The organism is uncultured Streptococcus sp., from assembly GCF_901875575.1.
Classification (GTDB): Bacteria; Bacillota; Bacilli; order Lactobacillales; family Streptococcaceae; genus Streptococcus.
On the sequence record NZ_CABFMF010000022.1, the window covers coordinates 1 to 114,777 of the forward strand.

Annotated in this window: 116 protein-coding genes, 2 tRNA genes, 3 pseudogenes, 1 CRISPR repeat array and 2 other annotated features (1 of these 124 only partly in view); of the genes and pseudogenes, 89 read left to right on the forward strand and 32 right to left on the reverse strand. The window is 38.5% G+C overall.

Annotation, left to right across the window (positions count from 1 at the left end; genetic code table 11):
- Positions 1–518 precede the first annotated feature (518 nt).
- From QZ114_RS06065 to QZ114_RS06095, 7 genes are all read right to left on the reverse strand, one after another.
- On the reverse strand, positions 519–872 hold the full coding sequence (locus QZ114_RS06065; protein ID WP_295500936.1) for a type II toxin-antitoxin system RelE/ParE family toxin: 354 nt from the start codon (positions 870–872) through the stop codon (positions 519–521).
- A complete protein-coding gene (locus QZ114_RS06070; protein WP_295500939.1) occupies positions 862–1,146 on the reverse strand; it encodes a type II toxin-antitoxin system RelB/DinJ family antitoxin in 285 nt (94 codons plus the stop codon). The genes QZ114_RS06065 and QZ114_RS06070 overlap by 11 nt, the downstream gene beginning before the upstream one ends.
- Positions 1,147–1,601: 455 nt before the next feature.
- Positions 1,602–3,050: a MobV family relaxase gene (mobV, locus tag QZ114_RS06075; protein ID WP_295500941.1), complete on the reverse strand. Its 1,449-nt coding sequence runs from the start codon at positions 3,048–3,050 to the stop codon at positions 1,602–1,604.
- 282 nt (positions 3,051–3,332) lie between these two features.
- Positions 3,333–4,178, reverse strand: a complete 846-nt coding sequence (locus tag QZ114_RS06080) for a replication initiation protein (RefSeq protein ID WP_295500944.1) — start codon at positions 4,176–4,178, stop codon at positions 3,333–3,335.
- Positions 4,179–4,470: 292 nt separating this feature from the next.
- Positions 4,471–5,112, reverse strand: coding sequence for a hypothetical protein (locus tag QZ114_RS06085; protein WP_295500946.1), 642 nt, complete (start codon positions 5,110–5,112; stop codon positions 4,471–4,473).
- Positions 5,113–5,117: 5 nt separating this feature from the next.
- Positions 5,118–5,441 (reverse strand): replication initiator protein A, encoded by a 324-nt coding sequence (locus QZ114_RS06090; protein WP_295500949.1) that lies wholly within the window; start codon positions 5,439–5,441, stop codon positions 5,118–5,120.
- Between the two features lie 5 nt (positions 5,442–5,446).
- Positions 5,447–5,725 (reverse strand): hypothetical protein, encoded by a 279-nt coding sequence (locus QZ114_RS06095; RefSeq protein WP_050261429.1) that lies wholly within the window; start codon positions 5,723–5,725, stop codon positions 5,447–5,449.
- A gap of 142 nt (positions 5,726–5,867) precedes the next feature.
- Here QZ114_RS06095 and QZ114_RS06100 point away from each other — a divergent pair, with 142 nt between their 5' ends.
- Both QZ114_RS06100 and QZ114_RS06105 read left to right on the forward strand, forming a co-directional pair.
- Positions 5,868–6,410 (forward strand): helix-turn-helix transcriptional regulator, encoded by a 543-nt coding sequence (locus QZ114_RS06100; protein ID WP_050261428.1) that lies wholly within the window; start codon positions 5,868–5,870, stop codon positions 6,408–6,410.
- Positions 6,411–6,497: 87 nt separating this feature from the next.
- On the forward strand, positions 6,498–7,655 hold the full coding sequence (locus QZ114_RS06105) for a site-specific integrase (protein ID WP_295500956.1): 1,158 nt from the start codon (positions 6,498–6,500) through the stop codon (positions 7,653–7,655).
- 104 nt (positions 7,656–7,759) lie between these two features.
- Here QZ114_RS06105 and QZ114_RS06110 read toward each other — a convergent pair whose 3' ends face one another.
- Entirely contained in the window at positions 7,760–8,002 is a 243-nt protein-coding gene (locus QZ114_RS06110) for a type B 50S ribosomal protein L31 (protein ID WP_000710764.1), read from the reverse strand.
- A 92-nt stretch (positions 8,003–8,094) separates the two neighbouring features.
- A complete protein-coding gene (locus tag QZ114_RS06115; RefSeq protein WP_295500959.1) occupies positions 8,095–9,033 on the reverse strand; it encodes a bifunctional oligoribonuclease/PAP phosphatase NrnA in 939 nt (312 codons plus the stop codon).
- A gap of 103 nt (positions 9,034–9,136) precedes the next feature.
- On the opposite strand from QZ114_RS06115, the gene QZ114_RS06120 reads away from it, so the two are divergent.
- The 6 genes from QZ114_RS06120 to QZ114_RS06145 all read left to right on the forward strand — a co-directional run bounded on the left by QZ114_RS06120 (position 9,137) and on the right by QZ114_RS06145 (position 11,234).
- Positions 9,137–9,580 carry a flavodoxin gene (locus QZ114_RS06120; protein WP_061864137.1) on the forward strand — a complete coding sequence of 148 codons (444 nt, stop codon included), beginning with the start codon at positions 9,137–9,139 and terminating at the stop codon, positions 9,578–9,580.
- A gap of 113 nt (positions 9,581–9,693) precedes the next feature.
- On the forward strand, positions 9,694–9,960 hold the full coding sequence (locus QZ114_RS06125) for a chorismate mutase (RefSeq protein ID WP_000362433.1): 267 nt from the start codon (positions 9,694–9,696) through the stop codon (positions 9,958–9,960).
- Entirely contained in the window at positions 9,957–10,331 is a 375-nt protein-coding gene (gene crcB / locus QZ114_RS06130; protein WP_000712091.1) for a fluoride efflux transporter CrcB, read from the forward strand. The genes QZ114_RS06125 and crcB (QZ114_RS06130) overlap by 4 nt, the downstream gene beginning before the upstream one ends.
- A complete protein-coding gene (gene crcB, locus QZ114_RS06135; protein WP_295500970.1) occupies positions 10,325–10,654 on the forward strand; it encodes a fluoride efflux transporter CrcB in 330 nt (109 codons plus the stop codon). Before crcB (QZ114_RS06130) ends, crcB (QZ114_RS06135) begins: the two co-directional genes overlap by 7 nt.
- 118 nt (positions 10,655–10,772) lie before the next feature.
- Complete coding sequence (gene rplS / locus QZ114_RS06140) at positions 10,773–11,120, forward strand: 50S ribosomal protein L19 (RefSeq protein WP_001068669.1); 348 nt, start codon at positions 10,773–10,775, stop codon at positions 11,118–11,120.
- A gap of 42 nt (positions 11,121–11,162) precedes the next feature.
- A tRNA-Arg gene (locus tag QZ114_RS06145) sits at positions 11,163–11,234 on the forward strand.
- Positions 11,235–11,609: 375 nt separating this feature from the next.
- Here QZ114_RS06145 and QZ114_RS06150 read toward each other — a convergent pair.
- Entirely contained in the window at positions 11,610–11,798 is a 189-nt protein-coding gene (locus QZ114_RS06150; RefSeq protein WP_295500994.1) for a hypothetical protein, read from the reverse strand.
- A 762-nt stretch (positions 11,799–12,560) separates the two neighbouring features.
- Entirely contained in the window at positions 12,561–12,740 is a 180-nt protein-coding gene (locus QZ114_RS06155) for a hypothetical protein (protein WP_295500997.1), read from the reverse strand.
- A gap of 551 nt (positions 12,741–13,291) precedes the next feature.
- On the opposite strand from QZ114_RS06155, the gene cas9 reads away from it, so the two are divergent.
- The 4 genes from cas9 (at position 13,292) to csn2-St (ending at position 19,111) form a co-directional block, all read left to right on the forward strand.
- A complete protein-coding gene (cas9, locus tag QZ114_RS06160) occupies positions 13,292–16,657 on the forward strand; it encodes a type II CRISPR RNA-guided endonuclease Cas9 (protein ID WP_295501001.1) in 3,366 nt (1,121 codons plus the stop codon).
- Positions 16,658–16,834: 177 nt separating this feature from the next.
- Complete coding sequence (gene cas1 / locus QZ114_RS06165) at positions 16,835–17,743, forward strand: type II CRISPR-associated endonuclease Cas1 (protein ID WP_295501004.1); 909 nt, start codon at positions 16,835–16,837, stop codon at positions 17,741–17,743.
- Positions 17,744–17,747: 4 nt separating this feature from the next.
- Positions 17,748–18,071 (forward strand): CRISPR-associated endonuclease Cas2, encoded by a 324-nt coding sequence (gene cas2, locus QZ114_RS06170; protein ID WP_001268300.1) that lies wholly within the window; start codon positions 17,748–17,750, stop codon positions 18,069–18,071.
- Positions 18,068–19,111, forward strand: coding sequence for a CRISPR-associated protein Csn2-St (gene csn2-St / locus QZ114_RS06175; RefSeq protein WP_295501007.1), 1,044 nt, complete (start codon positions 18,068–18,070; stop codon positions 19,109–19,111). The genes cas2 and csn2-St overlap by 4 nt, the downstream gene beginning before the upstream one ends.
- A gap of 69 nt (positions 19,112–19,180) precedes the next feature.
- Positions 19,181–21,130: direct repeats of the CRISPR family, unit length 36 nt; unit sequence GTTTTTGTACTCTCAAGATTTAAGTAACTGTACAAC.
- A gap of 75 nt (positions 21,131–21,205) precedes the next feature.
- Here csn2-St and yidA read toward each other — a convergent pair.
- Positions 21,206–22,012: a sugar-phosphatase gene (yidA, locus tag QZ114_RS06180; RefSeq protein ID WP_295501011.1), complete on the reverse strand. Its 807-nt coding sequence runs from the start codon at positions 22,010–22,012 to the stop codon at positions 21,206–21,208.
- A gap of 12 nt (positions 22,013–22,024) precedes the next feature.
- Positions 22,025–23,329, reverse strand: a complete 1,305-nt coding sequence (locus tag QZ114_RS06185; protein WP_295501014.1) for an HD domain-containing protein — start codon at positions 23,327–23,329, stop codon at positions 22,025–22,027.
- A 71-nt stretch (positions 23,330–23,400) separates the two neighbouring features.
- On the opposite strand from QZ114_RS06185, the gene QZ114_RS06190 reads away from it, so the two are divergent.
- Positions 23,401–23,778 (forward strand): DUF1934 domain-containing protein, encoded by a 378-nt coding sequence (locus tag QZ114_RS06190; RefSeq protein WP_007556979.1) that lies wholly within the window; start codon positions 23,401–23,403, stop codon positions 23,776–23,778.
- Positions 23,779–23,804: 26 nt separating this feature from the next.
- On the opposite strand, the gene QZ114_RS06195 is transcribed toward QZ114_RS06190, so the two are convergent.
- Both QZ114_RS06195 and QZ114_RS06200 read right to left on the reverse strand, forming a co-directional pair.
- A complete protein-coding gene (locus QZ114_RS06195; protein ID WP_295501017.1) occupies positions 23,805–24,887 on the reverse strand; it encodes a DEAD/DEAH box helicase in 1,083 nt (360 codons plus the stop codon).
- Positions 24,884–25,861, reverse strand: a complete 978-nt coding sequence (locus QZ114_RS06200) for a Gfo/Idh/MocA family protein (RefSeq protein WP_295501020.1) — start codon at positions 25,859–25,861, stop codon at positions 24,884–24,886. The genes QZ114_RS06195 and QZ114_RS06200 overlap by 4 nt, the downstream gene beginning before the upstream one ends.
- 147 nt (positions 25,862–26,008) lie before the next feature.
- On the opposite strand from QZ114_RS06200, the gene QZ114_RS06205 reads away from it, so the two are divergent.
- From QZ114_RS06205 to QZ114_RS06225, 5 genes are all read left to right on the forward strand, one after another.
- On the forward strand, positions 26,009–26,695 hold the full coding sequence (locus tag QZ114_RS06205; RefSeq protein WP_295501023.1) for a YoaK family protein: 687 nt from the start codon (positions 26,009–26,011) through the stop codon (positions 26,693–26,695).
- Positions 26,696–26,760: 65 nt separating this feature from the next.
- Positions 26,761–26,940, forward strand: a sequence feature (ribosomal protein L21 leader region).
- A gap of 35 nt (positions 26,941–26,975) precedes the next feature.
- Positions 26,976–27,290 (forward strand): 50S ribosomal protein L21, encoded by a 315-nt coding sequence (rplU, locus tag QZ114_RS06210; protein ID WP_000109137.1) that lies wholly within the window; start codon positions 26,976–26,978, stop codon positions 27,288–27,290.
- A gap of 15 nt (positions 27,291–27,305) precedes the next feature.
- On the forward strand, positions 27,306–27,650 hold the full coding sequence (locus QZ114_RS06215) for a ribosomal-processing cysteine protease Prp (RefSeq protein ID WP_000613707.1): 345 nt from the start codon (positions 27,306–27,308) through the stop codon (positions 27,648–27,650).
- A gap of 16 nt (positions 27,651–27,666) precedes the next feature.
- The gene (gene rpmA, locus QZ114_RS06220; protein ID WP_000916509.1) at positions 27,667–27,960 is read left to right on the forward strand and encodes a 50S ribosomal protein L27; all 294 of its coding nucleotides are present in this window, start codon (positions 27,667–27,669) and stop codon (positions 27,958–27,960) included.
- A gap of 270 nt (positions 27,961–28,230) precedes the next feature.
- The gene (locus QZ114_RS06225) at positions 28,231–28,635 is read left to right on the forward strand and encodes a DUF5301 domain-containing protein (protein ID WP_295501030.1); all 405 of its coding nucleotides are present in this window, start codon (positions 28,231–28,233) and stop codon (positions 28,633–28,635) included.
- Between the two features lie 311 nt (positions 28,636–28,946).
- Here the strand turns inward: QZ114_RS06225 and QZ114_RS06230 are convergent.
- A pseudogene (locus tag QZ114_RS06230) lies at positions 28,947–29,021 on the reverse strand (AraC family transcriptional regulator); the annotation flags it as partial.
- On the opposite strand from QZ114_RS06230, the gene QZ114_RS06235 reads away from it, so the two are divergent.
- The 25 genes from QZ114_RS06235 to QZ114_RS06355 all read left to right on the forward strand — a co-directional run bounded on the left by QZ114_RS06235 (position 29,014) and on the right by QZ114_RS06355 (position 50,063).
- The gene (locus QZ114_RS06235; protein WP_295501033.1) at positions 29,014–29,922 is read left to right on the forward strand and encodes a LysR family transcriptional regulator; all 909 of its coding nucleotides are present in this window, start codon (positions 29,014–29,016) and stop codon (positions 29,920–29,922) included. The pseudogene QZ114_RS06230 and the gene QZ114_RS06235 sit on opposite strands and share 8 nt — an antisense overlap.
- Complete coding sequence (gene lspA, locus QZ114_RS06240; protein ID WP_295501036.1) at positions 29,919–30,380, forward strand: signal peptidase II; 462 nt, start codon at positions 29,919–29,921, stop codon at positions 30,378–30,380. Before QZ114_RS06235 ends, lspA begins: the two co-directional genes overlap by 4 nt.
- Positions 30,370–31,269, forward strand: coding sequence for an RluA family pseudouridine synthase (locus QZ114_RS06245; protein ID WP_295501038.1), 900 nt, complete (start codon positions 30,370–30,372; stop codon positions 31,267–31,269). The genes lspA and QZ114_RS06245 overlap by 11 nt, the downstream gene beginning before the upstream one ends.
- Before the next feature lie 100 nt (positions 31,270–31,369).
- Complete coding sequence (gene proB, locus QZ114_RS06250) at positions 31,370–32,479, forward strand: glutamate 5-kinase (RefSeq protein WP_295501041.1); 1,110 nt, start codon at positions 31,370–31,372, stop codon at positions 32,477–32,479.
- A gap of 9 nt (positions 32,480–32,488) precedes the next feature.
- Positions 32,489–33,751 (forward strand): glutamate-5-semialdehyde dehydrogenase, encoded by a 1,263-nt coding sequence (locus tag QZ114_RS06255; RefSeq protein ID WP_295501044.1) that lies wholly within the window; start codon positions 32,489–32,491, stop codon positions 33,749–33,751.
- 3 nt (positions 33,752–33,754) lie between these two features.
- Positions 33,755–34,552 carry a pyrroline-5-carboxylate reductase gene (gene proC / locus QZ114_RS06260; RefSeq protein ID WP_295501047.1) on the forward strand — a complete coding sequence of 266 codons (798 nt, stop codon included), beginning with the start codon at positions 33,755–33,757 and terminating at the stop codon, positions 34,550–34,552.
- A gap of 114 nt (positions 34,553–34,666) precedes the next feature.
- Entirely contained in the window at positions 34,667–35,305 is a 639-nt protein-coding gene (gene tmk, locus QZ114_RS06265) for a dTMP kinase (RefSeq protein WP_295501050.1), read from the forward strand.
- The gene (locus QZ114_RS06270; RefSeq protein WP_295501053.1) at positions 35,302–36,198 is read left to right on the forward strand and encodes a DNA polymerase III subunit delta'; all 897 of its coding nucleotides are present in this window, start codon (positions 35,302–35,304) and stop codon (positions 36,196–36,198) included. Before tmk ends, QZ114_RS06270 begins: the two co-directional genes overlap by 4 nt.
- A 34-nt stretch (positions 36,199–36,232) precedes the next feature.
- Positions 36,233–36,550, forward strand: coding sequence for a DNA replication initiation control protein YabA (yabA, locus tag QZ114_RS06275; RefSeq protein ID WP_000358229.1), 318 nt, complete (start codon positions 36,233–36,235; stop codon positions 36,548–36,550).
- 2 nt (positions 36,551–36,552) lie between these two features.
- The gene (gene rsmI / locus QZ114_RS06280; protein ID WP_295501057.1) at positions 36,553–37,422 is read left to right on the forward strand and encodes a 16S rRNA (cytidine(1402)-2'-O)-methyltransferase; all 870 of its coding nucleotides are present in this window, start codon (positions 36,553–36,555) and stop codon (positions 37,420–37,422) included.
- Between the two features lie 142 nt (positions 37,423–37,564).
- Positions 37,565–38,899, forward strand: a complete 1,335-nt coding sequence (gene trmFO, locus QZ114_RS06285; protein ID WP_295501060.1) for a methylenetetrahydrofolate--tRNA-(uracil(54)-C(5))-methyltransferase (FADH(2)-oxidizing) TrmFO — start codon at positions 37,565–37,567, stop codon at positions 38,897–38,899.
- Between the two features lie 83 nt (positions 38,900–38,982).
- Positions 38,983–39,708: a UMP kinase gene (pyrH, locus tag QZ114_RS06290; RefSeq protein ID WP_000002995.1), complete on the forward strand. Its 726-nt coding sequence runs from the start codon at positions 38,983–38,985 to the stop codon at positions 39,706–39,708.
- A 20-nt stretch (positions 39,709–39,728) separates the two neighbouring features.
- Complete coding sequence (frr, locus tag QZ114_RS06295; RefSeq protein ID WP_001262225.1) at positions 39,729–40,286, forward strand: ribosome recycling factor; 558 nt, start codon at positions 39,729–39,731, stop codon at positions 40,284–40,286.
- A gap of 59 nt (positions 40,287–40,345) precedes the next feature.
- Positions 40,346–41,200: an RNA-binding virulence regulatory protein CvfB gene (gene cvfB / locus QZ114_RS06300; protein ID WP_295501064.1), complete on the forward strand. Its 855-nt coding sequence runs from the start codon at positions 40,346–40,348 to the stop codon at positions 41,198–41,200.
- An 8-nt stretch (positions 41,201–41,208) separates the two neighbouring features.
- On the forward strand, positions 41,209–41,424 hold the full coding sequence (locus QZ114_RS06305; RefSeq protein WP_001232084.1) for a YozE family protein: 216 nt from the start codon (positions 41,209–41,211) through the stop codon (positions 41,422–41,424).
- Between the two features lie 184 nt (positions 41,425–41,608).
- Positions 41,609–42,613: a PhoH family protein gene (locus QZ114_RS06310; protein ID WP_295501069.1), complete on the forward strand. Its 1,005-nt coding sequence runs from the start codon at positions 41,609–41,611 to the stop codon at positions 42,611–42,613.
- Positions 42,614–42,731: 118 nt separating this feature from the next.
- Positions 42,732–43,301 carry a GNAT family N-acetyltransferase gene (locus QZ114_RS06315; RefSeq protein ID WP_295501072.1) on the forward strand — a complete coding sequence of 190 codons (570 nt, stop codon included), beginning with the start codon at positions 42,732–42,734 and terminating at the stop codon, positions 43,299–43,301.
- 66 nt (positions 43,302–43,367) lie between these two features.
- Positions 43,368–44,009 (forward strand): helix-hairpin-helix domain-containing protein, encoded by a 642-nt coding sequence (locus tag QZ114_RS06320; protein WP_295501074.1) that lies wholly within the window; start codon positions 43,368–43,370, stop codon positions 44,007–44,009.
- Positions 43,993–46,233: a DNA internalization-related competence protein ComEC/Rec2 gene (locus QZ114_RS06325; protein WP_295501077.1), complete on the forward strand. Its 2,241-nt coding sequence runs from the start codon at positions 43,993–43,995 to the stop codon at positions 46,231–46,233. The genes QZ114_RS06320 and QZ114_RS06325 overlap by 17 nt, the downstream gene beginning before the upstream one ends.
- A gap of 72 nt (positions 46,234–46,305) precedes the next feature.
- Positions 46,306–46,437 (forward strand) — a sequence feature (ribosomal protein L20 leader region).
- A gap of 15 nt (positions 46,438–46,452) precedes the next feature.
- Positions 46,453–46,983: a translation initiation factor IF-3 gene (gene infC, locus QZ114_RS06330; protein ID WP_000848180.1), complete on the forward strand. Its 531-nt coding sequence runs from the start codon at positions 46,453–46,455 to the stop codon at positions 46,981–46,983.
- A gap of 32 nt (positions 46,984–47,015) precedes the next feature.
- Positions 47,016–47,216, forward strand: a complete 201-nt coding sequence (rpmI, locus tag QZ114_RS06335; protein WP_001125943.1) for a 50S ribosomal protein L35 — start codon at positions 47,016–47,018, stop codon at positions 47,214–47,216.
- 51 nt (positions 47,217–47,267) lie between these two features.
- Entirely contained in the window at positions 47,268–47,627 is a 360-nt protein-coding gene (rplT, locus tag QZ114_RS06340) for a 50S ribosomal protein L20 (protein ID WP_037578568.1), read from the forward strand.
- Positions 47,628–47,684: 57 nt separating this feature from the next.
- Positions 47,685–48,065 (forward strand): VOC family protein, encoded by a 381-nt coding sequence (locus tag QZ114_RS06345; protein ID WP_000157153.1) that lies wholly within the window; start codon positions 47,685–47,687, stop codon positions 48,063–48,065.
- A gap of 248 nt (positions 48,066–48,313) precedes the next feature.
- Positions 48,314–49,114, forward strand: coding sequence for a dihydroorotate dehydrogenase electron transfer subunit (locus QZ114_RS06350; protein ID WP_295501084.1), 801 nt, complete (start codon positions 48,314–48,316; stop codon positions 49,112–49,114).
- Positions 49,077–50,063 (forward strand): dihydroorotate dehydrogenase, encoded by a 987-nt coding sequence (locus QZ114_RS06355; RefSeq protein WP_295501087.1) that lies wholly within the window; start codon positions 49,077–49,079, stop codon positions 50,061–50,063. The genes QZ114_RS06350 and QZ114_RS06355 overlap by 38 nt, the downstream gene beginning before the upstream one ends.
- 75 nt (positions 50,064–50,138) lie before the next feature.
- On the opposite strand, the gene pavA is transcribed toward QZ114_RS06355, so the two are convergent.
- A complete protein-coding gene (gene pavA / locus QZ114_RS06360; RefSeq protein ID WP_295501090.1) occupies positions 50,139–51,794 on the reverse strand; it encodes an Rqc2 family fibronectin-binding protein PavA in 1,656 nt (551 codons plus the stop codon).
- Positions 51,795–51,898: 104 nt separating this feature from the next.
- Between pavA and ybeY the strand changes: the two genes are divergently transcribed.
- From ybeY to QZ114_RS06430, 14 genes are all read left to right on the forward strand, one after another.
- Entirely contained in the window at positions 51,899–52,396 is a 498-nt protein-coding gene (ybeY, locus tag QZ114_RS06365; protein ID WP_295501093.1) for an rRNA maturation RNase YbeY, read from the forward strand.
- Positions 52,377–52,772 (forward strand): diacylglycerol kinase family protein, encoded by a 396-nt coding sequence (locus QZ114_RS06370; RefSeq protein WP_295501097.1) that lies wholly within the window; start codon positions 52,377–52,379, stop codon positions 52,770–52,772. Before ybeY ends, QZ114_RS06370 begins: the two co-directional genes overlap by 20 nt.
- Before the next feature lie 16 nt (positions 52,773–52,788).
- Complete coding sequence (era, locus tag QZ114_RS06375; protein WP_295501100.1) at positions 52,789–53,688, forward strand: GTPase Era; 900 nt, start codon at positions 52,789–52,791, stop codon at positions 53,686–53,688.
- 48 nt (positions 53,689–53,736) lie between these two features.
- Entirely contained in the window at positions 53,737–54,561 is an 825-nt protein-coding gene (gene mutM / locus QZ114_RS06380) for a DNA-formamidopyrimidine glycosylase (RefSeq protein ID WP_295501104.1), read from the forward strand.
- On the forward strand, positions 54,561–55,157 hold the full coding sequence (gene coaE / locus QZ114_RS06385; RefSeq protein ID WP_295501107.1) for a dephospho-CoA kinase: 597 nt from the start codon (positions 54,561–54,563) through the stop codon (positions 55,155–55,157). Before mutM ends, coaE begins: the two co-directional genes overlap by 1 nt.
- A gap of 69 nt (positions 55,158–55,226) precedes the next feature.
- Entirely contained in the window at positions 55,227–55,376 is a 150-nt protein-coding gene (gene rpmG, locus QZ114_RS06390; RefSeq protein ID WP_007519517.1) for a 50S ribosomal protein L33, read from the forward strand.
- A gap of 39 nt (positions 55,377–55,415) precedes the next feature.
- Positions 55,416–55,649: a preprotein translocase subunit SecG gene (gene secG / locus QZ114_RS06395; protein ID WP_000282514.1), complete on the forward strand. Its 234-nt coding sequence runs from the start codon at positions 55,416–55,418 to the stop codon at positions 55,647–55,649.
- An 87-nt stretch (positions 55,650–55,736) separates the two neighbouring features.
- Entirely contained in the window at positions 55,737–58,091 is a 2,355-nt protein-coding gene (gene rnr, locus QZ114_RS06400) for a ribonuclease R (protein WP_295501112.1), read from the forward strand.
- Positions 58,054–58,521 (forward strand): SsrA-binding protein SmpB, encoded by a 468-nt coding sequence (gene smpB / locus QZ114_RS06405; RefSeq protein WP_125452173.1) that lies wholly within the window; start codon positions 58,054–58,056, stop codon positions 58,519–58,521. The genes rnr and smpB overlap by 38 nt, the downstream gene beginning before the upstream one ends.
- A 15-nt stretch (positions 58,522–58,536) precedes the next feature.
- Complete coding sequence (gene tehB, locus QZ114_RS06410) at positions 58,537–59,397, forward strand: SAM-dependent methyltransferase TehB (protein WP_295501114.1); 861 nt, start codon at positions 58,537–58,539, stop codon at positions 59,395–59,397.
- Positions 59,398–59,676: 279 nt separating this feature from the next.
- Positions 59,677–60,318, forward strand: coding sequence for an amino acid ABC transporter permease (locus tag QZ114_RS06415; protein WP_295501115.1), 642 nt, complete (start codon positions 59,677–59,679; stop codon positions 60,316–60,318).
- Positions 60,319–60,327: 9 nt separating this feature from the next.
- Complete coding sequence (locus QZ114_RS06420; protein ID WP_295501117.1) at positions 60,328–60,957, forward strand: amino acid ABC transporter ATP-binding protein; 630 nt, start codon at positions 60,328–60,330, stop codon at positions 60,955–60,957.
- A gap of 12 nt (positions 60,958–60,969) precedes the next feature.
- The gene (locus QZ114_RS06425) at positions 60,970–61,806 is read left to right on the forward strand and encodes an amino acid ABC transporter substrate-binding protein (RefSeq protein ID WP_295501302.1); all 837 of its coding nucleotides are present in this window, start codon (positions 60,970–60,972) and stop codon (positions 61,804–61,806) included.
- Positions 61,807–62,092: 286 nt separating this feature from the next.
- Positions 62,093–69,814, forward strand: a complete 7,722-nt coding sequence (locus tag QZ114_RS06430; RefSeq protein WP_295501119.1) for a Rib/alpha-like domain-containing protein — start codon at positions 62,093–62,095, stop codon at positions 69,812–69,814.
- Between the two features lie 112 nt (positions 69,815–69,926).
- Here QZ114_RS06430 and lysS read toward each other — a convergent pair whose 3' ends face one another.
- The 5 genes from lysS to QZ114_RS06455 all read right to left on the reverse strand — a co-directional run bounded on the left by lysS (position 69,927) and on the right by QZ114_RS06455 (position 74,387).
- A complete protein-coding gene (gene lysS, locus QZ114_RS06435; protein WP_295501123.1) occupies positions 69,927–71,417 on the reverse strand; it encodes a lysine--tRNA ligase in 1,491 nt (496 codons plus the stop codon).
- Positions 71,418–71,554: 137 nt separating this feature from the next.
- The gene (locus QZ114_RS06440) at positions 71,555–72,172 is read right to left on the reverse strand and encodes a histidine phosphatase family protein (protein ID WP_295501126.1); all 618 of its coding nucleotides are present in this window, start codon (positions 72,170–72,172) and stop codon (positions 71,555–71,557) included.
- Positions 72,169–72,654 (reverse strand): aminoacyl-tRNA deacylase, encoded by a 486-nt coding sequence (locus tag QZ114_RS06445; protein WP_295501129.1) that lies wholly within the window; start codon positions 72,652–72,654, stop codon positions 72,169–72,171. Before QZ114_RS06445 ends, QZ114_RS06440 begins: the two co-directional genes overlap by 4 nt.
- Positions 72,654–73,496 (reverse strand): DUF368 domain-containing protein, encoded by an 843-nt coding sequence (locus QZ114_RS06450; RefSeq protein ID WP_295501132.1) that lies wholly within the window; start codon positions 73,494–73,496, stop codon positions 72,654–72,656. The genes QZ114_RS06445 and QZ114_RS06450 overlap by 1 nt, the downstream gene beginning before the upstream one ends.
- Positions 73,497–73,586: 90 nt before the next feature.
- Positions 73,587–74,387, reverse strand: a complete 801-nt coding sequence (locus tag QZ114_RS06455; protein WP_295501135.1) for a glycoside hydrolase family 25 protein — start codon at positions 74,385–74,387, stop codon at positions 73,587–73,589.
- Positions 74,388–74,540: 153 nt separating this feature from the next.
- On the opposite strand from QZ114_RS06455, the gene glmU reads away from it, so the two are divergent.
- From glmU to QZ114_RS06490, 7 genes are all read left to right on the forward strand, one after another.
- Positions 74,541–75,920: a bifunctional UDP-N-acetylglucosamine diphosphorylase/glucosamine-1-phosphate N-acetyltransferase GlmU gene (gene glmU / locus QZ114_RS06460; RefSeq protein ID WP_295501139.1), complete on the forward strand. Its 1,380-nt coding sequence runs from the start codon at positions 74,541–74,543 to the stop codon at positions 75,918–75,920.
- A gap of 9 nt (positions 75,921–75,929) precedes the next feature.
- Positions 75,930–76,475, forward strand: a complete 546-nt coding sequence (locus QZ114_RS06465; protein ID WP_295501143.1) for an NUDIX hydrolase — start codon at positions 75,930–75,932, stop codon at positions 76,473–76,475.
- Between the two features lie 11 nt (positions 76,476–76,486).
- Positions 76,487–76,801, forward strand: coding sequence for a cell wall synthase accessory phosphoprotein MacP (gene macP, locus QZ114_RS06470; RefSeq protein ID WP_295501146.1), 315 nt, complete (start codon positions 76,487–76,489; stop codon positions 76,799–76,801).
- 13 nt (positions 76,802–76,814) lie between these two features.
- Positions 76,815–77,507, forward strand: coding sequence for a 5'-methylthioadenosine/adenosylhomocysteine nucleosidase (locus QZ114_RS06475; RefSeq protein ID WP_295501149.1), 693 nt, complete (start codon positions 76,815–76,817; stop codon positions 77,505–77,507).
- A 76-nt stretch (positions 77,508–77,583) separates the two neighbouring features.
- Positions 77,584–78,075 (forward strand): chromosome segregation protein RocS, encoded by a 492-nt coding sequence (gene rocS, locus QZ114_RS06480; protein ID WP_295501152.1) that lies wholly within the window; start codon positions 77,584–77,586, stop codon positions 78,073–78,075.
- 78 nt (positions 78,076–78,153) lie between these two features.
- Positions 78,154–78,744, forward strand: a complete 591-nt coding sequence (locus QZ114_RS06485; protein ID WP_295501155.1) for a 3'-5' exonuclease — start codon at positions 78,154–78,156, stop codon at positions 78,742–78,744.
- A gap of 8 nt (positions 78,745–78,752) precedes the next feature.
- Entirely contained in the window at positions 78,753–80,516 is a 1,764-nt protein-coding gene (locus tag QZ114_RS06490) for a glycerophosphodiester phosphodiesterase (RefSeq protein WP_295501159.1), read from the forward strand.
- A gap of 73 nt (positions 80,517–80,589) precedes the next feature.
- Here QZ114_RS06490 and QZ114_RS06495 read toward each other — a convergent pair whose 3' ends face one another.
- The 7 genes and pseudogenes from QZ114_RS06495 to QZ114_RS06525 all read right to left on the reverse strand — a co-directional run bounded on the left by QZ114_RS06495 (position 80,590) and on the right by QZ114_RS06525 (position 85,377).
- Positions 80,590–80,889 (reverse strand): YbaB/EbfC family nucleoid-associated protein, encoded by a 300-nt coding sequence (locus tag QZ114_RS06495; RefSeq protein ID WP_295501163.1) that lies wholly within the window; start codon positions 80,887–80,889, stop codon positions 80,590–80,592.
- 208 nt (positions 80,890–81,097) lie between these two features.
- Positions 81,098–82,147, reverse strand: a complete 1,050-nt coding sequence (locus QZ114_RS06500; RefSeq protein WP_295501166.1) for a DUF6287 domain-containing protein — start codon at positions 82,145–82,147, stop codon at positions 81,098–81,100.
- 4 nt (positions 82,148–82,151) lie between these two features.
- Entirely contained in the window at positions 82,152–82,616 is a 465-nt protein-coding gene (locus QZ114_RS06505; protein ID WP_295501169.1) for a hypothetical protein, read from the reverse strand.
- Between the two features lie 33 nt (positions 82,617–82,649).
- Positions 82,650–83,105: pseudogene (locus QZ114_RS09845) on the reverse strand (N-acetylmuramoyl-L-alanine amidase family protein); the annotation flags it as partial.
- Positions 83,106–84,220: 1,115 nt separating this feature from the next.
- Entirely contained in the window at positions 84,221–84,322 is a 102-nt protein-coding gene (locus tag QZ114_RS06515; RefSeq protein WP_295501174.1) for a hypothetical protein, read from the reverse strand.
- Positions 84,306–84,539: a hypothetical protein gene (locus QZ114_RS06520; protein ID WP_295501176.1), complete on the reverse strand. Its 234-nt coding sequence runs from the start codon at positions 84,537–84,539 to the stop codon at positions 84,306–84,308. The genes QZ114_RS06515 and QZ114_RS06520 overlap by 17 nt, the downstream gene beginning before the upstream one ends.
- A gap of 250 nt (positions 84,540–84,789) precedes the next feature.
- Entirely contained in the window at positions 84,790–85,377 is a 588-nt protein-coding gene (locus QZ114_RS06525; protein WP_295501179.1) for a recombinase family protein, read from the reverse strand.
- Between the two features lie 220 nt (positions 85,378–85,597).
- Between QZ114_RS06525 and tatC the strand changes: the two are divergent.
- From tatC to QZ114_RS06645, 24 genes and pseudogenes are all read left to right on the forward strand, one after another.
- Positions 85,598–86,311, forward strand: a pseudogene (tatC, locus tag QZ114_RS06530) (twin-arginine translocase subunit TatC); the annotation flags it as partial.
- A 3-nt stretch (positions 86,312–86,314) separates the two neighbouring features.
- Complete coding sequence (locus tag QZ114_RS06535; RefSeq protein ID WP_295501304.1) at positions 86,315–86,509, forward strand: twin-arginine translocase TatA/TatE family subunit; 195 nt, start codon at positions 86,315–86,317, stop codon at positions 86,507–86,509.
- 299 nt (positions 86,510–86,808) lie between these two features.
- Positions 86,809–87,516, forward strand: coding sequence for a 2-C-methyl-D-erythritol 4-phosphate cytidylyltransferase (locus QZ114_RS06540; RefSeq protein ID WP_295501182.1), 708 nt, complete (start codon positions 86,809–86,811; stop codon positions 87,514–87,516).
- A 4-nt stretch (positions 87,517–87,520) separates the two neighbouring features.
- Positions 87,521–88,543, forward strand: coding sequence for a ribitol-5-phosphate dehydrogenase (locus QZ114_RS06545; protein WP_295501185.1), 1,023 nt, complete (start codon positions 87,521–87,523; stop codon positions 88,541–88,543).
- Positions 88,544–88,557: 14 nt separating this feature from the next.
- Positions 88,558–89,235, forward strand: a complete 678-nt coding sequence (locus QZ114_RS06550) for an NTP transferase domain-containing protein (protein WP_295501188.1) — start codon at positions 88,558–88,560, stop codon at positions 89,233–89,235.
- A gap of 87 nt (positions 89,236–89,322) precedes the next feature.
- Positions 89,323–90,171: a DNA-processing protein DprA gene (dprA, locus tag QZ114_RS06555; protein WP_295501191.1), complete on the forward strand. Its 849-nt coding sequence runs from the start codon at positions 89,323–89,325 to the stop codon at positions 90,169–90,171.
- Positions 90,172–90,288: 117 nt separating this feature from the next.
- Positions 90,289–92,376 carry a type I DNA topoisomerase gene (gene topA, locus QZ114_RS06560; RefSeq protein WP_295501194.1) on the forward strand — a complete coding sequence of 696 codons (2,088 nt, stop codon included), beginning with the start codon at positions 90,289–90,291 and terminating at the stop codon, positions 92,374–92,376.
- 97 nt (positions 92,377–92,473) lie between these two features.
- Positions 92,474–92,596, forward strand: a complete 123-nt coding sequence (locus QZ114_RS06565) for a hypothetical protein (protein ID WP_295501197.1) — start codon at positions 92,474–92,476, stop codon at positions 92,594–92,596.
- Positions 92,597–92,640: 44 nt separating this feature from the next.
- Positions 92,641–93,000: a YbaN family protein gene (locus QZ114_RS06570; RefSeq protein WP_295501200.1), complete on the forward strand. Its 360-nt coding sequence runs from the start codon at positions 92,641–92,643 to the stop codon at positions 92,998–93,000.
- An 89-nt stretch (positions 93,001–93,089) separates the two neighbouring features.
- Positions 93,090–93,722: a copper homeostasis protein CutC gene (locus tag QZ114_RS06575; protein WP_295501203.1), complete on the forward strand. Its 633-nt coding sequence runs from the start codon at positions 93,090–93,092 to the stop codon at positions 93,720–93,722.
- Positions 93,723–93,764: 42 nt separating this feature from the next.
- The gene (locus QZ114_RS06580; RefSeq protein ID WP_295501207.1) at positions 93,765–94,421 is read left to right on the forward strand and encodes an MmcQ/YjbR family DNA-binding protein; all 657 of its coding nucleotides are present in this window, start codon (positions 93,765–93,767) and stop codon (positions 94,419–94,421) included.
- A gap of 314 nt (positions 94,422–94,735) precedes the next feature.
- Positions 94,736–96,298 carry a 2-isopropylmalate synthase gene (locus QZ114_RS06585; RefSeq protein ID WP_295501210.1) on the forward strand — a complete coding sequence of 521 codons (1,563 nt, stop codon included), beginning with the start codon at positions 94,736–94,738 and terminating at the stop codon, positions 96,296–96,298.
- Positions 96,299–96,309: 11 nt separating this feature from the next.
- Entirely contained in the window at positions 96,310–97,347 is a 1,038-nt protein-coding gene (gene leuB / locus QZ114_RS06590) for a 3-isopropylmalate dehydrogenase (RefSeq protein ID WP_295501213.1), read from the forward strand.
- Positions 97,344–97,613: a DUF1294 domain-containing protein gene (locus tag QZ114_RS06595; RefSeq protein WP_295501216.1), complete on the forward strand. Its 270-nt coding sequence runs from the start codon at positions 97,344–97,346 to the stop codon at positions 97,611–97,613. Before leuB ends, QZ114_RS06595 begins: the two co-directional genes overlap by 4 nt.
- 3 nt (positions 97,614–97,616) lie before the next feature.
- Positions 97,617–98,999: a 3-isopropylmalate dehydratase large subunit gene (gene leuC, locus QZ114_RS06600; RefSeq protein ID WP_295501219.1), complete on the forward strand. Its 1,383-nt coding sequence runs from the start codon at positions 97,617–97,619 to the stop codon at positions 98,997–98,999.
- Positions 99,000–99,008: 9 nt separating this feature from the next.
- Entirely contained in the window at positions 99,009–99,602 is a 594-nt protein-coding gene (gene leuD / locus QZ114_RS06605; RefSeq protein ID WP_000410625.1) for a 3-isopropylmalate dehydratase small subunit, read from the forward strand.
- A gap of 27 nt (positions 99,603–99,629) precedes the next feature.
- A complete protein-coding gene (locus QZ114_RS06610; protein WP_295501225.1) occupies positions 99,630–100,409 on the forward strand; it encodes an L-threonylcarbamoyladenylate synthase in 780 nt (259 codons plus the stop codon).
- A gap of 210 nt (positions 100,410–100,619) precedes the next feature.
- On the forward strand, positions 100,620–102,605 hold the full coding sequence (locus tag QZ114_RS06615; RefSeq protein ID WP_295501228.1) for an McrB family protein: 1,986 nt from the start codon (positions 100,620–100,622) through the stop codon (positions 102,603–102,605).
- Entirely contained in the window at positions 102,586–103,905 is a 1,320-nt protein-coding gene (locus tag QZ114_RS06620; RefSeq protein ID WP_295501307.1) for an McrC family protein, read from the forward strand. Before QZ114_RS06615 ends, QZ114_RS06620 begins: the two co-directional genes overlap by 20 nt.
- A gap of 173 nt (positions 103,906–104,078) precedes the next feature.
- Entirely contained in the window at positions 104,079–105,065 is a 987-nt protein-coding gene (locus tag QZ114_RS06625) for a GMP reductase (protein ID WP_295501231.1), read from the forward strand.
- 65 nt (positions 105,066–105,130) lie between these two features.
- A tRNA-Arg gene (locus tag QZ114_RS06630) sits at positions 105,131–105,202 on the forward strand.
- 221 nt (positions 105,203–105,423) lie between these two features.
- Positions 105,424–106,122 (forward strand): ribonuclease III, encoded by a 699-nt coding sequence (rnc, locus tag QZ114_RS06635; RefSeq protein WP_295501234.1) that lies wholly within the window; start codon positions 105,424–105,426, stop codon positions 106,120–106,122.
- Positions 106,113–109,652, forward strand: coding sequence for a chromosome segregation protein SMC (gene smc / locus QZ114_RS06640; protein WP_295501238.1), 3,540 nt, complete (start codon positions 106,113–106,115; stop codon positions 109,650–109,652). Before rnc ends, smc begins: the two co-directional genes overlap by 10 nt.
- A 153-nt stretch (positions 109,653–109,805) precedes the next feature.
- Positions 109,806–110,732 (forward strand): bifunctional riboflavin kinase/FAD synthetase, encoded by a 927-nt coding sequence (locus QZ114_RS06645; protein ID WP_295501241.1) that lies wholly within the window; start codon positions 109,806–109,808, stop codon positions 110,730–110,732.
- Positions 110,733–110,804: 72 nt separating this feature from the next.
- On the opposite strand, the gene QZ114_RS06650 is transcribed toward QZ114_RS06645, so the two are convergent.
- From QZ114_RS06650 to QZ114_RS06660, 3 genes are read right to left on the reverse strand one after another with little or no spacing between them, the layout of a single operon-like run.
- Entirely contained in the window at positions 110,805–111,620 is an 816-nt protein-coding gene (locus QZ114_RS06650) for a TIGR03943 family putative permease subunit (RefSeq protein WP_295501244.1), read from the reverse strand.
- Positions 111,617–112,522 carry a permease gene (locus tag QZ114_RS06655; protein WP_295501247.1) on the reverse strand — a complete coding sequence of 302 codons (906 nt, stop codon included), beginning with the start codon at positions 112,520–112,522 and terminating at the stop codon, positions 111,617–111,619. Before QZ114_RS06655 ends, QZ114_RS06650 begins: the two co-directional genes overlap by 4 nt.
- On the reverse strand, positions 112,523–112,654 hold the full coding sequence (locus QZ114_RS06660) for an SPJ_0845 family protein (RefSeq protein WP_295501250.1): 132 nt from the start codon (positions 112,652–112,654) through the stop codon (positions 112,523–112,525).
- A 142-nt stretch (positions 112,655–112,796) separates the two neighbouring features.
- On the opposite strand from QZ114_RS06660, the gene QZ114_RS06665 reads away from it, so the two are divergent.
- Positions 112,797–114,777, forward strand: the 5' portion of a protein-coding gene (locus QZ114_RS06665; RefSeq protein ID WP_295501253.1) for a Tex family protein. The gene runs 149 nt beyond the window's last position; 1,981 of the gene's 2,130 nt are visible here — the first part of the coding sequence; it begins with the start codon at positions 112,797–112,799; the stop codon falls past the right edge of the window.

A 114,777-nucleotide genomic window follows, 5' to 3' on the forward strand; every position in this document is an offset into this window, starting at 1 on the left:
AAAAGGACTTAGCCCTGTACAATACAGAACTAAATCCTTTGCTTAAATTAATTGTCTAACTTTTTGGGGTCAGTACAGTATCTTTACCTTTTTTTGTTATCCTTTTAAAATTTTGTAAGTTCATAAAAAGTTACTAGTCAAAAAGAGTATTCTCATGAATAAGATTAGCCAACAATTTTACAAAGTTTGTAATAATCATTGGACGAGGAAAATGAGGATATAAATTGGATAAGATAGACTAGGAATTTGACTTGTGCTACGTATCATTTATTAGAAGTTATTATTGGATTACAATGCTGAAAACAAAAAAGAACAGTCGAAACTGTTCCTTTTAAAATTATTTGAGACCGTATTTTACAAAGGTATACTCTGTAATGTTTAAATCCTTATTAAATCAACGTTTCTAAAGGGAAAGTAGCTGTAAAATATTATATATATAGCGTATTGTTAAACCAAGACGGTACCAAAAAGGTACCAAAAATTAAGGTTTCGGAGCTTATAAAATAAAGAAAGATGTCTCAATCAGTTGAGCTTTTTTTATTGCCTTTTTGTAGCAAAGTGACATAGTCGCTCTTTGTGTGGAATAGGTGAGATAAGAAAACAGTGTTTCGGTTTTGGTCGATGAAGTAAAGCAAAACATATTGGTCAATAATTTTTCCTCGTGTGGGATACTTACTGTTAATCTTTACTCCGATTTTCTCATCAGCGTCAAAACCTGCTTCAGGAAAGATTTCTAAACTTTTTAAGCTGTCTAAAATTTTAGCTACAGTATTTTTGGCAGATTGAGGGGATAGAAGTACCGTAGCTATATAGTCGTGTATATTGTCGATAGCTTGCTCGACCTCTTTTGAAGCAATCACTTTATAAGCCATAGCGTACCCTCATATTGTCTAGGGAAGTTCCTTCCCCTGCCTCGTATTCTCTCAAGGCACGTTCAGACTGGACTTGTAATTCTTCAATCAACTGCTCTCTATGTAGATCTTTGGCCGTCTTAATAGGGAAATCTTGCTCCAGGACTATTTGCTCCACAAATAAAGAAATAGCATCTGTCATTGTCATTCCCTTTTCCTTGATAATAGCTCTAGCTTGTTCCATTGTTACTTCATTTATTTTAAAATTGTATTGTTTAGCAAGTGATGTAGCCATGACATATCTCCAATCTATATCTTGTATAGCTAGTATATATCTTTTATACTTTTTAGGCAAGAAAAAACTCTTGAATATAATCCAAGAGTGAAACAAATAGGACCAGTGGTGGAGCGGGTTCTTTACAGCATAAATCTGAAGGCAGTACCTAACCTGTACTTAAAACAAGTACCTTTGAGCAAACTGTTACCAGTCACCCGACAAACATCCTATCCTTAGTTATAGTTTAGGATAAATAAGAGAGAATGTCAATAATAATTTTTATTAACTTAGAAGTTTGTAATATTTGACTTTTCCTTAATTGATTTATTCCAATTTCCTTTTGACAACAAGTAACCTATGACTTCTTATTCCTGTTGTAATCGGTCGGCAGCTTTTCAGCCTGCCGACACGACCCAACTAGTCTAATTCGTCATAGCTTGCTGTCAAAAGTTTTCTCGGCATAAAGAGGTTGTTCAGCGTTCTAGAGTTTGTTCGTAGATTTTTTTGATGACTTTGACAGCACTAACAAGTTTAATAGGTTTGAAAGTATTAAGTTGTTTTGTAAGGTTTTTGAATTCCTTTTGTTTCATGTAGTTTTGAGCCTGGTTTCGCCATACTCCAAGCTTTCTGCTAGCTATATTTAGACGGTCACGAAGTTGTGAAATTTTATTTTTCAAGCTATTGTTTTCAATTTCTAAAATTCGTTTTTGATTTTTAGTTTCTCGAAGTTCGTCTAATATCTCATTTTTATTACTTGCTACATTTCTCAGTATATTCAATTCCTTGTTTTGTTGCTGGATAGTGTGTGACAGTCTGCGGTTCTCGTAGAAGTGTTGGATCACAGATTTTATTAAATTATTGAGTGTTTCAGGGGAGAGTTTAATTTTTCCATCGAGAGTTTGTTTGCCTATTGTTCCATTTTCAATTTGACTGATATTCAGTCCTTCGAAATTTTGATATTTTTGAAGGTACTCTCGAAGTTGCTTGGTCAGTTCGTTGATAGTACCTTGTTTTGTCTTTATATCTTGGTTCATACTATCAATTGTTTCAGTTTTACTACCTATGATGCTGTCTACGATATCTAGATCTTCTTTTTTAGTATCAATTTCTTTTTCAAGATGTGATAGTGTATCTTGTTTTTCATTTAGAGCATGATCTAGGTTAGATAGCATTTTATTTTTTTCTTCGTCTATAATTTTTAGTTCTTCGTCAACCATTTTTAAATCGTTAACTTTATTTGTCAAAGCTTTATTCATTTGATTTAGTTCGCTGTTAAATTCTATTATTTTATCGAATTTTTCGTCAATTTGTTTTTCGATTTTTTGAAGAACCTCTTGCTTGTCCTTGTATTCCTGTGTTGATAAATGTTTTTTTGTACTATCAAGTTCTCCTCGTTGGAGATGAAAACCATATTGAGATAAATACTTGGGGAGTTCATCTTGGATTTTTTTCAACTCTTCACGATTAAAAATTGATTTGGACGATAACTTTCCTTGCTTCATTGGTACAATTCCCATGTGCATGTGTGGTGTGTTTTCGTCTAGGTGAACACTAGCATAGGCAATATTTTCTAAACCATAGTTTTCAGCGAAATAATTTTTAGAAGTTTCAAAAAATCTTCTTGTCTCCTCGGGAGTAAGTTTAGCAAAAAAATCTTTATCAGATGTTATAATCCATTCATCGCAGAGAACGGCATCTTTTCGAATAGCTCGTTTAGAAATTTTGTTCTCGTCTATGTAGTTTTTAATTTGCTTTTCGTACGACAGAGAGCGGTCTCTATCTGTCAATTCATAGTTTAAATGTGAGCGTTCAATATCAATATCCTTGTTACTGTGTTGCTTAAAAATACGTTCATTGTGTCTGTAAGCTCCACCTAAATTACCTGATTTGTACTTTGTCATTCTGGCTACAACGTAACTCATAATTCGTCCTTTCTCGGCTCAAAGGGTCGCCGAGCGTGTGGCTAAAAATTGCCACACATAAGCAAGCCCTTATGCGGTGTTCTTTACTGAGAACGGCACTACTTCCAAGTAAAGTATAACGCACTATACTTTACCTCCGGGAAAGTGTGCGGTCTCCGACGGTTTTGCTCTCTCGAAAGAGAGCAATCGGACTGTCGAAACAGTCCGATGAAAAGAGAAGTTCGAGCCACAAACTTCTCTTTTTGTTTCGCTCCGAAGAGCGAAAGGCATTCCGAAGAATGCCTAACGACCCCCATAAAAAGCAAGTTGTTTTTCTAGTTTGGGTCGTTCTTTATGTAACAGATTTTTCATCAATTGCAAATAATCAGTATCGGAAGTTTGATGAGTTTCCAAAATTTTCTTGTATTTACTTCTAGTGTTTTTGCTGACTTTATTCCAGATTCCTTTATCACGTGTTAAAGCTAATAGATAAAGTTGTGTTTCAATTCCTAGAGTTTCAAAATAAAACGGTTTGAATATAATAGTGTCAATAACCTCAAAAATATTTTCAACGGAGCGACTTCGTAACTGGAATTCTAATCTCCACCAATGTTCATATTGTTGTGCGTTTTGTCGTTCATCTTCACTTCCGTTCGTCAGTTGTTCAACTTTTTTATCGTATAGTCGAATTTGTTTTTCTGACCTTGAAGCTCCTAGATATTTCGTTTCAAGCTTACCATTTTTGTCTCTCCATTCTTTTGTTGCAGTAGGCCGTCCCTTCTTTTCTAAAATGAATTCACTACAATCAAGATTAAAAAAATCAAAAGCTAAGTCAGCTCGAGTGATTGAAATATCTTCGAGATATGGTATAATCTTATTAAGAATTTCAGTATCAACTGTTCGGAGTTTGTTAGGATTAAACTCCATTCGGAAAGGGCGAGCATTTCGAGCTTGTCCTTTTAGTTTATCATACTCTAAATGGAGGATAACTTGCCCCCCAGACTTGGTATAGGCTTGAAACATATCTGTCATAGCTTTTTGAGTGATGATTGCAATATGGTTGCTAACTAATTTTTTAAAATTATTGAAACTACTGTGGCGTATTTCAGCAGTTATAGTAATATTATCTAAACTAACTTTTAAATCCAAATAAACCTCCTTTCTTTTAGAGGTCGCCTATCGGCGCCTCTTTTTTGTCTGCGTAAAGACCTCCGTAAAATGACATTCTTGGGGGAGCAACCCCAAGCCGACTTCGTCGGACCATTTTCATTTTGCTACGGTCAAACTTGCCAAAAAATGGGTGTAGTAAAATCCCACGAAATGGGAACATAGCGTGCTGTTAGAAGCGCACGCGTTATAAATTTTGAGGAAGCTCAAAAACTTAGTCTCAAAATCTCATTTTCAAAATATTTTCATAGCTGTTTTCATAACTGTTTTAGGACTAGAAATTTTGTAAATCTGGAACAGATTTTTGAAAAAGAACAACTCTTTCAATCAAAAATATTTTTTGGATTTTCTCAATGATATCTTCAGGAGGAATTTGCTTGTTCTTCTTGTATTTAAAGAATCGGTCTTTAGCCTTTTTGATTTCTCCTAAATTGTCAGACACATCAGCAAACAGTAACTCATTCAGTTCAAACCAACGTAGTTCAGACTGTTTACGGACAACCTCGAAGTTTCTCCAAAAACGTCTACCCTCATCTAGTTTTTCTGCCTTAGCGAAAATATGAGCTCTTTCTAGTTTGCGTTGCTTACGTGGGATAAAACTCCCTAAATCTTCAATTCCAACATCTGCAAAAATTTCCCCATCTTTAACAACAATAGGAAACCTTAGAGTTTTCAGTTTATTATTTGAAACAAGCTCTAGAAACTCACTCAATGTCGTTTTATAGTCCAGTTTATATCTTAAGAAAGCTGGCTTTAGCAATATAAAAAAATCAGGTGTTTTAGATGCGAAAGACAATAAGGTGTCTTTATCAATATCTTTATAATCGCATGATAAGAATGCGACTTGCCTATTATTAAGCCAGTTTTCTATAATGTTTTTTTGCTCGGTGTCATCACTAAAATAGATTGTCAACATTCTTTCTATAACTCCCTCACATAAATTCTATCAGGTAGATGAAGTAGAGGATTGTGTTTGTAAACTGTAATCAAGTCAGCAATCTGTAAACGATATTTCAAGTTAGTTATTCTTGATGTACTAAATCCAAACATTCCAGCGAGTTCTTCCCTTGTGTAAGCAAGATAAATTTCTCCATCATCATCTACCCATCCCATTTCAATAGCTTCTTCTCTTTTGCTGAGAAGAAGTATATAAAAAATTATTGCATAAGGGGATAGATCTCTGTATTCTTCCTCGAACAATAATGCTTTAGGAAGATAGTAGTAATAATCGTCATCGTAATTCATATATCTCACCTCTCATATTGTTGTAACCATTTTCTGACTTGGTGTTTATCGTAGAGTGTGACCCCATCAACAACAATATGAGGCATTCCTGCCTTTTGCCATTTAACAATAGTTGTATTTGATACATCAAGCCAACGGCAGAGACCAGCCATGCGTATCATTGGTTTGTAAAGTTCTTGTTCCGTAAAAGCTTTTTCAATAGCTTCTTGAACCATACCATCGTAGCGTGCAAGTAATTGCTTTTCTGTAATCTTAGGAAGATTGATAGTGAATTGTTCTTGCATAGTTTTACCTCTTTCTTTATTTTGTAAGCTCCGACATACTCGTTTTTGAGTACATCTGTATTATATACTCTAAAACGAGTAAAGTCAAGTTGTTTTTTCTCTTATTTGAGTAAATGTGTTAGAATAGTAGTGGAGGTAGAAAATGGATAACAATGATTTGCTTTTTAGGAAACCACCTAACAGACTGGAAAAACTTATGGAAAATCATGGGGTTACTTTGAAAGAGGTTAGTGAAAATACGGGTATACCTATAACTACACTTTCTGGATATAAAAAAAATCAGCGTGCTCCTAAAAAAAATAATGCAGAGATACTTGCTGAGTATTTCGGTGTCTCGGTTGCTTATTTGATGGGGCTTGATGATGTTCCTAGTAGAGATAGTGGCATTCTTCATAGCCCTAAAGAGGATTTAGAAGAGACAATAAAATTGATGTTTGATTTAGGGAGAGAGGAAGGATTTTCAGAAGAGTTCTTGATAGAATTGACAGACAGGGTATTTAAATCACATCCTAGCCAAAAGTGGATTGAGTATACGAAAGCCATCGAGCCAATAAAATTAGAGATAGCCGAGTGGCAAGAAAAAGAGACCGAATTACAAGAGCAATTAGAGACGGTGCAGTCTCACATAAACAGATTGAAGAATCAAATTAGGAAGATAGAAAGACAATATTATCCAGATTTTTAATCGATTTCCCCAAAATAAGAGTAAATAGCTCTCTAATTTCTTTATTTTGTAAGCTCCGAAACCTTAAAAAATAAAGGAGAAATTAGAATGTCTATTATTAAATATAAGGCTAAAAAGTCTAAATCAGGGTATCTTTATAAGGTCAGAATCTACAGGGTGATTGATGGCAAACGTAAAGACTTCTTTAAAGGCGGTTTTAAGAGCCGTAGAGAAGCTAGACAGTATGAAGCTATGATTTACCACAAAAAAGCGTCAGGAGACCTCTCAGGGTTTCTGAGAGCTTCTGAGAGATGTTTTGATGAAGTTTTTGAGGAATGGTTCAAAACTTATCAAAACACAGTAGAGAGGACGACAAGCGTCCGTACAGATGATTTGTTTAGAATTCATATCTTGCCAGTTCTTGGAAAGGTGAAAATTTCCAAAATTACTCCTTGGCAATGTCAGGACTTTATTACCGAAAAAGGTCAGACTTTTAGGAATATCAAACAGGTCAAATCTTACACTAGTCAAGTGTTTGATTTTGCTTTGAAAATGAAATTGATTACAGACAACCCAATGAAACAAGTGATACTCCCAAAAAGAGAGCTAAAGAAGTCAGATAACTTCTTTAGCGTTGAGGAGTTGCATGAGTTTTTAGACATTATTAAAGCAGAAGAGCCTTATAAAAACTATGCCTTATTTCGTTTGTTAGCTTATAGTGGCTTAAGGAAAGGGGAGCTGTATTCTTTGAGGTGGTCTGATATTGATTTTGATAATCAATTACTTTCTATCAGCAAAAATCTAGGTAGAATCAAAGGGAAAGCAGTTGAGAAAAGCACCAAAAACAAGTTTTCAATACGGCAAATTCCTTTAGATACTGAGACAGTCTCGATTTTGAAAGAGTGGAAACAAAAGAGCAGAAAAGAAAAGGGGCAACTGTCAGTTACCCCATTGATTGATAGTGATTACATGTTTACGTTTGTTGGCCGAGATGGAAAGATAGAGCCTTTATATCAGGACTATATCAATAGTGTTCTAAAGCGCATTATTAGGAAACATGACTTGAAGAAGATAACTCCTCATGGCTTCAGACATACTCATGCAACCTTGATGATTGAAGTAGGGGTTGACCCTGTCAATGCGGCTAAAAGGTTAGGGCATGCAAGTAGTCAGATGACTCTGGATACTTATAGCCATTCTACAGTAGCAGGAGAGAAGAAAGCTATCACAAAATTTGTAGATTATCTGGATAGTGCAAAAGGTTAGTTTTCCAAGACGGTACCAAAAACGGTACCAAAAACAAAAAAAGCCAATTCCAACTTCTTGGAAAAGGCTTTGTATCAACGTTTTTAAGCAATAAATGCGGTTGATTATTTGAGACCGTATTTTTTGTTGAAACGATCCACACGTCCATCTGCTTGAGTGAACTTTTGACGTCCAGTGTAGAATGGGTGTGAGTCTGATGAAATTTCCACACGGATCAATGGGTAAGTTTCGCCTTCGAACTCAACTGTTTCGTTAGAGCGTTTTGTTGAACCGCTAAGGAATTGGTAACCAGTAGTTGTGTCCATGAAGACAACTGGGCGATATTCTGGATGGATATCTTTTTTCATTTTGCAATATTTCCTTTCTGCCATGGTCTCTTTGCGAGCCATAGATTGTTACCATACTAGTCTATCAAATTCTAATGAGTTTGACAAGTCTTTTACTTGTTTTTAAGCAAGTTTTTTAACTTTTGGTAGATGATTTCGTTTTCTTCCAAACTATAGGAGTTCGCACCACTTGCTAGAGGATGGCCACCACCATCATGTTCTTTAGCAATTTCATTAATTGGATGAATTTTACTCCGTAGACGGACACGGTAGTGACCATCCGCTTGTTCGACAAAAATTCCCCAGAGACTCACACTGTCAATACGTCCAGGTGCTCCGACAATGGCTGCTGTTTCAGCATCTGTAACATTGTAATTTTGTAAGACTTCTTGGCTAAGAATAATACGGGCTGCACCATTTTCATCTACTTCCAAATGGTCGTAGATATAGCCTTGCAATTTAGCAATCTTGTAGCTCATGGTATCCATTTTACGCGTTAGGGCAGCAAAGTCAAAGTCATGATTTCTAAGATAGGCAGCAAGTTGGAGCGTACGGGCACTAGTTGAAGGATGGAGGAAACGCCCAGTGTCACCAACAATTCCGGCAAAGAGCAATTCTGCAGCTTGATTGGACAAGGCCAGTTGGGTTGTTTGGGCAAATAGGGTAATCATCTCGCTAGCACTGCTTGAGTTAGTATCCACCCAAGATAGGTCACCGTATACATCATCATTTGGATGGTGGTCAATCTTAATGAGAAAATCACCTTGACGATAGCGCTTATCATCAATACGGGCAGTATTGGCTGTATCACAGACGATTACAAGAGCTCCTTGGTAGAGCTTGTCTTCAACGAGATCCATTTCCGCCATCCAAGTAAGAGTTGGTTCATCAAAACCAACGGCTTTGATGGTTTTTTCTGGGAAATGATGTTTGAGAAGAGCTTTCAAACCTACCTGACTTCCCAAGGCATCAGGGTCTGGTTTCATATGACGGTGAATGATAATCGTGTTGTATTCTTTGATTTTTTCTAAAATTTGCTGGCAAATGTCCATAAATAACCTCAATTCTTTCTCATTTCATTGTAGCACAAGAATTTTTATTTTTAAAATGAAAAAGATATGATATAATGGAGAAAGATAAATGGAGGAGGACGATATGGCATTAGCAAAAATTGTATTTGCCAGTATGACCGGTAATACCGAAGAAATTGCAGATATTGTAGCAGATAAATTACGTGAGTTAGGATTGGATGTTGATGTTGACGAATGTACAACGGTTGACGCTTCGGACTTTTTAGAAGCTGACATTGCTATCGTTGCAACTTATACTTATGGTGATGGCGAGTTGCCAGATGAGATGATGGACTTCTACGAAGATTTGGCGGATCTAAACTTAAGTGATAAAATCTATGGGGTTGTCGGTTCAGGTGATACCTTCTACGATGAATTCTGTAAAGCTGTTGATGACTTTGATACTGTATTTGCTTCAACAGGGGCAGAAAAAGGTTCAGAGAGTGTCAAAGTGGACCTCTCTGCTGAAGAAGAAGATATCGAGCGTTTGGAGCAATTCGCTGAAGAATTAGCTGCAAAAGTAGGATAGAATTTAGCTGTGCTGATTGTGTAAGTCAGTGCAGTTTTTATTCCTTGTTTTGGGTTTTACTAGCCTATTGACCAACTTTTTGATACAATGATTCAAATACTGGAGGAGACTATATGGATTTAGATATTATTCGCCAAGAAATTGATCAAATAGACGATCAGATTGTCAAACTGTTAGAAGAAAGAATGCACTTAGTTGAAGGGGTTGTCGCTTATAAGAAGGCTTCAGGGAAACCGATTTTAGATACCAAGAGAGAAGCAGTTATTTTTGAAAAGGTCAGAAATCGTGTAGAAGACAAGCGCTATCAGGAGACTATTGTCGCAACATTTTCGGACATACTCAAACGTTCGCGTGATTATCAGGATCAAAATATCAAATGAAAAAAGAACAATTTTATCCGCTAGGGATTTTTCTAGCTGCTATGTTGGGCGGACTTGTCCGCTACCTGGTTTCCACTTGGTTACCAGCCAGCCCTGATTTCCCCTTGGGCACCCTTCTTGTCAACTATCTAGGTATTTTCTGCTTGGTGTATCTTGTTAAGGGTTATTTAGTCTATAAGGGAACCAATAAAGGCGTTATTTTAGCACTGGGGACGGGCTTTTGTGGAGGCTTAACAACCTTTTCCAGTCTCATGCTTGATGCTGTGAAACTGCTTGATACAGGGCGTTATGTTAGCCTAGTTTTGTATCTCATTTTAAGCATGGGTGGAGGCCTGCTCCTGGCTTACTATTTGGGGAGGAAAAAATGGTAATCGTTTATCTTGCAATTGCTTGTGGGCTTGGAGCCCTGGTCCGGTATTTCTTTTCCCGCTATAACCAAGTTTCAAACTTGCCACTAGGAACGCTGATCGCAAATCTGTTGGGGTGTTTTTTGATTGGAGTTTTCTATAATCATGTGGAAGCCAAGGAAGTCTATGCTATTCTAGCAACAGGATTTTGCGGAGGTTTGACAACTTTTTCCACCTTGAATGATGAACTCCAAAGACTGATTGGTGACAAGAAGGTATTTTATAGCTATCTAGCTTTAACCTACTTTGGTGGTCTCCTTGCAATTTTTTTAGGAATTCTGCTATAAATTTCTTTACTTTTATCTAGAAATTTGGTAAACTGTATCTTGTGTGTAATGGACGCACAAAAATACAGTTTATCCGCTGAGGAAGGTTCCTCAAGATTGACAAAGATAGGAGAATAAAATGAATCCATTAATCCAAAGCTTGACTGAAGGTCAACTTCGTACAGATATCCCATCATTCCGTCCTGGTGACACTGTTCGCGTACACGCAAAAGTTGTCGAAGGTAACCGTGAACGTATCCAGATTTTTGAAGGTGTTGTTATCGCACGTAAAGGTGCTGGCATCTCAGAAAATTACACAGTTCGTAAAATCTCTAACGGTGTAGGTGTTGAGCGTATCTTCCCAATCCACACTCCACGTGTTGAAAAAATCGAAGTTGTTCGTTACGGTAAAGTACGTCGTGCGAAATTGTACTACTTGCGTGCTCTTCAAGGTAAGGCAGCTCGTATCAAAGAAATCCGTCGTTAATTCGACTAAAAAACTCTGCTCATTCAGCAGAGTTTTTATCTAGCTCCCTTAGTTCAATGGATATAACAACTCCCTCCTAAGGAGTAGTTGCAGGTTCGATTCCTGCAGGGGGCAGTAATTAGATATCAAAAACCGCTCAGCCGAGCGGTTTTCTTTTTACAGTACCCACGTACGGATGGCATGGGCAACGCCGGATTCATCGTTTGTTTTGGTAATGTATTTTGCGATTTTTTCTTGATTTAAAAAAATGTTCATTGAGTGATTGGAAATCAAAACTTAATTCTATTACTAAAAAAAGCATTTGTATCAAGAATAGGAAGTGAAAGAATGTTATATAGTAGATTGAAATAGAATATGAACAAATCGATTAGAGAATTCAATTCAAATTTCTAGCAAGGATTTAGAAGTTGTGTTGTCCTATTCTAGATTTAAAACACTATATTTTTATTAAAAATGGCATTTTGTTAAAAATAAAAACAGTGACCGAAATCACTGCTTATTTAGTTCCTGTGCGTATGCGGTCATGCTGATAGCGTGTTTTAGACGCATGTTCATAATATCTGATACACCGTTTTTATACTTGTCCACGGCCTGAATAGACATGCCACAGTTTTTGCTGATAGCATAGGCTGTGGCGTTGTCTAAAAGCCAGCGGATAGCTTCAATATCTACTGACATATATTACCTCGTAAAATACCAAATCGCAAATAGAAGTAGAACAAATCCAATAATAAATTCAACTTTTTCACGCTTGGTGGTTTTTCTAATTTTAAGATTTACTTTCATTGTTTTTCCTGTTATAATTTAAGTACACCCCCGAAGGGGTGGATAGTGATTTCTCACTATCCAAATTCTATGTGCCATTCAAAGCTGATTATAAATAAGTTTATTTTGACTACTAGCTTATTTGTTTTTGCTTTGAGTGGCTTCTTTTTGAACTTAAACATTTTGTTTTTCTTTCTACTAGTTTCCTCCTTAACCTTATGTACTTATTATACAACTAAAGTTGAATAAAATCAAGAGTTTTGATGAAGTTTTTTTGAAAAAATTTCGCCCTAAACTTGCCCCAAAAAACTTCCTTTTTTATATTTTTCAATCGTTTTTCTTTTTATAAAAACCATAAATAACAACAAATCAGAAAGAATGATATATACTATTATGTTTGCAGGGGGCAGTAATTAGATATCAAAAACCGCTCAGTCGAGCGGTTTTCTTTTTACAGTACCCATGTACGGATGGCGTGGGCAACACCAGATTCGTCGTTTGTTTTGGTAATGTATTTGGCGATTTTTTTATTTAAAAAAACGTGCTTTGAGAGATTAGAATTCAAAACTTAATTCTATTGTTCAAATAAAGATTTGTATCCAAAATAGAAAGTGAAAAAATGTTAGATTTTTACTAAAAACGGTATTTTGTTAAAAATAAAAACAGTGACCGGAATCACTGCTTATCAGTTGTAACAAATTCATAAAGTTTTTCCGCTGTGAGAAGTGCCATTTTGTCCATGCTTGTTTTTCCTTTTCTGAGATCAGAAACAGTAGTCCACGGAACTCCAGCACCTTGTGAAATTGCCGATGTAGACATCGAACTGTCTAACAATTCTTGAATAACTTTTCTCATCTTATTTGTCCTTTTTATTTTTTATATAAATATATACATTAATTGCAATTATAAAAATAGCTATTGTACTAACCATTGTTTTTCCTCATTTCGTTAAATAAATAGTGCTGTGATGGGATTGAAACTTAATCACTTAGTATTTCCCTATTCTTTTACTAGAATTTGGATTTACGCTTTTTATTTTTCCTACGACCGTTATTGCATTCTCTTTACTTGTGAAATTCGTTACTGTTTCAGGAATATTCTTTAGCACCGTTCCAAGTAAGCGAAGCCAATTTTTTGTTCAAGTTCCTTATCTTTATTATATAGTATCATGGTATACAAAGGAAGTCAAAAGTCTCGATAAAGGCTTTTAAAATAATTTTGGACTGAGTCTATCCCTGAAAATAATTTTTATATATTTATTTTTTGTACGGAATGATTGAAGTTAGGAGATTTAATTATCACAAAGATAGAGAAAAATGTTCCATATAATTGTAGATAATGATTTGATTTTTTAGGAAGTAAGGAGTAAAATTTAATTAATATGATGATTAGTTAGGAGTGTAATGATGAATGGTTTAGTTTTAGGTTTAGATATTGGTATTGCTTCCGTAGGTGTAGGTATTCTAAATAAAGATACTGGCGAGATTATTCATGCGAATTCTAGTCTTTTCCCAGCAGCAACTGCTGATAATAATGTTGAAAGAAGAAACAGTAGACAGGCTAGACGATTAAATCGCAGAAAAAAACACCGTGGTGTTCGACTTCATGATTTATTTGAAGATTATGATTTACTAACTGATTTTTCTAAGGTATCTATTAATCTAAATCCTTATCGGCTTCGTGTACAAGGATTGGATAATCCGTTAACAACTGAAGAGTTGTTTATTGCATTAAAGAATATAGTTAAGAGACGTGGTATCAGCTATTTAGATGATGCTTCTGAGGATGGTGGTGCAGTATCGTCTGATTATGGTAAGTCAGTTGAGGAAAATAGAAAATTACTTGCTGAAAAAACACCTGGTCAAATCCAACTAGAGCGTTTCGAAAAATATGGTCAGGTAAGAGGAGATTTCACTGTTGTGGAAAATGGTGAGAAACGCCGATTGATCAATGTTTTTTCAACATCTGCTTATAGAAAAGAAGCTGAACGAATTCTTAGAAAACAGCAAGAATTTAATAATCAGATTACGGATGAGTTTATAGCCGATTATTTAACAATCCTTACTGGTAAAAGAAAATATTATCATGGACCAGGTAATGAAAAATCACGAACGGATTATGGACGTTTTCGAACTAATGGTACTACCTTAGATAATATTTTTGGTATTTTAATCGGTAAATGTACATTTTATCCTGAGGAATACAGAGCTTCTAAAGCTTCCTATACTGCTCAAGAGTTTAACTTACTAAATGATTTAAATAATTTAACTGTTCCAACAGAAACCAAGAAACTGAGTGAGGAACAAAAGAAAACAATCATTGAATATGCGAAATCGGCGAAAACATTAGGAGCCTCAACCTTATTGAAGTACATTGCTAAAATGCTTGATGCTTCAGTAGATCAGATACGTGGTTACCGAGTTGATGTAAACAATAAACCTGAAATGCATACATTTGAAGTTTATCGGAAGATGCAATCGCTAGAAACAATTCCAGTTGGAGAATTGTCTAGAGAAATTCTAGATGAGCTTGCTCATATTTTAACTCTAAATACTGAACGAGAAGGTATAGAAGAAGCGATTAACACAAAGTTAAAGGGTTCTTTTAGTCAAGACCAAGTACTTGAATTGGTTCAATTTAGAAAAAATAATAGCAGTCTATTTAGTAAGGGATGGCATAATTTTTCTCTTAAACTCATGATGGAATTGATACCAGAACTCTATGAAACTTCAGAAGAGCAGATGACAATTCTAACACGATTGGGTAAACAAAAATCTAAAGAAACATCAAAAAGAACCAAGTATATTGATGAAAAAGAAGTAACAGAAGAAATCTATAATCCTGTGGTAGCAAAATCTGTCAGACAGGCCATAAAGATAATCAACGAAGCAACTAAAAAATATGGTATCTTTGATAATATTGTTATCGAAATGGCGCGAGAAAATAACGAAGAAGATGCTAAGAAAGATTATATAAAACGTCAAAAGGAAAACCATGATGAGAAAAATGCGGCTATGGAAAAAGCGGCGTTTCAATACAATGGTAAAAAAGAGTTACCAGATAGTATTTTTCATGGGCATAAGGAATTGGCTACTAAGATTCGTTTATGGCACCAGCAGGGAGAGAAGTGTCTCTATACTGGGAAGAATATTCCAATTTCAGATTTAATTCACAATCAGTACAAGTACGAAATTGACCATATTTTACCTCTTTCTTTATCGTTTGATGATGGTCTATCTAATAAAGTATTGGTTCTAGCTACAGCAAACCAGGAGAAGGGGCAGCGAACACCATTTCAGGCATTAGACAGTATGGATGATGCTTGGTCATATTGTGAGTTTAAATCATATGTAAAAGATTCTAAATTATTAGGTAATAAAAAGAAAGATTACCTTTTAACGGAAGAAGACATTAGTAAAATTGAAGTGAAGCAGAAATTCATCGAACGAAATTTAGTTGATACTCGATATTCCTCTCGCGTTGTTTTAAATGCTCTACAAGATTTTTATAAAGCTCATAAATTCGATACAACTATTTCGGTGGTACGTGGACAATTTACTTCTCAGCTAAGAAGAAAGTGGGGACTTGAAAAGTCTCGTGAAACCTACCATCATCATGCTGTGGATGCCTTAATTATTGCTGCTTCAAGTCAATTAAGGTTATGGAAAAAACAAGCTAATCCCCTAATTTCTTATAAAGAGGATCAATTTGTTGATTCAGAGACAGGCGAAATTATTTCGTTAACTGATGATCAATACAAAGAATTAGTATTTAAAGCACCTTACGCTCATTTTGTCGATACATTACGTAGCAAGAAGTTTGAAGATAGCATCCTATTTTCATATCAAGTGGATTCAAAATATAATAGAAAAATTTCAGATGCAACAATTTACGCAACAAGAAAAGCGAAATTAGATAAAGATAAATCTGAAGAAACTTATGTTTTAGGTAAGATTAAAGATATTTATAGCCAAGCAGGGTATGATGCTTTTATTAAAATTTACAATAAAGATAAGGGTAAATTCTTAATGTATCACAAAGATCCACAGACATTTGATAATGTAATAGAAGAAATTTTAAGTACCTATCCTTCTAAAGAGTTTAACGAGAAGAATAAAGAAGTTCCTTGCAATCCTTTTGAGAAATATAGACAAGAAAATGGACCAATCCGAAAATATAGCAGAAAAGGTAATGGTCCAGAAATTAAAAGTCTTAAATACTATGATAAAAATATTCCAGAATCATTTATTAATATAACTCCTTCTAATAGTAATAATAAAGTTATTCTTCGTCAATTATATCCTTGGAGAACAGATGTTTATTTTAATCCACAAATTGATAAATATGAGTTATTAGGATTAAAATATGCAGATTTACAATTTGAGAAAGAAACTGGGAAATATTCTATAACTATTGATAAATATAATGAAATTAAAGAAAAAGAAGGAGTGGATGAGCATTCAGAATTCAAATTTACCTTATATAAAAATGACTTACTTTTGATTAAGGATACCAAAAATAATGAAGAACAGATTTTTAGGTTTTTATCGAGAACAATGCCTAATAAAAAAAATTATGTCGAATTAAAGCCTTATGATAAAGGAAATTTTGAAGGTAAAGAAAGAATCAAAGTGTTTGATACTACATCTAATGGTCGCTGTTTTAAAGGATTGGGAAAGAAGGGACTCTCTATTTATAAAGTCAAAACAGATATTTTAGGTAATAAATATTTCATTAAAAAAGAGGGTGACAAACCAAAACTCAAATTTTAAAATATTTTTAAAAAAGAGTTGCAAACGCTTGTACAATGTATTATAATAGTAACTGCAAGGGACGCCTTGCACAGTTACTTAAATCTTGCAGAAGCTACAAAGATAAGGCTTCATGCCGAATTCAACACCCTGTCATTTATGGCTGGGTGTTTTCGTTTCGTGAAGGAGGAAAATACGATGACTTGGAGAATTGTGCATGTCTGTCAGAGCGAAAAAATGCAATTGAAGTTGGATAACCTTTTAATAAAGAAAATGGGTCAAGACTATGTTATCCCACTGAGTGATATTTCGATAATTGTAGCAGAAGGAGGGGAGACTGTTGTAACTTTAAGGTTATTAAGTGCTTTAAGTAAGCATAATATTGCCTTAATTGTCTGTGATAATGAACACTTGCCTACTGGAATTTATCATTCTCAAAATGGTCATTTTAGAGCCTATAAAAAATTACAGGAGCAATTATTGTGGACTCAGGAACAGAAAGACAAGTTGTGGCAGATAGTTACTTATTTCAAAATAAATAACCAGCAAGATGTTCTTGCAATGTTTGAGAAAAATATTGATTGCATTCAATTATTAGCAGACTATAAAGATCATATTGAATATGGAGATAAAACCAATCGTGAAGGTCATGCTGCTAAAGTTTATTTCAATGAATTATTTGGAAAGAAATTCGTACGTCTTACACAACAGGAAACGGATGTCATCAATGCTGGTCTAAATTATGGTTATGCTATCATGAGAGCACAGATGGCACGTATTATTTTTGGGTATGGGTTAAATCCCTTAATAGGAATTTTTCATAAGAATGAATATAATCAATTTAACTTGGTTGATGACCTAATGGAACCTTTTAGGCAAATTGTAGATGCTTGGGTCTATCAACATTTACGAGATGAGGAATATTTGAAATATGAGTTTCGACTTGCTTTAACAGATACACTGAACGCAAAGATTCGTTACGGTAAAGAAACGTGTTCAGTAACAGTAGCAATGGATAAGTATGTCAAAGGTTTTCTAAAATGTATCTCTGACAAGGATACTAGTAAATTTTACTGTCCAGTGGTTTCGAGTGTAGAATGGAGTTGAAGAAATGAGGTATGAAGCATTGAGATTATTGTGTTTTTTTGATTTACCGATGGAAACCAATCAAGAAAAGAGAGTCTATCGTAATTTTCGGAAGGATTTAATTGCCAATGGTTTTGAAATGTTGCAGTTTTCTGTCTATTATAGAACCTGTCCTAATCGAAGTTTTGCTAGTAAATTCTATAAAAAATTAAGTCAGAGTAATTTACCAAGTGGGAATGTTCGTTTGCTTGCAGTAACAGAGAAACAATTTTCTGAAATGGTTTTGATTATAGGTGGGAAGACAAAGCAAGAAGAAGTAGTCAGTGATAATAAGTTGGTAGTTATATGAAAATGAACATTAGTCATCCATATAAGGATAATATTTCATTAAGTTTTGGCCAATTTACTCAAATTGTAGGTCAAGATCAACAATTAAAATACTATATTTGGCAAATACTATTATGGTATTTTGGAGGAAAAAAATATAGTGAGGAAGATTTAGTTCTTTTTGAACAGAATGAACCTAAAATACTGATAGATGATACGGTTATTTCCCGTTCAGATTTTAATGTTATTCAAATATCCAATATCAATGATTTAATTGAACAAATGGAATATAAAAAAGGAACAGTAGCTTATGATTATATAAAGAAAAAGATTACTTCTATGGAGATAATGGAGCAAATCGAAAATATCAATGATAATCTAGATAGGATTTCACTTCTATTGAATCAGAAGTTGAATCTTCAAATAGATGATATTATCTATCATACTGAAGCAAAATATTTTAATGCAGATCAATTAATTCAAAAAAATTTTTTACCATACTTTGGAAAAAATGATAAAAATATATCCTTTGAGTTTGTAGATAATAAGATAAAGTTTTTATTATTTCTTTCAATGTTAGAAACTATGGTGATGAACAGTAATGAAAAGGTCTTGCTGGTGCTACGCAATATGGACGACTATCTATCTTACAATGAGTTTATTATGTGTTGCGAAAAAATGGAATTGTTAACCAATAAGTGTAACCTTCTCTATGTTATTTCTTTTCCTTCAAATGAGGGCTATCTTCATGTGACCAAAGAAGTAATGGAGGAGATAAATATCGTTTCTGAGTACATTGATAATCTTTATTCGTTAGAATTTATGTACGAACGATTTAGCAATCAATATCCAATAAATCAAATACCTAATGAGAAAGAATTTTTAATCTCTCTTAGAAAGATTGGGCCGTATTTATTTAGTTCAGAAATTCTTCATATGAGTTTATCTATAGAGGACCAAGTAGCATTGAAAATTCTGAATAATTTGTATCAGTATGAAATGAAAATAAAATTTCGTATTGAATCAATCAATCCAATGTTATTGAAATATTTGGAAGAATAGTATTGACGAGTTGGATCTAAGATTTTATAATGGTTTTGAGGGAACAAAATCCAAATTGACGAATTTGAGGTTTTTGTACTCTCAAGATTTAAGTAACTGTACAACTTTCTCTATAAACAACTCGTCAATGTCATTGTTTTTGTACTCTCAAGATTTAAGTAACTGTACAACAGTAGCCAACGAGGTTATTCAAGGGCTTTGGTTTTTGTACTCTCAAGATTTAAGTAACTGTACAACTCGCAGTCTTTGGTGAGTACAAACGTGGGTGTTTTTGTACTCTCAAGATTTAAGTAACTGTACAACCTTCACTAGAAGTATATTCGCCAGTCTCAGGTTTTTGTACTCTCAAGATTTAAGTAACTGTACAACCTCATCGATTGAGTAGCCCTCTTCTAACTGGTTTTTGTACTCTCAAGATTTAAGTAACTGTACAACGCAAGCCATCGGTTTGACTCCTGATAGCGAGTTTTTGTACTCTCAAGATTTAAGTAACTGTACAACGCTTCAGACATGTTGGCAACCATAGAGATAGTTTTTGTACTCTCAAGATTTAAGTAACTGTACAACATTCACGGATTGCATCTTTCTTCTTTTTGTGTTTTTGTACTCTCAAGATTTAAGTAACTGTACAACCAAACTCTTTAACCTTTTCATCATGAATAGGTTTTTGTACTCTCAAGATTTAAGTAACTGTACAACTATTTTCTTCTAAATAGCAACAAAGATTGTGTTTTTGTACTCTCAAGATTTAAGTAACTGTACAACCGATTTTACAGTACAATTTAACTTCTTCTGTTTTTGTACTCTCAAGATTTAAGTAACTGTACAACCTAGCTTGTGGGAGAAAGATAAAGGTTATGGTTTTTGTACTCTCAAGATTTAAGTAACTGTACAACCCTCCTGAAGCAACCTCTTCATGAAGTTTTGTTTTTGTACTCTCAAGATTTAAGTAACTGTACAACCTAGCTTGTGGGAAAAAGGTAAGGGCTATGGTTTTTGTACTCTCAAGATTTAAGTAACTGTACAACCTTCGGGAGGGTAGATAATACTTTCAATGTGTTTTTGTACTCTCAAGATTTAAGTAACTGTACAACGGGTTGTTTTGGAGTAGTTCATTTCTACTCGTTTTTGTACTCTCAAGATTTAAGTAACTGTACAACGTCGAGTTGTTAAAAGCAACTTACAAGGAAGTTTTTGTACTCTCAAGATTTAAGTAACTGTACAACCTTCATAGTGACCTCTAAACTTGGAAGCGTGTTTTTGTACTCTCAAGATTTAAGTAACTGTACAACAAAATCATCAAGTAGTTGCTTAAAGGCACGGTTTTTGTACTCTCAAGATTTAAGTAACTGTACAACAAAGACCTTGGATAACCTCATTAGCTACTGGTTTTTGTACTCTCAAGATTTAAGTAACTGTACAACCTAATACTGTTAAAGTAGAAGTAGGTAAGAGTTTTTGTACTCTCAAGATTTAAGTAACTGTACAACTGAATTTCCAAACTCAGCTTCAGACATGTGTTTTTGTACTCTCAAGATTTAAGTAACTGTACAACCGCCGTAGAATAGATTACTGTTAACCGTTAGTTTTTGTACTCTCAAGATTTAAGTAACTGTACAACAATCAAATTTAACGTAAGGTTCGTAGACCTGTTTTTGTACTCTCAAGATTTAAGTAACTGTACAACAATACCAGTTATTCTTATATTTGACCCAGCGTTTTTGTACTCTCAAGATTTAAGTAACTGTACAACTAATTCAGCACTTTCGCCGTCCAATCGTAAGTTTTTGTACTCTCAAGATTTAAGTAACTGTACAACTTTTTTTATAATCAAAAAAAGCCACACGATGTTTTTGTACTCTCAAGATTTAAGTAACTGTACAACTATGGATTTGTTATATGAGGAGGTCACAGAGTTTTTGTACTCTCAAGATTTAAGTAACTGTACCCCCCCCCCCGAAGAAATCGAAGAGGGAGATATCGATTTTTGTACTCTCAAGATTTAAGTGACTGTGCAACAGCCATTCAATTTATTGATTTACTTTTATTGTGATATATTCATACTAAAAACCGCTCAGCCGAGCGGTTTTCTTTTTACAGTACCCATGTACGGATGGCATGGGCAACGCCAGATTCGTCGTTAGACTTAGTGATGTATTTGGCGATTTTTTTGATTTCTGGATTTCCATTTTCCATGACAACGGGGTTGCCAACGACTTCCAGCATGGCACGGTCATTTTCTTCGTCCCCGATCGCCATGGTTTCATTTTTGGTCAATCCGAGTTTTTCAGCTAAGTGAGTAATGGCTGAACCCTTGTCTACATTTTTTTTAAGGAGTTCGAGATAGAAAGGAGCTGACTTATTAATAGAGTAGCGCTCGTAAAATTCGGCTGGTATCTTTTCAATGGCAGCATCGAGAATCTCTGGTTCATCGATGAACATACATTTGACGATTTCCTTGCCAGCCATTTCTTCAGGTGTACGATAGAAAATTGGCATGCTGACGAGGGTTGATTCGTGTACTGTGTATTTTCCGATATTGCGATTGGCTGTGTAGATGCCGTCCTTGGTAATAGCGTGCATGTGGACACCGAGCTTACGACTGAGAAATTCCATATCCAGATAATCCTCATAGGTCAGGGATTCACTGATAATCTCATGTCCTGTCGCAGTTTCTTGGACAAGAGCACCGTTGAAGGTTACCACATAGTCTCCTTCATCTCTCAACTGCAAGTCGTCTAGAAGTTTGGCAACACCTGCGATAGGGCGGCCAGTTGCAATGACGACTTTGACACCAGCTTTTTTGGCATCTTGGATGGCAGAAAAGACTTCAGGAGTAATCTCCTTTTGGCTATTGACTAGGGTTCCGTCGATATCAACGGCGATTAGTTTAATACTCATAAATTTCCTCTTCTAGTTTTTATTTGGGGTAAAATGATCGTTCTCAATCAAGTGTAGAAATTGCTGGGTAATGCTAGCAAAGATACTGTTTTGATCCAACATTTCTTTTGGGAAATAGAAACGATTGTCTCCGTGGCGACTGCCTGCAAGAGATTGGACGATAGGTGATAGACTGGAAAGTTCTGCTTGTTGACCATTTTTCTGTAAAATCTCAATCTGTGTCCGTGGATTTTCAGATTCAGGTCGATAAATATCATAAGGAAGGTCAAAATTCTTATGAATAGCAGTATAGTAGTCTGGATCAAAGCCGATTTCTTCGACCAGTTTTCTCATGGAAGCAAGTTGATCTTGATCCTCTTGCGAAAAGGTGATGGATTTGAAGACCTTGCGGTTGACAAATCGCTGGGATAGATCAGCTAGTATCTTGTCAGGACTAGACATCCATAGTTGGAAATAGGTGTTCATAACCCCATCATCCAGAGCCAGATAATCAGACAAGGTCACATTTTTTTCAAAGAAAGGTAGGAGATGAGGTGAAGTGCGTGCAAAGAAGTCCCTATCTTCTGGATAAAGTTCCTTAGCCCGTTTGAGAAGATTTTGAAGGAGGACCTCCATGGCGCGTGTTGCGGGATGAAAATAAACCTGCATATACATTTGGTAGCGACTGAGAACATAGTCTTCGATAGCGTGCATGCCATTTTGCTGAAAGGCAATGCCGTTTTCAATTGGACGAATGACACGGAGGATCCGAGTCAGGTCAAATTCTCCATAGGATGCCCCTGTAAAATAGGAGTCGCGTAAGAGATAGTCCATGCGGTCTGCATCAATCTGACTAGAAATGAGTTGCACGACCTGCTTATTAGGATAGCTATGATCGATAACACTGGCTACCTTTTCTGGGAAATCTGGCGCTACTTGTAGCAGGACTTGGTGAATCTCTGTCTCAGGACTTTGGATGATTTCCTGGGTAATTGCCTCATGATCTGTATCAAAGAGATTTTCAAAGGTATGAGAGTAGGCACCATGCCCAAGGTCATGTAGGAGAGCGGCCGTCATAGTTAAAAGAGATTCACTAGGATCCCACTCGTCTGGATATTTTTCTTCAAAAATTTCTGTGATGCGACGGGCAATCTCATAGACACCTAAGCAGTGGGAAAAACGACTGTGTTCCCCACCGTGGAAGGTATAACTGGACGTGCCCAGTTGCTTGATACGGCGCAAGCGCTGAAATTCTTTGGTATTAATCAAGTCATAGATGATATGATTATCAACATGGATGTAGTTGTGAACTGGGTCACGGAATACTTTTTCGTTCATATGACCATTATAGCAAAAAGCTAGAATTTTTGGTAAAATAGTAGGACAAGAGAGAAGAAAGAGGACCTGATGTGAAGATTCGGATGCGAAATACCATTCAGTTTGATGAACAGCTTGAAGTGATTGACCAGCTTTATGATGTAGAGTTAAGAGAAAAGGGAGATTATAGCTATCTACTTTTTTACAATGAAGAAAAGGAAAAAGTGGTACTCAAGTTTCATGAGGAAGAACTAGTCATGACTCGTTTTTCTAAACCCAATACCATCATGCGTTTTTTAAAGGGACAGGATAGTTTAGCCTATATACCGACACCGATGGGTGTTCAGGAGTTTATCATTGAAACCAGTCGCTATGAGCTTGAAGGGCAAAAGATTTACCTAGACTATCAACTGCAAAACAAAGAGGGGCTACCCTTTGCCAGCTATCGTTTAGAAATTACTTGGGGTTAATAAGATAAGGTTGGCGAGAGCCAACCTTATTTGATATAGAGTTCTTGATTTTTTAAGACGATTTCACGGACACTTGTAAACTTCTTGAGTTTTTTAAGTTCTTCTGGATGAGTAATGAGAGTGATAACATAGCCGTCTTTACCCATACGGCCAGTACGGCCAGCACGGTGAGTGTAGGTTTCCATATCTCTTGGGACGTCAAAGTTTACGACGCATTCTAGACTATCGATATCAATCCCACGTGCCAGAAGGTCAGTAGCAAGAAGTAGGGTTAGTTGCTTGTCCTTGAATTTCTCTAAAATGACTTTCCTAAATTTGACGTTGACATCACTCGCGAGAGAAACAGCCAAGACATCGCGATACTGCAGTTTTTCCTCTGCGCTACCAAGGTCGGACAAGCTGTTAAAGAAAACTAAACCACGGAAATCTTCAACATAAGCTAATTTACGGAGCAACTCAACACGGTTACGTTGTTCCACTTGCATGTAGAAGTGCTGGATATTGTCCAACTTTTGGTCAGAGAGGTCGATGGTGCGCGTGTTAGGTGCAATCTTTTCTTGGTCAAACTTAGTTGTTGCACTCATGTAGACCAGTTGGTGGTCACGAGGTGCGTAGTGGGTAATTTTCTCGACAAAGTGAATTTGAGAATCATCTAGTAACTGGTCAAATTCATCCAGGATGATGGATTCCACATTCATCATCTTGATTTTTTTCAGTTTAATGAGTTCAAAGATACGGCCTGGTGTTCCGATGAGAATTTCTGGCCCTTTTTTGAGGCGCTCAATCTGACGTTTCTGGCTAGAGCCAGATAAGAATAGTTGAGGATTTAATCCGATGGCTTCACCCCAAGTCTTAGTTACCTCAAAAATCTGACCTGCAAGTTCGGTATTTGGAGCCAGAATAAGTAATTGTTGGGCTTTTTTCTTTGTCAGTCTGAGGAGACTAGGTAGGAGATAGGCTAAAGTTTTCCCAGTTCCAGTTGGGCTCACTCCAAGAAGAGTTTCTCCTGCAAGGATAGGATCAAAAAGTTGGGTTTGAATGGGAGTGAATTCTTGGAAACCGAGCTGGTCACTCAGTTCTTGCCATTCAGTCGGTAGTTTGGTTTTCATTTTTCTGCCTCAAATCTAATGCCAGCAGTCTGGCGCATAGTATATAGTAGCTCATGAACTGAACTTGCATCTTCCAGCCAAGTTTGGTAGAGATTCAGATCTGGTTGCTGGATCATGTGTGCAAATGCAGCGACTTCCTCAGTCATCGTATGAGGAGTCTGTTGGATAGGGAGTTGGATTTGATTGCCTTGGTGGTCGGTAAAAATAGCCGAGCTGACATGTTCGATGGTGTTGAGGGTCAAGGTACCATCTGTCGTATAAATCTCGCAAGGAAGATTGGAAGTGATGTTTTTCCCAGCCTTGATGTGAACTTGAAAGTCTGGGTAGAAGAGGATTCCGTCACCATTTAGGTCAATGCTGTTTTCAAGTTGTTGCCCTTGATAGGAGGTATCTAGAGCCTTACCAAATAGACGAACAGCTGCATAAATGGGGTAAATACCCAAATCCATGAGAGCACCACCAGCAAAACGGTCTGAAAAGACATTTGGTCTCAGTCCAGCCAACAAATCCGGCATTTTGGAAGAATACTTAGCATAGTTAAAATCTGCCCCTAAAATCTGCTTGTCTGCTAAAAAGTTTTTGATAGTAGTAAAAGCTTTTTCATGGTAATTACGAGCTGCTTCGAAGATGAAAGAGTGATGAGCCTTGGCTGTTTGTACTAAATCTTGCCATTCATCTGGTCTTGTAACAGCTGGCTTTTCAAGGATGACATGTTTACCCATTTCAAGGGCGAGCTTGGCTTGAGCATAATGTAAAGAATTTGGACTGGCGATATAGACCACATCGAAGGAGCTATTGAAAAAATCTTCTAGTTTGTCAAACAAGAGGATATTGTGGTAGTGACTGGCAAACTTTTCTGCAGTTTCTATCTTTCTAGAATAAACTGCGACAAGTTGGTATTTTCCACTAGTATGGGCAGCTTCTATAAAATGATGACTAATAGCCCCTGTTCCAATAATTCCTAGTTTAAGCATACTTTCTCCTTTTTTTGGCAAATCCTTTCTCAATTATATCATAGAATAGATAGACTATCCAATTACTGGGAAAATATTTAAAATAGACTACGATTTTCTTTAAGAAAATGCTAAAATAGAGAGATGAGTAAATGAATTGGAGTGAAAATGAGATTATTACCAATAAGAAAAATATCTCGTCAGTCTAAAAGACTCGCGCTTTTTTTGACTTTTTGTGCAGGTTATGTAGATGCCTACACTTTTATTGTGCGAGGGAATACCCTTGTAGCTGGCCAAACTGGGAATGTCGTCTTTTTATCTGTCGAGTTAATTCATAATAATGTATCAGATGTGAGAGATAAGGTGATGACACTAGTAGCTTTTATGATGGGGGTATTTTTCCTAACTTTTTATAAGGAAAAATTAGGAATTGTCAAAAAACCAATTTTATCCCTTTTCCCTTTGGGAATTCTTTCGCTCATCATTGGCTTTGTACCTCTAACAGTAGACAATATTTTTATCGTACCACCTTTGGCCTTTTGTATGGGCTTGGTAACAACTGCCTTTGGTGAGGTGTCAGGTATTGCCTACAATAATGCCTTTATGACTGGGAATATTAAACGAACCATGCTAGCTTTTGGAGATTATTTCCGTACAAAGCACACTCCCTTTTTACGTGAGGGACTTATCTTTGTTAGTTTGCTTTCGAGTTTTGTTTTTGGAGTTGTTTTTTCAGCCTATTTGACTATCTCTTATAATGAAAAGACTATCCTAGGAGTACCTATAATGATGATCCTGTTTTACTCTAGTATGCTTTTTGCTTCTTGGAGGAAAAAGGTGAAAGAAAAAGTGTAAATTAAGGTTGTTTTTACTTGTATGAATCTAGAAGATATGCTATACTTGAAGAGTTGACTATGCACGTTCCTGTGCAACCGCACGAACATCGTTGCTCGTCGTATAACAAATTTAAACTTCGTCATTGTCGCCTTGCCTAACATAAGTTATGCCTTCGGCTCAATTCCTAGTTTATTCTTTGTTATACTTAGAGCTCTTCTTTTAAGTGGTTCGTCCCACGATGCTAGGCGAGTCTTCACAAAAAATACGGGGAAATCCCAAAAATCATAGGAGGTGCATAATGAGCACATACGCAATTATCAAAACTGGCGGAAAACAAGTTAAAGTTGAAGTTGGTCAAGCAATTTACGTTGAAAAATTGAACGTTGAAGCTGGTCAAGAAGTTACTTTTAACGAAGTTGTTCTTGTTGGTGGTGAAAACACTGTTGTCGGAACTCCACTTGTTGCTGGAGCTACTGTAGTTGGAACTGTTGAAAAACAAGGAAAACAAAAGAAAGTTGTTACTTACAAGTACAAACCTAAAAAAGGTAGTCACCGTAAACAAGGTCACCGTCAACCATATACTAAAGTTGTCATCAACGCAATCAACGCTTAATTTTAAGGAGAACACATGATACAAGCAGTCTTTGAGAGAGCCGAAGATGGCGAGCTGAGGAGTGCGGAAATTACTGGACACGCCGGTAGTGGCGAATACGGCTTTGATGTCGTGTGTGCATCGGTTTCTACGCTTGCCATTAACTTTATCAATTCCATTGAAAAATTTGCAGGCTATGAACCAATCTTAGAATTAAATGAAGATGAAGGTGGTTATCTGATGGTAGAAATTCCAAAGGATATTCCTTCACACCAGAGAGAAATGACTCAGCTATTCTTTGAATCGTTTTTCTTGGGTATGGCAAACTTATCGGAGAACTCTTCTGAGTTCGTCCAAACCAGAGTTATCACAGAAAACTAACACGGAGGAAAACATTATGTTAAAAATGACTCTTAACAACTTGCAACTCTTCGCCCACAAAAAAGGTGGAGGTTCTACATCAAACGGACGTGATTCACAAGCAAAACGTCTTGGAGCTAAAGCAGCTGACGGACAAACTGTAACAGGTGGATCAATCCTTTACCGTCAACGTGGTACACACATCTATCCAGGTGTAAACGTTGGACGTGGTGGAGACGATACTTTGTTCGCTAAAGTTGAAGGCGTAGTACGCTTTGAACGTAAAGGTCGCGATAAAAAACAAGTTTCTGTTTACCCAATCGCAAAATAATGCCTAGAAACGGCTTAATATAAGGCTTTCCGAGTTTTCGGAGAGCCTATTTTTTTGTTTTGGTACCCATTTTGGTACCCATATTTTAAAAACCTATGTAAGAAGCGAATTTATCAGCTACTTTATCTGTTGTTGAAAAATTATAATCTAGTAGAATTTTTACAGTAATGAATTTTATAAGGGAATAAGATATTGCAAAAATTGCTGAGGTTTGATAGTATGATTATATCTTAGTAAGCTAGCAGAAATATGGAAAGGATGTGGACTAGTATGAAAAAAATTATCACTATAATAGTCTGTTCAATCTCCTTTCTTTTTCTATCAGCTTGTGTCAGTAAGAAAAAACTTATTCTTCCTGAACCTGAAACGATTTCTGTAATTTCTCTGCAGAAAAAAATCTCAGAAGATGTTAAAACAATAACCAAGAGAGAAGAAATTTCAAAATTGATTGAGGAGATACAGAGACAGTCAAAATCCACAACTTTAGAAAGTTTAAATGATCAACCGACAAATGATAAAGATTACATCATTATCAAATTCACTCATCAGAATGAAGAAAATGATAGTGTAGCCTATCTATATACTATGAAAGAAAAACAGTATATTGAACAACCTTATGTTGGAATCTGGGAGGTAAGTCCAAATATAGCTAATAGGATTGAAGAGTTTTTCTAGTTGATTTATAGAATAAAAGAAATCTTTAGAGAGTTTTCTTGTATCAAATTATGGAAAATCGAATTTGTATCATGTTTTAAACGGTAAATCAAAAAGATTTGCTGTTTTTATTTGTTTGAAATGAAATGAGGACGGGAAAAAGATATCATTCTAATTCTTGTATTGGAATGTTATACTCAATGAAAATCAAAGAGCAAACTAGGAAACTAGTCGCAGGCTGTACTTGAGTACGACAAGACGACGTTGACGCGGTTTGAATTTGATTTTCGAAGAGTATTAGAGTCTCATTTGAGACTTGAAAATTTCCTGATTTTTTTCCTTTTTGGAAAACTTCTAAAATATGGTATAATGAAAAGATAAAGAAGTTGGGAGTAGAAGATGAACATTCAACAATTACGCTACGTTGTGGCTATTGCCAATAGCGGTACTTTTCGTGAAGCTGCTGAGAAGATGTATGTTAGTCAGCCGAGTCTGTCCATTTCTGTTCGTGATTTGGAAAAAGAGTTGGGTTTTAAGATTTTCCGTCGGACCAGCTCAGGGACTTTCTTGACCCGTCGTGGTATGGAATTTTATGAAAAGGCGCAAGAATTGGTTAAAGGATTTGATATTTTTCAAAATCAGTATGCCAATCCTGAAGAAGAAAAAGATGAATTTTCCATTGCAAGTCAGCACTATGACTTCTTGCCACCAACTATTACGGCCTTTTCAGAGCGCTATCCTGACTATAAGAACTTCCGCATTTTTGAATCAACTACTGTTCAAATCTTAGACGAAGTAGCCCAAGGGCATAGTGAGATTGGGATTATCTACCTCAACAATCAAAATAAAAAGGGGATCATGCAACGGGTTGAAAAGCTAGGTCTGGAGATCATTGAATTGATTCCCTTCCATACCCATATTTATCTCCGTGAGGGGCATCCTTTAGCCCAGAAAGAGGAATTGGTCATGGAGGATTTAGCTGATTTACCAACGGTTCGTTTTACTCAAGAGAAAGACGAGTACCTTTATTATTCGGAGAACTTTGTTGATACCAGTGCCAGCTCGCAGATGTTTAATGTGACAGACCGTGCTACCTTGAACGGTATTTTGGAGCGGACGGATGCTTATGCAACAGGTTCCGGGTTTTTAGATAGTGATAGTGTCAATGGCATCACAGTTATTCGTCTCAAGGATGAACTAGATAATCGCATGGTCTATGTTAAACGTGAGGAAGTGGAGCTTAGTCAAGCTGGGAATCTTTTCGTAGAAGTCATGCAAGAATATTTTGATCAAAAGAGGAAATCATGAAAAAAAGAGGAATAGTGGCAGTCATTGTACTGCTTTTGATTGCGCTGGATCAGTTAGTCAAATCCTATATCGTCCAGCAGATTCCACTAGGTGAAGTGCGCTCTTGGATTCCCAATTTCGTTAGCTTGACCTACCTGCAAAATAGAGGGGCTGCCTTTTCGATACTACAAGATCAGCAGTGGTTCTTTGCTATCATTACATTGGTAGTCATGGTGGGTGCCATTTGGTATCTACATAAACACATGGAGGACTCACTTTGGATGGTTTTGGGTTTGATCTTGATTATTGCAGGTGGTCTTGGAAACTTTATTGACAGGATCAGTCAGGGTTTTGTTGTGGATATGTTTCACTTAGACTTTATTAATTTTGCAATTTTCAATGTAGCGGATAGCTATCTGACGGTTGGAGTGATTATTTTATTGATTGCAATGCTAAAAGAGGAAATAAATGGAAATTAAAATTGAAACTGGTGGCCTGCGTCTAGATAAGGCTTTGTCGGATTTGACAGAATTATCACGCAGTCTAGCGAATGAACAGATCAAATCAGGTCAGGTCTTGGTCAATGGTCAAGTCAAGAAAGCTAAATACACAGTCCAAGAAGGTGACATCGTCACTTATCATGTACCAGAGCCAGAGGTCTTAGAGTATGTGGCTGAGAATATTCCGCTAGAAATCATCTACCAAGATGAGGATGTGGCTGTCGTTAACAAGCCTCAGGGGATGGTTGTGCATCCAAGTGCTGGTCATACCAGTGGAACTCTGGTAAATGCCCTTATGTACCATATTAAGGACTTGTCGGGTATCAATGGGGTTCTACGCCCAGGAATTGTTCACCGTATTGATAAGGATACGTCAGGTCTTCTTATGATTGCTAAAAATGATGAGGCACACTTGGCCCTTGCTCAAGAACTCAAGGATAAAAAGTCTCTCCGCAAATATTGGGCAATTGTTCATGGAAATCTGCCCAATGATCGTGGTGTCATTGAAGCGCCGATTGGTCGAAGTGAAAAAGACCGTAAGAAACAGGCTGTGACTGCGAAAGGCAAGCCTGCAGTGACTCGTTTCCACGTCTTGGAACGCTTTGGTGATTATAGCTTAGTAGAGTTGCAACTGGAGACAGGGCGCACTCATCAGATTCGTGTTCACATGGCTTATATCGGCCATCCAGTCGCTGGGGATGAAGTCTATGGTCCACGTAAGACTCTGAAAGGACATGGACAATTTCTCCATGCCAAGACTCTAGGATTTACCCATCCACGAACAGGTGAGACCTTAGAATTTACAGCAGATATCCCAGAGATTTTTAAGGAAACATTAGAGAAATTGCGTAAAGCGTCATCCTATTAAAAGAGTTGAGATAGCAGATCTCAATTTTTTTATTTCATCTCTTTTCTATTTCTAGTCATTCATGTTATAATGGATAAATATGAAGAATCGGAGTGAGTCTATGAAATACAAACGAATTGTTTTTAAGGTGGGGACATCTTCACTGACAAATGAAGATGGTAGTCTATCACGTAGCAAAGTGAAAGTCATTACCCAGCAATTGGCTATGTTGCATGAGGCGGGCCATGAATTAATCTTAGTCTCATCTGGAGCGGTTGCTGCAGGTTTTGGGGCTTTAGGATTTAAGAAACGACCAACTAAGATTGCAGATAAACAAGCTTCTGCAGCGGTAGGACAGGGGCTTTTGTTGGAAGAATATACGACTAACCTTCTTCTTCGCCAAATTGTATCAGCTCAGATTCTGCTAACACAAGATGATTTCGTTGATAAACGTCGCTATAAAAATGCCAATCAAGCTTTATCAGTTCTTCTTAGTCGTGGGGCTATTCCTATTATAAATGAAAATGATAGTGTCGTTATTGACGAACTTAAGGTTGGGGATAACGATACGCTAAGTGCCCAAGTAGCGGCCATGGTTCAAGCAGACCTCTTAGTTCTCTTGACAGATGTAGATGGTCTTTATACTGGGAATCCAAATTCTGATCCTACTGCTGAACGTTTGGAGAAGATCGAGACCATCAATCGAGATATTATTGATATGGCTGGGGGTGCTGGATCCTCAAATGGTACAGGAGGCATGCTCACAAAAATTAAGGCAGCTACCATAGCAACAGAGTCAGGGGTTCCTGTTTATATTTGCTCATCTTTAAAATCAGATGCCATGATTGAGGCAGCAAATGAAACTAAGGATGGTTCCTATTTTGTTGCTCAAGAGAAGGGACTTCGTACTCAGAAACAATGGTTGGCCTTTTATGCCCAAAGTCAGGGGTCCATTTGGGTGGATGCGGGTGCTGCAGAAGCTCTTTCTAAACACGGAAAAAGTCTCCTTTTATCTGGCATTGTTGAAACAGAAGGATCCTTCTCTTATGGTGATATCGTAACAGTTTTTGATAAAGAAAGTGGAAAATCTCTTGGTAAGGGGCGCGTCCAGTTCGGTTCTTCTGCTTTGGAAGATATGTTGCGTTCACAAAAAGCCAAGGGTGTCTTGATTCATCGTGATGATTGGATTTCAATCACTCCGGAAATTCAATTACTCTTTACAGAATTTTAGAGGTAAACTATGGTAAGTACACAAGAACAATTTGAGCAGGTAAAGGCTGTTAAGAAGTCGATTAATACTGCTAGTGAAACAGTGAAAAATCAGGCCTTATTAGCTATGGCTGATCATTTGGTAAAGGCTACAGAAGATATTTTAGCAGCCAATGCTCTTGATATGGAAGCGGCTAAGGGGAAAATTTCAGATGTTATGTTGGATCGTCTTTATTTAGATGCAGGACGTATCGAGGCCATGGCAAGTGGAATTCGTGAAGTGGTCGCTTTACCAGATCCAATTGGTGAAATTTTAGAAACCAATCCTCTTGAAAATGGCTTGGTTATTACCAAGAAACGTGTCGCTATGGGAGTTATCGGAATTATCTATGAGAGTCGTCCAAATGTGACTTCTGATGCAGCAGCTTTAGCACTCAAGAGTGGAAATGCAGTTGTTCTTCGTAGTGGGAAGGATGCTTATCAAACTGCTCATGCTATTGTTAAGGCCTTAAAGAAAGGCTTGGAATCAACTACTATCCATCCAGATGTGATTCAACTGGTGGAAGATACCAGCCGAGAAAGTAGCTTTGCCATGATGAAGGCTAAGGGATATTTAGATCTCCTTATTCCTCGTGGAGGAGCAGGTTTGATTAATGCGGTAGTTGAGAATGCTATTGTACCAGTAATTGAAACAGGAACTGGAATTGTTCATGTCTATGTGGATAAGGATGCAGATGAAGATAAGGCCTTGTCTATCATCAACAATGCCAAAACTAGTCGTCCTTCTGTCTGCAATGCTATGGAGGTTTTGCTTGTACATGAAGATATAGCTGCTAGTTTCCTTCCTCGTTTAGAGCAAGTTCTGGTTGTGGAGCGTAAAGAAGCTGGGTTGGAACCAATTCAATTCCGCTTGGATAGCAAAGCAAGTCAGTTTGTATCTGGCCAAGCAGCAGAAGACCAAGACTTTGATACAGAGTTTTTAGATTATATTCTAGCTATTAAGATCGTGGGTAGTCTTGAAGAAGCTGTAGATCATATTGAGGCTCATAGTACTCACCACTCAGATGCAATTGTTACTGAAAATGCGGATGCAGCAGCTTACTTTACAGATCAAGTGGACTCAGCAGCAGTCTACGTTAATGCCTCAACTCGTTTTACAGATGGTGGTCAATTTGGACTTGGATGCGAAATGGGGATTTCAACTCAGAAACTTCATGCGCGTGGCCCAATGGGCTTAAAAGAATTAACCAGTTACAAGTATGTAGTCGCTGGTGATGGACAGATAAGGGAGTAAAAAATGAAGATTGGATTTATCGGTTTGGGAAATATGGGTGCTAGCTTAGCCAAGGCTGTTTGGCAAGCTAATAGGACAGATAAGTTTCTTCTTTCTAATCTAAGTCAAGATAGAGTAGATGATTTTATTGCTAGCTACGGAGGTCAAGCTTCTAGTAATGAGGAAATCTTTGCGGAAGCAGATGTGATTTTTTTAGGAGTCAAACCAGCTCAAGTATCTACTTTACTTGCGGAATCTCAAGCTATTCTTGAAAAACGGGAGAGTCTTCTTTTGATTTCAATGGCTGCTGGTGTCACCTTGGAAAAACTAGCTAGTCTTGTTCCAATTCAGCACCGTTTCATTCGCATGATGCCCAACACTCCAGTTTCTATCGGTCAAGGAGTCATTAGTTATACCTTGTCAGCCAACTGCCAAGCAGATGATAAGGAAGTCTTTTGTCAACTTTTACAACATGCCGGTTTATTGTTTGAAATCAGTGAAGGCTTAATTGATGCTGCAACGGGTCTGGCAGGTTGTGGACCAGCCTTTGTCTATCTCTTCATTGAAGCTTTGGCAGACGCAGGTGTTCAGACAGGATTGCCACGAGAAACTGCTCTACAAATGGCAGCTCAAACAGTTCTTGGTGCAGGTCAATTGGTTCTAGAAAGCAAACAACATCCAGGTGTTTTGAAAGACCAAGTTTGTAGCCCTGGCGGCTCTACTATTGCTGGTGTAGCTAGTTTAGAAGCACATGCCTTTAGAGGAACCGTTATGGAGGCAGTCAAAAAAGCCTACAAACGAACTAAAAAACTTGGTAAATAAGAGGTAGAGAAATCTACCTCTTTTATACTTCCTTAAAATCAGTGTCCAAAAAGATTTTCACAATATCTATTTTTTTGATAAAATAGAAGATAGTAAAAAAGAAATGAGTTAGTCATGTCAAAAGGATTTTTAGTCTCGCTTGAGGGGCCAGAAGGCGCAGGAAAGACCAGTGTTTTACAAGCTTTGCTGGCGATATTAGAAGAAAAAGGTGTAGAGCTACTGACGACCCGTGAACCAGGTGGAGTCTTGATTGGTGAGAAGATTCGTGAAGTGATTTTGGATCCAGATCATAGACAGATGGATGCGAAGACAGAACTTCTTCTCTATATTGCCAGTCGCAGACAGCACTTGGTAGAAAAGGTATTACCAGCTCTCGAAGCCGGGAAGATGGTCATCATGGATCGCTTTATTGATAGTTCGGTTGCCTATCAGGGATTTGGTCGAGGCTTAGATATCGAGGCCATTGATTGGCTCAATCAATTTGCGACAGATGGACTAAAACCCGATTTAACCCTTTATTTTGATATTGAGGTGGAAGAAGGATTGGCGCGTATTGCAGCAAATAGCAATCGAGAGGTCAATCGTTTAGATCTAGAAGGCTTAGACTTGCATAAAAAGGTCCGTCAAGGATATCTTTCTCTTTTGGAGAAAGAAGGAGACCGTATTGCCAAGATTGATGCCAGTCTTCCTTTGGACCAAGTGGTGGAAGATACCAAGTCTGTCTTGTTTGAGAGAATGGGATTAAGCAAATGAAGCAAGAGCGATTAAATGATTTGCAACCAGAGCAGTTTGACCGTTTTGTCCGTATCTTGGAGCAAAATCAGCTCAATCATGCTTATCTGTTTTCAGGTTTTTTTGGTAGCTTGGATATGACAAAATTTTTGGCTAAAAGTCTTTTTTGTACTGATAAAGCAGGAGTTTTACCATGTGAAAAATGCCGAAATTGTAAGCTGATTGAAGAGGAAGAATTCCCTGATGTTACCATGATTAAGCCAATCAATCAGATTATCAAGACAGAACGCATTAGGGAATTGGTGGGTCAGTTTTCCCAAGCAGGAATTGAAAGTAAACAACAGGTCTTTATTATCGAGCAAGCTGAGAAAATGCATCCTAATGCAGCTAACTCTCTGCTCAAGGTCATTGAAGAACCTCAGAGTGAGGCCTACATTTTCTTCTTGACCAGTGATGAGGAAAAGATTTTACCAACTATAAGGAGTCGAACTCAGATTTTTTACTTTCAGAAACAAGTAACTAGGTTAGCTCTTCAGTTGGAGCAAGTAGGTCTCATCAAGAAAAAAGCGACTCTGTTAGCTCAGTTGAGTCTATCTCAGGCTGAGGCTGAAAAATTAGTCAATCAGGCTAATTTTTGGACCTTGGTTGATGAAAGCGAACGACTATTGTCCTTGCTATTAGTCAAGAAAAAAGAGAGTTATCTCCAAGTAGCCAAATTAGCTAGTTTGGCGGATGATAAGGAAAAACAAGATTATGTTTTACGAATCCTCGAAGTTCTCTGTGGGCAGGATCTCCTACAAGCTAGGATTCGTGAGATTTTACAAGCCTTGCTAGAAGCCAGAAAGATGTGGCAAGCCAATGTTAGTTTTCAAAATGCCATGGAATATCTGGTGTTAAAAGAAATTGAAACTTAAAGAATGAATATTATAGAAAGGAAAGGGCTGGTTTATGGATAAAAAAGAATTATTTGATGCACTGGATGATTTTTCCCAGCAACTATTGGTGACCTTGGCTGACGTTGAAGCCATCAAGAAAAATCTCAAGAGCCTGGTCGAGGAAAATACAGCTCTACGCTTGGAAAATTCGAAATTGCGAGAACGCTTGGGTGAGGTGGAGGCAGATACTCCAGTTAAGGCCAAGCATGTTCGTGAGAGTGTTCGTCGGATTTATAAAGATGGTTTTCACGTATGTAATGATTTTTATGGGCAACGTCGGGAGCAGGACGAGGAATGTATGTTCTGTGATGAGTTGTTATATAGGGAGTAGGCATGCAGATTCAAAAAAGTTTTAAGGGGCAGTCCCTCTATGGTAAGCTCTACCTTGTAGCAACGCCGATTGGCAATCTGGATGATATGACCTTTCGAGCTATCCAGACCTTGAAAGAAGTAGACTGGATCGCGGCTGAGGATACGCGCAATACAGGACTTTTGCTCAAGCATTTTGATATTTCCACCAAGCAAATCAGTTTTCATGAGCATAATGCCAAGGAAAAAATTCCTGATTTGATTGATTTTTTGAAAGCAGGGCAAAGTATTGCTCAGGTATCCGATGCAGGTCTGCCAAGTATTTCAGACCCTGGTCATGATTTGGTCAAGGCGGCTATTGAGGAAGAAATCGCAGTTGTCACTGTTCCAGGTGCCTCTGCAGGAATTTCTGCCTTGATCGCCAGTGGTTTAGCGCCACAGCCACATATCTTTTATGGCTTTTTACCTAGAAAATCAGGCCAACAGAAGCAATTTTTCGACTTGAAAAAAGACTATCCTGAGACTCAGATTTTCTATGAATCGCCCCATCGTGTGGCAGATACGCTAGAAAATATGTTAGAAGTCTACGGTGACCGCATGGTCGTCTTGGTCAGAGAATTGACCAAAATCTATGAAGAATACCAACGAGGTACCATTTCTGAGTTATTAGAAAGCATCGCTGAAACGCCGCTTAAGGGCGAGTGCCTTCTCATCGTTGAAGGTGCCAGCCAAGATGTGGAGGAAAAGGACGAGGAAGATTTGTTCTTAGAAATCAAAACCCGCATCCAACAAGGAATGAAGAAAAATCAAGCTATTAAGGAAGTTGCTAAGTTTTACCAGTGGAATAAAAGCAAGCTCTATGCTGCCTACCACGACTGGGAAGAAAATCAATAAAACGACTAAACAGGGAAGTTTGCCTTCTTCCCTTTTTTTGTTATACTAGTAGAAGAAAAAATAGAAAGATTTGTGGGTGTTAAACAAGCCAGTGCCTTGTTTTGATATGAACTTAGGTTCCACCCAAAGAGGTATTAGTGTCGTGTCTCAATCTTATATCAATGTTATTGGTGCTGGTTTGGCAGGTTCTGAAGCAGCCTACCAAATTGCAGAGCGTGGTATCCCAGTTAAACTCTATGAAATGCGTGGTGTCAAGTCAACACCTCAGCACAAAACAGATAATTTTGCTGAGTTGGTTTGTTCCAATTCTCTACGTGGAGATGCTTTGACAAATGCAGTGGGGCTTCTCAAGGAAGAAATGCGCCGCTTGGGTTCTGTTATCTTGGAATCTGCTGAGGCTACACGTGTTCCCGCAGGCGGAGCCCTTGCAGTGGACCGTGAAGGTTTCTCTCAAATGGTGACTGAAAAAGTGGGCAACCACCCCTTGATTGAAGTGGTTCGTGATGAAATTACAGAATTGCCGACAGATGTTATTACAGTTGTGGCGACTGGTCCTTTGACCAGTGATGCTTTGGCTGAAAAGATTCATGCCCTTAATGACGGCGATGGTTTCTATTTCTACGATGCGGCAGCGCCTATTATCGATGTCAATACTATCGATATGAGCAAGGTTTATCTCAAATCTCGTTATGACAAGGGGGAGGCGGCCTACCTCAATGCCCCTATGACCAAACAAGAATTTATGGATTTCCATGAAGCCTTGGTCAATGCGGAAGAAGCACCGCTCAATTCTTTTGAAAAAGAAAAGTACTTTGAAGGATGTATGCCTATCGAAGTCATGGCCAAACGAGGCATTAAAACTATGCTTTATGGTCCGATGAAACCAGTCGGTCTTGAGTATCCAGATGACTACACAGGGCCTCGTGATGGCGAATTTAAAACACCTTATGCGGTGGTTCAGCTTCGTCAGGACAATGCGGCTGGTAGTCTCTACAATATCGTTGGTTTCCAGACCCACCTCAAATGGGGAGAACAAAAGCGAGTCTTTCAAATGATTCCAGGTCTTGAAAATGCTGAGTTTGTACGTTATGGTGTCATGCACCGCAATTCTTACATGGATTCACCAAATCTTCTTGAACAGACTTATCGTTCTAAGAAACAACCAAATCTCTTCTTTGCTGGTCAGATGACGGGTGTGGAAGGCTATGTTGAATCAGCAGCATCAGGTTTAGTTGCAGGTATTAACGCTGCTCGACTCTTCAAAGGAGAAAGCCAAGCTATCTTCCCAGAAACAACAGCGATTGGAAGCTTAGCTCATTACATCACCCATGCGGACAGCAAGCATTTCCAACCAATGAATGTCAATTTTGGAATTATCAAGGAGTTGGAAGGCGAGCGTATCCGTGATAAGAAGGCTCGTTATGAAAAAATTGCAGAGCGTGCCCTTAGCGACTTAGAGGAATTTTTAAGGGTCTAATTTTTTTCCAAGAATTGCTCATGGTACTATAAAAATCTTAGAAATTATGATAAAATAGGTAGGATAAAAAAAGGAGAGTGAAAATGGCGAATCCCAAGTATAAACGTATTTTAATCAAGTTATCAGGTGAAGCCCTTGCCGGTGAACGGGGCGTAGGGATTGATATCCAAACAGTTCAAACAATCGCGAAAGAGATTCAGGAAGTTCATAGCTTAGGTATCGAAATTGCCCTTGTTATTGGTGGAGGAAATCTCTGGCGTGGAGAACCTGCAGCAGAAGCAGGTATGGACCGCGTTCAGGCAGATTACACAGGAATGCTTGGGACTGTTATGAATGCTCTTGTGATGGCAGATTCATTGCAACAAGTTGGTGTCGATACGCGTGTGCAAACAGCCATTGCCATGCAACAAGTGGCAGAGCCTTACGTACGTGGACGTGCCCTTCGTCACCTTGAAAAAGGCCGTATCGTTATCTTTGGTGCCGGAATTGGTTCACCTTACTTCTCAACAGATACAACAGCGGCCCTTCGTGCAGCGGAAATCGAAGCAGATGCTATCCTCATGGCTAAAAATGGCGTCGATGGTGTGTACAATGCCGATCCTAAGAAGGACAAGACAGCCGTTAAGTTTGAAGAATTGACCCACCGTGATGTGATTAACAAAGGACTTCGTATCATGGATTCAACAGCTTCAACCCTCTCAATGGATAACGACATTGACTTAGTTGTCTTCAACATGAACCAACCAGGTAACATCAAACGTGTTGTATTTGGTGAAAATATCGGAACAACTGTTTCAAATAATATTTAAGAAAAGGAATAAGAAAGATTATGGCTAACGCAATTATTGAAAAAGCTAAAGAGAGAATGACTCAGTCTCATCAATCACTTGCTCGTGAATTTGGTGGTATCCGTGCAGGACGTGCCAATGCAAGTTTGCTTGATCGTGTACATGTAGAATACTATGGAGTAGAAACTCCTCTTAACCAAATCGCTTCCATTACGATTCCAGAAGCGCGTGTTTTGTTGGTAACACCATTTGATAAGTCTTCATTGAAAGACATCGAACGTGCCTTGAACGCTTCTGATCTTGGTATCACACCAGCTAACGATGGTTCTGTGATTCGTTTGGTTATCCCAGCTCTTACAGAAGAAACTCGTCGTGACCTTGCTAAAGAAGTGAAGAAGGTCGGCGAAAATGCTAAAGTGGCTGTCCGCAATATCCGTCGTGATGCTATGGACGAAGCTAAGAAACAAGAAAAAGCAAAAGAAATCACTGAAGACGAATTGAAGACTCTTGAAAAAGATATTCAAAAAGTAACAGACGATGCTGTGAAACACATCGACGACATGACTGCCAACAAAGAGAAAGAACTTTTGGAAGTCTAAAAATAAACAGAAAAACTCAGTTGGCATTGCTGGCTGAGTTTTATTCGAAAGAAGGAAATATGAATACAAATCTTGCAAGTTTTATCGTTGGACTCATCATCGATGAAAATGACCGTTTTTACTTTGTGCAAAAGGATGGCCAGACCTATGCACTTGCTAAGGAAGAAGGTCAGCATACAGTAGGGGACACGGTTAAAGGCTTTGCCTACGCGGATATGAAGCAAAAACTCCGCTTGACAACTCTAGAAGTGACTGCCACTCAGGACCAATTTGGTTGGGGCCGTGTCACAGAGGTTCGTAAGGACTTGGGTGTCTTTGTGGATACGGGTCTTCCTGACAAGGAAATCGTTGTGTCACTCGATATCCTCCCTGAGCTCAAGGAACTCTGGCCTAAGAAGGGCGACCAACTCTACATCCGTCTTGAAGTGGACAAGAAAGACCGTATCTGGGGCCTCTTGGCTTATCAAGAAGACTTCCAACGTCTGGCTCGTCCTGCCTACAACAACATGCAGAACCAAAACTGGCCAGCCATTGTATATCGTCTCAAGCTGTCAGGAACTTTTGTTTACCTGCCAGAAAATAACATGCTTGGCTTTATCCATCCTAGCGAGCGCTACGCAGAGCCACGTTTGGGTCAAGTCTTAGATGCGCGTGTCATTGGTTTCCGTGAAGTGGACCGTACCTTGAACCTCTCCCTCAAACCGCGTTCTTTTGAGATGTTGGAAAATGATGCCCAGATGATTTTGACCTACTTGGAAGGCAATGGCGGTTTCATGACCTTAAATGATAAGTCATCTCCAGACGACATCAAAGCAACCTTTGGCATTTCTAAAGGTCAGTTCAAGAAAGCACTTGGTGGCTTGATGAAGGCTGGCAAAATCAAGCAAGACCAGTTTGGGACAGAGTTGATTTAGGGAGACATATGAGAAAATCATTTTATACTTGGCTCATGACTGAGCGCAATCCTAAAAGTAATAGTCCCAAGGCTATCTTGGCAGACCTCGCTTTTGAAGAATCAGCCTTCCCAAAACACACAGATGATTTTGATGAGGTGAGTCGCTTTTTAGAGGAACATGCCAGTTTCTCTTTTAACCTAGGAGACTTTGACGCTATCTGGCAAGAATACTTAGAACACTAGCATGAGTCATTGGGTTTGGGCTAGTAATTTCTCCATCCCTCTGCTATAATATAGTCATTCCGTTTATCTTTTATTACGTCGTTAACTTGCCTTGCCTAACCTTAGTTATGCCTACGACTCGTTGTCTAGTACTAAAAGCAAACGAAAAACTACTAAAAATAAAAGGATTAGAGAGGTTCTTTATTTGAAGGAACATTCAATAGACATTCAACTGAGTCATCCAGATGACCTGTTTCATCTTTTTGGTTCCAATGAGCGCCATCTTCGTTTGATGGAAGAAGAGCTTGATGTGGTGATTCATGCTCGTACGGAGATTGTGCAGGTTTTGGGAGAAGAGACTGCCTGTGAGGAAACCCGTCAGGTTATCCAAGCTCTCATGGTCTTGGTCAATCGTGGTATGACCGTTGGCACGCCAGATGTGGTGACTGCGATTAGCATGGTCAAAAACGATGAAATTGACAAGTTTGTCGCCCTTTACGAAGAAGAAATCATCAAAGATAATACAGGGAAGCCTATCCGTGTCAAAACACTGGGTCAAAAACTTTATGTGGACAGTGTCAAACAGCATGATGTGACATTTGGAATTGGGCCAGCAGGTACAGGTAAGACCTTCCTTGCAGTGACCTTGGCAGTGACAGCTCTTAAACGTGGTCAGGTTAAGCGAATTATCCTGACTCGTCCAGCAGTGGAAGCAGGTGAAAGTCTAGGTTTTCTTCCGGGTGATCTTAAAGAGAAGGTAGATCCTTACCTTCGACCTGTTTATGATGCCTTGTATCAGATTCTGGGAAAAGACCAAACGACTCGTCTCATGGAGCGTGAAATTATCGAGATTGCGCCCCTTGCTTATATGCGTGGACGAACCTTGGATGATGCCTTTGTCATTCTCGATGAGGCGCAAAATACGACCATCATGCAGATGAAGATGTTCTTGACTCGTTTAGGTTTTCATTCTAAGATGATTGTCAATGGAGATATTAGTCAGATTGACCTGCCACGCAATGTCAAGTCCGGTTTGATTGATGCTCAAGAGAAACTAAAGAACATTCACCAGATTGACTTTGTTCATTTTTCTGCTAAGGATGTGGTTCGCCATCCAGTTGTCGCTCAGATTATCCGAGCTTATGAACCATCTCCAGTTAAAAAAGCAGAGAGTGAAGAATTAGATCCTCAACCTCTATCTGAAGGATAGTTCTTTTGTACTTAAAGTTATCTCAATACCAAGTATAAATTTGCGTTTTAAATGTTTCATTCAATATCCTTATCTTAGTTAGAATCTTAGTTAGAAACTTTTCAAGTGGAGGAAACGTATGGAATCAATTTTTGTAAAACTTGCCCAGTATCCGTCTATAGAAACGGAGCGTTTATTGCTTAGACCTGTAACCTTGGATGATGCGGAAGCAATGTTTGACTATGCCTCGGATAAGGATAATACACGTTACACTTTTCCAACCAATCAAAATTTAGAAGAAACCAAAAATAACATTGCTCAGTTCTACTTGACCAATCCCTTGGGACGCTGGGGAATAGAACTGAAATGCAATGGCAAATTTATTGGAACCATTGACTTGCACAAGATTGATTCTGTTCTTAAGAAGGCAGCTATTGGCTACATTATCAATAAAAAGTATTGGAATCAAGGATTGGCGACAGAAGCCAATCGTGCCGTAATTGAGCTAGCTTTTGAGAAGATAGGAATGAATAAGTTAGTTGCTTTACACGATAAGGCTAATCCTGCATCTGGAAAGGTCATGGAGAAATCAGGCATGCGTTTTTCACATGCAGAACCTTATGCTTGTATGGACCAGCATGAAGAAGGCCGAATCGTGACAAGAGTTCATTATGTCTTGACCAAGGAAGACTATTTTGCAAATAAATAAGCAGTTGAAAAGAAATTTTCGACTGTTTTTTCTTTCTCTTACGAATAATCTAAGAGAGGAGAAAATATGGAAGCAATTTTCGAGAAAATCAAAGAGTATAAAATCATTGTCATCTGTACTGGTCTGGGCTTGCTTGTTGGCGGATTTTTCCTGCTAAAACCAGCTCCACAAACACCTGTCAAGGAAAGGAATTTGCAGGCAGAAGTCGCAGCTGTTTCCAAGGATTCGTCGACCGAAAAGGAAGTGAAGAAGGAGGAACCGGTTGAACAAGATCTAATCACAGTAGATGTAAAAGGCGCTGTTAAAGCACCTGGAATTTATGATTTGCCGGTAGGTAGTCGGGTCAATGATGCTGTTCAGAAGGCAGGTGGCTTGACAGAGCAAGCAGATAGCAAGTCGCTCAATCTAGCTCAGAAAGTTAGTGATGAGGCTCTGGTTTACGTTCCCACTAAGGGAGAAGAAGCAGCTAGTCAACAGACTGGTTCTGGGATGGCTTCTTCAACAAGCAAGGAAAAGAAGGTCAATCTCAACAAGGCCAGTCTGGAAGAACTCAAGCAGGTCAAGGGACTGGGAGGAAAACGAGCTCAGGACATTATCGATCATCGTGAAACAAATGGGAAATTCAAGTCGGTTGATGAACTCAAGAAAGTCTCTGGCATTGGTGCCAAGACCATAGAAAAGCTAAAAGATTATGTTACAGTGGATTAAGAATTTCCCCATTCCCCTAATTTACCTGAGTTTTCTGTTGCTTTGGCTTTATTACGCCATTTTTTCAGCATCCTATCTTGCTTTGTTGGGCTTTGTTTTTCTGCTAGTTTGTCTCTTTATTCAATTTCCTTGGAAATCAGCAGGCAGAGTTCTAGTGATTTGTGGAATCTTTGGTTGCTGGTTTCTGTTTCAAAATTGGCAACAGAGTCAAGCGAATCAAAATCTGGTGGATTCTGTTGAAAAGGTACGGATTTTGCCTGACACTATTAAGGTCAATGGTGATAGTTTGTCCTTTCGTGGTAAGTCTCGTGGACGCGTTTTTCAAGTCTATTATAAACTCCAGTCCGAGGAGGAGAAAGAACAATTTCAAACTTTAACAGACCTTCATGACTTGGAACTAGAAGGAAAACTTTTGGATCCAGAAGGGAAGAGAAACTTTGGTGGATTTAACTATCAAGCCTATCTGAAAACTCAGGGAATTTACCAGACTCTAAATATCAAAAAAATCCAATCATTTCAAAAGGTTGGCAGTTGGGATGTAGGTGAAAACCTGTCGAGTTTACGCCGAAAGGCTGTAGTTTGGATTAAGACGCATTTTCCAGACCCTATGCGCAATTACATGACGGGACTTCTATTAGGACATCTGGACACCGACTTTGAGGAGATGAATGAGCTTTATTCCAGTCTTGGAATTATCCACCTCTTTGCCTTGTCGGGTATGCAGGTAGGCTTTTTCATGGATGGATTTAAGAAACTTCTCTTGCGATTGGGCTTGACCCAAGAAAAGTTGAAATGGCTGACTTATCCCTTTTCTCTTATCTATGCAGGGCTGACAGGATTTTCAGCATCAGTCATTCGAAGTCTATTGCAGAAGCTACTGGCTCAACATGGTGTTAAGGGCTTGGATAATTTTGCCTTGACGGCGCTTGTCCTCTTTATCATCATGCCAAACTTTTTCCTGACTGCAGGAGGAGTTTTGTCATGTGCTTATGCTTTTATCTTGACCATGACCAGCAAAGAAGGGGAGGGACTTAAGGCTGTTGCCAGAGAAAGTCTGGTCATTTCCTTGGGGATATTGCCCATTCTATCCTTCTATTTTGCGGAATTTCAGCCTTGGTCCATCCTTTTGACCTTTGTCTTTTCCTTTCTATTTGACTTGGTATTTTTACCGCTCTTGTCTATCTTATTTGCCCTTTCCTTTCTCTATCCAGTCATTCAGCTGAATTTTATCTTTGAATGGTTGGAGGGAATGATTCGCTTTGTATCACAGGTGGCAAGTAGACCGCTTGTCTTTGGACAACCCAATGCATGGCTTTTAATCCTATTGTTAATTTCATTGGCTTTAGTTTATGATTTGAGAAAAAACATTAAAAGGCTAGCAGTATTGAGCTTATTGATTACAGGACTCTTTTTCCTGACCAAGCATCCACTGGAAAATGAAATCACCATGCTGGATGTGGGGCAAGGGGAAAGTATTTTCCTAAGGGATGTAACTGGGAAGACCATTCTCATAGATGTAGGTGGCAAGGCAGAATCTGATAAGAAAATTAAGGCTTGGCAAGAAAAGACGACGACCAGTAATGCACAGAGAAGCTTGATACCCTATCTTAAAAGTCGAGGAGTGGCCAAGATTGACCAGCTGATTTTGACCAATACGGACAAGGAACATGTTGGAGATTTGTTGGAGGTGACCAAGGCTTTCCATGTAGGGGAGATTTTAGTATCAAAAGGCAGTTTGAAACAGAAGGAATTTGTGGCAGAACTACAGGCAACTCAAACCAAGGTTCGTAGTGTGTCAGTGGGAGAGAACTTGCCAATTTTTGGAAGTCAGTTAGAAGTCCTATCTCCAAGGAAAATGGGAGATGGAGGTTATGATGATTCCCTGGTTCTGTATGGAAAACTTTTGGATAAAAACTTTCTTTTCACAGGAAACTTGGAGGAGAAAGGAGAGAAGGACGTGCTGAAGCATTATCCTGACCTAGAGGTGGATGTTTTGAAAGCTGGCCAACATGGCTCTAAAAAGTCATCTAGTTCAGCCTTTCTAGAAAAACTCAAACCAGAGCTTACTCTTATCTCAGTTGGAAAGAACAATCGAACGAAACTCCCCCATCAGGAGACTTTGACACGACTGGAAGGTATCAATAGTAAAGTTTACCGAACTGACCAGCAAGGAGCTATACGCTTTAAAGGGTGGAAAAGTTGGAAGGTTGAAACGGTTGGTTAATAAACACAAACTTTTCAAAAAAATAACTTTTTATCTTGACAAGGGCTAGAAAACTTGGTATCATATAAAAGTTGAGAAAAGCAGAAGTGAGAGCTTCTCGCCTTGTGACATTAAGTTGCCTGGCCCTACGGATGAAAAGTTTCTAAGAAACGCTATCATAACGTGCGGGCTTGTATATTTACGAGTCCGCTATTGTTTTTCTCTAATAAAACAAAAGAGGTGAAAACCATAGCAAAGCAAGACTTATTCATCAATGATGAGATTCGTGTACGTGAAGTTCGCTTGATTGGTCTTGAAGGAGAACAGTTAGGCATTAAGCCACTCAGTGAAGCGCAAGCTTTGGCTGATAACGCTAATGTTGACCTAGTATTGATTCAACCGCAAGCCAAACCACCTGTTGCAAAAATTATGGACTACGGTAAGTTCAAATTTGAGTACCAGAAGAAACAAAAAGAACAACGTAAAAAACAAAGTGTTGTTACTGTGAAAGAAGTTCGTCTAAGTCCAACTATTGACAAGGGTGACTTTGATACAAAACTTCGCAATGCACGCAAATTCCTTGAAAAAGGAAATAAAGTTAAGGTATCTATTCGCTTTAAGGGTCGTATGATTACCCATAAAGAGATTGGTGCAAAAGTTTTAGCCGAGTTTGCTGAAGCAACTCAAGATATTGCCATCATCGAACAACGTGCTAAAATGGATGGACGTCAAATGTTCATGCAATTGGCGCCAGCGACTGACAAAAAATAATTGTCAGAAAGTTAAATAAAGGAGAAAAAATCATGCCAAAACAAAAAACACACCGCGCATCAGCTAAACGTTTCAAACGTACAGGTTCTGGTGGACTTAAACGTTTCCGTGCTTACACTTCTCACCGTTTCCACGGAAAAACTAAGAAACAACGTCGTCATCTTCGTAAAGCATCTATGGTGCATTCAGGAGATTACAAACGTATCAAAGCAATGCTTACTCGCTTGAAATAATAGCTTAACAGTAAGTAAAGAATTCTAGGAAATATTTGGAGGAAATAAAACATGGCACGTGTTAAAGGTGGCGTTGTATCACGCAAACGTCGTAAACGTATTCTTAAATTAGCAAAAGGTTACTATGGAGCTAAACACATCTTGTTCCGTACTGCGAAAGAACAAGTAATGAACTCTTACTACTATGCATACCGTGACCGTCGTCAGAAAAAACGTGACTTCCGCAAATTGTGGATCACTCGTATCAACGCGGCAGCTCGTATGAACGGACTTTCATACTCACAATTGATGCATGGTTTGAAATTGGCTGAGATCGAAGTTAACCGTAAAATGCTTGCTGACTTGGCTGTTAACGATGCATCAGCTTTCACAGCTCTTGCAGATGCAGCTAAAGCAAAACTTGGTAAATAATAACAGATAAGACTGGAACAGGATTGTCCCAGTCTTTTTAAAAATAAAGGAGAAAATATGGCTTCAAAAATGCTACATACTTGCTTGCGAGTAGAAAATCTTGAAAAATCAATTGCATTTTATCAAGATGCTTTTGGTTTTAAAGAATTGCGTCGCAGAGATTTTCCAGATCATGCCTTCACGATTGTCTATCTAGGTCTTGAGGGTGACGACTATGAGTTGGAGTTGACTTATAACTATGATCACGGCCCTTATGTGGTTGGAGATGGCTTTGCCCATATCGCCCTAAGTACACCTGATCTTGAGGCACTTCATCAAGAGCATAGTGCAAAAGGATATGAAGTGACTGAGCCAAATGGTCTACCAGGAACTGCACCAAACTATTACTTTGTCAAAGACCCTGATGGCTACAAGGTTGAAGTCATTCGTGAAAAATAATCTCGTGAAGTCAAGTAGAATGTTCGTTTTCTACTTGACTTTTTTTAGCTGAAAGAGTATACTAGTAAAAATTTAACCTTTAAGGGGAGTCCAGAGAGACTCACAAGGTGTCAGATAAAAGAATAGTACAATTTTCTAGAGGGGACTTTTTGAGTGTGCTCTCTTCTGTTGTACGATTTTAACTGAGGCCTTGCACTAGCAAGGTCTTTTCTTTATCTGGTCCCCTTAAAATTTAAGGAGGAAAAGTCATGAATCCCACATGTAAGAAACGTTTGGGTGCGATTCGATTGGAAACCATGAAGGTGGTTGCACAGGAGGAAATCGCGCCAGCAATCTTTGAATTAGTCCTAGAAGGGGAAATGGTTGAATCTATGCGAGCAGGTCAATTTCTTCATCTGCGTGTGCCTGATGACGCCCATCTCTTGCGTCGCCCTATTTCAATTTCGTCTATCGATAAGGTTAAGAAGCAGTGTCATCTCATTTATCGGATTGAAGGGGCTGGGACAGCTATTTTCTCAACCTTAAGTCAGGGAGATATTCTTGATGTGATGGGTCCTCAGGGAAATGGTTTTGACTTGTCTGACCTAGATGAGCAGAGCCAGGTTCTCCTTGTTGGAGGGGGGATTGGTGTTCCTCCCTTGCTTGAAGTGGCCAAAGAATTGTATGCCCGTGGTGTGAAAGTAGTGACAGTCCTAGGATTTGCTAATAAGTCTGCTGTTATTCTGGAAACGGAATTAGCCCAATATGGTCAAGTATTTGTAACGACAGATGATGGCTCTTATGGTATCAAGGGAAATGTTTCTGTTGTTATCAAGGATTTAGAAAGTCAGTTTGATGCTGTATACTCATGTGGGGCTCCAGGAATGATGAAGTATATCAATCAAACCTTTTATGACCACCCAAGAGCCTATCTATCTCTTGAATCTCGTATGGCTTGTGGGATGGGGGCTTGCTATGCCTGTGTCCTAAAAGTACCAGAAAGTGAGACGGTCAGCCAACGCGTCTGTGAGGATGGCCCTGTTTTCCGCACAGGAACAGTTTTATTATAAGGAGAAAATCATGACTACAAATCGTTTACAAGTTTCTCTACCAGGTTTGGATTTGAAAAATCCGATCATTCCAGCATCAGGCTGTTTTGGCTTTGGACAAGAGTATGCCAAGTACTATGATTTAGACCTTTTAGGTTCTATTATGATCAAGGCGACAACTCTTGAACCCCGTTTTGGCAATCCAACTCCAAGGGTGGCAGAGACACCTGCTGGTATGCTTAATGCAATCGGTCTGCAAAATCCGGGTTTGGAAGTTGTTTTAGCTGAAAAGCTACCGTGGTTGGAAAGAGAATATCCAAATCTTCCCATCATTGCCAATGTAGCTGGTTTTTCAAAACAAGAATATGCGGCTGTTTCTCATGGTATTTCTAAGGCAGCCAATGTAAAGGCTATTGAGCTCAATATTTCTTGCCCCAATGTTGACCACTGTAATCACGGACTTTTGATTGGTCAAGATCCAGATTTAGCTTATGATGTGGTGAAAGCAGCTGTGGAAGCCTCTGATGTACCAGTTTATGTCAAACTAACTCCTAGTGTGACCGATATCGTTACTGTCGCAAAGGCAGCAGAGGATGCAGGAGCAAGTGGCTTGACTATGATTAATACTCTGGTTGGTATGCGTTTTGACCTCAAAACCAGAAAACCAATCTTGGCCAATGGAACAGGTGGAATGTCTGGTCCAGCAGTTTTTCCAGTAGCCCTCAAACTCATCCGACAAGTAGCCCAAACAACAGACCTGCCTATCATTGGAATGGGAGGAGTGGATTCGGCAGAAGCTGCACTAGAAATGTATCTGGCTGGAGCATCTGCTATCGGAGTTGGAACAGCCAACTTTACCAATCCTTATGCTTGTCCTGATATCATCGAAAATCTTCCTAAAGTAATGGATAAATATGGAATAAGCAGCTTGGAAAATCTCCGCAAGGAAGTAAAAGAGTCTCTGAGGTAAGTTGCAAACAATCTGTTCTTGCTTATTTTCAGATTTGTTAAGGAAGTAAGTTAAAAATCCTGATTTCAAGTAAAATCAGGATTTTTTCATGGATGCGATTTTTTCTGGATCTGGTGTGACACGGAGGGTCTTTTGTCCTGTGTAAGTGACAAAGCCTGGTTTTCCACCAGTTGGTTTGTTGAGTTTCTTGACTTCAATCATATCTACCTGAACAAGATTTGACAGGCGACCTTGAGAGAAGTAGGCGGCCAGCTCTGCTGCATCTGTCTTGACTTCATCGGATGGGTCAAGATTGCCTGAGATGACAACATGGCTTCCAGGAATGTCCTTGGCATGGAACCAAAGTTCCTCCTTGCGGGCTATTTTAAAGGTTAGCTCTTCATTTTGCAGGTTATTGCGGCCGACATAGATGATGGTTTTGCCATCGCTTGCTAGATATTGTTCTGGCTTTTTGCGCTTCTGAATTTTTTCTCGCTGTCTTCTGCGGATAAAACCTGTTTGGATTAATTCTTCACGGATTTCAGCGATTTCTTCTAGTCCAGCTTGGTTGAGAACAGTCTCTACACTTTCCAGATAGAGAATGGTTGCCTTGGTTTCTTGAATCAGATCTGTCAAATATTTGACGGATTCTTTTAGTTTTTGGTAGCGTTTGAAATAACGCTGGGCATTCTGGTTGGGACTTAGAGCCTTATCTAGTGCAATTGTGATCGGTTGGTTGGTGTAGTAGTTGTCTAGGATAACCTGGTCTTGGTCGTTAGGTACTTGGTGGAGGAAGGTTGTCAGCAATTCCCCTTTTTGGCGGAATTCTTCAGCATTGTCTGTCGCCAGTAATTCTTTTTCTTGTTTTTTCAGTTTATGTCGATTTTTTTGAAGTTCATTTTCAACACGGCGAATGAGTTCACTGGCTTGCTGTTTGACACGGTCGCGCTCAGCCTTGTCCTTATAGTAGGTATCCAACAAATCAGAAAGATTGTCAAAAGGCTCTCCCACCTGATTTGCAAAAGGGACTGGACTAAAGGAAGTCTCAGTCAAGCATGACTTGGTTTCTTGATTGAAAAAGTTACGGAAAGTGGACAATTTATCACTAACCAGAATGTTTTCTAATTCATTTGCCGTATCACGTCCCAGACCTTGAAAGAGGCTTTGAAGGTTTTTAGTTGTTGTTTCCTGTGTTTGCAGGATTTCAAAGAGCTTTTCATCCTTGATCGTGAAAGGATTGAGTGATTCCGTACTTGGCGGAGCGATATAGGTCGATCCAGGAAGCAAGGTGCGGTAGCTATTTTGTGAAAAACCGACGTGTTTGATGACTTCGAGGATTTTGTGACTGCTTTTATCGACCAGTAGAATATTGCTGTGTTTACCCATGATTTCGATAATCAGGGTAGCTTGGATATGGTCCCCAATCTCGTTTTTATTGGAAACAGAGATTTCCACGATACGGTCATTTTCCACTTGCTCAATCGACTCAATCAGGGCACCCTGCAAATACTTTCTCAACACCATGATAAAGGTAGAAGGTTGAGCAGGATTTTCAAAAGTTGTTTGGGTCAGCTGAATGCGTCCAAAAACGGGATGGGCAGAAAGGAGCAGGCGATGGCTTTGGCGATTGCTGCGGATTTGCAAGACCAACTCTTGCTCAAAAGGCTGATTGATTTTCTGAATGCGTCCATTCACTAACTCTCTTCGCAATTCATCAATCATGTGGTGTAAAAAAAATCCGTCAAATGACATCGTTCTCTCCTTGTGATTGTATTCCATAGTATTATATCAAAAAGGTAGAATAAAATCATGGAAATGTGGTATAATAAAGCCAAGTAAAGAGAAACGAGAAGCACATGTATATTGAAATGGTAGATGAAACTGGTCAAGTTTCAAAAGATATCTTGCAACAAACCCAAGAAATTTTGGAATTTGCAGCCAAAAAAATAGGCAAAGAAGACAAGGAGATGGCAGTTACTTTTGTGACCAATGAGCGTAGTCATGAACTTAATTTGGAGTACCGTGACACAGATCGTCCAACAGATGTCATCAGCCTTGAGTATAAGCCGGAATTGGATATTGCTTTTGACGAAGAAGATTTACTTGACAATCCAGAATTGGCAGAAATGATGTCTGAGTTTGATGCCTATATTGGGGAATTGTTCATCTCTATCGATAAGGCTCATGAGCAGGCTGAGGAATATGGTCACAGCTTTGAGCGTGAGATGGGCTTCTTGGCAGTACACGGCTTTTTACATATCAACGGCTATGATCACTACACTCCGGAAGAAGAAGCGGAGATGTTCGGTTTACAAGAAGAGATTTTAACAGCCTATGGACTCACAAGACAATAAACGAAAATGGAAAAATCGTGACCTGATTTCCAGTTTAGAATTTGCCTTGACAGGTATTTTTACTGCTATCAAGGACGAACGTAATATGCGAAAACATGCAGTGACAGCCCTTGTGGTTATCCTTGCAGGTTTTGTTTTTCAGGTTTCACGAATCGAATGGCTCCTTCTCCTATTAAGCATTTTCTTGGTGGTAGCATTTGAAATCATGAATTCAGCTATCGAAAATGTGGTTGATTTGGCCAGTCACTATCACTTTTCTATGTTGGCAAAGAAAGCCAAGGATATGGCAGCTGGTGCTGTGCTTGTAGTGTCGCTTTTCGCAGCAGTTACGGGTGCCCTTATCTTTCTCCCACGTATTTGGGATTTACTATTTTAAGAGTTAAGAGGAAATTATGACATTTAAATCAGGCTTTGTAGCCATTTTAGGACGTCCCAATGTTGGGAAGTCAACTTTTTTGAACCACGTCATGGGGCAAAAGATTGCCATCATGAGTGATAAGGCGCAGACAACGCGCAACAAAATCATGGGGATTTACACCACTGAGAAGGAGCAAATTGTCTTTATCGATACCCCAGGGATTCACAAGCCAAAAACAGCCCTTGGAGATTTCATGGTTGAATCCGCCTACAGCACTCTCCGTGAAGTGGATACCGTTCTCTTTATGGTTCCGGCTGATGAAGCGCGTGGCAAGGGGGACGATATGATTATCGAGCGTCTCAAGGCTGCTAAGGTTCCTGTGATTCTGGTGGTCAACAAGATTGATAAGGTTCACCCAGACCAGCTTTTGTCTCAGATTGATGATTTCCGTAATCAAATGGACTTCAAGGAAATTGTCCCAATCTCAGCTCTTCAAGGAAATAACGTCTCTCGTCTAGTGGATATTTTGAGTGACAATCTGGACGAAGGTTTCCAGTATTTCCCAGCTGACCAAATCACTGACCATCCAGAACGTTTCTTGGTTTCAGAAATGATTCGTGAGAAAGTCTTGCACTTGACACGTGAAGAGATTCCTCACTCAGTTGCCGTTGTGGTTGATTCTATGAAACGGGATGAAGAGACAGACAAGGTTCATATCCGTGCAACCATCATGGTGGAGCGCGATAGTCAAAAGGGGATTGTCATCGGAAAAGGTGGAGCTATGCTTAAGAAAATTGGTAGCATGGCCCGTCGTGATATTGAACTCATGCTAGGAGACAAGGTCTTTCTAGAAACATGGGTCAAGGTCAAGAAAAATTGGCGCGATAAAAAGCTAGATTTGGCTGACTTTGGCTATAATGAAAAAGAATACTAAGTAGAGGTGGGCATAAGCCTGCTTCTTGTTTTTAGAGAAGGAGGACTTATGCCTGAATTACCTGAGGTTGAAACCGTTCGACGTGGTTTGGAAACATTGATTTTGGGAAAGAAGATTTCGAGTATAGAAATTCGTTATCCTAAGATGATTAAAACGGACTTGGACGAGTTTCAAAAGGAAGTACCTGGTCAGATTGTTGAGTCAATGGGACGTCGTGGCAAATATTTGCTTTTCTACTTGACAGACAAGGTCTTGATTTCCCATCTGCGGATGGAGGGAAAATATTTTTACTATCCAGATCAGGTGCCTGAACGTAAGCATGCCCATGTTTTCTTTCAGTTTGAAGATGGTGGGACGCTTGTTTATGAGGATGTACGCAAGTTTGGTACCATGGAACTGTTAGCACCTCAATTATTGGATGCTTATTTTGTTTCCAAAAAATTGGGACCAGAACCAAGGGAAGATGATTTTGATCTGCAGATCTTTCAAGCTGCACTTGCAAAATCTAAAAAGCCTATCAAGTCTCATTTGCTAGATCAGACTTTGGTAGCTGGACTTGGCAATATCTATGTGGATGAGGTTCTCTGGCGAGCTCAAGTTCATCCGGCTAGGCCTTCCCAGAGTTTGACAGCTAAAGAAGTTGCAGAGCTTCATGATCAGACCATTGCTGTTTTAGATCAGGCTGTTGAAAAAGGAGGCTCAACTATTCGGACTTATACCAATGCATTTGGCGATGATGGAACCATGCAGGATTTTCATCAAGTCTATGATAAGGCTGGTCAAGAATGTTCACGTTGTGGCACTGTGATTGAAAAAATCCAACTAGGCGGACGTGGTACTCATTTTTGTCCCCAGTGTCAAAGGAGGGACTGATGGGAAAAATCATTGGAATCACAGGTGGAATCGCCTCTGGTAAGTCAACCGTGACAAACTTTTTGAGGCAGAAAGGCTTTCAAGTAGTTGACGCTGATGCTCTTGTCCACCAGCTCCAGAAGCCTGGCGGTCGTCTGTTTAAGGCTCTAGTCCAGCACTTTGGGCAAGAAATCATCCTTGAAAATGGAGCACTCAATCGGCCTCTCCTAGCTAGTCTCATCTTTTCAAATACGGAAGAGCGAGAATGGTCTAAGCAAATCCAAGGAGAGATTATCCGTGAGGAACTAGCTAGGTTGAGAGACCAGTTGGCTCAGACAGAAGAGATTTTCTTCATGGATATTCCCCTGCTTTTTGAACAAGACTATGCCTCTTGGTTTGATGAGACTTGGTTGGTCTATGTGGAGCCGGATGTTCAAATGGAGCGCTTAATGAAGCGAGATCAACTTTCTAAAGATCTAGCCATTTCTCGTCTTTCAGCCCAGTGGCTGTTAGAAGAAAAGAAGGGTTTGGCGAGCCAGGTTATCGATAACAATGGAAGTCAAGACCAATTACTAGCTCAGCTTAATTCTCTTCTCGAAAGAAGTGATCAAGATTGAATCTATTTGTTTAAACAGTTTCTTAAATGTAGTTGAACTAAAAATAAGGATAAGAGTAAAGGAAATCTCGTGCGTGTAAAAATTAATCTCAAATGCTCCTCGTGTGGAAGCATGAACTACCTAACCAGTAAAAACTCAAAAACCCATCCGGACAAGATTGAAGTTTTAAAGTATTGTCCCAAGGAAAGAAAAGTAACCCTACATCTTGAATCTAAGTAGATTTTATGGTAAAATAATAGGGATTTTAAGGAGTTTGATATGTATAACCTATTATTAACCATTTTACTAGTATTATCTGTTGTGATTGTGATTGCGATTTTCATGCAACCCACTAAAAACCAATCTAGCAATGTATTTGATGCCAGTGCAGGTGATTTGTTTGAACGTAGTAAAGCGCGTGGTTTTGAAGCTGTGATGCAGCGTTTGACAGGGATTTTAGTCTTTTTCTGGCTAGCCATTGCCTTAGCATTGACGGTATTATCAAGTAGATAAGAAAAGAATGGGCAAGACTAGGTCTTTGCCTGTTTTTATTTTGAAATGATTATGATTTATGCCAAATAAAAAATCTAGAAAGAAAACATGAAAGAAATTATAAAAGAATATTTACAAGACAAGGGAAAGGTAACGGTCAATGACTTGGCTCAGGCTTTGGGAAAAGACGGGTCCAAGGATTTTCGTGAGTTGATTAAAACCTTGTCCCTAATGGAAAGAAAGCACCAGATTCGCTTTGAAGAAGATGGCAGTCTGACCTTGGAAGCCAAGAAAAAACATGAGATTACTCTCAAGGGGATTTTCCATGCTCATAAAAATGGCTTTGGTTTTGTCAGCCTAGAAGGTGAGGAGGACGACCTTTTTGTAGGAAAAAACGATGTCAACTATGCTATTGATGGTGATACCGTTGAAGTCGTCATCAAAAAAGTTGCTGACCGTAATAAGGGAACAGCAGCAGAAGCTAAAATTATCGATATCTTAGAACACAGTCTGACAACCGTAGTCGGTCAAATCGTTCTAGATCAGGAAAAGCCCAAGTATGCTGGTTACATCCGTTCAAAAAATCAGAAAATCAGTCAACCCATCTATGTTAAGAAACCAGCCCTTAAACTCGAGGGAACCGAAGTTCTCAAGGTCTTTATCGATAAATACCCAAGCAAGAAACATGATTTCTTTGTCGCTAGTGTCCTCGATGTGGTGGGGCATTCAACGGATGTCGGAATTGATGTTCTTGAGGTCTTGGAATCAATGGACATTGTATCTGAGTTTCCAGAGGCTGTTGTCAAGGAAGCAGAAAGTGTGCCTGATGTTCCGTCTCAAAAAGATATTGAAGGTCGTCTGGACTTGAGAGATGAGATTACTTTTACCATTGATGGTGCTGATGCTAAGGACTTGGACGACGCAGTTCACATCAAGCCTTTGAAAAATGGAAATATCGAACTCGGAGTTCACATTGCGGATGTTTCCTATTATGTGACCGAGGGTTCTGCCCTTGACAAGGAAGCCCTTAACCGCGCGACTTCTGTTTACGTGACAGACCGAGTTGTTCCAATGCTTCCAGAACGACTGTCAAACGGCATTTGTTCCCTCAATCCTCAAGTTGACCGTCTAACTCAGTCAGCCATCATGGAGATTGATAAACATGGTCGTGTGGTTAACTATACCATTACACAAACAGTTATCAAGACCAGTTTTCGTATGACCTATAGCGATGTCAATGATATCTTAGCTGGCGATGAAGAAAAGAGAAAAGAATATCAGAAAATTGTTCCAAGTATTGAACTCATGGCCAAGCTCCATGAAACTTTAGAAAACATGCGTGTGAAACGTGGTGCCCTCAATTTTGATACCAATGAAGCGAAGATTTTAGTGGATAAGCAAGGTAAGCCTGTTGATATCGTTCTTCGTCAGCGTGGTGTTGCCGAGCGCATGATTGAGTCCTTTATGTTGATGGCCAACGAAACAGTTGCTGAGCATTTCAGCAAGCTGGATTTGCCTTTCATCTATCGAATTCACGAGGAGCCAAAGGCTGAAAAGGTTCAGAAGTTTATTGATTATGCTTCGAGCTTTGGCTTGCGCATTTATGGGACTGCCAGTGAGATTAGCCAGGAGGTCCTCCAAGACATCATGCGTACTGTTGAGGGAGAACCTTATGCGGATGTATTGTCCATGATGCTTCTTCGATCTATGCAGCAGGCTCGCTATTCGGAGCACAATCACGGCCACTATGGACTAGCGGCTGACTATTACACTCACTTTACCAGTCCGATTCGTCGTTATCCAGACCTTCTTGTTCACCGTATGATTCGGGATTACGGCCGTTCTAAAGAAATAGCCGAGCATTTTGAACAAGTGATTCCAGAGATTGCGACCCAGTCTTCCAACCGTGAACGTCGTGCTATTGAGGCTGAGCGTGAAGTCGAAGCCATGAAAAAGGCTGAGTACATGGAAGAATTAGTGGGTGAAGAATATGATGCTCTTGTATCAAGTATCGTCAAATTCGGTCTCTTTGTTGAATTACCAAATACAGTTGAAGGTTTGATTCACATCACCAACCTTCCTGAGTTTTATCATTTCAATGAGCGGGATTTGACCCTTCGTGGAGAGAAATCAGGTATTACCTTCCGTGTGGGTCAGCAAATCCGTATTCGAGTTGAAAGAGCGGACAAGATGACTGGAGAGATTGATTTTTCATTTGTAGCAAGTGAGTTTGATGTGATTGAGAAGGGGCTGAAACAGTCTAGTCGCAGTGACAGAGGGCGTGGTTCAAGTCGTCGTTCAGATAAGAAGGAAGACAAGAGAAAATCAGGACGCTCAAATGATAAGCGAAAGCATTCACAAAAAGACAAGAAGAAAAAAGAAAAGAAACCTTTTTACAAAGAAGTAGCTAAGAAAGGAGTCAAGCATGGCAAAGGGCGAGGGAAAGGTCGTCGCGCAAAATAAAAAGGCGCGCCACGACTATACAATCGTAGATACGCTAGAGGCAGGGATGGTTCTGACTGGAACTGAAATCAAGAGTGTGCGAGCTGCTCGAATCAACCTCAAGGATGGCTTTGCCCAAGTGAAAAATGGGGAAATCTGGTTGAGCAATGTTCATATCGCTCCTTACGAAGAGGGCAATATCTGGAACCAAGAACCAGAACGTCGTCGAAAACTCCTGCTCCATAAGAAGCAAATTCAAAAATTGGAACAGGAGACTAAAGGAACAGGTATGACCCTGGTTCCCCTTAAAGTCTATATCAAAGATGGCTATGCCAAGCTCCTTTTAGGACTTGCCAAAGGGAAGCATGACTACGACAAACGGGAGTCTATCAAACGTCGTGAGCAAAACCGCGACATCGCACGTGTTATGAAAGCTGTTAATCAGCGATAAAAAGAGGAAATGAAAATGGAAAAACTAATTGCCTATAAACGTATGCCCTTGTGGAATAAAGAAACCATGCCAGCGGCGGTTCAGCAGAAACACAATACCAAGGTTGGGACTTGGGGCAAGATTACTGTTTTAAAAGGAACTCTCAAGTTTATTGAATTGACAGAGGATGGTGAGGTTTTAGCTGAACACCTCTTTGAAGCAGGGGCTGACAATCCCATGGCGCAACCACAAGCTTGGCACCGAGTGGAGGCTGTAACAGACGATGTGGAATGGTACTTGGAATTTTATTGTAAACCTGAGGATTACTTCCCTAAAAAATACAATACCAATCCTGTTCATTCAGAAGTTCTAGAAGCTATGCAGACAGTGAAAGCAGGGAAAGCCTTGGATTTGGGCTGTGGTCAGGGTCGAAACTCTCTCTTCTTAGCACAGCAAGGTTTTGATGTGACAGCTGTCGATCAAAATGAATTATCCCTTGAAATCTTGCAAAGCATTGTGGAGCAGGAAGATTTGGAAATGCCTGTTGGTCTTTACGATATCAATTCAGCTAGCATCGGGCAAGAGTATGATTTCATCGTCTCGACAGTTGTTTTGATGTTTTTGCAAGCAGACCGCATTCCCGCAATTATCAAAAACATGCAGGAGAAAACCACTATTGGTGGCTACAATCTTATCGTTTGTGCCATGGACACGGAGGATTATCCTTGCTCAGTAAACTTTCCATTTACTTTTAAGGAAGGGGAACTGGCAGACTATTACAAGGACTGGGAATTGGTTAAGTACAATGAAAATCCGGGTCATCTTCACCGTCGCGATGAGAATGGCAATCGTATACAACTACGCTTTGCGACCATGCTAGCTAAGAAAATCAAGTAAATATGAAGGAGAGTCTGGGACAAAAAGATTTTGATTTTAGGAACTCTTTATTATAATTTTTTAAAATCGATAAACTAGACAAAAAAAGTGAACAAAACAGGATTCTGAGTATCAGATAACTCGTTTTGTTCGCTTTTTATATTTAAGGTTAGACTTTTGTCCCAGCCTCTTTTTTGTAAATTAACTTTACAAAGAATAAAGAAATTTTTTTACAAAAATTCCACCATTTTATGTTTATTAATGCTATAATAGGAACAATTATTTTAAGGAGGTGTCAGTATGTCTTATTTGTTTGAGATCTTACCGAGTTTATTGAGCGGTGCAAGCATGACTTTACAGGTTTTTGCACTGGTCTTGCTTTTTTCTATTCCCTTGGGCGTTTTAATTGCCTTTGCCTTGCAAGTCCATTGGAAGCTCCTCCATCATCTGATTAACATTTACATTTGGATTATGCGAGGCACACCCTTGCTCTTGCAATTGATCTTTATCTATTATGTGCTACCAAGCATTGGGATCCGTTTGGATCGCCTTCCAGCGGCTATCATCGCCTTTGTTCTTAACTATGCTGCTTACTTTGCTGAAATCTTCCGTGGGGGGATTGATACCATCCCTAAAGGTCAATATGAGGCTGCTAAGGTCTTGAAGTTTAGTCCTTTTGACACAGTGCGCTATATTATCTTGCCTCAGGTGACCAAGATTGTTCTCCCTAGTGTATTTAATGAGGTTATGAGTTTGGTCAAGGATACGTCTCTAGTCTACGCTCTAGGAATTTCAGACCTTATCTTAGCAAGTCGAACAGCTGCCAACCGTGATGCCAGCCTTGTTCCCATGTTCTTGGCAGGAGCCATTTACTTGATTTTGATTGGGATTGTGACAATCATTTCCAAAAAAGTTGAGAAGAAGTACAGTTATTATAGATAGGAGAGTGCCATGTTAGAATTACGAAATATCAATAAGAAATTCGGAGACAAACGAATCCTGTCTGATTTCAGTCTAAGTATTCCTGAAAAGCAAATCCTAGCTATCGTCGGGCCTTCTGGTGGAGGTAAGACGACTCTCTTACGTATGCTTGCAGGTCTTGAAACCATCGATTCAGGGCAAATCTTTTATAATGGAGAATCTTTAGAATTGGATGAACTGGAGAAGCGAAATCTACTGGGATTTGTATTCCAAGATTTTCAACTTTTCCCTCATTTGTCAGTTTTAGACAATTTGACCTTATCGCCTGTGAAAACAATGGGAATGAAGCAGGATGAGGCAGAGAAGAAGGCGCGTGGACTCTTGGAACAGTTAGGGTTAGCAGGGCACGCAGATGCTTATCCATTCTCACTATCAGGTGGGCAAAAACAGCGGGTGGCTTTGGCGCGTGCTATGATGATTGACCCAGAAATCATTGGTTACGATGAACCAACTTCTGCACTGGATCCAGAATTACGCTTGGAAGTGGAAAAACTAATCTTGCAAAATAGGGAACTTGGCATGACCCAGATTGTGGTTACCCATGATTTACAGTTTGCGGAAAATATTGCAGATGTATTATTAAAAGTAGAACCTAAATAGGAGGAAAAAATGATGAAAAAATTGATGCTTATATTAGTCAGTCTAATGACTGCTTTGTTCTTAGTAGCTTGTGGGAAAAATGCTAGTGAAACTGGTGGAGATAATTGGTCTAAATACGAGTCTAACAAGTCTATTACTATTGGATTTGATAGTACTTTTGTTCCAATGGGGTTTGCTCAGAAAAATGGTTCCTATGCAGGATTTGATATTGATTTAGCTACAGCTGTTTTTGAAAAATATGGAATTACGGTAAATTGGCAACCGATTGATTGGGATTTGAAAGAAGCTGAATTGACAAAAGGAACGATTGATCTGATTTGGAATGGCTATTCCGCTACAGACGAACGCCGTGAAAAGGTAGCATTCAGTAACTCATATATGAAGAATGAGCAGGTATTGGTGACTAAGAAATCTTCAGGTATCACGACTGCAAAGGATATGGCTGGAAAGACATTAGGAGCTCAAGCTGGTTCATCTGGTTATGCGGACTTTGAAGCAAATCCAGCGATTTTAAAGGATATTGTTGCTAATAATAAAGCGAATCAATACCAAACCTTTAATGAAGCCTTGATTGATTTGAAAAACGATCGAATTGATGGTCTATTGATTGATCGTGTCTATGCAAACTATTATTTAGAAGCAGAAGGCGTTTTAAACGATTATAATGTCTTTACAGTTGGACTAGAAACAGAAGATTTTGCGGTTGGAGCACGTAAGGAAGATACAACTCTGGTTAAAAAGATAAATGAAGGATTTTCTAATCTTTATAAGGATGGTAAGTTCCAGGAAATCAGCCAAAAATGGTTTGGAGAAGATGTAGCAACCAAAGAAGTGAAAGAAGGAAAATAAAATAGATAGGAAGCCTAGTTTTGACATTTTAAACTGGGCTTTTTTATACAAAATATAAAATAACATATACAATATAAATATTGATAATATATAATTATAAATAATTTCGAAAGTCGTTATATTATGTTTTTAGAAAAAGCCAAAATAGTTGATATATTTAGGAAAAAGAGATATAATGAAATCAAACCCCCTTCAAATTTACAATTATATTTGAGGGGGGGGGCTTTTTGTTTTTAGTCTTCATATATATATTAATTGCTAATTGTCAAAAAAAAGGAGTAAGTAAATGTTTAAACCTAAAGGGCGACATGTTCGTCAATCGCAAGTGGAGAAATTCACACGTTACAGTATCCGTAAGGTCAGTTTTGGTGCGGCTAGTGTGGCTGTAGCTAGTGGGTTATTTTTCCTTGGTGGAGGAAGCGTCCAAGCGGCTGAACAAGTGACTAATTCAGAAACCAGAGAAGTTCAAAATACTCAAAATCTAAATGATAAGTCCTCGGAATCTAAGGAGGTTGCTGGACAAGCATCTGCTACTGCTAAAGAGCCTGATGGACAAAGTAATACTTCTGTAAAAGAGTCTGCTGCTGACACACAAGCCAGTGCAGTTGAAACCCCAAATGGAGTGACAGAAAAAGTAGCTATTAATACCGCATCATTAGAAGATTTAGTTGCTCAAGTTGAAAGTAGATTGAGTCAATTAACCGAAGGTAAGAAAACAAAATCAGTCATCGATGATGCTAAAAACTTGGTTAATAAAGTAAAAGAACTTTTGAACGATGATACAAAAACACAAGCAAAAGTGGATGCACTTGCTAAACAACTTTCAAGTATCCTTGTCATTTTAAACAGTATCAAATCAGAAGCAACAGAAGAAAAAGTAAACAAAAATCAAGATCCTAGAAATGGACAAGCTATTCCTGGTAATGGGGAAAGTGGGTTTAGAGATACAGGTACAGTTGCAGATGGTACTGAAAATCCTGTTGTTGTAAATACAAACGATATTACACAAAAAGCTTCTGAATTAGAGGCGGAAATCGCAAAAGTTGAATCTTTAATCTCAGCTGAAAATGCTAAAAGAGAAGGTAAAAAAGATAAGGAATTTATAGAAATTCTAACCCAGGTAAAAGACTCTGCACAAGCTGTTAAAAACAAAGGGAACAACATTCCAACAACAGAAAAAGAAAAGCATGCACTTTTACAAGAGTTAAAAGAAAAAGTAGATTTATTAAAACTATACCAAGCTAAAAAATTGGACTGGGGAGCACCTGCGAATAATCACTTAGCAAATTATGGGAATAATCCATCTGATGCAGTAATTAGTAATTTAAATGATACTTTTGGAACACCTGATTTCTCAAATGCTACATCACATACAAAACGTGTAGAAAATCAAGCTTCGGGTATAAATGGTGCTATTAATTTGGGTTCAGCAACTTATCATTGGAAACAAAAAGAAATAACGGTTGATGAAGCAAAAGCAGGAGCTTTAGGCGGCTGGAAGATTGTAGATAAAGAAGGCGCAAACACCGTAAATATTGTTAAACCAGAAGCACCTACTGATATAGAATATAAAGCAGGACAATCAGCAACCACATATGCACCAAAGCCAGCCAAAGTTTATGATAATAACGGTCATGTTACAGCTACTGGTGGTCAAAACAGACCAAACGCTAGTGGTGGAGTACTAAGATATATGATTAGTACTGATCGTTTGGGAAATGAAAGTATAGGAAAAGTTAATAAAGATTATTATGTAGAATTAAAAAAACAAGGAACAACTATCTATAAAGATTTCGACGTAAATCCTAACTCTCATTTGTATGCTAATCTTGTCTTTTCTAGTGCTTATGGTAAATTAGGTTTGACTTCATCAGGTGAAAAAATAAAAATGAAAATAGTTGATGCATATACAGGTCAACCATTATCAGAATTAACTAGAAAAGATGGAAAAGCTTCAGATACAGAATTTATTGGACAACCTGGATCAGATTCGGATGGTTTTGCTGCATTATGGCGTGTAGTAAAAGTGCCTGAAGGGACAACTAAAGTACGTGTATTTGTAGAAGCAGGAGATCAGCCAACAACTTCTGATTACTTGAATGGTCATAAGGTTGAAGATGGATATATAGTTGCAGGACTAGGATTAACTTCAGGACCAGCACTGACTTTAACGACGACAGTGGTTTCAGGTAGAGATAAAGAAGCATATGGTTATACAGAAAATTCTATTTATAAAAATGCTCAACAAGGAACGTTTAATTTAACGCTAAGTAATCATGGTGGAGTAGGAGTAGTATATCAGACTAGGTATGAAGTTACTTTGAAAGTTCCCGAAGGTGTTAAGTTAGGTACATTACAGGGAACGGACTTGAATGAAGTAAATGGTAAAAATTTATTTGCTCCAAGTTATACTTATGACTTTAAATATAACAAAGATACACGAGAACTTACTTTTAAAATTGATTTACCAAAACGAAATATTAATCCAACAAGTGGTAGCTCCAACACTGTTACAATACCATTTGAAGTAACGCCTGATTTTGTCGGAGAAGCAACGTTTGAAGTAGTAGGGAAAAATGGATTTGGAGGAAAAGATAAATTAGGAAATATGATCTTACCGTATGGAATAGTTGGTGCGGATAGATATAATATACCGGTAAATGTTAATGCTAATAGTTTAAATACTTCCGATAATCCTGAATATAAATATAATCGTACTATTTATATTGATTCTATGACAGGAAATAGCACTATAACTGTACCAGTTGGAACAACTTTTGAAAAAGCAAAAGAGGCAGCAACAGTAAGTGCTGAAGAATTACTAAATTCAGAAGCTTATAGAGAGAAATTAGCAACATTAAAAGCTACTGCTGCTCTAAATTTAAGTGAAACAAGTTTAATTGCAATGGTACAAGGTTATTCTACAGCTGCTGTAAAAGAAAATAGTGGAACTCTAAAAGTACCAGTTATTCACACTGTTGGAAGTAAGAAATTTAATAATCAAATAGACATTAATGTGAATGTAGTGGCATCTACTAAGCAACAGAAAGTTGTTTTTGAAGGAGATACAATCCAAAATGATGATATCAAGGAGAAAATAACTCCTGCTACAATTCCTGGATATACAGCTACAGTAAATAATGTTCAAAATCTGCCGACAACAACTGGTAAAGCTGGACAAATTATTAATGTTGAAACAACAGTATCTTATACGAAGGGAAATGTTGTACTTCCTGAAACAGTAACAGTTCCTGTGTTGGTCTTACCAAAAGCAACAGGTAATGTAGAAGTACACAAAGGAGCTTCAGTAGATAAAGTTAAAGAAGTAGCGAAAGCAAAAGCGACAGAAGTAGCAACATCAGCTGACTTCAAAGCAAAATTACCAGAAGGTTCTAAAGATGTAGTGGTTGGAGAAATTACAGAAGAAGTTTTAGCAACAATCACCTCAGAAAAAGGAACGAACAAAGGAATCGTTAAAGTTCCAGTAACTTACACAGTAGATGGAACAACTTATACAAAAGATGCAGAAATTACAGTTAACATACTAGGTTCAGAACCAAAAACAGTTTACACACTAGAAGGAACAAAACCAGAGGCTGAGAAAGTTAAGGCTGCCGTAACACCAGGTACTGGAGGTACAGTTAATACTCCGAAAGAAACAGATTTACCTGCTACAACAGTAAAAGCAGGAACACCTGATGTAACCGTACCAACGACAGTAACATATCCAACAGGAGATGAAACTGTGAACGTTCCAGTTGAAGTGTTACCAAAAGCAACACCAGAAAAAGTAACAACATTAAAAGATACAACTGCTGATAACCTAACAACAGCTGTAAAAGAAAAAGCACAAGCTGCACTAGGCAAATTAACACTACCATCAGGAGTTACAGCAGAATTAGATCCAAATCAAACATATGCTGTTCCAGCAACAGATTCTAATAGTGACAAAACTGCAGTACCAGTAAAAGTACAATATAAAGACGCTACAGGTACAGTAGTAGCAGAAGATACTATTTCAGTCCCAGTTACAGTAGTAAGCTCAACTCCAAGTAAAATTGTCGTATTCGAAGGTGAAACACCAACAGCAGAACAAGCGAAAGCAGCCGTAACACCAGGAACAGATGGAACAAAAGGTGAACCAACAACATTACCAGAAACAGCAGGTAAAGCAGGGGCAACAGACGTTAAAGTAGACGTACCAGTAACATATGACAATGGTAAGTTAACAGAAACAGTAAGTGTTCCAGTGACAGTATTACCAAAACCAGAAGCTGAAGAAATTCTAGTTGCTAAAAACAGTGATAAGGAAAAAGCTAAAGAAAAAGTCCTTGCAAAAGCGAAAAAAGCAATTGAAGATTCAACATTTACAGGTAAATTACCACAAGGTGCAACCGTTACTATTGATGAAACAGCTACAATAACAGTGCCAGACTTAACAGAAGATACGGAAGTTGATGTACCTGTTAAATACACTGTAGATGGTCAAGAAAAAAAGACTACTGTTAAAGTACCAGTTACAGTTGTTGAAGGTGTACCACAAATCGTACCAGTTAAAGAAACAAACGATGTTCTTCCAGACCCAGAGAAGAGTGTTGATAAAGAAGATTATCCAGAAGGTTCTACATTTAGATATAAAACACCAGAAGGACAAACAAGTCCAATTGATGTAACAACACCTGGAGATAAAGATGTTATTGTTGAAGTACTAGATAAAAATGGTAATCTAATTGTAGAAGTTCCAGCAACAGTACGAGTAGTAGGTAGCACACCACAATTTGTAGTAGCAGACCCAAGCAAACCACAACCAGATGCAAAAGACAGTGTTACTCCTGGAGACTATCCAGAAGGAACAACATTTGAGTACAAGACACCAGTAGATACAACAACTGCAGGTGAAAAAGATGTAACTGTTGTAGCTAAGCTAAATGGTCAACCAATTGTAGAAGTTCCTGCAAAAGTAGTTGTAGTAGATCCTAAGACACAATATGTAGTAGCAGATCCAAGCAAACCACAACCAGATGCAGCTAAGAGCATTGATCCAGAACAATATCCAGAAGGAACAACATTTGAGTACAAAACTCCAGTAGATACAACTACACCAGGCGAAAAAGATGTAGTTGTCATTGCGAAAGATGGAGAAGATAAACTTGTTGAAGTACCAACAAAAGTGAAGGTTGTACAAGGAAATCCACAAATCGTTCCAGTGGATGAAGGTAAGAAACAACCATCACCTGAAGATAGTATTGATCCAAATGATTACCCAGATGATGCAACATTTGAGTACAAAGAAGAAATAGATACATCTACACCGGGTGATAAGAAAGTTACCGTTGTTGTGAAACAAGGGGATAAAGTATTAGTTGAAGTGCCATCGACAGTACGTGTAGTTGAAAGTTATCCTAAATATGTCCCAGTAGATCCAGCTAAGAAACAGCCAGATCCAAAAGAAAACATTAATCCAAATGATTTCCCAACTGGAACAACATTTGAATATAAAGATAACACTCCAGTAGATACAACAACACCAGGTGAGAAACCTGTAACAGTAGTAGCTAAGTTGAATGGACAACCAATTACAGAAATTCCAGCAACAATTGTAGTAGTAGAATCTAAGACACAATATGTTCCTGTGAATGCTGAAAATGATAAGAAACCAAAACCACAAGATAGCATCACTCCAGATGATTATCCAGAAGGTTCAACATTTGAATACAAGACTCCAGAAGGACAAACAACTCCATATGATGGAACAACACCGGGTGAAAAAGATGTTACTGTAGTCGTGAAAGATCCAGATGGAGATACTATTGTAGAAGTACCAGCGAAAATTAAGGTTGTTCAAGGTAAAGAACAATTAACTCCAGTAAATGCTGAAGATAAGGATAAACCTAAAGCTGAAGATAGTATCACACCTAGTGATTATCCAGAAGGATCAACATTCGAATACAAAGTTCCAGAAGGACAAACAACTCCATATGATGGAACAACACCAGGAGATAAACCAGTTACTGTAGTTGTAAAAGATAAAGATGGAAAAGTGTTAGTAGAAGTTCCAGCAACCATTAAAGTTGTGGAATCAAAACCTAAACCAATCGAAACACCAGTAACGAATACTCCATTAGAAAAAGGTGACTATACTAAAGGTCTAAATGTTCCAGACGGAGCAACAGTTGAGGTAGTAGGTGATCTTCCAGACTTAACAACACCAGGTGAAAAAACACCTGTAGAAGTTAAGATTACATTGAAAAATGGTAAATCATATACAGTAAAAGTACCTGTAACAGTAACACCAGTTAAGGAAATTGAAACACCAGTTACAACAGATAAATTGACTCCAGAGGATATCTTGAAACAAATTAAAGTACCAGACGGAGCAACAGCTAAGGTCGGAGACTTACCAGATTTAACAACGCCAGGTAAGAAAGACCCAGTAAAAGTAACGATTACATTACCAAATGGCAAAGTGGTTACGGTAGAAGTTCCAGTAAATGTAACACCAATTACACCAATTGAAACACCAGTAACAAAAGACAAACTGACTCCAGAAGATATCTTAAAACAAATTAAAGTACCAGAAGGAGCAACAGTTAAAGTAGGAAGCATTCCAGAGTTAACAACACCAGGTAAGAAAGATCCAGTAAAAGTAACGATTACATTACCAAATGGAAAAGTTGTTACAGTAGAAGTACCAGTGAATGTAACACCTATTAAAGATATTGTTAAAAAACAAGGTGATCCAATTACTGCGGAAGATGTTGAAAATCATATTCCAAAAGGAGCAAAAGTTATCTCAATTGGAGATAAACCAACAACGGATGTACCAGGAGAAAGACCAAGTATTCCAGTTGTGATTGAATTACCAAATGGAATTCGAGTAACTGTAAATATACCTGTAATCGTAACTCCAAAAGTAACTCCTGTAGTAGTTCAAGTAGGAACACCAGTTACACCAGAAGATGTTGAGAAACATATTGAATTACCAAAAGGATGGAAAGTAACAAAAGTAGGAGAAATTCCAACAACTGAAACACCTGGAGCAAAACCAGTAGTACCAGTTGAAGTAGAATTACCAGATGGACGTAAGATTACAGTAGATGTACCAGTCATCGTAACACCAACTGTAAGACAAATTGTTGTACCACAAGGAACTCCAATCACACCAGACGATGTGAAAGGACATATTGATTTACCAAAAGAACCAGGATGGGAAATTGTTGAAGTAGGAGAAATTCCAACAACAATTCCAGCTGGAGTAAAACCAAGCGTTAAAGTGAAGGTTAAAGTACCAACTGGTGAGATTATTGAAGTCGATGTGCCTGTAATCGTAACACCAAAAGTAACACCTATTGTAGTAGAAGTGGGAACACCAATTACGAAAGAGGATGTTAAGAAGAAAGTCGATTTACCAGAAGGATGGGAAATTGTAGAAGTCGGGGAAATTCCAACAACTGAAACACCTGGAGCAAAACCAGTTGTTAAAGTAAAAGTGAAATTACCTGATGGTCGTATGATTACAGTGGACGTACCGGTAACAGTAACACCAAAAGATACTCCGGCAAAACCAACGCTTGAAACTAAACCAATAGTAGTAGCAGTAGGTGACCCGGTTACCAAAGAAGATGTTGAATTACATATCGATCTTCCAAAAGGTGCAGAAATAGTGGAAATCGGAGAAATTCCAACAACAGAAACACCAGGTCAAAAACCAAGTGTTAAAGTTAAGGTTAAATTACCTTCAGGAGAAATTGTTGAGGTTGAAGTACCAGTGATAGTAACACCGAAAGTAACTCCGACTCCACGTCCAGAAAAACCGTCTACAACAGAAGTAACAGTAACTCCAGAAACAGCAAAAACTTCTGATTTTACCGAAGTCAAGGAATCTAAAGATGCTGCAAAAGTATTGCCTAACACAGGTACAAAAGCTAATGCTAGCCTATTAGGACTTGGAATTCTCGGAGCTTTGAGTGGATTTGGACTTCTTGGACGCAAGAAAAAAGAAGACTAAGAAAAAAACTTCTTTTCTGAAGTCTGATAGAAAAATAGACTGAGGTGAAAACTTCAGTCTATTTCTTTTGGCTATGAAAAAAATCCCCTGGCAAGTACCAGAGGATAAGAGCTTATTTCATTGTTGGGAAGAGCAATACATCACGGATAGTTGTTGTATCAGTGAGGAGCATGCAGAGACGGTCGATACCGATTCCCAAACCACCTGTTGGTGGCATACCATATTCAAGGGCTTCGATGTAGTCGTAGTCGATACCTGTTGCTTCGTCGTCACCTAGTTCTTTGGCTTTAGCTTGGGCTTCGAAACGGCTAAGCTGATCGATTGGGTCGTTCAACTCAGTAAAGGCATTACCATATTCCTTGGTCATGATGAAGAGTTCGAAACGGTCAGTAAAGCGTTCGTCTTCAGGATTTTTCTTAGCAAGTGGTGAGACAGCTACTGGGTGTCCATAAACAAAGGTTGGTTGGATTAAGGTTTCTTCAACAAATTCTTCAAAGAAAGCATTGATGATGTGACCAACTTCAGTATAGTGTTTTTCAACTGGAACTTTCTTCTCAGCAGCAATTGCTTTTGCTTCTTCAAAAGTCAAATCTTGCCAGAAGTCGACTCCAGTAATTTCCTTGATAGCATCTACCATGTGAACACGTTTAAACGGTTCATTGATTTTTATTTCAGTTCCTTGGTAGTTGACTGGACCGTCACCTTTAACTGATTTAGCAGCATGTTGGATAATGCCTTCAGTCAAATCCATGATATCTTGGAAGTCTGCGTAAGCTTGGTAAACTTCAATTGAAGTGAATTCAGGGTTGTGAGTAGCGTCCATTCCTTCATTACGGAAGATACGGCCAATCTCGTAAACGCGTTCCATACCACCAACAATCAGGCGTTTTAAGTGAAGCTCAGTAGCAATACGAAGTACCATGTCAATGTTTTGGGCATTGTGGTGGGTAATAAATGGACGGGCAGCAGCACCACCAGCTTCATTGTGAAGAACAGGTGTTTCTACTTCAAGGAAACCTTTTTGGTCTAGGTAACGACGGATTTCAGAGATGATTTTTGAACGAGTGACAAAGCGATCAAAACTTTCTCGATTCGAAATCAAGTCCAAGTAACGTTTACGGTAGATAGTTTCAACGTCTGTCAAACCGTGGAATTTCTCTGGCAGTGGACGAAGCGCCTTGGACAAGTGTGTAATATGAGTAGCCTTGATAGAGAGTTCACCCATATCTGTACGCATGACTTCACCTTCAACACCAAGGAAATCGCCAAGGTCTGCTTTTTTGAAGATTTCGTAATTTTCTTCCCCTACAGCATCCTTACGAACGTAAATCTGGATTTGACCTTCGCGGTCTTGAAGGTGGGCAAAGCCGACTTTACCCTTACCACGTTTGGTTACTAAACGTCCTGCGATAGTAGCTGTTTCATTTTTTTCATGTAATTGGTCTTTATCGAGGTCAGCAAATTTATCTTTTAGTTCTTGAGAGTTAGCAGTACGGTCAAAGCGTTTTCCGAAGGGATCAATTCCTTGTTCACGAAGCGCAGCCATTTTTTCACGGCGAACGATCTGCTGGTCATTTAGTTCTTCCATATGTTCTGTTGACATGGGATCCTCCTAGTTTTACTCAAAATTGAATACGATGAGTGATTTTTTGCGATACTCCCATTTTATCATAAATAAGCAAGAAATTCACGGATAATCTTTCAAAACTAAAAAGAACTTGAAGCTAAAATCAAGTTCTTTTATTGATAAGAGGTATCATTCCAAACGTCAAGAGTAAAGCTTTCAAAATCTTTAGTTTCTAAAATGGTTAGACTAGCGTTTGCTAGGCCACCATCTTTACGCAGAAGGGGTTCTTTATAACCTAGAAGGGTGCGAAGGCTGGCAGTGAGATTAGCACCATGACCAACGATGAGGATTTGTTCTGCATCACTTTCTTTCAGTGACTTGATAAATTGAATGGTGCGTTGAGTTGTACTGTAGAGGGATTCTGCGCCAAACATTTTTGTGTTAAACCTTGCAAGATTGGAACGAAAGGCTTGGATTTGTTGGGGGTAAATAGCTTCTAGGGTTGCGATTTTTAAACCTTCCAACTTCCCAAGTTGCCATTCACGTATAGTAGGGGTTAATTCTAAAGGACAGGATTTCTGGAGTTGACTTTGAATAATTTCTGCAGATTTTCTGGCTCTGGGCAAGTCACTTGAATATATTTTTTCGAAGGGAACATCTTTTAGATATTGACCAAGTTTTATGAGAGTTTGAATGGATTCCTCAAGTAGAGGAGAGTCACCACTGGCACCTTGAAATCGTCCTTCTTGGTTCCAGAGTGTGCGACCATGACGGACAAAATAAAGTTTCATGATTTATTGGCCTCCAATATATCAGCAAATTTTGCTTTGACAAAGGTGGCTAGTTCTTGCGGATCAATGATGATACTATGACCAACTTCTCCAGCAGAAACAATTATTTTGTCTAGATTTAGAGATGTTTCATCAATAAAGATTGGATAATTATGTTTCTGACGAATTCCAACTGGATTATTTGCACCATGAATATAGCCTGTCGTTTTTTCCAAGTCCTTTTGTGGAATCATGCTAACCTTTTTATTGCCAGAAACCTTTGCCAATTTTTTTTCAGCAAGGTGTTCTGTTATAGGGAGAATTCCGATGATGGGACCAGTCTTATCTCCTATTAGAGCAAGTGTTTTAAAAATCTGGAATTTTTCATAACCTTGAGGAAGCTCTCCTTCCAATGCATTTAACTCAATTCCAATGTGGCTCACACCTGCTTTAGCTAGGATTTGTTCTACCAATGTTTTTTTGCTTTTTGCTTTTTTTGCCATTATTTATACTTATCCTCCAATTTACTCATCCAGATTCCCATCCAAATTCCAAGAGCGAAGAAGAAGGAGATGAGAACATAATTTACTAGAGAAAGACCAATGTATTGGATACTTTCAGTATTTCCTGCATTCGGTATCAAAATCAAAATAGTGCTAGAAAGGACAATCCCAATGATAAAATGATAGACTCGAGAATGATAATTGTTTAAAGCATAATCCATTAATTTTGAAAAGATAATGAGGGTAGCTCCAGCACCAATCCCTATAGGAAGAAAGGTGCCAAATAAATCAAAGGTTTTAAATCCAGTTAGCATAGGAGCATAGAGACCTAGAATCAAAAGTAGATTTGAAGGACTCAATCCAGGGACCAAGACACCAAGAGCTAGTAGGGAACCAGCCAAGATAAAGTTGAAAAAAGATGGAGTTAAGATTCCTACAACAAAGTTTAAGGCATATAGGCCTATTCCAGAAATGATAAAGGTTGTCCAGAACCAAGCTAAATCAATTTTGTCTCTGTCAGATTCTCGAGTCGATTCTTTGAGAAGGCTTGGAATGGTACCAATGATAGCACCAGCAAAACTCCATAGGACAAAGACCTGATAATTTTCAAGCAGGTATTCAATCGGGTAGGAAAATAAGCCGATTCCCAGAAGCATACCGATGGCAACTGGAATAAAGTACAAAACATTTTCTTTAAAGTCTTTAAAGGGATGGGCCAGAAAGACGATCATCCGTTCATAAATTCCTAAGATTGCTGCTAGAACCCCTCCGGAAATTCCCGGTAGAATAAATCCAAGAGCAATGACAATCCCTTTAATAATGCGCGCTAGCCATGAGAGCATATATTTCCTCCAACCATTTCTATTTCAAAAAATCCTTACTATATTGTATCACAATATAAAACAAAAAAAGCAAATGATGAACAAATGCTTTTAATGTTTCAAAAAAAGTTTTCTAAAAGTCTCTTCTTTATTTTTTGATGCAGAGATGACATTGATATCTAAATCGTGATTAAAGCCCGCAACTTTTCCTTTAGAAGTATATTGATGAATATCATAATCTAAATCAGTTTTAGGAGTGGCTTCATAAAATCCTGAGTCAGAACCGTATGATGGAATCCAAACAGATGAAAATTTTGAAGTATCAATACTGTGTTCTTCCATGAAGTAAACACCTACGTAGATTCCAATGTTTTTAACCCCTAACGATTCTAGTTTCGCACGGAAAGCTTCAACGCCGTCATTCATATCAGACATTGTTTTTTCTTCTACGTCAAGCCAATAGTAACTTGGATTATATGGTGATGCTGCGTTATAAAAACTTTCTGCAGCCTTTTCCATCTCTTGGATATTTTTGCCTGCTACATATGCATATACTCCAACTGGAATATTGCGTTTTTGAAACTCAGTAATGTGTGATTGAAAAGCTTTATCTAGACCATTTATATGTGCAGCATCATTTTGCTTAGTTGTTTGAGCACCGCTATGAACGCGTACAATAGCTCCGGATATATTTTGGGAAAGTGTATCATAGTTGATTTCTTGGGGACGTTGCCATCCAGATACATCAATAATTGGTTTACTTAACTTTTGAAGAGCTTGAATTTCAATTTGAGCATGGTTCGATTTTGTTTTTAAAGAGCGTTCCTCAAAATTGGAGTTGTTTAGGATTAAAATGAAAATCATAATCCCAAAAAAAGTATATAAAATAAGTGGATTAATTTTCTTTCTCATACTTCATAATTTTACCTTAAATACGTTAAAAAATCAAAAAAAACATTTAAAAGTTGAGTGAAACAGGGCTATAAAGCAATTTGTTATTGAATAGAGCAGATTGATTTGAAATATGGTATAATAAAAAGGAATTTCTAGAGAAAAGAGAAAATTATGTCAAATTATGCCATTATTTTAGCAGCGGGTAAAGGTACTCGTATGAAGTCTGATTTACCAAAAGTTTTGCATAAGGTTGCTGGTATCTCTATGTTGGAACATGTTTTCCGTAGTGTGGGAGCTATTCAACCTGAAAAGACAGTCACAGTAGTAGGGCACAAGGCGGAATTAGTTGAGCAAATATTAGCTGGACAGACAGAATATGTAACTCAATCAGAACAATTGGGAACAGGACATGCAGTTATGATGACAGAGCCAATTCTAGAAGGTTTATCAGGTCATACTTTGGTTATCGCAGGTGATACTCCTTTAATTACTGGAGAGAGTCTTAAAAACTTGATTGATTTTCATGTCAATCATAAGAATGTTGCGACCATCTTGACAGCTGAAACGGATAACCCATTCGGATATGGGCGTATTGTTCGAAATGACAATGCGGAAGTCATGCGAATTGTTGAACAAAAAGATGCCTCTGATTTTGAAAAACAAATCAAGGAAATTAATACTGGTACCTATGTTTTTGATAACGAACGCTTATTTGAAGCTCTAAAAAATATCAATACCAATAATGCTCAGGGAGAGTACTATATTACCGATGTCATTGGGATTTTCCGTGAAGCTGGTGAAAAAGTTGGAGCCTATACTTTAAAAGACTTTGATGAAAGTCTTGGTGTAAATGATCGAGTGGCTCTAGCAACTGCGGAGTCAGTCATGCGTCGCCGTATTAATCAAAAGCATATGATAAATGGTGTTAGTTTTGTCAATCCAGAAGCTACTTATATCGATATAGATGTGGAAATTGCTCCACAAGTACAACTTGAGGCCAATGTTACCTTAAAGGGTCAAACAAAAATCGGAGCAGAAACAGTCTTGACAAATGGAACCTATGTGGTCGATAGCATCATCGGTAAGGAGGCTGTTATCACTAATTCCATGATTGAGGAAAGCAGTGTTGCAGACGGCGTAACGGTTGGCCCTTACGCCCACATTCGTCCAGGTTCAAGTCTGGGTGCCCAAGTACATATTGGTAATTTTGTTGAAATCAAAGGTTCTTCTATTGGTGAAAACACAAAAGCTGGGCATTTGACTTATATCGGAAACTGTGAAGTGGGTAGTCATGTTAACTTTGGTGCGGGAACTATCACTGTAAACTTTGATGGGAAAAATAAATACAAGACAGTCATTGGAAACAATGTCTTTGTAGGTTCTAATTCAACTATTATTGCACCAGTAGAACTTGGGGATAATTCCCTTGTTGGTGCAGGTTCAACTATTACTAAAGACGTGCCAGCTGATGCCATTGCAATTGGACGTGGTCGCCAAGTCAATAAAGATGAATATGCAACTCGTTTGCCACACCATCCTAAAAATCAATAGGAGTTTATCATGGAATTTGAAGAAAAAACTCTCAGTCGAAAAGAAATTTACCAAGGTCCCATTTTCAAATTAGTACAAGATCAGGTTCAGTTACCAGAGGGAAAGGGGACAGCCCAAAGAGATCTGATTTTCCATAATGGAGCAGTTTGTGTTTTAGCTGTTACAGATAAAGAAAAGATGATTTTGGTCAAGCAATATCGAAAAGCCATTGAGTCAGTATCTTATGAAATTCCAGCAGGCAAATTGGAAATGGGCGAAAATACGGATCCAGTAGCTGCCGCTCTTCGTGAATTGGAAGAAGAAACAGCTTATACTGGCCAATTAGAACTCTTATATGATTTTTATTCTGCTATTGGATTTTGCAATGAAAAGTTAAAGCTATATTTAGCTAGTAATTTGTCCAAAGTAGAAAATCCTCGTCCCCAAGATGAAGATGAGACCTTGGAAGTTATTGAAGTTAGTCTAGAAGAAGCGAAAACTTTAATCCAAACAGGACATATCTGTGATGCTAAAACTATTATGGCAGTCCAATACTGGGAATTACAAAAAAACTAGAGGAGGGATCTATGGGGAAACCTTTATTAACAGATGAAATGATTGAGAAGGCTAATCGAGGAGAAAAAATTTCTGGCCCTCCCTTGATTGATAATGAGGAGACTAAAATTTTATCGACATCTTCTCAAACTTTCGGTTATGAAAGTCCAAAGGGGCATGGTTTTAGCCAAGAAACGTTAACGATTGAAGTAGAACCATCTATCCATAAAAGCCGTCGTATCGAAAATACCAAGAGAAATGTTTTTAATTCCAATTTAAATAAAATCTTATTTACAATTATATTTCTCTTGATTTTATTAGTGTTAGCCATTAAATATTGGCGATAGAAAAGGAATTAACATGAAAATTGGAATAATTGCGGCTATGCCTGAAGAATTAGCTTACCTTATTCATCATTTGGAAAATACCCAAGAGGAACTTGTTTTAGGCAATACCTATCATACGGGATCAATTGCTTCAGTTGAAGTGGTGTTAGTAGAAAGTGGCATTGGTAAGGTCATGTCTGCCATGAGTGTAGCGATTTTAGCGGATCACTTTCAAGTGGATGCTATAATCAATACAGGATCTGCAGGGGCAGTAGCAGATGGCATTGCTGTGGGTGATGTGGTCATTGCGGATAAACTTGCTTATCATGATGTTGATGTAACTGCTTTTGGTTATGGTTATGGACAAATGGCTCAACAACCTCTTTATTTTGAATCAGACCCAAGATTCATTTCCAAAATAAAAACTAGTCTGTCTCAACTTGAGCAGACTTGGCACCTTGGTTTAATTGCAACAGGGGATAGTTTTATTGCAGGAAATGATAAGATAACAGAAATCAAATCACATTTTCCAGATGTCTTAGCAGTAGAAATGGAGGGAGCAGCTATTGCTCAGGCGGCTCATTCACTTGACTTACCTTTTTTAGTCATCCGTGCTATGAGCGATAACGCTAACCATGAAGCAAACGTCACTTTTGATGAGTTTATTATTGAGGCGGGCCGACGCTCTGCACAAGTTCTATTGGCCTTTTTAAAGGCTCTAGATTAAGTGGAAATTTGACAGTTTTTCTAGCTTATGATAATATTTAAATAACGAAAAGTTAGAAAACGTTTCAGGGGATATTATGAGTATTGAAATGACCGTCAGTGAGATTGCAGAGGTTTTAGGTCTATCTCGTCAAGCAATCAATAATCGTGTCAAGGAATTACCAGAAGAAGACACAGATAAAAATGACAAAGGTGTAACAGTCGTTACCCGTAGTGGCTTGATTAAGCTTGAAGCAATCTATAAAAAAACTATTTTTGAAGATGAACCAGTTAGCGAAGATGTTAAGCAACGGGAACTGATGGAAATTTTAGTCGATGAAAAGAATGCTGAAATCCTTCGTCTATATGAGCAATTAAAAGCCAAGGATCGTCAACTTTCAGAAAAAGATGAGCAAATGCGCATCAAAGACCGTCAAATCGCTGAGAAAGACAAACAATTGGATCAGCAACAACAATTGACTCTTCAAGCTATGAAGGATCAAGAAACTCTGAAGTTAGAGTTAGACCAAGCAAAAGAAGAAGTTCAATCAACTAAGAAAGGCTTTTTTGCTCGTCTATTTGGAGGATAATCGAGGAGCTGTTTAGGTTAGCTTTAACCTGATAGCTTCTTTTATTTCTATGATTAAGTACCCCAGGAGAAGGATAGAATGGAAAGATTAGAAGATTACATTGCTTTCGATTTAGAATTTAACCAACATGAAGGACAAACACACTTAATTCAGGTATCAGCAGTGCGCTTTCAAGATGGGAAGGAAGTTGCTAGCTATGATTCTTATGTACATACTGTGGTGCCTCTCAAGAGCTTCATTAATGGTTTGACTGGAATTACTGCAGAAACCTTAAAAGATGCTCCATCTGTAGAACAAGTATTGCAGGAATTCCAAGAGTTTATTGGCTCTTTACCTATTGTAGGTTACAATGCAGCTAAAAGTGATTTGCCTATACTAGCAGAGCATGGCTTAGACTATCGTCCACAATACAAGGTGGATCTTTATGATGAGGCCTTTGAACGGAGGAGTTCAGACCTACATGGTATTGCTAACCTCAAATTGCAAACGGTAGCTTCTTTTCTTGGTTTTCAAGGTCAGTCTCATAATAGCTTAGAAGATGCTCGTATGACGGCGCGTGTTTATGAGTTCTTTCTTGAGTCTGATCAAGCAAAACTCTTATTAGAAACCCAAAGTAGCTTATCAAATAATCCTTTTGGTGGATTGGACCTATCACAGTTATTTAATTAGGAGTGCTTATGAAACCAGAAAAACCAAAACTTCTAGGTTTTAAACAGATCTACTATAACCTAGATAAAATTCTTTTTTTATTTTTCTTAACATTCTTGTTGATAGAGTTTGTCTGGCTCCCCTTAAATTCATGGCTTGCAGGACTTTTGTTGAGGCAGTCTGGTTATCTCTTTCTTTCATATAATAATATTTTTGCGATTATTAAAGGCTCTCCTTTGATAAGTTTGGGATTATTGATGTTAGTGATCATCAATTTGTTGGTTGCTTATTTCCAAATGGGTCTCCTTTTAACTGGAGCTCGGCATCTTCTCTATCATGAAAAGAGAACATTAATAGAATATAGTCACAAGGTCTTTAGTCAAAGTTTTATGATCATGAAAGAAATAACTATTCCTAAGATGGCCTTTATTTTCTTTTATGTCATGATGCTCTTTCCCTTTATCAGAAAGATTCTAAAGATTTACTATCTCAATAAAATTGTGATTCCCAAATTTGTTGTCAACTATGTAGAAGAACGGTATTGGTTGGTAAGTATTATTGTCATACTTTTGTCGCTGATTATGTTTTATATTTCTGTACGTTTGATGTTTGCAATACCCCAGCTTCTTTTTGAAAAGAAAACAGTTAAACAAGCAGTTTCTTATAGTATCGAAAAGACAAGAAGACAAAACTGGTTTTATACTTGGAATCTTCTTTGGATTGTGATTAAAACCTACCTATTTTTCTTTCTTCTTTTAGTTCCTATAATAGCTAGTCAGACCTTGATGGACGTTCTGACTCATAGAGAATCGCTGGTACTTGGAATTTTTAATTATGTTTTGATTCGCAATTTCCACTATATGGTCCTGACCTATTTTCTCATTAAGTTTGTTTCTCTTTTAACAGGAGAAGGTCTTGAGATGATTCCTCGTAGAAAAAAAGACCACTGGATGCGATGGGGAGTATTAGGTTGTGCCTGCATCATCTTTTCAATAGAAGGCTATGTTTATCTTGAAGCTCCAGTTGCTCATAAACCCTTGATTCTTTCTCACCGAGGTGTCTCAAATAAAAATGGGGTTCAGAACACAGTCCAATCTTTAGAAAAAACAGCGCAATTAGAACCAGACTTTGTTGAAACTGATGTTCAAGAAACCAAAGACGGACAGTTTGTCATGATGCATGATGCCAATATATGGGAGTTAACGGGTGTCAATGCAAGTCCTCAAGATTTGACCTTGGAAGAATTGACCAAAATTGAAATATCAGAAAATGGTTTCCACAGTAAGATTTCAAGTTTTGATGATTACCTTAAAAGAGCAAATGAATTAAATCAAAAGCTATTGATTGAAATAAAGACTAGCAAAAAAGATAAACCAGATATGATGAAACGTTTTTTGGAGAAGTACGGTGAGACTTTGAAACAAAATGGTCATCAAATACAATCTTTGAATTATCAAATCATTGATCAAGTCCGATCCTTCGACTCAGAAATTCCAGCCTATTTCATCCTGCCTTATAATAGTATTTTTCCAAGGACTAAAGCAACAGGTTACACAATGGAATATTCAACATTAGATGAAAACTTTGTCAACAAGCTTTGGAATACGGACCAGAAATTGTATGTTTGGACGATTAATAGTTCAGAGTCTTTTGATAAATCAATTCATCTAGGAGCTGATGGTATGATAACGGATAATATAGAACTGGTACAAGAACTAGTAACGATTGCCCAAGAAGATCCAGAGTATACGGATTTACTCTTAAAGAGAGCCTTGGAATTTTTTAATTTTTAATCAAAAAAGAGGAACAATAGTTCCTCTAAGTTGTAGGCAAGTATTCCATTTGGATACTTGCGTTTTTTGTTTCTTAAAAAGGCAATTTCCCAGCGAAGGCACCTAATTTTTTCTTAGTTGTTTCATCGATTTGTTCAAGAGCAGAGTTGAGGGCTTGAACAGTCATATCAGAAAGGGTTTCGAGGTCTTCTGGGTCAACGACAGCTGGATTGAAGTCAATGCTGACAACTTTCTTATCTCCAGTTAAGGTAGCTTGAACAAGGTCTTGAGCAGATTTGCCAACAAATTGCATAGCAGCAAGCTCAGCTTGACTTTGTTCCATTTGTTTTTGAAGTTTTTGTGCTTGGCGCATCATGTTTTGCATGTTCATCATGGTGTTTTACAGTTTCCTTTTATCTTATTTTCCTTCTTATTTTATCAATTTTGGGGTTAAAAGTCTAATCTTTTTCAGAGTGAATTCATCAAGTATCGATAGAGATGTAGATGAAATAAAAATATAGGATAGATATTCTAAGTGAATAAGAATATTTATCCTATATAGTTACTAGATATTCGATGGCTACTTTAAGGATTTACCAGCACTATTCTACCTTGTAGAAAAATCCCTCCGTACTGCCATTGATGAGTTGGTGTCCAAACCATAAGCGGTCTTGTGTAATATCAGACGAGTCAGTATAGCCATTATCTGAAGAAGAGGTGACAGACATGGTTATAGGGATTCCTGCTGGTAAAAAGGCAATAGCTGCACCACCAGCACCACCAGCTTTAGGAAGTAAACTTGCTTTAAGATAGCGGTCGGTTTCTTTAGCATGTTCAATTGAAACTTTGGAATGATCACTTACCAAGCCATTTTTATCGAAAGTAAATTCAATACCTGTACCATTCCTCCAAGTTCCTGCGACACTAGAAAAATCTCCATTTTGAATTGCAGAAATATCCATTCCTTTACTTTCTGACGGAAGAGTTATTTCTCCATTTATGAGACTTGTCACAGATTTCCAAGAGAAAGATCTTATGTCAAGGGAAGGTGGTTTTGTCCCCAGTCCCTCTTCTGTATCTGATTCGATAACTAAGTCTAATCGTGTTCCATTCTGATTTAACTTGTATAGTTTAAGTTGGATTTGATTAATAGATACTCGGGTAGATAATTGAAAATAACCATTTTCTAAAGGATTAAAATGTACTCGCTCTCCAATAAAGTCCAGATTGTTTTCTGCATTGGTCAGTCGAATAACTTCACCATTTTTAAGAGTTCGAATATCTAATAAATCGTAATAGTTAGAATACGTTTTTAGAGCAATCAAAAGTTCGTCCGTACCGTCTTGGTCTAAATCATACAAGCTATACTGTAATCCAGAATATTCGTTAGGATAACCATTTTTTAAGTTTGCTTTTGAATTGATCTCTGTATGTGAAGTTGACGAACCATCTAATACTTTGGCATATTCTTTTAGAACAGGATTGTATAGGGTGTAATCAGGTTTCTTCTCTTCCGATATAGAAGAAGTTGAACTAGTACTTGAAGCAATTGCTTCAGAACTTGCTGAAGAAGTGTTTTCACTCTGATGTTGGCAAGCCGTTAAAATAGAGATAGCTAAAATACTAATACTGAATAGAAATAATTTTTTCATATATTTAATCTTGTAATTCTAAGCCTTGGGCATCTTGGTGCCATTTACTACCAGTTTTAGACGTTAAAACTTGAATAGTAATTATAATATTCCAAATAGCATTTGCCAGTAAAACAAATAGTGTCAATATAGGAATAATAGCCAGCAGAGTTATGCCGATACGCTTGTATCCTTGTTTAGCATTTCCAATATAAAAATCGTAGGCACCAAACGCTCCTAAAAATAGGGCAAATAATGCTGCGGCCAGTTTAGATTTATCACTTACTCCATTTGAATGTTGACTAGAACTAGCTGGAGATGTGTTATCTATTTTTGAAACAATATAGTCGTCACCATTTTGATAAAATTCTACATAATCACCTACTTGTGGTTCAAAACCAAAACTTTTTCTTGAAATTGCAGTAAATTGGCCATTATCACCTTTTCCAACATAAACTGTTTCATCTTCAATTTTTATAACTTTGTTCATTTAATTGTCTCCTTAATCTATTTCTATTGTATGTTAAACCCATTCACCGTTGTAATCGACGTAGTAGCCGTCCGGCGTAATCGTATTGATTGCTAGCTCACCAGAGTTATATGCATAGTACCATTTGCCAGATACTTGCATCCAACCTGTTTGCATAGCACCTGAGTCTTGAAGATAGTACCAGCTACCGTTATCTTTGAGCCAACCAGTCTTCATTGCACCTGAGTCTTGAAGATAGTACCAGCTACCGTTATCTTTGAGCCAACCAGTCTTCATTGCACCTGAGCCGTCGAGGTAGTACCAGCTACCGTTATCTTTGAGCCAACCAGTCTTCATTGCACCTGAGCCATCGAGGTAGTACCAACTGCCGTCTTTTACCCAGCCAGTTTGCATCCAGCCAGAGTTGTCAAATCGATACCAAACACCATTGATTTTTTCCCAGCCGTTAGTTGTATAGGTGCCATCTTCGTGTTTATACCACCATCGTCCATTCGAATACATCCAAGTAGATTTAGACTGATGGGTCGTCATGGTTGTATCTGTGTTAGAATAGTTTCCAGATGACGAACTTGTAGAAGTTGACGAGCTAGATGAATTCGAACCTGATTGGGTTGTTGTGTTAGTATTTGAATTTGTCGAAGGATTTCCGAAAGTTACCTCTTTTCTAGCTTTAAAGACACGTTTTCTGTTATCAACTGAGTGATCGCGCGGAGAACCTGCCTCTCCTGACATCTCCAAGATATATGTTCCAGCAGGAAACTGTCTGATATCGAAAACATCCCCTTTAAATTTATTGCTATAAATTAAAGGTAAAAGAAATTGGTCGTTGACGTCATTAGTTAGACCACTAAAGATGACATCATTATTATGTTGGTACACAATCTTTCCGCTAGCCTTATCAATTAGAGTAACATTTCCTCTAGCTGCATTATCTCCTCCGTGTTGTAGTGGCTCTGAGAGTACACCTTCAAAATTAACTCCAAAATGATGAATTTCAACATTTGTAATTGTTGCTTCTATTTGTTTTTCAGTACTCGTATTCGAGATAGCATTTGCTTGATTAGTTGATAAGACTTCTAGTTTGGTTACATAAGTGTAAAAAGATGCTCCTTTCCCTACGTTTTCTCTAACATCGACTGTTAGTTTGTAACGAACTCCATCTAATTCAAACTTCATGGTATAGATACCATAATCTGTTGCTTTAAAGACAATTGTTTTACCGTTAAATGTAGCAATGCCATTTGATTCAAAACTTGCAAATTGCTTAGAAAATTCTTTTTTATAAGCCTTATCTACCCAATCAACCGTTATAAATCCAACAACACCATTAGGAAATGCTCCAAGTTGTGCTTTTCTTTTTTCTACAAGCGTCACATCTGTTGCGACTAAATCTGTATCACGATAACCAATAGCAGGTTCTTCAACATAAGCATTGACTGCTGGAGACCATACTTTGACCATTGGAATGTCTGCAGCATTGACACTTGAAATTGTAGCTCCTGTTGCTAGGAGTGATAAAACTGCTGTAGTCGTTAAAACGATTTTTTTCATAATTTTTGTATTCCTTTTCTTTTTATCTATTTTTTAATAATTTTATTCTATACCTACTCACCGTTGGCATTGACACGATAGCCATCAGGGGTAGTCGTATTGATTGCTAGGGCACCAGAGCTATAAGCGTAGTACCATTTACCAGCTACCTTCATCTGCCGCCTCTTTTCGAATGGCATTGATACGGTCTGAAATAGCCTGCTTATCTGGTGTCAATAAAGTTCCTTCAATTCCAACTAAGCTAGTACCAGCAAAAGTACTAGTTACCTCAGAGTTCAAGATATGATAAGACTGACCATTGATTTCTTGAGTGGAAACCAGCCTATCATTAGCGGCTACGGATTGTGGTGCAAGACTTCCAACTCCTAACAATGAAAGTGCTAGAACTGTAGTAAGTGTGAATTTTTTAGTTTGTTTCTTTATTCACGCAATATCTCCTATTCTTATTTATTGTAAAGTAATCAGTTTGTCCTAAAACCTAGACTTTTTTGGACAAACTTGATAAAATAGAAGTGTAATAATAATCGGTCAAAATGCTTGATTTTAGAACCTTTTTCTAACGAAAACGACTCTAGAATAGAGTATATTTCCTGTCCAAAAAATCCTAGTTTTTTGACAGGAACTATGAATTTTTTATCCAATTATGAAAGGTGCTTTTTGATACTCCTAAGATGTCTGCACCTTCTCGTAAGGTTATTTCTTTTTTCTTATATTGAGCTATCACATCAGGGAGATTATTCGGGGCAAGCAATTTTGGTCTACCGAATTTCTTCCCTTTTTTCTGTGCTTCCCGTATTCCTTCCATTTGTCTTTGTTTGATTTGTTCTCTTTCAAACTGTGCCACATAAGATAGGACTTGTAAAACGATATCAGAGATTAGTTTTCCTGTGATATTATCATTGCTATTCTTTGTGTTTAATAAGGGGAAATCTAAAACAGTTATATTTACTTTCTTTTTCTTAGTAATTGATTGCCATTGTTCTAAAATTTCATCATAGTTTCTCCCCAACCTATCAATTGATTTAATAACCAATTCATCATTTTCTTTCAAGATAGTTAATAATTTTTGATATTCTATTCTGTCAAAATCTTTTCCTGAAACGTAATCGATAAAAATATTTTCTTTTAATAATTTATTTTCTACTAAGGCTGAAAATTGCCTATCAATATTCTGTTCTTTTGTAGATACTCGAACATAGCCGTAACGCATAAAACTCTCCTTTTTACACTTATTGTAAAATATAAAAGAAGGTTAGACTTTATAAAAGAGTGGTGTACTTAATTTCTATTAATTATCTCTTAACCACTTGCTGACAGGCTTTCCAACAATCGACCTTCTTGGAATTTATCCAAGTTGGGAAGGTTTGGCCAGCCAGCTAATCTTTGTTGTTATCGTTTTGATTGTCACTTTTAGACAGGGTAAAGAATAGATGGATAGAAAAGAATTGACAATCGTTGAACATCTGGTAGAATTTAGAAAGAGATTATTGGCAGTAGTCATTTGTTTCTTTTTGGTATTCTGTGTCTCTCTGCTTTTTGCAGACCAGATTTACCAGTATGTAACCCAATCTTTTCAGCAAAAGTTGATTGTTTTAGGCCCTAATGATATTTTATGGATTTACATACGCTTGGCTAGTCTGATGGCCTTTACTATCACCTTGTCCTACACGGTGTATCATATTTGGTCTTTCATCAAACCAGGTTTAAAGAAGGAAGAAGCGAGAGCAATTTTTGCCTATATTCCAGCTAGTTTCCTTTGTTTTCTAGTTGGACTGGCTTTTGGTTTTTACTTTGTAACACCAGCTATACTTCAGGTTCTATTAGGGCTAGGAGAAGGACTATTTGAAACGCAGTTAACCGCCCAAAATTATCTGTCCTTTGTTTTTCAAACGACCTTGCCTTTGGCTCTGATTTTTGAATTGCCAGTTATCATTGCCTTTTTGACGTCGATTGGACTTATTGGACCAGAATTATTGATTACTTATCTCCGATATGCTTATTTTATCTTATTGCTACTTGCAGTCATCTTGACACTAGCTGACTTTGTCAGCGATTTGGCAATGACTGCTCCTTTGATATTACTCTATGAATTGAGTATTGCTATTAGCAAACACATTATGAAACACAAGCAGAAAGGAGAGAGAGAAATGGGAATCTTACGTGATATCGGAGTACCAGGATTGATTATCATCGTTTTAGAAGCTCTCTTGATCTTTGGACCAAAACGATTGCCTGAACTAGGCGAGTCAATTGGTAAAATGCTATCTGAATTTAAAAATGCAGTTAAAGGAACTGAAAATCAAGATAAGGAAGACCAGATTGTTTTTCTTCAACGATTATAGAAATAGAAAATTAGGACTTAGACCTGTTTAGGATGATTTAAGTCCTAATTTTTTATATGACTGAAATGATCTTTAAGTTTTTTTTAAGGAAACTATATTATTCTGAAGAACTCTGAAATTTCACAACAATTTACATGTATATGCACTAGAATTCCTTGTAGTTACTGTAATTTGATTAGTTAATAAGAATTATAGAGTTACTATTCTAGAACGGAAAGTCTGATAATTATTTCGTGATAGGACTAGATTGTGGTATAATAGAGAGGATAAGTTTTTTAGTAAGAAAAAGGAGCAACGAGATGATTTACGCAGGAATTCTTGCCGGTGGTACTGGTACACGTATGGGAATCAGTAATTTACCCAAACAATTTTTAGAACTCGGTGATCGCCCTATCTTGATTCATACAATTGAAAAATTTGTCTTGGAACCAAGTATTGAAAAAATTGTAGTTGGTGTCCACGGTGATTGGGTATCTCATGCAGAGGATCTTGTAGATAAATATCTGCCTCTTCATAAGGATCGAATTATCATTACCAAAGGTGGTGCTGATCGAAATACCAGTATTAAAAAGATCATAGAGGCTATTAACGAGTATCGTCCGCTTACTCCTGAGGACATGGTGGTAACACACGATTCTGTTCGTCCTTTTATCACTCTTCGTATGATTCAAGATAATATCAAACTAGCGCAAGAACATGATGCTGTAGATACAGTAGTTGAAGCAGTAGATACAATTGTCGAAAGTACGAATGGTCAGTATATAACAGATATTCCAAATCGTGCTCATCTTTATCAAGGACAAACGCCACAGACTTTCCGTTGCCTAGACTTTATGGATTTGTATGGTTCCCTCTCTGATCAAGAAAAAGAAATCCTAACAGATGCTTGTAAGATTTTTGTCATAAAAGGAAGAGATGTAGCCTTGGCTAAGGGTGAATACTCTAATCTGAAAATCACAACTGTGACGGATTTGAAGATTGCAAAAAGTATGATTGAGAAAGACTAGCGCTATGATTAATCAAGTTTATCAACTGACTAAGCCTAAGTTTATCAATGTGAAATATCAAGAAGAAGTGATTGATCAGGAGAATCATATCCTTATTCGTCCTAACTATATGGCAGTTTGTCATGCGGATCAGCGTTACTATCAAGGAAAACGTGACCCTAAGATTTTATCTAAAAAACTACCTATGGCCATGATTCATGAATCTTGTGGAACCGTTATTTCAGATCCAACTGGAACTTATCAGGTTGGACAGAAAGTTGTTATGATACCAAATCAACCACCCATGCAAGGTGATAAGGAGTTTTATGAGAATTACATGACTGGAACTTATTTCTTGTCTAGTGGTTATGACGGTTTCATGCGAGAGTTTGTTTCTCTCCCTAAAGATCGTGTGGTAGCGTACAATGATATTGAAGATACTGTTGCAGCTATTACGGAATTTGTAAGTGTTGGTATGCATGCTATGAATAGACTTTTGACTTTAGCTCATAGCAAACGGGAGCGAATCGCCGTCATAGGTGATGGTAGTTTGGCCTTCGTTGTTGCAAATATTATTAACTATACACTTCCAGAAGCAGAGATTATTGTTATTGGTCGTCATTGGGAAAAATTGGAACTCTTCTCGTTTGCGAAAGAGTGCTATATTACAGATATGATTCCTGAAGATTTGACTTTTGACCATGCTTTTGAGTGCTGTGGTGGCGATGGTACTGGACCGGCAATTAATGATTTGATTCGTTATATTCGCCCACAAGGAACCATCCTAATGATGGGAGTTAGCGAATATAAAGTTAATATCAATACGCGCGATGCCCTTGAAAAAGGCTTACTCTTAATTGGATCATCACGTTCTGGTCGAATCGATTTTGAAAAAGCTATCCAGATGATGGAAGTTAAGAAATTTGCCAATCGTCTCAAAAATATCCTTTATTTAGAAGAACCTGTAAGAGAAATCAAAGATATTCATCGTGTCTTTGCTACTGATTTAAATACTGCTTTTAAAACAGTATTTAAGTGGGAAGTGTAAGATTTGGAGGTTAATTGTGGAGAAAATCATTAAAGAAAAAATTGCTTCCTTTGACGGACAATACCCCAAAAGCCTTGGTGAAAGTAAATCAAAAACCCTTAATAGAATATCAGATTGAGTTTCTTAAAGAAAAAGGAATCCATGATATAATTATTGTTGTAGGTTATTTGAAAGAACAATTTGACTATTTGAAAGAAAAGTATGGTGTTCGACTTATCTTTAATGACAAATATGCTGATTATAATAACTTTTATTCTCTTTATATAGTAAAAGAGGAGTTGGCCAATAGTTATGTTATTGATGCTGATAATTATCTTTTTAAGAACATGTTCCGCAATGATTTGACTCGCTCAACATACTTTAGTGTCTATCGGGAAGACTGTACCAATGAATGGTTCTTAGTTTATGGAGATGACTACAAGGTTCAAGATATTATTGTTGATAGCAAAGCTGGTCGTATTTTAAGTGGAGTTTCTTTCTGGGATGAACCAACTGCAGAAAAGATTATCAGTTTTATCGATAAAGCTTACGAAAGCGGTGAATTCGTAGACTTGTATTGGGACAATATGGTCAAGGATAATATCAAAGAATTAGATGTATATGTTGAAGAATTAGAAGGCAATAGTATCTATGAAATCGACAGTGTCAAAGATTACCATAAATTAGAAGAAATTCTAGCAAATGAGAATTAAATTTTTTAACATCTGACAAAAAATTGTTGGATGTTTTTATATTTTTTACGAATAAGTAAATGAATAGAAAAAGAATTGGAGTAAGTTATGAAAATTACAAACTATGAAATATATAAATTAAGAAAATCAGGGTTGACTAATCAGCAAATTCTGACTGTCTTAGAATATGGAGAAAGTTTTGATCAGGAACTTTTATTGGGAGATATAGCTGAGGTTTCAGGCTGCCGTAATCCAGCGGTGTTTATGGAACGCTATTTTCAGATTGATGATGCGCATTTGAAGGAAGAGTTCGATAAGTTTCCTTCATTTTCGATTCTTGATGACTGTTATCCTTTTGATTTATGTGAAATATATGATGCACCTGCTCTCTTATTTTATAAAGGAAATCTAGATTTCTTAAAATTTCCTAAGGTCGCTGTTGTAGGTAGTAGAGATTGCAGTAGTCAGGGAGCCAAAGCAGTTCAAAAAGTTATTCAGGGATTGGAAAATGAATTGGTTGTTGTTAGCGGTTTAGCCAAGGGTATCGATACAGCAGCTCATATGGCAGCTCTTCAGAATGGCGGAAAAACCATTGCAGTGATTGGGACAGGTCTAGATGTGTTTTATCCTAAAGTCAATAAACGTTTGCAAGACTATATCGGCAATAACCATCTAGTTCTCAGTGAGTACGGACCTGGAGAGCAACCTCTTAAATTTCATTTTCCAGCTCGTAATAGAATTATTGCGGGACTCTGTAGAGGTATCATTGTAGCAGAAGCGAAGATGCGCTCTGGAAGTTTAATTACTTGTGAACGTGCCATGGAAGAAGGAAGAGATGTCTTTGCCATACCAGGTAGTATATTAGACGGTCGGTCAGACGGTTGCCATCATTTAATTCAAGAAGGCGCAAAATTAGTTACCAGTGGGAAGGATGTTCTATCTGAGTTTGAATTTTAATAAAGAAAAAGGAAGTTAAATTAAAGTTTTCTTCTATATATAAGTGCTAAGTCTTGACAGGTTATTAAAAATGGTTTACACTTTATAAAGTTTATTACTTTGAAAAGGTGTGATATTGTGGCTACGGCAACAAAAAAGAAAAAATCAGCAGTTAAGAAAAATTTAGTCATCGTGGAGTCTCCTGCTAAGGCTAAAACGATTGAAAAATATTTAGGTAGAAATTATAAGGTATTAGCCAGTGTCGGTCATATCCGTGATTTGAAAAAATCAAGCATGTCTGTCGACATTGAAAACAACTATGAACCGCAGTATATCAATATTCGTGGGAAAGGTTCTTTGATTAATGATTTAAAAAAAGAAGCTAGAAAAGCAAATAAAGTTTTCCTAGCGAGTGACCCGGACCGTGAAGGAGAAGCCATTTCTTGGCATTTGGCTCATATCCTTGATTTGGATGAGAATGATACAAACCGTGTTGTATTCAATGAAATTACCAAGGATGCCGTTAAAAATGCCTTTAAGGAACCTCGCAAGATTGATATGGACTTGGTTGATGCCCAACAGGCTCGTCGTATCTTAGACCGTTTGGTAGGTTATTCTATCTCTCCTATCTTATGGAAAAAAGTGAAGAAGGGATTATCAGCAGGGCGTGTGCAATCCGTAGCCCTCAAGCTCATCATTGACCGAGAGAATGAAATCAATAACTTTCAGCCTGAAGAATATTGGACTATTGATGGAGTATTCAAAAAGGGAAGCAAGCAATTTCAGGCTTCTTTCTATGGTGTAAATGGCAAGAAGAAAAAATTGTCCACTAACGAAGAAGTCAAAGAAGTCTTGTCTCACCTGACTAGTAAGGACTTTACAGTGGATCAGGTAGATAAAAAGGAGCGCAAACGAAATGCTCCACTACCATACACGACGTCTACTATGCAGATGGATGCTGCTAATAAAATCAATTTCCGTACTCGTAAAACCATGATGGTGGCTCAGCAGCTCTATGAAGGGATTAATATCGGGTCTGGTGTTCAAGGTTTGATTACCTATATGCGTACCGATTCGACTCGTATTAGTCCTGTAGCGCAGAATGAAGCAGCAAGTTTCATTACTGATCGTTTTGGTAGCAAGTATTCTAAGCATGGTAGCAAGGTCAAAAATGCTTCAGGTGCTCAAGATGCCCACGAAGCTATTCGTCCTTCAAGTGTCTTTCATACTCCAGAAAGTATTGCTAAGTATTTAAATAAAGACCAGCTAAAACTTTACACGCTCATATGGAATCGTTTTGTTGCTAGTCAGATGACAGCTGCTATCTTTGATACGATGGCTGTTAAGCTCTCTCAAAATGGTGTGCAGTTTGCTGCCAATGGTAGTCAGGTTAAGTTTGATGGCTATCTTGCTATCTATAATGATTCTGATAAGAATAAGATGTTACCAGATATGGCTGTTGGAGATGTGGTTAAGCAGGTTAACAGCAAGCCAGAACAACATTTTACCCAACCACCAGCACGTTATTCTGAAGCAACGCTAATCAAGACCTTGGAAGAAAATGGAGTTGGACGTCCTTCAACTTATGCACCAACTATTGAAACCATCCAAAAACGTTACTATGTCCGTCTTGCGGCTAAACGTTTTGAACCGACTGAGTTAGGCGAAATTGTCAATAAACTAATCATTGAATATTTTCCTGATATTGTTAATGTTACCTTTACAGCTGAAATGGAAGGTAGACTCGATGATGTCGAAGTTGGGAAAGAGCAGTGGCAACGTGTCATTGATGCCTTTTACAAACCATTCTCTAAAGAGGTTACCAAGGCTGAAGAAGAAATGGAAAAAATCCAGATTAAGGATGAACCAGCTGGCTTTGATTGTGAAGTGTGTGGTAGTCCAATGGTCATTAAACTTGGCCGTTTTGGCAAGTTCTACGCTTGTAGCAATTTCCCAGATTGTCGCCATACCCAAGCAATAGTGAAAGAAATCGGAGTTGAGTGTCCAAGTTGTCATCAAGGACAAATCATTGAGCGTAAAACCAAGCGTAATCGCCTCTTCTATGGTTGCAATCGCTATCCAGATTGTGAATTCACCTCTTGGGATAAACCAGTTGGACGTGATTGTCCAAAATGTAGCAACTTCCTCATGGAGAAAAAAGTCCGTGGTGGAGGCAAACAAATTGTTTGTAGCAAAGGTGACTACGAAGAAGAAAAGATTAAATAAGAGGAGAGTCCTGAAAGGAATTTCAGGCTCTTTTGGGTTGGAACTTGACAAAATTCATCATTGTATGCGAAACTAGAAGAAAATTAATTTATACTCAATGAAAATCAAAGAGCAAACTAGAAAGCTATCCGCAGGTTGCTCAAAGCACTGCTTTGAGGTTGTAGATAAGACTGACGAAGTCAGTTCAAAACAGTGTTTTGAGGTTGCAAATGGAAGCTGACGTGGTTTGAAGAGATTTTCGAAGAGTAGTAACTAGGAGAAGTTATGCGTCTTATCTATCTGATAATTGGTTTTTTATCACTTGCCTTAGCTATTGTTGGGGTTGTTTTACCTTTGTTGCCCACAACTCCCTTTCTTTTGTTGTCTATTGCTTGTTTTTCTAAATCTTCTAAACGATTTGAAAATTGGTTATATCACACAAAGTTATACCAAACCTATGTAGCTGATTTTCGTGAGACTAAGTCTATTGCGCGTGAACGTAAGAAAAAGATTATCGTCTCTATCTATATTCTCATGGGAATTTCCATTTATTTTGCTCCTCTTTTACCAGTCAAAATCGGTCTGGGAGCCTTGACCGTCTTTATCACTTATTATCTCTTCAAGGTCATTCCTGATAAAGAATAAAAATAGTCACTGTTTTCCTTGATATAAATGAAAGTATATTCACAATAATATGATATAATAAATTCAAAGTAATCTTCAAGGAGAATCAAATGATTTACGAATTTTGTGCTGAAAATGTGACCTTGCTTGAAAAAGCGATGGAGGCTGGAGCTCGTCGAATCGAACTCTGTGATAATCTAGCAGTGGGAGGAACAACTCCAAGCTATGGAGTGACTAAGGCAGCGGTTGAACTGGCAGCTAACTATGATACGACAATTATGACCATGATTCGTCCACGTGGTGGCGACTTTGTCTATAATGACCTAGAAATTGCTATCATGCTAGAAGACATTCGGTTGACTGCTCAGGCTGGAAGTCAAGGAGTTGTATTTGGGGCTTTAACTGCTGATAAGAAATTGGATAAGGCTAATCTTGAAAAGTTAATTGCCGCATCAAAAGGAATGGAAATTGTCTTCCACATGGCCTTTGATGAATTGGGTGATGAAGATCAGTTGGAAGCCATTGACTGGCTTAGTCAAGCTGGTGTCACTCGAATTCTGACTCGTGCGGGTGTGTCTGGTGACTCCTTAGAAAAACGCTTTAACCATTATCACAGAATTTTAGAACACGCAAGTGGAAAAATTGAAATCTTACCAGGTGGGGGGATTGACCTTGACAACCGTCAAACCTTTATCGACCAACTGGGAGTGACACAACTACATGGTACTAAGGTTGTTTTTTAAAAAATAGAAAGGAACTGCTGCTTAGGGTAGCAGTTTTCACTTATGTTTGAAATTTTTAAATCCTATCAGTTTAATCAAGAAAAGGCTCAAGCTTTTGGTTTTGTAGAAAATGGGGGAGTTTGGACCTATAGTTGCCAGATTTTGCAAGGTGACTTTGTCATGACTGTATCCATCACTGCTGATAATGTGAGCTTTCAAGTCTTTGATCAGGAGACGGGTGATCCCTATCCCCAAGTCCATATGCAAAGTATGACAGGGAGTTTTGTTGCAAGTGTTCGTGAGGCTTGTTTGGAGATTCTTTACCAGATTCGGAAGGCTTGTTTTGATGTGCAGGATTTTATCTGTCCTCAGACTAAGCGTATCATGGCTCAAATTCAGGAAAAGTATGGTAATCAGTTGGAGTATCTGTGGGAAAAATCACCTGATACGGCAGTGTTAAGACATGAAGGCAATCAAAAGTGGTATGCTGTTTTGATGAGAATACCTTGGGATAACCTGGAAAAGGGTAGAGAAGGTTTAGTCGAAGCAGTCAACCTCAAACATGATCAAGTAGCTGGTTTACTTTTAAATAAAGGTATTTATCCAGCCTTTCATATGAACAAACGCTACTGGATTAGTGTGGCTTTTGATGATACTTTGTCAGATGAAATGGCATTGGAATTGATAGAAAAAAGTTGGAATTTAACTTCTAAAAAATGAAACATTTCAAGGATTTTCAATAACTTTCAATTAGCTAAATATTCTATACTGAAGAAATTTTCAGAAAATATTTGATTTTTTCTTGACAAGTGCTTTTGCCTATGCTAAAATACTAAACAAGATATCAAACGAAGGAGAAAGTCAAACATGAGAACAGCTAAGTTTAATCAAGTTGCTTTGTTGTTGAGGTACTCGGGCTAGTGCAAAAAGCATTAGTCCTGTTTGGCTTACCAAGCGGGAGTAAATCAACATCTCGCTTGGGATTCCGAGCGAGATGTTTTTTTTACAATCAAATTTGGAAAAGGGGAAATCGCATGAGAACAGTTGAATTTTTAGATACCAGTCTTCGAGATGGAGAGCAGACACCAGGTGTTAACTTTTCAATCAAGGAAAAAATTGCCATTGCAAGGCAGCTAGAGAAATGGGGTATTTCTGCAATCGAAGCTGGTTTTCCAGCTGCTAGTCCAGACTCATTCACAGCAGTTCAGGAGATTGCCAAGGTCTTGAAGAAAACGGCGGTGACTGGTTTGGCACGTTCTGTCAAGTCTGATATTGATGCTTGTTATGAAGCCCTCAAGGATGCCAAGTATCCACAGGTACACGTTTTTATAGCTACCAGTCCGATTCACCGCAAGTATAAGCTTAATATGAGCAGGAAAGAAATCTTGGAAGCTATTAGAGAGCATGTTTCCTATGCACGTTCTAAGTTTGAAGTGGTCGAATTCTCTCCTGAGGATGCGACCAGAACGGAGTTGGATTTCCTCTTGCAAGTTGTTCAAACAGCGGTTGATGCAGGTGCGACTTATATCAATATTCCTGATACGGTTGGATTCACCACTCCAGAGGAATATGGTAGTATCTTCAAATACTTGATTGAGAATGTTAAAACGGATCGTCAGATTATTTACTCGCCTCACTGTCACGATGACCTCGGAATGGCAGTGGCTAATAGCCTTGCTGCCGTCAAGAATGGTGCAGGACGAGTTGAAGGAACTATCAACGGTATTGGGGAGCGAGCTGGGAATGCAGCTTTGGAAGAAATTGCAGTAGCCCTTAACATTCGCCAAGATTATTACCGAGCAGAAACCACTATTGTCTTAAACGAAACGATTAATACTTCTGAAATGGTTTCTCGTTTTTCAGGTATTCCCGTTCCTAAAAACAAGGCTGTGGTTGGTGGCAATGCTTTCTCTCACGAATCTGGTATTCACCAAGATGGAGTTCTTAAAAATCCTCTTACTTATGAGATCATCACTCCTGAATTGGTCGGTGTTAAGAGTAATAGTCTACCGCTTGGAAAATTGTCCGGTCGCCATGCCTTTGTTGAAAAACTAAGAGAATTAGCACTAGACTTTACAGAAGAGGACATCCAGCCACTCTTTGCTAAATTCAAGGCACTGGCTGATAAGAAACAAGAAATCACAGATGCAGATATTCGTGCGCTGGTAGCTGGAACAATGGTTGAAAATCCAGAAGGCTTCCATTTTGATGATTTACAACTGCAAACCCATGCAGATAATGACATTGAAGCGCTCGTTAGCTTAGCCAATATGGATGGTGAGAAGGTCGAATTTAATGCGACAGGTCAAGGTTCTGTTGAGGCTATCTTTAATGCTATTGACAAGTTCTTCAATCAATCTGTTCGCTTGCTATCCTACACTATTGATGCGGTGACAGATGGAATCGATGCCCAAGCTCGGGTCTTGGTCACTGTTGAAAATAGAGATACAGAAACCATCTTTAATGCAGCAGGTCTTGATTTTGATGTGTTGAAGGCTTCGGCTATTGCCTACATCAATGCCAATACCTTTGTTCAAAAAGAGAATGCTGGTGAGATGGGACGTAGCGTTTCCTATCGTGACATGCCTAGTGTGTAAAGGAGAATGCTATGACAAAGAAAATAGTAGCTCTAGCAGGGGATGGAATCGGCCCGGAAATCATGGAGGCTGGGTTAGAGGTTCTGGAAGCTCTAGCTGAAAAAACAGGCTTTGATTATGAAATAGACAGACGACCTTTTGGAGGTGCAGGTATTGATGCAGCGGGCCATCCCTTACCTGCTGAAACCCTCAAGGCAAGTAGAGAAGCAGATGCCATTCTCCTAGCGGCTATCGGGAGTCCTCAGTATGATGGGGCAGTGGTACGGCCTGAACAAGGTTTACTGGCTCTCCGTAAGGAACTCAATCTCTATGCCAATATCCGTCCAGTAAAAATATTTGAGAGTCTCAAGCATTTGTCACCTCTCAAACCAGAACGAATTGCAGGTGTAGACTTTGTTGTGGTGCGGGAGTTGACAGGTGGGATTTACTTTGGAGATCATATTCTTGAAGAACGAAAAGCGCGTGATATCAACGACTATAGCTATGAGGAAGTAGAGCGGATTATTCGAAAGGCATTTGAAATTGCAAGAGGAAGGAGAAAAATCCTTACTAGCATCGATAAGCAAAATGTGTTGGCAACATCAAAACTCTGGCGGAAAGTGGCTGAGGGAGTCGCACAGGATTTTCCAGATGTGACCTTGGAACACCAGTTGGTGGACTCAGCTGCTATGCTCATGATTACCAATCCTGCTAAGTTTGATGTTATTGTAACGGAGAATCTTTTTGGAGATATTCTCTCTGATGAATCAAGCGTCCTATCAGGTACACTTGGGGTCATGCCATCAGCCAGTCATTCTGAAAAGGGGCCAAGTCTCTATGAGCCCATTCACGGTTCAGCACCAGATATAGCAGGTAAAGGAATTGCCAATCCCATTTCCATGATTTTATCAGTGGCCATGATGTTGAGAGGTAGCTTTGGATGTTATGAGGATGCGGAGCGTATCGAACGTGCTGTTGAGGCAAGTCTGGCAGCCGGTATATTAACGAGAGATATAGGAGGTCAGGCTTCGACCAAGGAAATGACAGAAGCCATTATTGCAAGATTATGAAGTTAGACGAAAAAATTACTCTAGTTCTCTTGATTTGGAATGTCATCATTTTCTTGATTTATGGCATTGACAAATCCCAGGCAAGGAGAAGAGCCTGGCGCATCCCAGAGAAAATCTTACTCATTTTAGCCTTTACTTGTGGTGGTTTTGGAGCTTGGTTTGCAGGAATCACTTTTCACCACAAGACTCGAAAATGGTACTTTAAAACAGTTTGGTTTCTGGGGATGGTGGCCACACTAGTAGTCTTATATGTTATTTGGAGGTAACGGATGGCAGGAAAATCGATTTTTGATAAATTATGGGACCGTCATGTCATCACAGGAGAAGAGGGGCAGCCCCAACTCATGTATGTGGACCAGCACTATATTCATGAAGTGACCAGCCCTCAAGCCTTTCAAGGTTTGCGAGACACAGGACGCAGATTGAGACGACCAGACTTGACATTTGGAACCTTTGACCACAATGTCCCGACGGTCAATATCTACGATATTCGAGATGTCATTTCCAAGGCTCAAATTGATAAGCTAGCTGAAAATGTTGAGGAGTTTGGGATTGAACATGCGGCCCACGGTTCTGAAAAACAAGGGATCGTACACATGGTTGGTCCAGAGACAGGACGGACACAACCAGGGAAGTTCATCGTCTGTGGAGATAGTCATACGGCAACCCACGGAGCTTTCGGAGCAATCGCCTTTGGAATTGGGACCAGTGAGGTAGAGCATGTCTTCGCTACTCAAACCCTCTGGCAGGTCAAACCCAAGAAAATGCTGGTAGAATTCACTGGAGTTCCTCAAAAGGGAGTCTATTCCAAGGATTTCATTTTAGCTTTGATTGCTAAATACGGCGTTGCTTGCGGCGTTGGCTATGTGGTGGAATATAGGGGTCAGGCTATTGATGCACTGAGCATGGAAGAGCGCATGACCATCTGCAATATGTCCATCGAGTTTGGATCCAAGATGGGAATCATGAACCCAGATCAGACGACTTATGACTATCTCAAGGGACGCGAATGTGTTCCAGAGGACTTTGAAGAGGCTGTGGCGGATTGGAAGACCCTTGTCAGTGATGATGATGCCGTTTACGATAAGGTTATCCGGATGGATGTCTCAGACTTGGCTCCCATGGTGACCTGGGGGACCAATCCTGCTATGGGTGTTGACTTTGACAGTAGTTTCCCAGAAATTAAGGATATGAATGATGAGCGGGCTTACAATTACATGGACTTGGCACCAGGTCAAAAGCCAGCGGATATTGAACTAGGCTATATCTTTATCGGCTCTTGTACCAATGCTCGTCTCAGCGATTTGCAACTGGCTGCGCGATTTGTTAAAGGGAAGAAAATAGCCCCTAATCTAACAGCTATCGTAGTTCCAGGATCTCGTCCTGTCAAACGAGCTGCGGAGAAATTGGGCTTGGATAAAGTTTTCCTAGATGCTGGTTTTGAGTGGAGAGACCCAGGTTGCTCAATGTGCCTAGGGATGAATCCTGATAAGGTGCCTGATGGTGTCCACTGCGCCTCAACCAGCAACCGCAACTTTGAAGACAGACAAGGCTTTGGTGCTAAGACACATCTCTGTAGTCCAGCCATGGCAGCAGCAGCGGCTATCGCAGGGCGCTTTGTAGATGTTCGGCAAATGCCAGAAGCCCAGTAAGGAGAGGATATGGAGAAATTTACAGTTTATACAGGAACGACCGTTCCTCTCATGAATGATAACATCGACACCGACCAAATCCTACCCAAGCAGTTTCTCAAGTTAATTGATAAAAAAGGCTTTGGTAAGTACCTCATGTATGCTTGGCGATATTTGGACGATAAGTATACTGAGGATCCAGACTTTGTCTTTAACCGACCTGAATACCGCAAGGCTAGTATCCTCATCTCAGGAGATAACTTTGGGGCAGGGTCTTCGAGGGAACACGCAGCTTGGGCTCTAGCGGACTATGGTTTTAAAGTCGTGATTGCAGGGTCTTTCGGTGATATTCATTACAATAATGAACTCAATAATGGCATGTTGCCCATTGTTCAGCCCAGAGAGGTTCGAGAGAAACTGGCCCAGCTACAACCAAGTGACCAGGTAACTGTGGACTTGGAACAACAAAAAATCATCTCACCAGTTGGAGAATTCACGTTTGAAATTGATAGCGAGTGGAAACACAAGCTCTTAAATGGTTTAGATGATATCGGTATTACCTTGCAGTATGAGGATTTGATTGCTGCCTATGAAAAACAACGACCAGCCTACTGGCAGGATTAGAAGAAAATTAGAAAAGGAAATAGAACTATGACAAAACACATTCAATGGAAGGGAACACTTTCACAAGAAGGCTATGACATTTTAAAAGGTGAGGGCGGTTGTATCGTTTGCCCTACTAAAGTTGGTTACATTATCATGACTAGCGACAAGGCAGGTCTTGAACGTAAGTTTGAAGCCAAAGAACGTAACCGTAACAAACCAGGTGTGGTTCTCTGCGGTAGCATGGATGAGCTTCGCGCTTTAGCACAACTCAACCCAGAAATTGAAGCCTTTTACCAAAAACATTGGGACGAAGATATTCTTCTTGGTTGTATCCTTCCTTGGAAACCAGAAGCCTTTGAAAAACTAAAAGCATACGGGGATGACCGTGAAGAACTGATGACTGACGTGCGTGGAACGAGCTGTTTTGTTATCAAATTTGGGAAAGCCGGTGAACAATTGGCTGCCAAACTTTGGGAAGAGGGCAAGATGGTCTACGCCTCATCTGCAAACCCATCTGGAAAAGGAAACCGAGGTAAGGTAGAAGGTATCGGAGAACGCATCGAAGGAGCAGTAGATCTTGTCATCGAAGCAGACGACTATGTAGCATTAATCCAATCTGACAAAACGATTGAAACGCGCTACGAGCAAGGCGTGATGGTCTCTATGGTCGATAAAGACGGCAAACTCATCCCAGAACAAGGAGGGGCACGTTCAACCTCACCAGCTCCAGTGGTTATCCGCAAAGGGCTTGACATTGATAAGATCATGATGCACCTGTCAGACACCTTTAACTCATGGGATTACAGACAGGGAGAGTATTATTAATCTTGAAAAGAAGTCTAGTGTTGAGAGGTAATAAAGTCTCTACACTAGGCTTTTTATTTAGAGTTTCTTTTCTTTTTTAATAGGATATGATATGCTAGAGGCAGAATATATTAATAGAATGTGGTTTCTGCAAAGTAAAATTTCTTACTTTGAATGAAACAAATACAATTTACGTCTAACAATAAATTTTTAATAAGCAAGGAAAACACAATGGTTTCAAAACAAACTTTCATTGACAGAATAAAAAAAGAATTCCCAGATGCAATTGAAAATCAAACAAAAAGTTATATTTCTTTTCAGGTTAAAAATAGGAAAGGGAAGTTACAAAATTTTATAGAGATTAAATTTCAAAATAAAGGAATAAAGATTGCCGTTCTCTCTAAGAGTCTTCATGATTCAGATATTTTGTTGTTTAATAAGAAGTCTGATTCATTCGGTTGGACACTTGATGCTGAGTATTTTATTGAGGATGAAAATTCATTAAATGAGATTTTACCTTTTATAAATAAATCTTATGAATTTGTAAAAAGTGGAATTAAATCAGAGTGTTATAAAGTCTTCAAAGAATTTTTGTCTAAATTTGTGAATCAAGCAAATATCTATAATTCAAAAGATATAGAAATTAAACGTTCTCAAAAATTAGATGGAGCTGAACATATTTACCCTGCTCTGACTATTGAGGGGATTCCCTACAAAGTTGAAATGCTTAACACAGGTCATTTTGGTCCAAAGAGTGGTAATGGATATATTAAATCACCTTACTTTGGTTATCGGCTGAGTGACGTGGATAACTCATGGATAAATATAAGGTGTGGTTTTCAGAGATTTAAACTCACAGAATTTAAAATAGTAAAATGGTATAGTAATAATCGAGATGAAGATTTAGATTATAAATACTTTGTCAAGGACTTAGAGTTGGAATCAACTGCTGAACCTAACGATATTTTAAAAGAGTTTTATGATAATTTCACTAGTTTTTATAGAGAATCAGAAAAGGAAGAGATAAACATGTCAGAAAATATCAACGAGTATAAGAATATCTTATTACAATCCAAAAATCTCATCCTCCGAGGTGCACCTGGTACAGGAAAAACTTATCTTGCTAAAGAAATTGCTAAAGAGTTAACGGAAGGTCATGAGGAGCAAATCGGCTTTGTACAGTTTCATCCATCTTATGATTATACGGATTTTGTAGAGGGTTTGAGACCGGTATCAAATGTGGATGGATCTATTGGATTTAAGACTCAAGACGGTATTTTTAAGAAGTTCTGTCAGAAAGCGAAAGAAGCTCAGAAAACTGGAGGACAAGATAATTTTGAAGAAACGTGGGCTAAGCTAACGGATGCTATCAATGAAAAGCAAGGACAATACTTCTTCCCTCGTAGTTCGGTTCCAGCCAGTTTAAATAGTCAAGGGAATGTGAAGTTTGATTCTCCTGTTGCTACCAAAGAAAAAGTGTATCTTTTGTACAAGGGTGAGGAGACTAAGTTAAAGTACGAAACTTATCAAAAAATCGTTTTAGATCACATGAAAGAAAGTTATGGCTTATGTGATTATGTGTCTCCAACGATTGACACAGACAAAAAATTCGTCTTTATCATTGATGAAATCAACCGTGGTGAGATTTCTAAAATTTTTGGAGAACTCTTTTTCTCTATTGACCCTGGCTATCGTGGTGAAAAGGGAAGTGTATCTACCCAATATGCCAATCTACACGAAAGTGATGACAAGTTTTATATTCCTGAGAATGTCTATATTATAGGTACCATGAATGATATTGACCGCTCAGTGGACACCTTTGATTTTGCTATGCGCCGTCGTTTCCGTTTTGTTGAAGTTACTGCTGAAAGCCAATTAGGTATGCTCGATACTGCTCTTGGTGATAGAGCTGAAGAAGCGAAAAAACGTCTAAGAAACTTGAATGTTGCTATTGAAAACGTTCAGGAATTAAACAGTCATTACCATATTGGACCAAGTTATTTCCTTAATTTGAAGGATGTAGGTTTTGACTATAAATTACTCTGGTCTGATTATCTTAAACCTCTTTTGGAAGATTATGTACGTGGTTCTTATGAAGAAGCTGAAATTCTTGAAACATTGAAGAAGGCATTTGATCTGACAAATAATGAGCAAAAAGATCAGACAGTAGCTGATGACAATGAAGGCGATGAAAACGATGATGCGGATAACCGATAATCAACACAAGATTGTTAAAGAAGAATTTGTTGAAGGATATCCTAAACTAAGCAATCTTCTTTTAGATAGAACCTTGGAAAGTCTATCCCAAGATGAACGTATTTTCATTTTTCCAAATGATTTGATGAATTCTTCTGACTTAGAAAAGGACCAAAAAATCTTTGAAACAGTTAATCAGAAAATCAAGACTGGAAATGTGATTGGTTTTCTGGGGTGTGGTCAGGAAAGATTAACCATTTCCTCTCGCTTTTCTGATGAGAGTAATGACCATTTTTTGCATTATCTCTTACAAAAGGTTCTTCATATCAATCTCACTAGTTTAGATGTTGCTTTATCGCGTGAAGAGAGGCTTTATCAACTTTTGATGTATCTCTTCCCCAAGTATCTACAAGCTGCTCTCCGAAAAGGTCTTTATAAGGAATACCATCGATTTTCTCATAACGACAGTCATGTTAAGGGAGTGATTGATGTAAGAAACCATCTCAAGAAAAATCTTCCTTTCACGGGAAATATTGCCTACACAACGAGAGAGTTCACCTATGATAATCCTCTCATGCAGCTAATCCGTCACACTATTGAATACATTAAGAATCAGAAAAGCATTGGGCAAGGGGTTCTTGATAATCTCTTGACTAGTCGTGAAAATGTAGCAGAAATCGTGTGGGTAACTCCTTCTTATAAACTAGCTGATCGTGCTAAGATTATTCGACGAAATCAATCTAAACTTTTGCGTCATGCATACTTTCACGAGTACAGAAAGTTACAAGAACTTTGTCTGATGATTCTAAACCAAGAAAAGCACGGTTTAGGCTATCAAGATCAAAAGGTCCATGGTATTCTTTTCGATGTTTCCTGGCTTTGGGAAGAGTATGTTCATACTTTGTTACCAAAAGGATTTTTACATCCTCGGAATAAAGAAAAGAAAGGAGGGATCCTAGTATTTTCTGATGGGAAACGAAAAGTATATCCAGATTTTTATGATAGAGAACGAAAGATTGTTCTAGATGCTAAATATAAAAAACTTGAAGATACTGAAAAAGGAATCAACCGTGAGGACTTATTCCAGCTGATTTCCTATTCTTATATTTTAAAAGCTGAGAAAGGTGGTCTTGTTTTTCCGAGCGAGGACAAGGTTGTTGATAATGAGATAGGGAAGCTAGCAGGTTATGGAGCTTTGTTGAAGAAATGGTCTATCCAAATTCCTCAGAAGTCTTCATCTTATCGTGAATTTTGTGAAATACTGGAAAACTCCGAAGAAATATTTAAAAGGAATATTACTAAAGAAGTGGAGAGAAAATAATCTCTCCTCTTTCTTTTGTCATCTAAATATTAAAATCCGAACAAAATGTTTTTATTTATAAAATTATTTGACAAAAACTGTACTTTGACTTATAATAAATTAAGGAAACGTCGGAAAAGGCGTAGAGATGCGCAAGCATAGGTAGGTCATTACAAAAGAAATGAGACATCGATATGTTAAATGAATTTCCAATTTTTGATTACGAAGATATCCAGTTGATCCCAAATAAATGTGTCATTAAAAGTCGTGCAGAAGCAGATACAAGAGTGACACTAGGAAATCATACTTTTAAGTTACCTGTTGTGCCAGCTAATATGCAGACGATTTTGGATGAAAATGTAGCAGAGCAACTGGCTAAAGGGGGCTACTTTTACATCATGCACCGTTTTGATGAGGCAGGACGCATTCCTTTTATTAAGCGTATGCACGATCAAGGGCTTATTGCTTCTATCTCTGTTGGTGTTAAGGACTATGAGTATGATTTCGTTAGTCAATTAAAGGCTGATGCTCCGGAATATATCACAATTGATATTGCTCACGGTCATGCGGATAGCGTGATTTCTATGATTCAGCACATCAAGAAAGAATTGCCAGATACTTTTGTCATTGCTGGAAATGTCGGGACTCCAGAAGCAGTTCGTGAGTTGGAAAATGCTGGAGCAGACGCGACTAAGGTTGGTATTGGTCCTGGTAAAGTTTGTATCACCAAGGTTAAGACAGGTTTTGGTACAGGTGGTTGGCAGTTGGCTGCACTTCGTTGGTGCGCAAAAGCCGCGCGTAAACCGATCATTGCTGATGGTGGTATTCGTACACATGGTGATATTGCTAAGTCTATCCGTTTTGGTGCCAGCATGGTTATGATTGGTTCCCTCTTTGCAGGACATATCGAAAGCCCAGGGAAAACGATTGAGGTAGATGGTGAACACTTCAAAGAATATTATGGTTCAGCTTCACAATACCAAAAAGGAGCTTATAAAAACGTCGAAGGAAAACGTATCTTACTTCCTGCTAAAGGTCATCTGCAAGACACTTTAACTGAGATGGAACAAGACCTTCAAAGTGCTATTTCCTATGCAGGTGGACGTCAGGTTGCTGACCTTAAACACGTTGATTATGTTATCGTGAAAAACTCTATCTGGAATGGGGATGCTTCCCACTAAGACGGGCTATCTCACTAGAAAAAACTTGTTATTAGAGCAAATTTTTGTTATAATGAAACGAGTTTCCACCCTTAGTGTAATGGATATCACGTAAGATTCCGGTTCTTGAGATGGGGGTTCGATTCCCTCAGGGTGGATAAAAATAGTTTTAAAAAGCCTTTAAATAGGGCTTTTTATTTTGTATTGCTCCTAAATTTCCCCCAAAATGATTTTGCTTTGGTATTATGACTGCAGTTCATAGATTTTTAGAGAAATTAGTCCCCCTCCTAGGGTTCTAGAGTTCTTCTGTTTTGGAGTGACTCAGGGGGCTTTTTTTGATATAATAAAAAGGACTGTTATCAGTTAGAAAGAGGTTGGTATGAAAGAATTACAAACAGTACTAAAAAGCCGTTTTGCAATCGAATTTTCAGACAAAAACTTACTGGAGACTGCCTTTACTCATACGAGTTATGCCAATGAGCACCGCCTCTTAAAAATTTCACACAACGAACGCTTGGAATTTTTAGGAGACGCTGTTCTGCAATTATTAATTTCAGAATATCTGTATAAAAAATATCCCAAAAAGCCTGAAGGGGATTTATCTAAACTTCGTGCCATGATTGTCCGTGAGGAGAGCTTGGCTGGTTTTGCGCGTGATTGTCAGTTTGACCAGTTTATCAAGCTGGGTAAGGGGGAAGAAAAATCTGGTGGTCGTAATCGTGATACCATTCTTGGAGATGCCTTTGAAGCCTTTCTTGGGGCTCTTCTGTTGGATAAGGATGTGGCCAAGGTCAAGGAATTTATCTATCAAGTCATGATTCCCAAAGTGGAAGCTGGTGAATTTGAGATGATTACAGACTATAAAACCCATCTACAAGAGTTACTTCAGGTCAATGGTGATGTGGCTATTCGATACCAAGTGATATCTGAAACGGGTCCTGCCCATGATAAGGTGTTTGATGTGGAAGTTCTGGTTGAGGGCAAGAGTATTGGTCAAGGGAATGGTCGCTCAAAAAAACTAGCAGAGCAAGAAGCTGCTAAAAATGCAGTTGAGAAAGGGCTGGATTCATGTATTTAAAGGAAATAGAAATTCAGGGATTCAAGTCTTTCGCTGATAAAACCAAGGTTGTGTTTGACCAAGGGGTTACAGCAGTTGTTGGACCCAATGGATCTGGAAAGTCCAATATTACAGAAAGTCTACGTTGGGCTTTGGGTGAGTCTAGTGTCAAGAGTCTCCGTGGTGGCAAGATGCCGGATGTTATCTTTGCTGGGACGGAAAGTCGTAAACCCCTCAATTATGCTTCGGTAGTAGTAACTCTGGATAATCAAGATGGATTTATCAAGGACGCAGGCCAAGAAATCAGGGTAGAACGCCATATCTATCGTAGTGGAGATAGCGAATACAAGATTGACGGCAAGAAAGTTCGTCTGCGTGATATTCATGATCTTTTCTTGGATACTGGATTGGGACGAGATTCCTTCTCTATCATTTCCCAAGGGAAGGTGGAGGAGATTTTCAACTCCAAGCCTGAAGAACGCAGAGCTATTTTTGAAGAAGCTGCTGGAGTTTTGAAATACAAGACTCGTAGAAAAGAGACTGAGAGCAAATTGCAGCAAACTCAGGATAATTTAGACCGCCTTGAAGACATTATCTACGAGTTGGATAATCAAATCAAGCCCCTTGAAAAGCAAGCTGAAAATGCTCGTAAGTTTCTAGACTTGGAAGGCCAACGTAAGGCCATTTATTTAGACGTTTTGGTTGCTCAAATCAAGGAAAATAAGGCTGAGTTAGATCTTACAGAAGAAGAGTTGGCTCAGGTCCAGGAACTCTTGACTAGTTATTACCAAAAGCGTGAAAAATTAGAAGAAGAAAATCAAACTCTTAAAAAGCAACGCCAAGATTTACAGGCTGAAATGGCTAAAGACCAGGGCAGTTTGATCGATTTGACCAGTCTAATTAGTGACTTAGATAGAAAATTAGCCCTATCGAAACTAGAGTCCGAGCAAGTAGCCCTCAATCAACAGGAAGCACAAGCCCGTTTGGCTGCTTTGGAGGATAAGAGAAATTCTCTCAGCAAAGAAAAAACTGATAAGGAAAACTCTTTAGCACTTTTAGAGGAAAATCTAATCCAAAATAATCAAAAACTCAATCGACTAGAGACTGAATTACTTGCTTTTTCAGATGATCCAGATCAGATGATTGAGCTCTTACGTGAACGCTTTGTAGCCCTTTTACAAGAAGAAGCGGATATCTCAAACCAACTGACCCGTATCGAAAACGAGTTGGAAAATAGCCGTCAGCTTTCTCAAAAACAAGCAGATCAACTAGAAAAACTCAAAGAACAACTGGCTACAGCTAAAGAGAAGGCTAGTCAGCAAAAAGAAGAGCTTGAAACTGCCAAGGAGCAAGTTCAGAAATTATTGGCCGACTATCAAGCTATTACCAAGGAGCAAGAGGAGCAGAAAACTTCCTATCAAACTCAACAAAGTCAACTTTTTGATTGTTTGGATAGTCTCAAAAACAAGCAGGCTAGAGCCCAAAGTTTGGAAAATATTCTGAGAAATCATAGTAACTTTTATTCAGGTGTTAAGAGTGTTCTCCAAGAAAAAGACCGCCTTGGTGGGATCATTGGGGCAGTCAGTGAGCACCTGACCTTTGATGTGCATTATCAAACTGCCTTAGAGATTGCCCTTGGAGCGAGTAGTCAGCATATCATCGTGGAAGATGAACATGCGGCAACTAAGGCCATTGATTTCCTTAAACGGAACAGAGCCGGTCGTGCAACCTTCCTTCCTTTGACCACGATCAAAGCGCGTATGATTTCTAGCCAGAATAAAGTTGCTATCGCTTCAAGTCTAGGATTTCTGGGCATGGCAGATGAGTTGGTAGCTTTTGACAAGAGATTAGAAGCAATTTTCAAGAACTTGCTAGCTACGACGGCTATCTTTGACTCTGTAGAACATGCGCGTGCTGCCGCTCGTCAAGTAAATTATCAAGTTCGTATGGTGGCATTGGACGGGACAGAATTACGTACAGGTGGTTCCTATGCAGGTGGGGCTAATCGCCAGAATAATAGTATTTTTATCAAGCCAGAACTGGAGCAATTACAAAAAGAAATTGCCGAAGAAGAAGCAAACTTGCGTTCAGAAGAGGCTAGTTTGAAGTCCTTGCAAGATGAGATGGCGACATTGACAGAAAGATTAGAAACCATTAAATCTCAAGGAGAGCAGGCTCGTATTCAAGAGCAAAGCTTGTACCTCGCTTATCAGCAGACCAGCCAGCAAGTTGAAGAACTGGAAACTCTTTGGAAACTTCAAGAAGAAGAATTAAATCGTCTTTCTGAAGGAGATTGGCAGGCTGATAAAGAAAAATGTCAAGAGCGTCTTGCAGCCATTGCCAGTGAAAAACAAGACCTTGAATCAGAAATTGAAGAAATCAAGTCTAACAAAAATGCCATTCAAGAACGCTATCAAAACCTGCAAGATCAAGTATCGCAAGCACGTTTACTTAAGACAGAATTGCAAGGTCAAAAGCGATATGAAATTTCTGATATTGAACGCCTAGGCAAGGAATTGGAAACTCTTGAACTCGAGCAAGAAGAAATTCAACGTCTGCTCCAAGAAAAGGTTGATAACTTAGAGAAAGTAGACACAGAGTTGCTCAATCAGCAGGTGGAGGAGGCTCAGACTCAGAAAACAAATCTGCAGCAAGGTTTGATTCGCAAGCAGTTTGAGTTGGATGATATTGAAGGTCAATTGGATGATATTGCTAGTCATTTAGACCAAGCTCGCCAGCAAAATGAAGAATGGATTCGTAAACAAACGCGGGCAGAAGCTAAAAAAGAAAAAATCAGCGAACGCTTGCGTAACTTACAATCTCAATTGACTGATCACTACCAGATTAGCTATACAGAAGCTTTAGAAAAAGCACATGAGCTAGAAAACCTTGCTCTTGCTGAACAAGAGGTTAAGGATTTAGAGAAATCAATTCGTGCTCTTGGGCCAGTTAATCTAGATGCCATTGAGCAATTCGAAGAAGTTCATAACCGATTGGAATTTTTAAATAGCCAAAGAGATGATATTTTATCAGCTAAAAATCTACTTCTGGAAACCATTATGGAGATGAATAATGAGGTTAAAGAACGCTTTAAATCAACCTTTGAAGCGATTCGAGAATCCTTTAAAGTTACCTTTAAGCAGATGTTTGGAGGTGGTCAGGCTGATTTGATTTTGACGGACGGTGACTTTCTAACAGCTGGGGTGGAGATTTCTGTCCAACCTCCAGGCAAAAAGATCCAGTCTCTCAATCTTATGAGTGGTGGTGAGAAGGCCTTATCAGCACTCGCTTTGTTGTTCTCTATTATTCGAGTAAAAACTATTCCTTTTGTTATACTGGATGAGGTGGAGGCGGCACTTGATGAAGCCAATGTCAAACGATTTGGGGATTATCTTAACCGCTTTGACAAGGATAGCCAGTTTATCGTAGTAACCCACCGTAAGGGTACCATGGCTGCAGCTGATTCTATCTATGGAGTAACCATGCAAGAATCTGGAGTTTCAAAAATTGTTTCAGTCAAGTTAAAAGATTTAGAAGAAACTAAAGATTAGTAACAAATGAATAGCATCTTTTATGAGGTGCTATTTTTTTTGAAATATTAGAATCCCCATACCTACTAGTATGATATTGATAGATTCAGAGGAAAAAGCGATATTTGAGATTTAGTTTTAGCGAAAAGTATTTCTCTGTGTTATAATAGTTTCATGATTACAACAATTCCTATTAAGAATGAAAAAGATATAGCAGTGCCGGATAAAACGGTCCTTGTTTTAGGCTATTTTGATGGTGTTCACAAAGGACATCAAAAACTTTTTGAAGTTGCTACTAAGGCATCGATGAAGGATTATCTTCCTGTGGTTGTGATGACCTTTACAGAATCCCCTAAACTTGCTCTACAACCCTACCATCCAGATCTTATGTTGCACATTGTTAATCCTCAAGAACGGGAGCAGAAGCTGAAATGGAATGGAGTTGAAGCACTATTTTTACTTGATTTTAGTAGTAAATTTGCTAGTTTGACTGCCCAAGAGTTTTTTGATACTTATATTAAGGCCTTAAAACCAACTATTATCGTAGCAGGGTTTGACTATACTTTTGGTTCTGACAACAAAACTGCAGATGACCTGAAGGACTATTTTGATGGTGAAGTCATTATTGTTCCACCTGTAGAGGATGAAAAGGGTAAAATCAGTTCTACTCGTATTCGTCAGGCTATCTTAGACGGTAATGTAAAGGAAGTATCTCATTTGCTTGGGAATCCATTACCTTCTCGAGGTATGGTTGTCCATGGTAATGCTAGAGGTCGTACGATTGGCTATCCTACAGCTAATTTGGTCTTGAAAGATAGAACCTATATGCCAGCGGATGGTGTCTATGTTGTTGATATTGAAGTTCAACGTCAGAAGTATCGTGGGATGGCTAGTGTAGGAAAAAATGTTACTTTTGATGGAGAAGAATCGCGTTTTGAGGTTAATATTTTTGATTTTTCTGATGATATCTATGGTGAAACAGTGACTGTTTATTGGCTTGATCGAGTTCGTGGAATGGTCAAATTTGAATCCGTCGAAGAACTCATTGACCAACTTGAAAAGGATGAAGAAATCGCTCGCTCTTGGAAGACGGAGGACTAGAAGGGTTTAGAGCATGATATATGTTTTCCATTATCTTAGCGAAAAAAAGTAGCTCTTGTTTGGGCTACTTTTTTAAAACGCTCTGTAAACATAGGGATTTTCTGGTTTATCAACTTTTGTAAAACTTTCAACTTCAAGGGTTGGAAGTTTTTGTTTGAGTTCTTTGTGATAATAGTTGATTAGCTTCCCTTTAGCTGTAATCCAAGTGTTGTTTTCATATTGACGTGTATTCCCTTTGGTCAAAAGACCGTAAACACCAGAATCTGCGATACAATGGATAATCCCAAAACGAAAAAGAAATTGGCTATTTTCATGAATAGGATCCTTGTAGACAAATCCTGTAAATTGGATAGTCTTTCCTTCAAATTCACTTGGATAGTCATAGATTGCTTCCATAACTTCCATATAATTTTCATCGGTGATGAGGATTTGATCTTGTGTCAAATAGGTGTCTGCTGTAGTTCGCATTTCCTTTTCATAGGCCGATTTTGAGAAATAAGAGCTGGTATCAGGCTTTAAATACTGGCTTCTGGTTCCTTCGCTGGCTTGGATGGCTAGATTGGTGCCATCCGATAAGGGAAAGTGATAGCCTTTAGCAGAAACTGTTTGAGAATCTAAGCTAACAGTTGGGAAAGCTAAGCCTACGACAATTGGAATGGCCAGAAGAGCAATACTCGTCACCTTGGCTAATCGGCTGTTCAGATGACTGTGGGTTTTAACTTGCTTCATCCAGATATACAGCTGGATGATTGCAAAAATAAAGCAAAGCACCATGGAAATGTAGGCCAGATAAGAGTACTGCATGTTGATGTATTGGTTTAGCTTACCTGTAAGATGGAGATAGAAGGTCATCCCAAAGTAAGAAATTAAAACTAAAAATCGAATCATAAAAAGACTCCAAGGAAAAGGGAATAGAAAAAGACAACTAGACTTACGATGATGATAAAGCGACCGACGAACAGAGCTTTTAAGTAATTCTTCATCATCAGAAGATTTTTGACATCTAACATAGGGCCAATCACGAGAAAAGCGATTACAGGAGCAAGTCCAAAACTAGACAGGAGAGAGGCTCCAATAAAAGCATCTGCCTCACTACAAAGGGAGAGCAGGAAGGCCAAAAGCATTAAAAGTGGAATAGCAAGCAGTGGACTGGAGCTAACAGATGTTAGAATACGAGTTGGAACATAGACCTGAATAATCGCAGCAAAGAGGCAACCAAAGACTAGATATCGCCCCATATCAAAAAACTCGTCGATTGCTTGTACAAAAACTTGAAATACTTTTTTACTGGGACTTAGATGAGAAAAATCATGCTCATGACAAGTCATGCGATTTTCTTTTTGAATTGTTTCTTTCCAGAAAAATCCCAGAAAAATCCCCAAAATCAGAGCTATGAAAATAGATCCCAAGGCTCGTAAAAAAGCAACTTGAAAGGAATTTCCGAAGGCAGAAAAAGTTGCCAAAAGAACGATAGGATTGATAACGGGTGCCGTTACCAGAAAAGGTACGGCAGTATAGCTAGGCACATTCTTTTCCAAAAAACGATTGATAATGGGAACAATTCCACATTCACAAGAAGGAAAAAGAAAGCCAATAAATGTTCCAAAAAAGATTCTCCCCCAACGATTTCGAGGGAGAAGTCCATAAACTTTATCAGGTGTGATATAGACTTCAATCACTCCTGAGAGAATACTTCCGATTAGAACGAAAGGCAAAGCCTCAATGATAATGGAGAGGAAAATGGCTCCAGCTTGAAGCACACTAGAAGGTAATTGATGGAAAATACTCATCTAGTTTTTCTTTTCTTCTTTGGCTTTTTTCTCTTTGTCATCAGGGAATTTGACTTGGTCTAAATCAGGGAGTTTGGCAAATTCCTCAAACATCTTATCTAAATCATCTCGTCTATTAAATTTTACAGCCATGGTTATACCTCATTTCTAAATTATAGTTCTATTATACTATTATTTTGTGGAAATGGATTCTTTTTAATTTGATATCATATAGAATAAAAAGAGTGTTGGATAGAAAGCTTTCTTGTTTCATGCCTTGTGGTATAATAGGATTATGGATAAAAAATATTTAAAAATTTCCCAAGATTTGGGTGTGACCTTAAAACAAATTGATACTGTTTTGTCTCTAACAGCTGAAGGGGCTACTATTCCCTTCATCGCGCGTTATCGTAAGGACATGACGGGTAGTCTTGATGAAGTGGCTATCAAGGCCATTATTGACTTGGATAAAAGTCTGACTAATCTAAACGACCGTAAGGAAGCTGTTCTAGCCAAAATCCAAGAACAAGGCAAGCTAACTAAAGAATTGGAGGAAGCCATCCTTGCTGCTGAAAAATTAGCCGACGTTGAAGAACTTTACTTGCCTTTTAAGGAAAAACGTCGGACTAAGGCAACTATTGCCCGTGAAGCTGGTCTCTTTCCACTTGCTCGCTTAATCTTGCAGAATGTATCTGACTTAGAGAAAGAGGCTGAAAAGTTCGTCTGTGAAGGATTTGCAACTGGTAAGGAAGCCTTGTCTGGTTCAGTTGATATTTTGGTAGAAGCCTTGTCGGAGGATGTTACCTTGCGCGCCATGACTTATCAGGAGGTGCTGAGACACTCTAAACTCACTTCTCAAGTCAAGGATGAAAGTCTTGATGAAAAGCAGGTGTTTCAGATTTATTATGATTTTTCAGAGATAGTTGGAAATATGCAAGGCTATCGTACCTTGGCCCTCAATCGTGGGGAGAAGCTAGGTGTCTTGAAGGTCGGTTTTGAACATGCAACGGACCGTATCCTAGCCTTCTTTGCTGGGCGTTTTAAGGTGAAAAACGCCTATATAGATGATGTTGTCCAACAGTCAGTTAAGAAAAAAGTCTTGCCAGCTATCGAGCGACGAATTCGGACAGAATTAACTGAAAAGGCAGAAGAAGGAGCTATTCAACTCTTTTCTGACAACCTACGCAATCTGCTCTTGGTTGCTCCATTGAAAGGGCGCATGGTTCTGGGGTTTGACCCTGCCTTTCGTACAGGTGCCAAGCTAGCTGTCGTGGATGCAACAGGAAAAATGTTGACTACGCACGTAATTTATCCTGTCAAACCAGCATCAGCTCGTCAAATCGAAGAAGCCAAGAAAGATTTGGCAGAATTGATTGGTCAATACGGCGTGGAAATCATTGCCATCGGAAACGGAACGGCCAGTCGTGAAAGCGAAGCCTTTGTAGCGGAAGTTCTGAAAGATTTCCCTGAAGTCAGCTATGTTATCGTCAATGAGAGCGGTGCTTCAGTTTACTCTGCTAGTGAATTAGCTCGTCAGGAATTTCCAGAATTAACCGTTGAAAAGCGCTCTGCCATCTCTATTGCCCGTCGCTTGCAAGATCCCCTTGCTGAATTAGTTAAAATTGACCCCAAATCTATTGGGGTAGGGCAGTACCAACACGATGTTAGCCAGAAAAAACTATCTGAAAGTCTAGACTTTGTTGTAGAAACTGTAGTTAACCAAGTCGGTGTCAATATCAATACGGCTAGCCCAGCCCTTCTTTCCCACGTAGCTGGACTCAACAAAACAATCTCTGAAAATATTGTCAAATACCGTGAAGAAGAAGGAAAAATCACTTCACGCGCCCAAATCAAAAAAGTACCTCGTCTGGGAGCTAAGGCTTTTGAACAGGCAGCTGGTTTCCTTCGAATACCAGAAAGTAGCAATATCCTAGATAATACAGGAGTTCACCCAGAAAATTATGCTGCTGTTAAAGAACTCTTTAAGCGTTTAGATATCAAGGACTTGACTGAAGAAGCTCAAAGCAAACTCAAATCCGTTTCAATCACAGAGATGGCTCAAGAACTGGATCTTGGACCAGAAACCCTTAAAGATATTATTGCTGACCTATTAAAACCAGGTCGTGATTTCCGTGACTCCTTTGATGCACCTGTGCTTCGCCAAGATATCCTAGATATCAAGGATTTAGAGGTTGGTCAGAAGCTAGAAGGTGTGGTGCGTAACGTTGTTGACTTCGGTGCCTTCGTTGACATCGGGATTCACGAGGACGGTCTCG

What these genes read in the sequence shown, in the direction of transcription:
- QZ114_RS06065 (WP_295500936.1), bottom strand. Translation starts at nt 872, where the DNA reads ATGGCTTATAAAGTGATTGCTTCAAAAGAGGTCGAGCAAGCTATCGAC.
- QZ114_RS06070 (WP_295500939.1), bottom strand. Translation starts at nt 1,146, where the DNA reads ATGGCTACATCACTTGCTAAACAATACAATTTTAAAATAAATGAAGTA.
- mobV (WP_295500941.1), bottom strand. Translation starts at nt 3,050, where the DNA reads ATGAGTTACGTTGTAGCCAGAATGACAAAGTACAAATCAGGTAATTTA.
- QZ114_RS06085 (WP_295500946.1), bottom strand. Translation starts at nt 5,112, where the DNA reads ATGTTGACAATCTATTTTAGTGATGACACCGAGCAAAAAAACATTATA.
- QZ114_RS06090 (WP_295500949.1), bottom strand. Translation starts at nt 5,441, where the DNA reads ATGAATTACGATGACGATTATTACTACTATCTTCCTAAAGCATTATTG.
- QZ114_RS06095 (WP_050261429.1), bottom strand. Translation starts at nt 5,725, where the DNA reads ATGCAAGAACAATTCACTATCAATCTTCCTAAGATTACAGAAAAGCAA.
- QZ114_RS06100 (WP_050261428.1), top strand. Translation starts at nt 5,868, where the DNA reads ATGGATAACAATGATTTGCTTTTTAGGAAACCACCTAACAGACTGGAA.
- QZ114_RS06105 (WP_295500956.1), top strand. Translation starts at nt 6,498, where the DNA reads ATGTCTATTATTAAATATAAGGCTAAAAAGTCTAAATCAGGGTATCTT.
- QZ114_RS06110 (WP_000710764.1), bottom strand. Translation starts at nt 8,002, where the DNA reads ATGAAAAAAGATATCCATCCAGAATATCGCCCAGTTGTCTTCATGGAC.
- QZ114_RS06115 (WP_295500959.1), bottom strand. Translation starts at nt 9,033, where the DNA reads ATGGACATTTGCCAGCAAATTTTAGAAAAAATCAAAGAATACAACACG.
- QZ114_RS06120 (WP_061864137.1), top strand. Translation starts at nt 9,137, where the DNA reads ATGGCATTAGCAAAAATTGTATTTGCCAGTATGACCGGTAATACCGAA.
- QZ114_RS06125 (WP_000362433.1), top strand. Translation starts at nt 9,694, where the DNA reads ATGGATTTAGATATTATTCGCCAAGAAATTGATCAAATAGACGATCAG.
- crcB (WP_000712091.1), top strand. Translation starts at nt 9,957, where the DNA reads ATGAAAAAAGAACAATTTTATCCGCTAGGGATTTTTCTAGCTGCTATG.
- crcB (WP_295500970.1), top strand. Translation starts at nt 10,325, where the DNA reads ATGGTAATCGTTTATCTTGCAATTGCTTGTGGGCTTGGAGCCCTGGTC.
- rplS (WP_001068669.1), top strand. Translation starts at nt 10,773, where the DNA reads ATGAATCCATTAATCCAAAGCTTGACTGAAGGTCAACTTCGTACAGAT.
- QZ114_RS06150 (WP_295500994.1), bottom strand. Translation starts at nt 11,798, where the DNA reads ATGTCAGTAGATATTGAAGCTATCCGCTGGCTTTTAGACAACGCCACA.
- QZ114_RS06155 (WP_295500997.1), bottom strand. Translation starts at nt 12,740, where the DNA reads ATGAGAAAAGTTATTCAAGAATTGTTAGACAGTTCGATGTCTACATCG.
- cas9 (WP_295501001.1), top strand. Translation starts at nt 13,292, where the DNA reads ATGAATGGTTTAGTTTTAGGTTTAGATATTGGTATTGCTTCCGTAGGT.
- cas1 (WP_295501004.1), top strand. Translation starts at nt 16,835, where the DNA reads ATGACTTGGAGAATTGTGCATGTCTGTCAGAGCGAAAAAATGCAATTG.
- cas2 (WP_001268300.1), top strand. Translation starts at nt 17,748, where the DNA reads ATGAGGTATGAAGCATTGAGATTATTGTGTTTTTTTGATTTACCGATG.
- csn2-St (WP_295501007.1), top strand. Translation starts at nt 18,068, where the DNA reads ATGAAAATGAACATTAGTCATCCATATAAGGATAATATTTCATTAAGT.
- yidA (WP_295501011.1), bottom strand. Translation starts at nt 22,012, where the DNA reads ATGAGTATTAAACTAATCGCCGTTGATATCGACGGAACCCTAGTCAAT.
- QZ114_RS06185 (WP_295501014.1), bottom strand. Translation starts at nt 23,329, where the DNA reads ATGAACGAAAAAGTATTCCGTGACCCAGTTCACAACTACATCCATGTT.
- QZ114_RS06195 (WP_295501017.1), bottom strand. Translation starts at nt 24,887, where the DNA reads ATGAAAACCAAACTACCGACTGAATGGCAAGAACTGAGTGACCAGCTC.
- QZ114_RS06200 (WP_295501020.1), bottom strand. Translation starts at nt 25,861, where the DNA reads ATGCTTAAACTAGGAATTATTGGAACAGGGGCTATTAGTCATCATTTT.
- QZ114_RS06205 (WP_295501023.1), top strand. Translation starts at nt 26,009, where the DNA reads ATGAGATTATTACCAATAAGAAAAATATCTCGTCAGTCTAAAAGACTC.
- rplU (WP_000109137.1), top strand. Translation starts at nt 26,976, where the DNA reads ATGAGCACATACGCAATTATCAAAACTGGCGGAAAACAAGTTAAAGTT.
- QZ114_RS06215 (WP_000613707.1), top strand. Translation starts at nt 27,306, where the DNA reads ATGATACAAGCAGTCTTTGAGAGAGCCGAAGATGGCGAGCTGAGGAGT.
- rpmA (WP_000916509.1), top strand. Translation starts at nt 27,667, where the DNA reads ATGTTAAAAATGACTCTTAACAACTTGCAACTCTTCGCCCACAAAAAA.
- QZ114_RS06225 (WP_295501030.1), top strand. Translation starts at nt 28,231, where the DNA reads ATGAAAAAAATTATCACTATAATAGTCTGTTCAATCTCCTTTCTTTTT.
- QZ114_RS06235 (WP_295501033.1), top strand. Translation starts at nt 29,014, where the DNA reads ATGAACATTCAACAATTACGCTACGTTGTGGCTATTGCCAATAGCGGT.
- lspA (WP_295501036.1), top strand. Translation starts at nt 29,919, where the DNA reads ATGAAAAAAAGAGGAATAGTGGCAGTCATTGTACTGCTTTTGATTGCG.
- QZ114_RS06245 (WP_295501038.1), top strand. Translation starts at nt 30,370, where the DNA reads ATGGAAATTAAAATTGAAACTGGTGGCCTGCGTCTAGATAAGGCTTTG.
- proB (WP_295501041.1), top strand. Translation starts at nt 31,370, where the DNA reads ATGAAATACAAACGAATTGTTTTTAAGGTGGGGACATCTTCACTGACA.
- QZ114_RS06255 (WP_295501044.1), top strand. Translation starts at nt 32,489, where the DNA reads ATGGTAAGTACACAAGAACAATTTGAGCAGGTAAAGGCTGTTAAGAAG.
- proC (WP_295501047.1), top strand. Translation starts at nt 33,755, where the DNA reads ATGAAGATTGGATTTATCGGTTTGGGAAATATGGGTGCTAGCTTAGCC.
- tmk (WP_295501050.1), top strand. Translation starts at nt 34,667, where the DNA reads ATGTCAAAAGGATTTTTAGTCTCGCTTGAGGGGCCAGAAGGCGCAGGA.
- QZ114_RS06270 (WP_295501053.1), top strand. Translation starts at nt 35,302, where the DNA reads ATGAAGCAAGAGCGATTAAATGATTTGCAACCAGAGCAGTTTGACCGT.
- yabA (WP_000358229.1), top strand. Translation starts at nt 36,233, where the DNA reads ATGGATAAAAAAGAATTATTTGATGCACTGGATGATTTTTCCCAGCAA.
- rsmI (WP_295501057.1), top strand. Translation starts at nt 36,553, where the DNA reads ATGCAGATTCAAAAAAGTTTTAAGGGGCAGTCCCTCTATGGTAAGCTC.
- pyrH (WP_000002995.1), top strand. Translation starts at nt 38,983, where the DNA reads ATGGCGAATCCCAAGTATAAACGTATTTTAATCAAGTTATCAGGTGAA.
- frr (WP_001262225.1), top strand. Translation starts at nt 39,729, where the DNA reads ATGGCTAACGCAATTATTGAAAAAGCTAAAGAGAGAATGACTCAGTCT.
- cvfB (WP_295501064.1), top strand. Translation starts at nt 40,346, where the DNA reads ATGAATACAAATCTTGCAAGTTTTATCGTTGGACTCATCATCGATGAA.
- QZ114_RS06305 (WP_001232084.1), top strand. Translation starts at nt 41,209, where the DNA reads ATGAGAAAATCATTTTATACTTGGCTCATGACTGAGCGCAATCCTAAA.
- QZ114_RS06315 (WP_295501072.1), top strand. Translation starts at nt 42,732, where the DNA reads ATGGAATCAATTTTTGTAAAACTTGCCCAGTATCCGTCTATAGAAACG.
- QZ114_RS06320 (WP_295501074.1), top strand. Translation starts at nt 43,368, where the DNA reads ATGGAAGCAATTTTCGAGAAAATCAAAGAGTATAAAATCATTGTCATC.
- QZ114_RS06325 (WP_295501077.1), top strand. Translation starts at nt 43,993, where the DNA reads ATGTTACAGTGGATTAAGAATTTCCCCATTCCCCTAATTTACCTGAGT.
- rpmI (WP_001125943.1), top strand. Translation starts at nt 47,016, where the DNA reads ATGCCAAAACAAAAAACACACCGCGCATCAGCTAAACGTTTCAAACGT.
- rplT (WP_037578568.1), top strand. Translation starts at nt 47,268, where the DNA reads ATGGCACGTGTTAAAGGTGGCGTTGTATCACGCAAACGTCGTAAACGT.
- QZ114_RS06345 (WP_000157153.1), top strand. Translation starts at nt 47,685, where the DNA reads ATGGCTTCAAAAATGCTACATACTTGCTTGCGAGTAGAAAATCTTGAA.
- QZ114_RS06350 (WP_295501084.1), top strand. Translation starts at nt 48,314, where the DNA reads ATGAATCCCACATGTAAGAAACGTTTGGGTGCGATTCGATTGGAAACC.
- QZ114_RS06355 (WP_295501087.1), top strand. Translation starts at nt 49,077, where the DNA reads ATGGCCCTGTTTTCCGCACAGGAACAGTTTTATTATAAGGAGAAAATC.
- pavA (WP_295501090.1), bottom strand. Translation starts at nt 51,794, where the DNA reads ATGTCATTTGACGGATTTTTTTTACACCACATGATTGATGAATTGCGA.
- ybeY (WP_295501093.1), top strand. Translation starts at nt 51,899, where the DNA reads ATGTATATTGAAATGGTAGATGAAACTGGTCAAGTTTCAAAAGATATC.
- QZ114_RS06370 (WP_295501097.1), top strand. Translation starts at nt 52,377, where the DNA reads ATGGACTCACAAGACAATAAACGAAAATGGAAAAATCGTGACCTGATT.
- era (WP_295501100.1), top strand. Translation starts at nt 52,789, where the DNA reads ATGACATTTAAATCAGGCTTTGTAGCCATTTTAGGACGTCCCAATGTT.
- mutM (WP_295501104.1), top strand. Translation starts at nt 53,737, where the DNA reads ATGCCTGAATTACCTGAGGTTGAAACCGTTCGACGTGGTTTGGAAACA.
- coaE (WP_295501107.1), top strand. Translation starts at nt 54,561, where the DNA reads ATGGGAAAAATCATTGGAATCACAGGTGGAATCGCCTCTGGTAAGTCA.
- secG (WP_000282514.1), top strand. Translation starts at nt 55,416, where the DNA reads ATGTATAACCTATTATTAACCATTTTACTAGTATTATCTGTTGTGATT.
- rnr (WP_295501112.1), top strand. Translation starts at nt 55,737, where the DNA reads ATGAAAGAAATTATAAAAGAATATTTACAAGACAAGGGAAAGGTAACG.
- smpB (WP_125452173.1), top strand. Translation starts at nt 58,054, where the DNA reads ATGGCAAAGGGCGAGGGAAAGGTCGTCGCGCAAAATAAAAAGGCGCGC.
- tehB (WP_295501114.1), top strand. Translation starts at nt 58,537, where the DNA reads ATGGAAAAACTAATTGCCTATAAACGTATGCCCTTGTGGAATAAAGAA.
- QZ114_RS06415 (WP_295501115.1), top strand. Translation starts at nt 59,677, where the DNA reads ATGTCTTATTTGTTTGAGATCTTACCGAGTTTATTGAGCGGTGCAAGC.
- QZ114_RS06420 (WP_295501117.1), top strand. Translation starts at nt 60,328, where the DNA reads ATGTTAGAATTACGAAATATCAATAAGAAATTCGGAGACAAACGAATC.
- QZ114_RS06425 (WP_295501302.1), top strand. Translation starts at nt 60,970, where the DNA reads ATGAAAAAATTGATGCTTATATTAGTCAGTCTAATGACTGCTTTGTTC.
- QZ114_RS06430 (WP_295501119.1), top strand. Translation starts at nt 62,093, where the DNA reads ATGTTTAAACCTAAAGGGCGACATGTTCGTCAATCGCAAGTGGAGAAA.
- lysS (WP_295501123.1), bottom strand. Translation starts at nt 71,417, where the DNA reads ATGTCAACAGAACATATGGAAGAACTAAATGACCAGCAGATCGTTCGC.
- QZ114_RS06440 (WP_295501126.1), bottom strand. Translation starts at nt 72,172, where the DNA reads ATGAAACTTTATTTTGTCCGTCATGGTCGCACACTCTGGAACCAAGAA.
- QZ114_RS06445 (WP_295501129.1), bottom strand. Translation starts at nt 72,654, where the DNA reads ATGGCAAAAAAAGCAAAAAGCAAAAAAACATTGGTAGAACAAATCCTA.
- QZ114_RS06450 (WP_295501132.1), bottom strand. Translation starts at nt 73,496, where the DNA reads ATGCTCTCATGGCTAGCGCGCATTATTAAAGGGATTGTCATTGCTCTT.
- QZ114_RS06455 (WP_295501135.1), bottom strand. Translation starts at nt 74,387, where the DNA reads ATGAGAAAGAAAATTAATCCACTTATTTTATATACTTTTTTTGGGATT.
- glmU (WP_295501139.1), top strand. Translation starts at nt 74,541, where the DNA reads ATGTCAAATTATGCCATTATTTTAGCAGCGGGTAAAGGTACTCGTATG.
- QZ114_RS06465 (WP_295501143.1), top strand. Translation starts at nt 75,930, where the DNA reads ATGGAATTTGAAGAAAAAACTCTCAGTCGAAAAGAAATTTACCAAGGT.
- macP (WP_295501146.1), top strand. Translation starts at nt 76,487, where the DNA reads ATGGGGAAACCTTTATTAACAGATGAAATGATTGAGAAGGCTAATCGA.
- QZ114_RS06475 (WP_295501149.1), top strand. Translation starts at nt 76,815, where the DNA reads ATGAAAATTGGAATAATTGCGGCTATGCCTGAAGAATTAGCTTACCTT.
- rocS (WP_295501152.1), top strand. Translation starts at nt 77,584, where the DNA reads ATGAGTATTGAAATGACCGTCAGTGAGATTGCAGAGGTTTTAGGTCTA.
- QZ114_RS06485 (WP_295501155.1), top strand. Translation starts at nt 78,154, where the DNA reads ATGGAAAGATTAGAAGATTACATTGCTTTCGATTTAGAATTTAACCAA.
- QZ114_RS06490 (WP_295501159.1), top strand. Translation starts at nt 78,753, where the DNA reads ATGAAACCAGAAAAACCAAAACTTCTAGGTTTTAAACAGATCTACTAT.
- QZ114_RS06495 (WP_295501163.1), bottom strand. Translation starts at nt 80,889, where the DNA reads ATGATGAACATGCAAAACATGATGCGCCAAGCACAAAAACTTCAAAAA.
- QZ114_RS06500 (WP_295501166.1), bottom strand. Translation starts at nt 82,147, where the DNA reads ATGAAAAAATTATTTCTATTCAGTATTAGTATTTTAGCTATCTCTATT.
- QZ114_RS06505 (WP_295501169.1), bottom strand. Translation starts at nt 82,616, where the DNA reads ATGAACAAAGTTATAAAAATTGAAGATGAAACAGTTTATGTTGGAAAA.
- QZ114_RS06515 (WP_295501174.1), bottom strand. Translation starts at nt 84,322, where the DNA reads ATGAAGGTAGCTGGTAAATGGTACTACGCTTATAGCTCTGGTGCCCTA.
- QZ114_RS06525 (WP_295501179.1), bottom strand. Translation starts at nt 85,377, where the DNA reads ATGCGTTACGGCTATGTTCGAGTATCTACAAAAGAACAGAATATTGAT.
- QZ114_RS06535 (WP_295501304.1), top strand. Translation starts at nt 86,315, where the DNA reads ATGGGAATCTTACGTGATATCGGAGTACCAGGATTGATTATCATCGTT.
- QZ114_RS06540 (WP_295501182.1), top strand. Translation starts at nt 86,809, where the DNA reads ATGATTTACGCAGGAATTCTTGCCGGTGGTACTGGTACACGTATGGGA.
- QZ114_RS06545 (WP_295501185.1), top strand. Translation starts at nt 87,521, where the DNA reads ATGATTAATCAAGTTTATCAACTGACTAAGCCTAAGTTTATCAATGTG.
- dprA (WP_295501191.1), top strand. Translation starts at nt 89,323, where the DNA reads ATGAAAATTACAAACTATGAAATATATAAATTAAGAAAATCAGGGTTG.
- QZ114_RS06565 (WP_295501197.1), top strand. Translation starts at nt 92,474, where the DNA reads ATGAAAATCAAAGAGCAAACTAGAAAGCTATCCGCAGGTTGCTCAAAG.
- QZ114_RS06570 (WP_295501200.1), top strand. Translation starts at nt 92,641, where the DNA reads ATGCGTCTTATCTATCTGATAATTGGTTTTTTATCACTTGCCTTAGCT.
- QZ114_RS06575 (WP_295501203.1), top strand. Translation starts at nt 93,090, where the DNA reads ATGATTTACGAATTTTGTGCTGAAAATGTGACCTTGCTTGAAAAAGCG.
- QZ114_RS06580 (WP_295501207.1), top strand. Translation starts at nt 93,765, where the DNA reads ATGTTTGAAATTTTTAAATCCTATCAGTTTAATCAAGAAAAGGCTCAA.
- QZ114_RS06585 (WP_295501210.1), top strand. Translation starts at nt 94,736, where the DNA reads ATGAGAACAGTTGAATTTTTAGATACCAGTCTTCGAGATGGAGAGCAG.
- leuB (WP_295501213.1), top strand. Translation starts at nt 96,310, where the DNA reads ATGACAAAGAAAATAGTAGCTCTAGCAGGGGATGGAATCGGCCCGGAA.
- QZ114_RS06595 (WP_295501216.1), top strand. Translation starts at nt 97,344, where the DNA reads ATGAAGTTAGACGAAAAAATTACTCTAGTTCTCTTGATTTGGAATGTC.
- leuC (WP_295501219.1), top strand. Translation starts at nt 97,617, where the DNA reads ATGGCAGGAAAATCGATTTTTGATAAATTATGGGACCGTCATGTCATC.
- leuD (WP_000410625.1), top strand. Translation starts at nt 99,009, where the DNA reads ATGGAGAAATTTACAGTTTATACAGGAACGACCGTTCCTCTCATGAAT.
- QZ114_RS06610 (WP_295501225.1), top strand. Translation starts at nt 99,630, where the DNA reads ATGACAAAACACATTCAATGGAAGGGAACACTTTCACAAGAAGGCTAT.
- QZ114_RS06615 (WP_295501228.1), top strand. Translation starts at nt 100,620, where the DNA reads ATGGTTTCAAAACAAACTTTCATTGACAGAATAAAAAAAGAATTCCCA.
- QZ114_RS06620 (WP_295501307.1), top strand. Translation starts at nt 102,586, where the DNA reads ATGATGCGGATAACCGATAATCAACACAAGATTGTTAAAGAAGAATTT.
- QZ114_RS06625 (WP_295501231.1), top strand. Translation starts at nt 104,079, where the DNA reads ATGTTAAATGAATTTCCAATTTTTGATTACGAAGATATCCAGTTGATC.
- rnc (WP_295501234.1), top strand. Translation starts at nt 105,424, where the DNA reads ATGAAAGAATTACAAACAGTACTAAAAAGCCGTTTTGCAATCGAATTT.
- smc (WP_295501238.1), top strand. Translation starts at nt 106,113, where the DNA reads ATGTATTTAAAGGAAATAGAAATTCAGGGATTCAAGTCTTTCGCTGAT.
- QZ114_RS06645 (WP_295501241.1), top strand. Translation starts at nt 109,806, where the DNA reads ATGATTACAACAATTCCTATTAAGAATGAAAAAGATATAGCAGTGCCG.
- QZ114_RS06650 (WP_295501244.1), bottom strand. Translation starts at nt 111,620, where the DNA reads ATGATTCGATTTTTAGTTTTAATTTCTTACTTTGGGATGACCTTCTAT.
- QZ114_RS06655 (WP_295501247.1), bottom strand. Translation starts at nt 112,522, where the DNA reads ATGAGTATTTTCCATCAATTACCTTCTAGTGTGCTTCAAGCTGGAGCC.
- QZ114_RS06660 (WP_295501250.1), bottom strand. Translation starts at nt 112,654, where the DNA reads ATGGCTGTAAAATTTAATAGACGAGATGATTTAGATAAGATGTTTGAG.